Origin of the sequence: Faecalicatena orotica, from assembly GCF_003149245.1 — a bacterium.
Lineage (GTDB): Bacteria > Bacillota > Clostridia > Lachnospirales > Lachnospiraceae > Faecalicatena_A > Faecalicatena_A orotica.
On record NZ_QGDL01000017.1, the window covers coordinates 1 to 115,343 of the forward strand.

The following is a 115,343-nucleotide window of genomic DNA, read 5'->3' on the forward strand; positions in this document are numbered from 1 at the left end:
GTGAGACAGTTCGGTCCCTATCCGGCGTGGGCGTAGGATATTTGAGAGGAGCTGACCTTAGTACGAGAGGACCGGGTTGGACTGGCCGCTGGTGTATCTGTTGTCCCGCCAAGAGCATAGCAGAGTAGCCAAGCCGGGAAGGGATAAACGCTGAAGGCATCTAAGCGTGAAGCCCCCCTCAAGATGAGATATCCCATAACGTCAAGTTAGTAAGACCCCTTGAAGACGACGAGGTAGATAGGGCAGAGGTGGAAGTGCGGCAACGCATGGAGCTGACTGTTACTAATAGGTCGAGGGCATAACCAAACAGGGTGATAGGAAATGGATGGAAAAGATTCTTTGTATGCAGTTTTGAAGGTACACAGCTATAGTTAATATTCCTCGATAGCTCAGTGGTAGAGCATTCGGCTGTTAACCGAAGGGTCGTTGGTTCGAACCCAACTCGGGGAGCTTGTAGACCGTGAGCACTACTTACGGTCTATAAAATTGTTATGAATAATTAATTAAGGCTCCGTGGTCAAGCGGTTAAGACATCGCCCTTTCACGGCGGTAACACGGGTTCGATTCCCGTCGGAGTCATTTAGTTTTGGATATTTGGTGATTTAGTTTCATACGCCGATGTGGCTCAATTGGCAGAGCAGCTGATTTGTAATCAGCAGGTTATCGGTTCGAGTCCGATCATCGGCTTTGTTCCTTTATGGGACATAATACACGTGGACCTTTAGCTCAGTTGGTTAGAGCAATCGGCTCATAACCGATCGGTCCTGGGTTCGAGTCCCCGAAGGTCCACTTTTTTAAATAAGGCCCAGTGGCTCAGTTGGTTAGAGCGCCGCCCTGTCACGGCGGAGGTCGAGAGTTCGAGTCTCTTCTGGGTCGTTGACATCGGAGTAAAAAAGATGTATAATCTTTACCGATGGATAATTAAATAGCATGGGATCTTAGCTCAGCTGGGAGAGCATCTGCCTTACAAGCAGAGGGTCATAGGTTCGAGCCCTATAGGTCCCATTTTGCAGTATGTAATATACTGCAAAGAAATGCCGCAGTGGCGGAACTGGCAGACGCCCGGGACTTAAAATCCCGTGGGTAGTGATACCCGTACCGGTTCGATTCCGGTCTGCGGCATTAATTTAAAGTAAGGGAAACGTTGAATTTACAGCGTTTCCTTTATTTTTTTATCAAAAATGTTTGAACACCTTTGAACACTTTATGATGAAATACCAAGTTTCTGAAAAGCAAGCATATCATTCTTTCCTTTATTGACGTTTCGTAGGTAATGGAGTGTTGTGGCTGTCTCACTATGCCCCATTAAATAACTAAGGGTAGTGAGATTGTTTCCGTCAAAAGCAGTTGAAGCATTATAGAATCGAATTTTATGACTGGAATGATATGGAACTCCTGCTTCTTTACAATATTTCTTTAAACGGCGATTAAAACTGTCAGTAGTCATAATTGTACCATCGGGTTCAAAGACATATGTTCCGTTGGGATTTAACTCCTTTGCTTTATGAAGAATTTTTATCGCTTCATCTGTCAGAAATTGTTTGCGGAATCCATGAGAGGTATTTCCTTTCATTTGATTCACTACTTTTATCTCTCGTTTAGAAAAGGATAAATCATCGTTCAGTACACGTTCACAAGTTGCCTGTCTATGCAAATAAACAACTCTTTTCTCGTAATCAATATCTTCCCAACGTATTGCTTTTGTCTCACCTATACGGATGAATAAGTAAAAAGATAATTGTATGGCAAGTGAATACGGTTCAATAATACAATTCAAGTAATTCAGTAATTTGAATGTATCATCACGAGAAAATACATTATCACTTTGTATTTCAACTGGTTTATACGTGAATTGTTTAAAATTCACATCTGACACGGGATTATGTGATATAATTTCTTCTTCAATAGCATAACACATAATACCATTCAATACAGAACGTGCATTACTTATACGCTTATGTGTGTGTTCACGTTTTCTTGTGACTTCTCTAAAAAAGCGAATGAGAGTGATTGGTTTTATATCTCCTAGTTTCATTTTAGAAAGAGTTGTATCTTTAAAAAATTTATTCCATTCTGCAACGTATTCTTGAATTGTCTTTGCTTTAACCGATGTGTAATCACGCTTGTATAAGAGCCATTCCACATACAAATCTTCCAGTGTAATATTTGTACGATTTTCGATTTCCTGCTTTTCAATATAAAATCCTATGATTTCTTTTTCAAGGTTCTCTTTACTCTTTCTCTTAATTGGTCGGCGATTATTAGGTTTTGTGTCATCGGGTAAATATGTACGCCAACTTTTTTCAGATTCGGAGTAATAAATTTCATATATATGTTTCTCCAAGATTTTTTTGTTTGCCATAATTTTAAAATCTTTGAAGACTTCATCTGCTGACATATTAGCACAAGTGACGAGTGTATGCAATGACGTAATATCGGAAAAAGTAACAGGCTTATCCATCGGAAGTCCTCCTTCCGAGCCTATCACTATTCTTTTTTATTTTGACGTATATGACACTGCTGTCCTTTAGATATGAACCAGTTGAAACCAAAGATTTCATATCGTATATCTGCCGGGTGTATTCTTTTTGGAATACAATATTTTCCTGTGATAATTCTTTGAGGATATCCCCGGTAAGCATTAGCTTTTGCTCTGTTGGCAATTTTAGATTCTGCGACTTGAAAAATGCTTTTTTCTTGTGCTCTTTTAATTCAAGGTCTTTCCCAAAATATTTACTAAGATAACGACCTCTGTTTTCTTTACTGTCGACATCAATGCGGTTTATTTTGATAAACCCATGTGTCCATAAATCTTGTAGCTTTTCCTTTGGTAGATATGGAAAATCAAAGAAAATAACATGGTAGTGGATTGCTCCACGCTTCTGTTTCTCCCACGTTGCAATATATTTCAATATTTGAACTTTGGTTTGATATAAGTAGTAATTTAATCGTTGTATAAAATACTTAAATTCTTTGTTGGTAATTGTAATATCTTGAATGTTCTCTTTAAATGTCAGCGTTAAAAATTTGGTCTTGTCATCAAAATTGCAGTCAACAATACGGGCGATTTCCCAACGGGTCTGCTCGTAGTGCTTCTGTTTCCGCTTTAGGCTGTCATACTGTTTGTGAGCCGACATTTCATCAAATGTTTTGCGTTTGCTTGATCCAGATAAATCTGTTTCTGTAGGTGTATGACTATAGATTGGATTCTCGTAAAAATATACTTCTTTCGTTGTAGGAGTTTCAATGATTTTCGTATTATATACAAAACAGTGGTTTGTTTTGTCCACGAAATTCACCTCTTATCCTATTTGGTTATGTACTAGATTTCTGTTACAATTTTTCGGAAGATGTTGTTTTATATATCAAGTATAGATAGAACGAACTCTTTCCCTAATGTGGCGGCAGATAGTCAGCACCTTATGGCGTTGCCCGGCACTGACTATCTGCCCTCACCTATGGGACTATTTCATTCCTGCTTTCTTGATATTAGCAGCTTCCGCTTTTACAGATAGACGGCCATTATATAAACTTGCCCATGTATGTAGTCCGTCAAATGAAACCGGCACCTGTCCTTTTTGCTCTAATTCCTCATTGAAAACAAGCTGAGTGGCATTTCTCACGCCGACTTTGATTTTCTCAAATTTCAGTTTTGGAAAGAGAACCGTATAATAATAGCCTACTTTCTCTTTTGAAGTGTAGTCAATCCATTCCGATACTTCGACTAATTGAAATTGCTCTTCCAGCTTGTCCGGGTTTAAAATAAAATCAGTTCCTCTAATCAATAAATTTGACCTCCTCAAAATATTTGATTATCTGATATTCAGATATTTATTATAATACAGCATAGTAAAAGCAGTGTCAAGAAAAATATCTAAATATCCGATAAAAAGATTGACAGGGAAAACATATTGAAATATAATGTGCTTAGAAATGGAGGTTTGGGAATGAATAAAATAAAAGAGTTGAGAAAAGAAGATAATATCACCGTTGCAGAACTGGCAAAACAATTAGGGATTTCACAAAGTATGCTGACAAACTATGAAAACGGCAATGGAACTCCAAGGGATGATTCCATATGGGAAAAGCTGTCACAGATATTTGGAGTAAGTAAAAGCCATGTTATGGGATTGACTACAGATATTGACGTGGTTCACAGAAAGAAAAAATTCAAAGCGGTTGTGGATATGTCCGAACCCATATCAATACAAGTGGAAAATCAGACAGATATTGACATATTGACAAAGTTGGATTTACTGGATGATGAAGATACAGACAAAGTGTTGGACTTCATAAACAATCTTCTGACAACAAAGAAGTATGAGGGGATCGAGAATAGTCCAATCGAATATGTGGCGAAATAACGGAAGTATTCTAAACCGTCCACTTGCCCAGCCGACCCGCCGCCCTGTTAGGAACCGTCGCTCTGGGCATCCTTCGGAACGTTGATTTTTGAAAGAACACGAACAAGGAATAAGCATACCTGGAAGATATGTAGGGAGTAGCAGACAGCACGATTGAGGAAGTGTTGTCTGTTATTTTTCTGCCTTGTCATATTCAATGATAACTGTCTTAAAAGGCTGTTCTCCGTAACGGATAAGCCGTGCGGAATAATAGAGATTGATTTCAAGTGTGGTAGGTGTTCCGTTGATTTTGTTATGTTCTGTTTCAATTTTACGGATAGTATTATCAATCCCCCAATACTTGTAAACAATAACGGCTAGTTCTGTATCTCGTGTACCATAATTGCTAAATGACATACTGTTATGGACATAATAATCGGGCAGACTGATATAATAGCAGATTCCAACAAAGAGACAGAGCAATAATAGTACGATTATAACTTTTCTTTTCATGTGTATATACCTCTCTTTTTTTTAATTCCACAAAGGGATAACTATATAGTACCTCACTATATAGTGAATTACTACATAAAGATTTATTAAATATACTTTGTGTAGGGGTGATGCATATGGATTATGGACATTTAGAATTAAGGATAGAAGAACTGTTGAAAGAACGGGGAATCAGTAAGAATACTGTTTGCAAAGAGTTGGATATTCCGAGGTCAAATTTTAACAGATATTGCAGAAATGAATTTCAAAGACTGGACGCTAATTTAATTTGTAAGTTGTGTGACTATTTTGATTGTGAAGTCGGTGAGTTGATTATTTATGTAAAAGAATAGGGTTATGCCGTTGTACTTGCATGGAACAGGTAAATAGTTGGGTATCTAGTGGACTTTAAAAGTCACAGATACCTTTACTTTGATTGATTCTTTTATAAAATTGAATTATACTGTGTGTAGTGAGGTTTAGACAAATTGGAATTTGTGGAGGTATTTTATGTTTAATGAAATATGCATATATGAGGCAAAACTGACCAAGTTAGATGAAGTCGAAGAACTGATGAGGGAAGTAGCAGAATTTTACTTGGAGCAAGATGGTGTTATTGATGTACACTATATAAAACGTACTCACCGACAAAAAGATTTCAATGCAGTTAAAGAGGGAGAATTACCTGTTCGTCTTACAAGAAATGTAGGTAAGGTAACATATGTCTTGTATTGGGTGCTGGAAAATGAAGAAGCTCATGCAAGAGTTGGAAAACTTGGTATAGAAAAATTCTATAAACGTTGGAATAGGTGTTTAACCACAATGCCCAAAATAATCTTGGGTGAGAATATTGTTTGATTTACAAATTTTCATTTGTTGAATAGAAGTGTTTGAACACTTTTTGAACACCTAGACCGTGATGAAGTCCTCAAAGCCCCTTTCTATCAGTATTTGAGATTGGTTAAAACGGTTCGATTCCGGTCTGCGGCATTAAGTGAAAGTAGAGGAAACGTTGATTTTACAGCGTTTCCTCTATTTTTTTGTTTTATAAAGTTTGATTACACTTGATTACACATCCAATGCGTCAACCATTATACTAGCAGCTTTTGAATCAGCTTTTTTCTGGCGGATATAGTGAAAGGTAGTACGGGTATCACTATGACTCAATAAATTAGAAAGCTGGTTTACAGGCATTCCGCTTTCATACAGCTTTGTTGCTGTTGTAAACCTAATTTGATGACTAGGACGGTATGGAATGTTCAATGGTATACAAACTTTTTCCTTTAAATAGCGGTTAAATGAATCTGCATAAAGTGGTTTTCCATTTTTCATAAAAAGATACTTTCCGTGAGGGTCATTAGATATTGCTTTATTCACAATGTCTAATGCTTTGGGGGTTAAGGGAATTTCCCGAAAACCATCATCTTGATTTCCTTTTATTCGTTCTTCAACTGTATAGTAAACTGATCCGAAAGTTAAATCATCATTCATAATTTGATTTTTCCTTACAGAACGATTGATGTATAGGATATTGTTTTGTATATCGCTTTTTTCTACAGCAATCAATTCACCAATTCTTAAACACAAAAAAAGTGCTAACTGTATGCAGTAAGAATAAGGATCATCAACACATGATAAAAATTTCAATATTTTTTTTCGTTCGCCATCCGTATAATTTTCCTTACGAGAATTAGACGGCTTACATCGAGTATGAAATTGCGTATAATCAACATCTGGCATGGGACTATGTTTGATGATTTTAAGGCGTATAGCGTGTTTAAATACGCCATTAAGGACACTTTTGACGTTCGTTAGGCGTTTATAAGTAATTGCATGATCCTTTGTAATTTCAAGGAAAAAATCTTCAATATCAGTAAAGTCGATTTCAGTGATTTTTTTCTTAATTAATATGTTTGAAGATAGAAAACGTTTCCATTCATTAAAATTTTCCTTTATTGTTTTGGGATCAGTACCAGTATCTCGTCTCCACTTCATCCAAAGTGAAAATAAATTTTCAAGGTTCAGATTTTGCACATCGTTTGCCTTTGCTCTCTGCTTATAATCTTTAATAATGGTTTCATGTATTTTAGATTCAGTAGATTTTGCAATCTGCCGTCTACCATTATTTTTTGTTTCATCTGGCAAGTAAGTATACCATCTTCCATTTGAGCCTTGGAATATGCGATATGGATGTTGTTCAATAATTTCATTATTTTTCATCGTTTCAATGTCGTTCAGAGCATCTTCTACCGATATATTATATTTTTTTTCAAAGTATTGCAATAATAACTTTTCTGTATCTGACATAATTAATATTACGTCAAGTATCTAGGTTTTGAGTATTCTAAGTTTCTAAGTATTCTAAGTTTCTAAGTATTCTGAGTTTCTAAGTATTCTGAGTTTCAGTGACACTATCGGTTATTCCTTTCTTATTTTTATGAAATCGACACTGTTTATTTTCATTCCTTGATAGCTTTTCATGTCATAAAATCCAGTATCTATTATTTGTTCCATATTTTCAAATATAATGTCCTCAGGTGTTTCAGTAGTAAATCTTTTCTTTATAGTAGGTTTATCCAGATTTCGAGAACAATATATTTTACGAGCTGTGTTCCGTTTACCATTTTCATGCTCATTTAGTATATCTTTGGTTATGTATTTGAAACTATACATGATCTGTTTTAACTTTTCTTTTTGCTTGATATGTTCGATATAAACAAATCCTTTTCCCCAAAGCCTTTCTAATTCCTTTACTGGAAAATAGCCTAAATTACAAAGAAAATGAAAGTGATATACGTTACCACGTTTTTTTTGTAATTCGTGTACAGCAATGTATTTAAAATTTTTTCCAACTTTATATTTTACCCGTTTCAAAAAGAGATCCCATTCGTGTTGCGCTGCAGAATAGTCTGTTACAGGATCAGAAAACGTTAATGTTATAAATGTATTTAGATCATTATGAATTGCTAAATCAGCTAAATAGTATATTTTACGGGTATAGTAATTTTTTCTCCGTTTATCACTAGAGATTTTGTCGCGCAAATCCATTTTATCATAAGTTGTTCTAACATTTATTTTTTTACTGGAGGAAGTTTTAGAATATGGGGGGATTCCATACTCTATAGGATTTTCGTATAACTGTATCTCTTTCTTGTGTTTCCATTCAGTAATTTTTTTGTTATACTCCATATGTATCTCCAAATTTAAAATCTCGTATAATAAGCGTATATATCAAGTAAATTTGTTGAGCCAGCTTCGCTGCCGACACAAGTGTCGGCAACTCCACCGGCTCAACGCTATATTACCGCTTAATTTTTTTTGCTTTTAGTTCTTGAATCAGAGAACATCCCTTCTGATTTAGTGGAATCCAAACTTCAAAAAAATCATTTGTTAAAGCTTGAAAATAGACTTTTTTCCAATCTATTCTCACACGGCGTTGGATTCGGTAGAAGGTAGATAAGGAACGTGCGATTGCTCTCTGTTTGTTTAGTTTTGATTTTTCTGCCACAATAGACGTGAATGACAGGAAATCAATATTGATGACTAGTACACCATTTAATTCATCTACAAGGCAACCTAACAGATCAGGTTCGTGAACTAAGCTTCCTAATGTTTCAAGCCATAATTCTGCTTCTTCAAATGTGAGTATCAGATTATGATTCACAGTGGGGCGCCATCCCAATACATAGGCAAACAATGTCAGAAAGTCCTTAATACCGTCCTTTATTGATTTTTTATTTTGGATTTTTTGAAATATAAATCCACCAACTAATATAATTAATAATATTACAATAATTATCATGTTATCCTCCTGTATCTGCTTTCAGAATCGTCTGATTATATCCGAACTTTCTGAAGTGTCAAGGGTTCGCTTCGCCGTTCCGCCCTTGACGCTTCAGCCAGTTCAGATTTAAATTAATCAATCCCGAAAGCGAAAATGTGCTTTGTTAACGAGTTTCAAAACTAAAAGGTAAGACATGCTCAACGGAATACCGATTATAAAAATGACGGCGAGAAAAGGAAGTAACGGTATAAAAATTACCTTCAAAAAACATTTCCCATATGGAGTGTAAAACCAGTCCGACGCTTCTTTGCTTGGGTTTTCATTTTTGTAAACTAAAGATAGCTGCCACCCTAGAACCACTAACCATAGAATTGTTAAAAAAATACAAAAATAAAACGGATCCATCCATTTAAAGTGATATATTATTTGGATGTTGGTCAAATAAGCCAGAAATTTTTTCATCATAAGCGTGCCACCACCTCTCCTGTAGATCGGTTTACAATGGTGTAACCTTCAGCTTGGAAGTATACGTTACGACGCGCGTCGATGTAGCTGATCTTCAGATTTTGGAAGGTGATTTGATAATCATCATCGTCCAGAATTTCGGCTTTAATTGGAAGCTTTTCCTCCAAAACCTTTACGGAAAAGCGGACTTTTGATAATTCGCTGTTTCCCTTTGGAATTTCTACCTCAAAACGATTGCTTTCCTCTTTTTCAGGCAAAATGTTACCATCACTGTCTTTCTTGTCTTTGGATCGGTGTTCGATTCCGATTAGATCGTGCTCGATTTCGGTAAGCGCATTTGCGATAACCTGAAGTATTATTGAATACATATTTTTCAAAGCCATATGGCCTCCTTTGCGACCTTCCCGCGGTGAAAGTCGACTTGTTTATTTCAGCTGATAAGTATAATTTAGCACTTTTTCGAATAAAATCTATTGACAAAATGAATGAGGAAAATAGGGGATGAATTGTTCGAATTTTATTAAAAAGAACCAGGAGTATAAGGAAAGACATGGGTATTTGTTACCCTTGGAATAAGGGGAGTTTTTTAAAGTAGTTAAAAGATATTAAAAAGATATGGGTATTGGCTTCACTTGAATTTTATCCTTTGCACAAAACATATGTTCTTGAAGAAAAAATAAATTTTAAGCAAATAAAAGCAGAATTGTGTATGCAATTCTGCTTTTAAGAATTTTATACCCCTTCAAAGATTGACGTAAGAAATTCGTATATCCGTATTCTTTCAAAAAGTTTACGCCTCATTCGTTCATAATCTTCTTCTGTCAAATTTAGCTGAATATCTTCTACTTTCTTTATTTCAAGTTGTGTCCATTCCTCTGCGACTTCTGGATTGGCGTTAATAAAAGCAGCCAGATCTTCTATAGCTAGTTGTGATGTTGCTTCTTCATATTCTTCAACTGTCATTTAAATGCTCATCCCTTTCTATTGTATGTATATTTCTAGTATACATCCTTGTGATCACGTTCACAATATCCGTATGCTTATTTTATCCATATAATATAGGAATAGAGCGAAGGGTGGTGAGAGCAATTATAGATTATAGTCCGTTATGGGATACGATGAAAAAGAAAAATTGTTCTCAGTATAAGTTGCTAAAAAGTGGAATTGATAATAAAACTTTAGATTATTTAAAGAAAAATAATAATATAACTCTTTTAACTTTAGAAAAGATCTGCCGTATTTTAGAGTGTACGCCAAACGATGTTGTAAAGTTTATAGAAGTAGAAAAATAGAGCAACCTTTTAGAAGAGGTTGCTTTTTGATTACATATTTGATTACACTTTTTAGAAGAAGCTCTGAACCCTCCTTTTTATCAGCGTTTTTTTGTTAGCCGGATTGTTCGATTCCGGTCTGCGGCATTCATGGAATAGCTTCAAGTGCTTATAAATAAGGCATTTGAAGTTTTTTATTTTTTAAAAAAGTTGTACATTTTTGTACAGTGGACAAATTACAAGTTTACGCAAGAATTTTTGACATCTGCTGAATATCGTTATCTTGTACACGCTGACCGATATAATGTTCTGTCATGGTTAAGGTTGAATGTCCAAGCAATGGCTGTATGTCAATGGCTTTGACTCTTGCATCATATAACATGGACGCACCAGTAAACCTGATTTTGTGGCTTGACAGATAAGGAATACCAACCTTATTGCAATATTTTTTAAGTCTTCTGTTGAACGTGTCTGTAGTCAGTGGTCTACCGTAGTGCATGTAGATAAGTTTACCAGTGGGATTTAAAGTTTTTATTTTACGAAGAATGTTTAAACCCTCATCAGAAATAAATTCTGTTCGTACACTGTAGTCTGGATTGCCTTTAGGATCTTTCAATACCCTGCATGGCTGACTCAATGTCAAATCGTCCTGCCATACACGTTCTTCGAGTTGGATATTCCAAGGTCAAATTTTAACAGATATTGCAGAAATGAATTTCAAAGCTTGGACGCGAATTTAATTTGTAAGTTATGTGATTATTTTGAGTGTGAAGTTGGCGAATTGATTTGCTATCTAAAAGAATAGCAAGCGGTTGTTGTTGAGATGAAATAGATAGAAGGGTATGCGGAAATGTGAAAGTCTCTTATAACTTTTTGGATGTACATTTTATAAAATAGAATTATACTGTGAGCAATGAAAGTTTAAAAAATTAGAAGTGGTATTAGGGGGCAATTATGAAAGATGAAGTGATATACTTGTTTACAGATGTTGGTGAGTTTACTTTAGACTCTTTTATGCCAGATGGGATTATAAAAGATTTACCTATTATCGGTCCTGTTTTTGAATTGGTAAAAATAGGTAAAGATATTCATGATAGAATTTTTGTGGAAAAAATTAAGAGTTTTATTGAGAACATAGACAAAAATCAGAAATGGAAAGAAAAATTTAGTGATGAGGAAGAGTGTAATAAGATATCAAAACAACTCCTGTATATAGTTGACTCATGTGATGATGATAATAAGCTGAGACTAATTGGAATAGCATTTAATTATTTAGTAAATGGAGAAATAAGCAAGAATGTGTTTTTTTATACTGTTAATATAATTTCAAAATCGTTTTATCCATTTTTAAAAATACTATTAGAAATCGATGAATCCGATGAGCGTTTCAAAAACGATGGAACAAAGTATGATTATGCTGGGATAACACATTTGTTAAATATAGGTGCATTAGATTTTGACGGTCAAACGATGGCATCGTTTAACTCCCAAACGGGTAAAATAGAATCACTACCATCTGTAATAGTGGCATTAAACGGATATAGCGATTTTTTAAGGGAACTTTTAAACAAGATGCATTAATGTCATCTATCCATTTTGGAGTACTCCATAGTAGAGATTAAAATATCTATTTAAACTCTGTTTGCCACGGAAACAATAATATATTTTTATACCAATAAATTTAGGGTTATAGATGAGAATTCTTTGAACACTTTTTGAACACCTAGACCGTGATGAAGTCCTCAAAGCCCCTTTCTATCAGTAATTGAGATTTGTTAAAACGGTTCGAATTCGGTCTGCGGCAGATGTAAAAGGCTTTAACCATAAGGGTTTGGCCTTTTTAATTTTCTATTCGATATTTTTCTTTAATATCAAGCATCCCTCCATTTTTTCCAAACATCCCTCCTGTTTTTAAGACTGATAGTTTGCAAGAATTGCATTTGCAGACTCTTTGATATATTCTTAAATATACTGTGTGTTTTTAACCAAAAAGAGTAGTTAGGTCTTTCTCTTTGTCGAGATAGATTATATTTTGTCGAGGAACAGTGGGCTCATCACCTTCACAAATTTTGCACTTGATAACCCCCAAATTTGGAGATGTACCTCCCACTTTTAATTAAGAATGCACTGGTAAACGGACGGTTTGATGAAGACCTGTATTGGCACGGTAAAGTTGATTGTATATATGAATGCTCTACATCTCTTTTTGGAGAGGCGCCCTGTTCATCAACTTCTTGTTGGTATTATCACGAATTAATTGACAGAGCACTGCTACCAGTGGGATAAAAAATATAATGCCCGGCAGGCCGAACAGTTTTCCCCCAATAAGGGCTCCGATCAGCGTCCAAAGAGGGGAAAGTCCTACGGAGGTACCCACTACATGAGGATAGATAAACTGGTTTTCTATAAATTGTACAACAAAATGCGTAAGAATGCCGAGCAATACCTTGTTTGGCGCTACCAGCAGTGTTAAAAATGCACCGATAAAGCCAGCGGAAAAGGCCCCCACGATAGGGACAAAAGCGGATAGACCAGTTAAAAAGGCAATCAGGCCGGCATAGGGCAGACGGAGCACACTATAAGCCATAAGAATCAGGCAGCCCAGAAGGATTGCCTCCACACATTGCCCGGATAAAAATTTTGTGAAAGTGTTTTGAACCAGAGCCGCAATGTGAAAAAATTTATCTGCAATCTGATTTGGCAGATTGGCCGTCATCAGCCTTTTTGTCTGCCTTGCCAAAACCTGTTTACTCAGCAGGATATACACAGAAATGATTATGGCAAATACGGTATTGGCTATCCCGGAAGCAGTAGCGGATACAAGATTTACCGCTGAACCAAACAGTGCACCGGCACTGTTCGAGAGTTGGTCCCAATCAAAGCCTGCAATCCATTCCGAAAGTTCGGTAAGATCTACGGAATGCTCTTTAAAGTAGGATATCCATTCCGGCAGCCTTTCCTGAATCAGAGGCCAAATGCTTTGCACAGACTTCACCAGTTCGGGAATCACCATCGTTGCCGCAAGAGAAATGACCAATATGATACAAACTAACGTCAAAATCAGGCTGAATACACTCAGGAGATTGCCGTTTGGCTTTTTCTTTGCTTTTGAAAATACCCGGATAAAAAGATTTTCAAATCCTTTCATAGGAACATTTAGCACAAAGGCAAGTACCATTCCCAACAGGATTGGAAAAACAAGACTGACGATTTTTAATAAAAAAGACCCAACTGCCTGCAGATTCATGGCTGCGGCATATAAAAGCACACCAAAAGCGATAAAGCATAGAGTTTTTTTTGTTTGATGCATCATGTGTATGATTCCTCTTTCTTTCCTCATTTTTTTAGAGTCCTAGTTCGGATACTTGTAGTATAGTCCGAAATAGGACTCATGTCAAGAAAGTTGATAAAAATAGGATGGATTTCCTGTTACTCAGCTGTTTATTTTCACTTCAATTTTGATCAGGCATTGCTCCCGGCTGCCAGTGGTCAGCTCATCCAGCGGATATTCCTCGTAAGCATCTCCGTCCATCTGGAGTCCCTGCTCCTCAAGAAACGCAAGCAGCGGGCGGTAAAAGGTTTCGCTCATAGCTTCAGGGTACCGGCGGTAAAGCACTGCGTAGGTTCCCACACTTTTCCATGCATTGTTATTTTCACTGACCTTGAAGTAGCATCGGGACGGGTTTGGCCAGGGGCTTGACGCCAAACACCGCCGGGGTACCACTGTGCCCACGGGAAAGTTGATGTTTATGCCGTGATTCTTAGCATAGGTAAAGGCCGAGATCATATTATCCCCATAAATACCTTCCGTATATATGGTTCCGTCCGTGAGAATGGGGCAGAGGAAAATTGGCTCCCGTTCTCGTTCCACTAACATGACACGATCCTCCTCACAGGACAGCGCTTCCTCGGTCATGGAACGGCGCAGACGCATAAGCGCCTGAATGGACTGCAGTCGTTTTATTTCTTGATCAATATTGGCATCCTTCTCCTGAAAAAATTTAATCATCCGCTCGGGTGACCGCTCGCCAAGGTAGTTTCTGATATCTTCCAGTCCCACGTCGATACTTCGCAGGCCGCTGATGAGGTTGGCCAGTTCAATTTGGCGGAATCCGTAATAGCGATAGCTGTTCTTACCCCGGTACTCTGGGGAGAGAAGTCTGATCTTGTCATAAAAGCGCAGCAGCTCTTTGCTGATGCCTGTCAGCCTGGAAAATTCTTTGATGGACATAAAGGAATCTTGCATTTCTTCACCTCTTCCTTTTGGGAAAAATTTTATAGGTTATTTATAAATCGGTCATTGACATTAGAACGATTATAAGGTTTAGAGTAGCATTGTTGCAAAAATATTACAAGGTTATAATTCCAAGTTCAAGGAGGCCGATATGAAACAAAAACTGATAGATGCCCATACAAACTATTCCAATATGTTTTGGTTGTTCATGATCGGAAATATCCTTGGTGTTATTTTAGAGGGGATTTGGTGCTTCGTCCGGAACGGCCGTTGGGAAACCCATGTTGTTACCATATGGGGGCCGTTTTGTCTGATTTATGGGGTAGGTGCCGTGGGCGGTTACCTTGCATCAGCCCTGTTATCTGATAAAAAAATACTGACTCAGTTTGCAGTCTTTGCAGCAATTGGTACTGTTGTGGAGTACGTCAGCAGTATGCTTCTGGAATACGGACTACACATGCGGGCGTGGGATTACAGCAGGCATTTTGGAAACATCGCAGGACGGGTCAGCCTGCAGATGGCTCTCATATGGGGGGCGCTGGGCGTTTTGTTTTCGTACTTTCTTGTCCCGCAGCTTCAAAAACTATTTGAGTTGATGCAAGGACGGCTGTGGAAAACGGCTACAGTCTGTATGACCGTGTTTATGAGCATCAACATAACCCTGACTGCCATATGCCTTGTTCGTTGGAAGAACCGCCATGAGGGAGCTTCCCCGAGAAACTATATGGAAACATTCATTGATGAATCGTATCCCGATCATACGATGGAAAAGAGGTTTTGTGAGTGGAGTTTTTTAGATGAAGAAAACTGAGACAGGATGAATGGTTATAGCTAATATACGAAACCAACATAACCTAGTTTTCTATTGACATAGTACGAAATCGGACTTATACTAAGAAATATGAGAGCGGGAGGTAAAGTGGGATGGAAGAGAAAGATTTGGTATTGGAATTTAATTCTGTATACAGGGAACTGAATGATCTGTATCACGACATTGCATTGAATATAGGGATACCAGATAGTGCATTTATTATTTTCTATGCAATATTTAAAATAGGGGATGGCTGCTTGCAGCGGGATATATGTAAGCAGTCTTATACAAATAAGCAAACGATTAATTCAACCATACAGAGACTGAAAGCGGATGGATATCTTTTTTTGAAACAAGGAAAGGGACGTGACAAACATATTTATCTGACAGAACGTGGAACACATTTTCTAAGGGAGAAAATCGCCCCTATGGTTATGGCTGAAGAAAAGGCCTTTCTGATGCTTAGTATAGAGGAACAAAAACAATTTTTTTCTATTTTTTCAAAATATGTAGTATCCTTTCGCAGAAAAGTGGATGAAGCATTTATCGAAAATAAAAATATCCAAGAGCCAGACACAAAGACGCGGAGATGATACACATGAAAATCGTAGGTTTCGTTTTTTTATAAACATAGTCATTTTAAGGAGGGATACATTTGCCTACAGAAAAATTTATTCACTTGGAGCTTCATAAGAGGAACGCAATCCTGAAAGGGGCATGTATGGCGATTGCAGATAGTTCATGTTATTTGCATTCTGGCAGCAAGCTTGCTGCCAGAATGCAAATTTCCGAATCAGACTTTGATTCGTACTTTTATGATATGCGTGACCTTTTATGCTGCCTGTTATATTATTTGTTTGATCGTGTTCTGGACGATTTTTTGCTTTCTCTTCAGGCGGAAGGTGGAAATTTTCAGGAGGCATGTATCAGAAATATCCGTGAAATGAAGAAAACGGGAAAATGGGAGCTGTACGCTTCCATATGTGAGAGATTTGTTTATGAAACCTACTATCAAAGGCTTGCTGCTTATGCAGCTGAGCGATACTATGAGACAGGAAAAATTACAAAGTTTATAGAAACATGTCACGGAATGCTTGATCCTGCGAGGTACGGTGCATTAGAACAGGAAAAACTTAAAAAAGGAATGAAGTTTGTTCTGGATATAGTTCTGTACGGACTTGTGACATGTGAGGCGGATGACACAGATGAGGAGTGGGAGGCGTTATTATGCCGGGTGCGGTCGATTGGCCAGGGGTTAGAGCGTCTTTCGTCAGAATAGGAAGAGGAACGAACCATTTATACTGTGATTCAAGACGAAAGGAGACAGGTATCTTAATGAAGCGTTATGTTCTGGATGATTGTAAGACAGCTTTAGTTTTGGGAGGAGGAGGTTCCCGCGGTTCTTATGAAATGGGTGTCTGGCAGGCACTACGGGAGATGGATGTTGATATTCATATAGTGACAGGAACATCTATCGGGGCAATCAATGATGCCGCGATTGCACAAGGTGACTATGATATGGCAGTGCGGCTGTGGAACAGCATTGAAACCAGCAAAGTGATCGATGTCCCCATCAATGAGGATGCTCCTCTGGAACGGAAGGTAAGGGAAACCTACCAAAATTTTTTGGTCAATTTTTTAAAAAACGGCGGAACCGGAGTGGACTCCTTGAAGGAAACACTTGCGCTTTTTCTAGACGAACAGAAGGTAAGAGCTTCTTCTGTGACCTATGGATTGGTTACGATTGAAATGGATTCTAAAATACCCCATGAGTTGTTTATTGCCGATATCCCACAGGGTAAAATGATTGACTATATTCTGGCAAGTGCTTCTATTTATCCGGCATTTAAGCCCCATTCAATTAATGATGTGCGTTATGTGGATGGCGCATATCACGACAATCTGCCTGTTAAAATGGCACTTGATAAAGGTGCAGTAAATGTTATAGCGGTGGATCTGGATGCATTTGGTGTGGTAAATAAAGAGACGCTTAAACTTGCGAAACGCTCTCTTTATATTAAGAGTTATTGGAACCTTGGTCCAACGCTGGTGTTTGATCACAACACTATTCAACGGAATATCCGGCTTGGCTATCTGGACACCCTGAAAGCTTACGGTGCATATGAGGGATATGCGTACACATTTCTCCCTGGTTTTTGCAAAAAAATCATGCCGCAATTTACAGGCTGTCTGCCTTTGGAAGATTTTCTGTATAAAAGCGGTGGCGGTATGTTTGACCAATTGTTTCTAAATAGTCTGCATAAAATAATGGAGGAACGAGGGGAGCAGAAAAACCATGATTATGAAGCAGCACTTGTCAGTGCCGAACTGGCAGGTGAGATATTTGGGATGAATTGTACGGTTATTTACACATATGAGGTATGGCAGAAACGGCTGCGCCAGTGTGTTGCCCAAGTACCACTGCCCAATGTGCCCAATATGGCAGAACCAAATCTATTGGATGCTGTAATTGAAAGTGCACAAACGATGGTCAGTAAACAGTCGCGTACAAAACAGGCGGCAGTTATGATTAGAGAGATGCTGCGAACAGAAGCGACAATACGTCCGTCTGGCAGTTTGACTATGTCGCCTGAAACCTTTTTAGCCGGGCTTTTTCTTGCAGTCACAAATGTACTGTAAGAATAGTTCTCTTGATTTCTTGATTCACTTGTAATCCTTCTTTTGTTCTGCCATTTTGTAGGGGGAATGCCTCATGCTGGGATAAAGTTTCTGCATCCGTTCATTAGGAAATCTTTGATCCAGCCAGATATCCATCTGTCCGTCTGGTTTGTGCCCGGTCAGACGTTTTCGCCAACGTCCCACGGCCAGCGCTGAAAGCCATAAGTCATAGGCGAGAAAAACGTTTAAGGCAATGACTGCCGGGGCTTTGACTGGGAATGGAATCTGGGCAAACAGCCTGAACAGAAAGGGCTGTATGCCCCTTATATAGGCGATACCCAAAAATCCCCAGAAAATCATAAACCGAAGACTGGTACGTCCTCCCAGCAGGGAAAACCGCTGTCCGCTGTATTCCCAGGAGACTGTACCGTACATGGTTTCCTGTACATAGCTGCAGACTGCCTCAAACAATCCGCCTAAGATGGCGGAGCTTAGGAACAGCCCCCATGCATCCGGCAGGCGTGACAACAACGTGGTCATCAGAACAGCGCCTATACCATATATCTGATTGAAAGGTCCATATACCACGCTTTGGCGGCGCATGAGTTTTCCCGTTGTCAGATAACAGTAAATGGTCTCAATGACTACACCGAGAATACTGCCTACAGCAAACAGCAGCAAAATATCTAGCACTTTCATCTATTTCACTTCCTCTTTCCACGCATTTAGACTAGCCGGCCTGCACGTAGCAAGGCGCAGGTAAATTGCTTCCATTTGTCTTGCCAGTCCGGTGGGATGCAGCCCTTTGACGGAATTGGCAGTTGAGGCCTGCATACGGGCCTGACCTACATGACTGCTGTTCCGGAAACGCAGAAGGATAGCTGAAAATTCTTCTGCGGTGCGGAAAACATAACCATTTACCCCCACTGTCACCTGTCCGGGATTCGCTTCATCCAGCCTCTGTAAAACCGGCAGCCCCATAGACATGGCTTCCAGCATGGAGATAGAGTTGACTTCGGAGCGGGAAGCAGTGGCATATAAGTCACTGCAGGCATACACTTCCCGAACAGACTCATGGGGCACAGCACCGGTAAAGATGACAGCGCTGCCTGCATTCAGACGCCGTGTCAGCTCCTTCAGTTCAGACAGGGCGGGTCCGTCCCCGATAAGGAGAAGTTTTAAATGCGCCTCTTTTTGGCGGCATTGTGCGAAAAAGCGGATTAGCACATCCACACTCTTCTCCTGACCAAGCCGTCCGCAGAAGCAGATTACGGTATCATCGTTTTGAATATTGTAAAATTGACGAAGCATCTTCACAGTGACGGGATCTGTCCTGTCCCGTGAGAACTGCTCCAGTTCCACTGCGTTGGGGATGACCTCAATCTCGCGTTTCACGCCGCAGTGGTGCAGAAAATCCCGGGACTTTACAGAGGGACCGATGATGGCATCGGCCTGGCTGGCAAAATAACGCAAATACCGGTGAATCATCTTACGGACAACTGGCTGGAGAGTGGGAGAGGCAACATAGTGGAGGTAATCATCCCACATGGTATGCAGGGTGTAAATAAACGGAATTTTTAATTTCCGGGCAGTCTCCAGACCGGTAGAACCGATGCCAAATTCTGTATGTGTATGGGCAATGTCTGGAGAGAATGCCTGAATCAGCCGCATTCTCTCCAGATTGTAGGAAGGGGCCATGCCATATCCGTACAAATCTTTCAACTCCGCGGCGGGGCAGCGCAGTACTCCTTCCTTCATATGGCATACTTCCGCCTTTGGGTCCGCCGTGACCACCAAAACCTGGTGGCCCAGAGCCTCCATTCCCTCCTTTAAGGTTTTTACGTGGGTCGCCACACCGTTGATCTGGGGGAGGTACGTTTCGCTGAATAAGGCAATTCTCATTTTCATCATCCTTTCTGAATATATCCGATTCCTGTCTTAAGCAACCTCAAACTGGCTGTTATAAAGCTCCGCATAAAATCCGCCTTTTTCCATCAGTTCCATATGACTGCCGCTTTCAATAATATCACCGTCTTTTAACACTAAGATGATATCAGCGTTTTTGATAGTAGACAGCCGGTGGGCGATGACGAACGAGGTACGGCCCTGCATCAGCTTATCCATGGCATTCTGAATCAGAGCTTCTGTTCTGGTATCAATGGAGCTGGTGGCTTCATCTAAAATCAGCATAGGGGCATTATCAATCATGGCCCGGGCAATAGTAATCTGTTGGCGCTGGCCTGCCGAAAGGCTGATTTTATCGTTGATTACTGTGTCATACCCTTTTGGAAGAGTCCGGATGAAATGGTGAAGCCCTACGGCCTTACATGCCTGTTTGAGCATTTCATCGGTCACATCCTGCTTGTTATACACGATATTTTCCCGGATGGTTCCTTCAAAGAGCCAAGTGTCCTGTAATACCATGCAGAAGAGGGAATGGACCTGCTCCCTTGTCATCTGGCTGATTGGAACGCCGTCAATCAGGATTTCTCCACTGTTTATTTCATTGAAACGCATCAGCAGATTGACTAAAGTCGTTTTCCCTGCGCCGGTGGGGCCTACAATGGCAATCTTTTGTCCGGGACGGGCTTTAGCAGAAAAATTATGGATGATAATCTTATCAGTGCCCTCATAACCAAATTTTACGTTCCTGAACTCCACATGTCCGGTAACGGTCTGAGGCTTTATATTCTTATGACTTTCGTCTGCCATTTCCTCTGCATCCAGAAACTCAAAGACACGTTCACCGGCAGCAACCGCCATCTGCAGCCCCTGTGCCAGCTGGGCAATCTGTGTGAGCGGCTGGGTGAAATAGCGCACATACACCAAAAACGCTACGATTACTCCAAAGGAGATATGGCCTTTCAGAGCTAAAGCGGCGCCCACCACAATAACTGCCACATAACCCAGATTATCGACAAAGGTCATGACGGGCATCATCAGCCCGGAGAGAAATTGGGCCATATAAGTGCTCTTGTTTAGCTTTTTATTAAGACTCTTGAATGGCTCATACATCTGCTGTTCCGCGTTGTAGGCTTTCACAATGGTGTGTCCGGTATAGGTTTCTTCGATGTGACCGTTAATTTTTCCCAGATATTTCTGCTGGTTGTCAAAATGTTTCTGGGATTTACTCATGATGAGCATCATCACTAAAAAGCCAAGGATGACTGAAGCAATGGCTGTGACAGTCATGACCCAATTGGTTTTAAACATCATAATCAGGGAACCTGCCAGCATAGTGGCAGATGACACAAGGGTAGTCAGACTGTTGTTCAGGTTCTGTCCCAGAGAGTCTACATCATTGGTGATGCGGGAAAGGATATCCCCGGTGGTGTTTTTATGGTAAAACCACATGGGCAGACGGTTGATTTTCTGGCTGATATCTGTACGCATTTTCTGGGAGATTCTCTGGGTGACTGTTGCCATGATCCATCCCTGTATGGTGTTTAAGATTGTACTCAACAGATAAAGAACAACCAGAAGAATCCCGATTTTGGCAATGCCGGACATATCAAGGTTTGTCATAATACCATCGGTTATGAGATTGGTCATATCCTTGAGTTTTTCAGGGCTGACAAGAGCAATTACAGTTCCTGCAATCGCAGTGGTCACTGCCATAATGATGATGGCTATATACTTTTTGGAATAGGAGAGCAGGGCCTTTACTGTTTTTTTGGTATCCTTTGCTTTTGGGACGGTTCCTCCCAGTCCAGAAAAATCAGAGACTTCCATCTCCGGTGCAGCCTGGTTTTCCGTAATTTTATCATTATTCATTCTCTAATTCCTCCTTTGAAAGCTGGGAATGGGCAATTTCCTTATACAAGTCACAGGATTGCATCAATTCCCGATGGGTTCCCATACCGGCAATCCTGCCTTCTTCCAGAACGATGATCCTGTCGGCATCTTTGATAGTTCCGATTCGCTGTGCAACAATAATAATGGTGGCGTCCGCTGCCCTGCGGCGCAGTTCTCTTCGCAGAATCTTATCGGTTTTATAATCAAGGGCAGAAAAACTGTCGTCAAAAATCAGGATTTCCGGGTCTCTTGCGATGGCTCTCGCAATGGAAAGACGCTGTTTTTGACCACCGGAGAGGTTGGTGCCCCCGGGGGCAATATAGCTTTGGTAGGAATTCTCCATATTTTCTACAAAATCCCTGCTCTGGGCAGTGGTGATGGCAGAAACAACCGCCTTTTTGCTGACACCATCGGTTCCATTGGAGCCAAAGGACACGTTGGAAGTCACATCCCCTTTGAAAAGAACGGCTTTCTGGGAAACATACCCAATCTTATTACGCAAAGCGGCCTGCGTAAAATCTTTTACGTTGATGCCGTCTACATAGACGCCGCCTTCCGTGGCATCGTAAAATCTCGGTATCAGGTTGATGACGGTACTTTTTCCGCAGCCTGTGGCGCCGATAAAGGCAACCGTCTCCCCTTTATTGGCCTGGAAACTGATATCCTGAAGTACATAGTCCTCTGCGTCCGGATAGCGGAAGCTTACATGTTTAAATTCCACCCGGCCGGGTTCGGCGGTATGCAGCTCGTTAATAGTTCCGTCCCGAAGGGCAGGGTCTGTCTCAAGGACTTCGCAGATACGGTTGGCAGATACGCTGGCGCGGGGAATCAGGATTAAAACCATTACCAGCATCATGAATGCCATGAGCAATTGAATGGCATAGGAGGAAAACACCATCATATCTGAAAAGATCTGCAGCCGCTCCATTACCGCTGCCGATGAAATCAGTACAGCGCCAATCCAGTACACAGATAAGGTCAGACCATTCATAATAAGCTCCACCGAGGGCATCAGCGCGGCCATCAGGCGGTAGGAAAACAGGTTGGTGTTTGTGAATGCGTCATTGGCCTTTGTAAATTTATTCTCCTGATATCCTTCTGCGTTGTAGGCGCGGACAACCCGGAGCCCGGTGAGATTTTCCCTGGAGACACGGCTCAGGTCATCGGTCTGCTGCTGGAGCTGTTTGAATTTGGGAATTGCCAGGGCAATCATGACCACCGATACAACCAGCAGGGCTGCCACGGCAATGCCGGTAGCCAGAGACCACTGCCATCCTTTGTCTAAAATCTTCACAATGGCCCACACAGCCAATATGGGAGATTTAATCAGAATCTGCAGACCAATCACCACAAGCATTTGGACCTGCGTGATATCGTTGGTAGTTCTCGTAATAAGGCTGGGTATGGAAAAGTTGTTAATTTCCTGCATGGTGAACGATTGGACTTTTTTAAATAAATTAGTCCTCAGGCGGGAAGCCAGGTTGGTGGATATCCGGGCTGCAAGCCCGGCGATGACAACAGAAACCACAAGGCTTCCGGAGGCCAGCAGCAGCATTCTGCCCCCGGCGGCTAAGATTTCTTTCATTTCGCTGCCGGGTGTCTGGACAAGCTCTGTGATATCACCCATGTATTCCGGCAGTGTCAAATCAAGCCATACCTGTACGATGATGAGTCCCAGACATATGGCGGTAAAACCCCATTCTTTTTTGGTTAAATTTTTCAGTATTTTGATCAAGCTGATTCCTCCATTCTAAATAACAGGACTTACAGTTTTCAGTTACGTCGGCCGGCGGTTCTGATTTACTGTGCAGTGTCGTATGGGACACAGTTTAAAATAAAAAGTATCCGATTTCGGACTATTGTATTATAGTCCGAAATCGGATACTTGTCAAGTACTGACAGAACAAAAAAAGAGCCGCATACCAAAAGATGGTACTGCGGCTCAATGAAAAGGAAGGGTTCACTGCCTTTCTTCTTTACATGATTTGCTTTTTCATTTGCTAGATCTCCTCATCCAATAAAGTAATGTATTTTGCCAGAAGGTCTGTACAAAGTTGAAGCTGCTGGGGAGATATTTTACCAATGGCCTGCTGTTCTGCATCATAAACTTTTAAAATGACGTTCTCTCCGAATTTTTGCCCGGATTCCGTCAGGCGGATGACCTTTTTATTCCGTGTACCCGGTATTGTTTCAAGATACACATGCCCCCTTTTGATCATTCCAGACACCACGGAATTGACCGTCTGCTTTGGAATAGACCACATTTCACATATACTCTGCTGTGACGGTTCTCCCTCCAGAGCAAAAAGTGCATACCATACCCAGAATTCGTTATCGGAAATATCATGCTGGCTGGCTGCCCGGTGATAGATTGCATTCAATTCTTTAAACTGCTGATTGAATATTTCAAATAATTTTTTGCTTTCTTGCTGCATCTGCGATTCCTCCCCTGAAAATAAAGTTATTTATAGTTTAGTCCGAAATCGGATACACGTCAAGTATTTGATAAGATATAAAGAAGTATTTATTTATTAATTTCTTTTCTGTCAGTTCTGCATAATAGATAATCAACGGAACAATTGTAATAATCTGCCAATGAAATAATGATGTCCAGAGGCAGTTTTCTATTACCAGATTCATAATGTGAATAAGCACGCTGACTTATATTCAGCAGTGCAGCGATGTCTGTCTGTGTTAAATCATTATCTTCTCTTAGATTACGTATACGCTCAATATTAACCATTTTCGCACTCCTTTAAAAGTATTATATGAAGAACAAAATGGTCTATTGTGCTTTAGAACAAAATGGGCTAAAATAGAACCTCAGAGAGCAATATTTCACAGGTGCAATTTTGCCTGTACATTTGACTATGGGGGAATTTACAAATGATAAGAGAAGGAAAAGATTATGGAAAACAAAAAGAATACATATATGGCATAGATGGATTGCGGGCCATTGCAGTTATAATGGTATTTGCATATCATCTTAAACTGCCTTTTGCAAAAGGGGGATTACTTGGTGTTACGGTGTTTTTTGTTATCTCCGGATTTTTAATTACCCGTATTTTATTGCAAGAATTAGATAGCACAAATACAATTAATCTTAAAAATTTCTGGGTCAAACGCATCAGAAGGCTGCTTCCGGCAGTTTTGACAATGATAACAGTACTCATATTTATAAGCGCCATATTTAACCGGGTTTTATTTACAAAAACTTGTTCAGATTTTCTTTCTGTTATTTTTTGCTATAATAATTGGTGGCAGATATTCAATAATGTTTCTTATTTTGAAAATGCGGGTGCACCATCTCCTTTAACTCACTGTTGGTCGCTGGCTATTGAAGCGCAATTTTATTTATTATATCCATTATTGCTAATGTTTCTTACTAAATTTAAAAATAAGAAAGATAGAATTGCTTTGGTAACCATAATATTAGCTTTTATTTCTTTAGCTTTGATGTGGATTCTGTTTGATCCTGCAAAAGACCCCAGCCGAGTTTACTATGGGACAGATACCAGAGTATTTTCACTGTTGTTTGGAGCTTTTTTAGCTTTTGCAGTGGAAGATCAAAATAGAATCTGGGTAACACCAGCTATTATCAGGGAGACTCTTGGGATAGCATCACTTGCAGGTCTTCTATTTATGATGATTACACTTGATGGCTATAGCAGTTTTTTATATAGAGGAGGACAGGGGATAGCATCAATACTGACTGTCATGGTCATTTTTTCCGTTTTAAATAAAAATAGTATACTGGGAAAGGTTTTGAGTGTCTTTCCTTTTAAATGGATAGGTGACCGTTCTTATGGAATATACTTATGGCATTACCCCGTAATACTTTTAAGTAGTGGAGGTAAAAAATCTGGTTGGTTGATGATTTTCATTGAAATTTTTTTAACGCTTATTTTTTCCGCTCTATCCTACCAATTGATAGAAACGCCAATACGACATGGAGTTATCAAAAAGAGTATTGATATTATAAACAGTCACCCCAGAACAAGAAGAGAACGAAGAAAACAGGTCATGACATTAAAAAGAAGCATGAAAGCTGTTTTATCTACTGTGATAATCGGGATTGCGGCTATAATGTGTATTGCTTTTGTACCGCGTGAAAAAGTATTGAGTAACATCGAGGAATTGGAGACACAGGCGGAAAGGGCAAAGGAAATCACTGATCAAAAAGCAGAAATATCAAAAGGAGGTACGGCGGTACAGGATGAGACCGGAGATATTGATCTGTTACTTATAGGTGATTCAATAGCTTTAGGTGCTACAGATGAATTTTACGATGTTTTTCCAAATAGTATTTGTGATGCAGCAGTCAGCAGATATACAACGGAAAGCTTTACTATTTATGATTCTTATGTGAAAGAAAAGGGATGGGATGGTGACGGTGTGATATTTGCCCTTGGATCAAATGGACTTCTATATGATTCACTTCCCACACTTAGAGGAATGATTGAAGCTGATAAACCGCTTTTTATTATTACAGCCCGGGCACCTTATGCTAGTTGGGAAGAATCAAACAATACAGAAATATATGAATTCGCAAAGACAACAGAGAATACATATCTTGTGGATTGGTATAAAGCAAGCGAAGGACATGGTGAATATTTTGTTGAAGATGAAACTCATCTGACTGAAGAGGGAAGTAAAGCATATATTAAATGTATAAAAGAAGCTGTTTTACAGGCAAATATAAATAGATAAAAACTAGCCCCAAAATTCTATGATTGAACACTTGTTAAAGTAGTTGGTATGTGGTATGTTGATAAACAGAGACCGTATTTCAGCCTTTATAAATTAGGGAGGAGACGTTAAACTATGTATCACGGAGAAATGAAGGTGGACTTCACAGAGGCAAGTGAATATTGGAGTGAAATTATAGATGCTATATTGGGGCAAAGAGGATGAAGCAAGAGACTATACAGGGATGTAAAATAGAATTAATGTATCTTTCTAATGAAAATATACATTTTCATCAGGATCTGGAATTGCTATACGTTGTTGAAAATGGAGTTTCTGTTAAAGAGGAACAGGAGTATCAGATTGGGAAAGATGATATTGCAGTCATAAATCCAAATCAACACCATACACTTTTTAACTGTTGTAATACGATAGTATTTCGTATATTGATTCCCTACCGGCTTCTAAGAAAGCTGATTAGAGATGAATATATTATATTCCGGTGTAACTCTGTGCTGTACCCGTCTCAGGAGGATAAAAAACTACGAGCTCTAATAGAAACGCTGATTTTGCGGTATTTAAATATTGAAGAATCAGATTTGAGTGAGATGGCCAGTATTTTATTTCAGATAATACACCAGTTGTCTGCTAATTATAAACTAGATAAGAACAGCATGAAGTTGTATGTGAAAGAACATATGAGTGAAAAGATTGACCGGATTTTAAATTATATTCATCACCACTATTTTGAGACCTTGAGTCTGACTGATGTGGCGGATCATTTCCAGGTTTCGGAGTCATATCTTTCACGTTATTTTAAGAGTAAGACAGGTCAGAATTTTGTGAATTATTTAAATGAAGTGAGAATTGAGAATGCGGCTAATGAACTTTGCCAAACCGACGCAACAATTACAAATATTGCAGTGGATAGTGGATTTTCTACTCCTTCAGTTTTAAATCGTATCTTCAAAAAGAAGTATGGGATAACCCCTTCGGAGTTTCGAAAACGGATGGAAGAGTTTACTTCTAATGAGAAAATTGAAAATGACAAAGTAGAAGAGTTAAGAAAAAACTTATATGAAAAAATTGAGAATGGGGAAGAAGACCGGGATATTAAGAAAGTGGCAATCAAGGTACAGACAAACCATGTGCAGTGGATGAATCACAATGAGATTATCAATATAGGGGAGGCTTCGTGTGTCAGTGAAGCTGCTATACAGGAACATATTTTATTTTTGAAACAAGTTTTGGACATTAAGTATGTTAGGATATGGAATCTATTCTCGGAAAAATTTATGATTTCCACAGATTTTTCCGGGAAAAATTTTAACTTTGAATCACTTGACCGCATCTTTGATTTTTTTGTACAAAATAAGATACTGCTCCTGCTAGATTTTGGTAAGCGTAATCGTGTGATTATGGCAGGGAGAAATAATGAGCTTTATTCTGCCAACATGCAGTATAATCTGAAAACGATAGATGAGTGGAAGAATCTGCTGGAACACCTAATCAAACATCTGATTAGAAGATATGACAAGGGTGTACTTGAGAAATGGATCTATGAATTTCCCTGGAATAAAGAGCCATATTATGAAAAAGATTATGTATATATAGATGCATATGAGGCCGGCTGGAAAATCATTAAGTCTAATCTGGGGAATGGGAGGGTGGCAGGACTTAGCCCGCATGGAGAAATCAATGAAGTACAGTTTCAAAATGTAATTCATGATTTGAAGACCCGGGGGATTTTTCCAGAAATATTCACAGTGAAAATTTTTGCTGATTATTCTCATAAGATGATGGAAGATTATTCTTTGCAAATGGGAAATGACTATTTGTATGCCAGAAAGTATATGGAAAAGGTACATGCTTTGCTTAAAAATGAAAACATAGAGTGCAAAATATGCATCTCAGAGTGGTCCAATAGTATATCTAACCGTAATATTCTACAGGACAGTTGTGCAAGGGGAACCTATATTATTAAGTTCATTTTAAGTATTTGGAAGCTGGCGGATATGATTGGTTTCTGGCATGGTTCAGATGCTGTTGATACTTTTTATGATTCAAGGAAGCTGATATATGGAGGCGGGGGACTTCTGACTAAGGATGGAATTAAAAAACCATCTTTTTATGCGTTCGAATTTATGAAAAAGTTAGGCAGGGATATCCTGCGGATAGGAAATAATTATATTGTAACAAGAGATTCAGCGAATACCATTACGTGCCTGTGTTTTAATCACAGGGATTATAGTTATTATTATTACCTTAAGAAAGAAAATGAACATTTAGATTTATCCAAAGTGTTTCAAAGTGAGGAAAAGGAGAAAATTGAATTTACTATTGAAGAACTGGATGACAACAAGGAGTATATGATAAAAGAAGAAGTTATCAACAGTCATTTTGGAAGCATTATGGATGAATGGAGGCTGCTTGGAAATCAGGAAGAATTGGGAAAAGAGGAAATTCATTATTTGAAAAATATTTGTATACCAAAAATTTATATACATCATGAGAGAAGTGAAAATCATAAGATTAAATTCCAAGTTGAACTAGAACCGCATGAAATGAGAATGGTTTATATCAATGAATATTAGAAGAGATAGAAGGTGCAAAAAATGGAAGCTGTTTTTTGCACCTTCTATTTGTTTTTCTTTAAAATTAGCAAAAAATGAAAAGCAAATTAAATTCTAAAGGAAAGTCAAATATATTTTATTTTACTATACTTAATATATCAAAACAAAGGAAAAGAAAGGAAGTAAATGATATGGAAAAACTTTCTAAAAAAAGTATTTTCAGTTATGGGCTGGGGGATATGGCGAGTCAGCTCGTATGGAGCTTTGTGGGAACATATCTCACTGTGTACTATATGGATGTTGTAGGACTTGCGCCTCTGGCTGTCTCAACAATTTTAATGGCTGCAAAGATTTGGGATGCAATTAATGACCCTATGATGGGGGGAATTGCAGAGAGAACGCGTACTAAATGGGGGCGTTTCAGACCGTACATTCTATTTGGGGCCCCGTTCCTTGGGTTGTTTAGTGTATTAACATTTACATCTCCATTTGGCAATGGTACAGCAGGCATTGTATGGGCTATATTTACATATATTGGGGCTGGTATGCTGTACACATTGGTTAACATCCCTTACGGTGCAATGGCGGGTGTAATGACTACACATGACAGTGACCGGAACAAATTGAATTCTATAAGAGGGATTGGGATGCAGGTTGGTATGATGACGATTAACTTTGCATCGTCCATCATATTGGTCAAGATTTCAGGAAGTACAGAACAGATTTCAGGAAGTAGTTATACGATTGCAGCGATAATTTTTGCAGTAATCTCCCTGCCTATGTTTTTTATGGTGTTTAAGAATTCAAAAGAAGTCATCATGCCAAAAACCAGCACGGAAAAAGTTTCAATTGTAAAGAATTTAAAAGTAATTTTTACAAACAGGTATCTTATGATCATTGTACTTACAATGCTGCTGCAAATGACAGGAAATATGGGACGCATAGGTATTATGGCATTCTATGTGAGAGACTGTCTGGGTAATTTTACATTGATGGCACTTCTTATGACACTGCCTTCAATTGGAAGTATTATTGGTAATATTATAGCACCTTATTTAATCCGCAAACTTGGAGCGCATGGTAAAAGGAATGTTCTGGTTGCCAGCCTGATTGGTAAGGGAATTGGTCTTATCTGGATATTTATGGTGCCGTTCGACAATATCAAGATGGTGATTGCTGCCCATGTCTTCTTTGCGATTGCCGGCTTTGGATTCCCGTCTACATTGTCAATGGTTGCGGATTCCGTAGATTATCAGGACTTAAAGACAGGAGTACGTTCAGATGGTGTTGCATATGCTTTTTATGGACTGGCAACAAAAGTGGGAAATGCCCTTGGCGGTTCCATCGGAGTTATGTTAATGGCCGCATTTGGTTATGTTGCAGGTAAAAATATTACATCAACAGCACAGCATGGAATTAATATGGCGGCTAACCTTGTTCCAGGAATCTTCTTTATTGCTGCGGGACTGCTTCCACTAATATTCTGGAAGCTGACTGATAAAGAGGCAGACGAAATTAGAGAAAAGATTGCAGTACGCAACGCAGCCGAATAAAAAGTAAAACTAAATATCTGAATAAAATAACAGGAGGCAGTGATTATGAAAAACGGAAAATTACAGGTGGCGGTTATAGGATGTGGGGGAATTGCAAACCAAAAACACTTCCCGGCATTAAGCAAGCAGGCAGACAAATGCGAGATTGTGGCATTTTGTGATATTTTGGAGGAACGTGCAAAGGAAGCAGCAGATAAATATGGAGCTGACAATGCAAAAGTATATACAGATTATATAGAACTGTTAAAAGATGCAGAAATTGATGTAGTACATGTGTGTACACCAAATGTAGCACACTGTCCAATTACAGTTGCAGCTTTTGAGGCAAGGAAAAATGTTATGTGCGAGAAACCTATGGCGGCAACAACAGAAGATGCACAAAAGATGATGGATGCGTGGAAAAAATCTGGTAAAAAGTTTACAATCGGATATCAGAACCGTTTCCGTACAGACGCTCAGGCACTAAAGAGAGCCTGCGAGGAAGGGAAACTCGGAGATATTTATTTTGCTAAAGCACATGCAGTAAGAAGAAGGGCTGTTCCTACGTGGGGCGTATTCCCGGATAAATCAAAACAAGGTGGCGGACCGTTAATTGATATCGGGACACATGCACTGGATATTACATTGTGGTGCATGGACAACTATAAGCCAAAAACAGTGACTGGTTCTGTGTTTGAAAAATTAGGACATCTTCCGGAAGCTACAGAGGGCAATATGTTCGGACCTTGGGATCCGAAGGCATATGAAGTAGAAGATTCTGCCTTTGGCTATATCAAAATGGAAAATGGAGCGACAATTTTCCTTGAATCTTCATGGGCTTTAAATGTAAAAGATTCTCGTGAAGCAGCAACTACTTTGTGCGGGACAAAAGCAGGGGCAGAAATGATTGGCGGAATGAGCGGAAAAGCCTATGACCTGGTTATCAATGAGACAACAGGTGGAATTTTGACGGAGGAACATATCTCTGATACAGGCGCTGTTGCATTCTTTGAAGGGAATGGAGGCGGAACACCGGCAGATAAAGAATGCAAGCAGTGGCTGGAAGCTATTTTAGAAGATAAAGAGCCTCTTGTAAAGGCGGAACAGGCATTCGTTGTAACGCAGATTCTTGACACCATCTACAAAGCGGCAGCAGAAGGCCATGAGGTACAATTGTAATAGCATGATGGAAAAATAGGAGGCAGTTATGTATCAATACAATAAAAAAGGGCCCAAAAGGGGCGTTGCATTATATAGCTATTCAGCTGAATTTGGAATAAGTAAAAACTTAGAAGATTGTCTGGAAGATATGTTTGATATGGGGGCACATGGTCTGGAAATTCTGGCAAACACTCATATTGAAAACTATCCAAATCCGACAGATGAATGGGTGGAGGAGTGGTTTAGGCTGTTAGATAAATATGAAATAGTACCTGTGGAATATGGAAACTGGATCGACTCCCATGTACTTGGCCATAGAGATTTGACAACAGAAGAGTCCTATAAGATGCTTAAGAGGGATATGCGCCTTGCTGCCAGGCTTGGGTTTACAGTAATGAGGACGAAGATGCCTGTCATATCAGGTGATCTGGAACCAGTAAAGAACTGGCGCGAGATTATTAAAATGGCTCTTCCACTTGCGGAAGAATTAAATATTAAAATGTGTCCGGAGATTCATGCACCGACAAATTTAAGCAATAAGCTGGTGGCAGATTATGTGGATTTCATAGAACAGACAGGAACAAAACACTTTGGGTTAAACATTGATTTTGGTCTGTTCCGTAACTTTTTTAAAGAAGGCGAACGCAGGCAGCCAGGATTTGTTGCAAGTAAACCAGAGGATATTATTCCATTACTTCCATACATATATTGCTGTCATGCAAAATTCAACAATATGAGTGATGATTTTGAAGAAACAACCATTCCCTATAGGGAAATTATTGAGATTATGAAGGTACATAAATGGGACGGGTATTTACTGAGTGAGTATGAAGGCCATGATAAGTACAACCAAGGGTATGAAGTAGGACAGACACTTAGAAAGCATCACATTTTACTTAAAAATTGTCTGGGAGATTAGGAGGTAAACAATGTTAGAACGGGACGTAATTCAGTCGATTGGGTTTAGGAATGTAGAAGAGGCAGGGGCTGTTACCGGGTTTCAGTTTAAGGTCAGACTTCCGTATTATAGAGGAATATTCTTAAGTCAGCTACGGCCGGGAACGCTTTTCGTAGATGGGGAGCGTTTTGAAAGAGAAGAGATTATCTGGAATATTAATGGAAAAGATTTTACATATGAAGAAATGAAAACAGATATGGATACTCATTGGAGTGTTACAAAGCCTGCAGTTATTAAAGTGAAAAAAAAGGATGGACTGGCGCAGGGGTATCATGACCTGACACTGGGATTTTGCTTCACATCATCCTACATGCCGCCGGTTATGCAGGATGCATTGGATCCTGATTGTGAGAGTAAAATTTCAATGCCGGAATTTGGTCATCATGTTAACCAAAGAAGGCTGTTAATTGTTTAGAGGTGAGAGGGATAATGGAAGACATTAGAATTGGGATTATAGGTCACGGTTTTATGGGACATGAGCATGAGAAGATGCTTACCGTTATGGATGGCTACCGGGTAGTTGGAATTTCTGATATAGATTTGAAGCAGCTTGAGGATGTGAAGGAAGGTATAAAAAGATATCATTCAAACGAAGAATTGTTTCAGGATCCGGAGGTACAGGTTGTGCTGATTGCCGCGAACAACAACCAGCATCATGACCTGGCTTTGCAGGCAGCAAGAGCGGGAAAAGACATAATCTGTGAGAAACCGGTAGCTATGAATCTGGAAGAACTGGACGATATGATGAGGATAACGCGAGAGTGTGGGGTGAGATTTACTGTTCACCATCAGAGAAGGATGGACCCCGATTTTTGTACAGCAAAGGCGATAGTTGATCAGGGATCACTAGGCGATATCTATACTATTAAAAGCAGCTTGTACGGGTTTAACGGCAACATGCATGACTGGCATGTATATATTCGTGAAGGCGGCGGAATGTTGTATGACTGGGGTGTACACCTGTTGGATCAGATTTTGTTTATGATGCCGGAAGCAAAACTGACTAATGTTTACGCGGATATTCGTAATGTCATTAATCAAGAAGTGGATGATTACTTCAAGATTCTTATGCGGTTTGATAATCATATAACAGCAGAAGTAGAGCTGGGAACTTATTATTTGACAGATAAGATGCATGACAAATGGTTCGAGCGCCATTGGTTTATCGGTGGAAACAAAGGAAGTGCTTATCTCGATGGATTCAGTCCGGAAGGGAAAATTGTGCGAACGGCGGGCCTGCTGCAGAATGCAGGCGATAAAAGAACCATGACGGCAGCAGGTCCTACACGTTCTTTTGGACCTCCGCCAGATGGAAAGATTCTGACTGAACCTGTTCCAGAAGTAAACACAAATCATAAAGATTATTTTGAAAATTATAGAAAAGCATATTGGGGTGAAACAGAATTTTTGGTTCAGATTCCTGAGACGAGAAGGGTTCTTGCCCTGATGGATGCGGTTAGAGAATCTGGCCGCACAGGTCAGTCTGTCATTTTTGAAGCATAGTGAACTGAAAGCGGTAATTGACATTTATTTTTCATTTAATTATACTGTACATAGTACAAGGGGGTATAGTTTACGAACTATGCCTCTTTTTAATGAAAAAAAAGAAACGGGGTACACTGCAATGATTAAATTAAATGACTATTTATATTCTGGTGATACAGTTATTAAGATCTTGTATAAATACATGGAGGACCTTCGGGAATCTGCAAGGCGGACACATAATCCGGTTGACCTGATGCACTGCAACTTTTTAATTCAGATTGCAAACCTTCTCGAACATAATGATTTTCTGACATCTCAATCACAGCGCCTCAGGGAATTTTATAAGTTTATGGCGACAGAGTACCCGTATCTGGCGTTTACCTTTAAAGGGAGGATAAAATCTTTAATCAGGGCAGAGGCAAAGTTTAATGGATATGTCGTGGAATATATATCAGACTATTATCATGGGCATGGGATGTATCCTCCGGTTCCGGAACTGAAGAATAAGCTTAGCTGTTTCCGGGATTTGATTGCCTACAGAATTGTAATTTCTATGCCAAAATGCCACCTTGATGAGGAGACAGATGTGGAAACGGAAGAAATAAAGTATCTATATGAGATTGCAAATTACCTTCCGGAGTTTCTGGAAGAGCGGGGTTTTACTGCAATTGTTTCCGGCAGTCAGGTGGAAAGGAAATCAGCCTTTCTAAAAGAATCTGTGCAGCCTTATTATAAAGACTATATTGCGAATGTAAACAGCTCCGGTTATCAGTCACTTCACATTACTTTTTATGATAATAGCGCCCGCTGTTATATCGAAGTTCAGTTGCGCACGAAAGGGATGGATGATTATGCTGAAATAGGCCCGGCAAATCATCTGTGGTATGAAAAGCGGCAGGATAATGAGCGCGCAGAAAGAAATGCTGTACCGGCCGGGGAATGTATATATTTTGATGAGGCTTACGAGAGGGTTGTTCAGTTACAGCAGCTGGAGCTGTCAAAGATTGACGTCAATATGTTTTCTGCCGCAGATAACAGCTTGATAAATGATGGCTGTGGATTATACCGCGGCAGGGTAATTCTGCCTTATGAACATTTATCCAGATTCCAGAATGATTTAATTGACTAAAACAGGGAGATGTTTATGGGGCTTTTTCTGATTGTTTTATTCTTTCTTTCCCTCTGACTGATAGGCTTCGCTGTATTCGCTGGGAGATAACATGAAACAATCTTTAAAGCATTTCGAAAAATGAGAGTAATTTTTAAAGCCGGAATCGATACAGGCATCATAAGGAGCGCATCCATTTGCAAGCATGGTTTTGGAGGTATTCAGCCTTTTGCGGAGAATGTACTGGTGCAGGGTGAGTCCTGTGTACTGCTTGAAGAGCCGTGTCAGGTAGTATTTGCTGATATAAAAATGTTCTGACAGATTATCAAGTGTCAGTTCTTCACATAGATTCTGGTTGATATAAAAGATCACGTCATTGACCTTGGGATTGTTGATCAGATGGATTCCAGGGGTAATGGTCGTGTTCAGATGAGCCTGATTCAGGAGGATCAGCAGTTCCGTGGCGTAACAGTCTCTAAGTGCCCGGTCGCCAAAAATTTTCTCGTCTGCAGGCTTCATAAGCTGTTCAAATAGTTTTACAATCTCATGGAAGGTCTCACTGTCTGCATGGAGCAGGTTGAAATGCATTTTCGAAGAAGAATCAAAACAGGCAGCCACATCTGCATCGATAATCTGGGCGTTTAGTTTATTGACAAAATCAGGATGAAACCAGCCCACAAAGCGTTCATAAGGTTTGCCATCTCTGATGATGGCGCGGTGGAGTTCACTGCTGTTGGTGAGCAGGATATCACCGGGGCGCAGCGGATAAGTCTTGTCTTCCACCTGATAATCTACTTTCCCTCCAAGAAAGACAAGAACCTCATAAAAGTTATGCATATGAAAATCAAGATCAATCGCACGATCAGTATAATTATGGAATATTTCATATGTATTTGTATTCATGACCTGTCGGTCATCTTTCAGCCAGATCTGTCCTTTCATGACAATTTTTCTCCTTTTGAATTTAAAAAGCTGTATAATTAGGCAATTATTTTACTATATTATAGCAATTTTTACAAAGTAATGCAATGGAAATAGTGATATACTTTCTTCAGATCAAAATGGTTTGGAGGAAAGAAGAATGAGAAAATTTGGAACCCGGGATAAGGTCGGGTACATGTTTGGAGATTTTGGAAATGATTTCTTTTTCGTTTCAGTGGGGACATTTTTAACAGTATTCTATACGGATGTATTGGGAATCAGCGGAACTGTTATTGGAATGATATTTTTAGTGGCCAGAGTGTGGGATGCGTTTACCGATGTTATGATGGGGCGGATCGTGGATCTGTCTAAACCCGCGAAGGACGGGAAGTTCCGGCCCTGGATACGAAGGATGGCGCTGCCGCTTGTGATCTCCGGCATTCTATTGTTCCTGCCTGTGACAAGACTGACGATGAAAGCAAAGATAACTTATGCGGTGATTACATATATCATTTATGGAATGATGTACACAGCGGTCAATATCCCTTATGGTTCGATGTCATCTATTATGACAAATGATCCGGCGGAGAGGGCTTCGCTCTCCACATTTAGAAATGTGGGCTCGTCCATTTCAAGTGCGTTGGTGAATGCTTTGATCCCGCTGTTCTGTTTTGTACCGGTTGTTCTAGCTTCAGGTGAAAAAATAGAGAAGCCTTCCGGCATCCGGTTCCTGATCATTATGACTGTATTCGGCGTATGTGCACTTATCTGCTATTTCTTATGCCACAGGTTCTGTACGGAACGTATCAAAAGTGAAGTTATGAGTGAGGAAGAAAAAAAGAACGGCGGGAGTATGAAGGCAACTATGAGAGGTGTGATAAGAAACAAGCCTTTGATTGTACTGATTATCGTGGCAATAGTTCTTCTGCTTTCACAGCAGATTACAGGTACGATTAATACCTATGTGTACAAGGATTATTTCCAGAAATCAGGCCTGCTCTCTATTGCCGGTCTGCTGATGACAATTTGTACCTTTGCACTTGCACCGTTTATTACCGGGATTGTTGCAAGATTTGGAAAGAAAGAAGCAATTGTGGCCGCAACGCTGACTTCCAGTTTCTTCTATCTGCTATTAGGGTTTCTGCATGTGGATAATGTGTGGGTTTACCTGGTACTGAGTTTATGTGCGACCTTTGGTGCAGCATTTTTCAATACGATTGTCTGGGCACTGGTTCTGGATGTTATAGACTTTCAGGAGCTGACAACCGGACATAGGAGTGATGCAACAATTTATGCCATGTATTCTTTCTCAAGGAAAATAGGACAGGCGTTAGCAGGCGGTCTGGGCGGATTTGCACTGACTATGGTAGGCTATATCTCGTCATCGGGAGACACGGCAGTACGCCAGACAGCATCAACGGTGAATCATATTTATAATGTGGCGACCTTTATTCCGGGAATTACATATCTTTTGATTGCGCTGATTATGCTTTTTGCGTATCCATTGACTAAGAAGAAAGTATTGGAAATCACAGAGACATTACAGAGTTTACGTATGAAGAAGGAGGAAAACAATGCTGTATCCACAGATAAATAAATCAAGAATGGTACTGGATTTGTCCGGTATCTGGAAATTTAAACTGGATGATGGACACGGATTTGAAGAAAGATGGATGGACGAAGAACTGACGGAGGCGGAAAACATTGCTGTACCCGCTTCTTACAACGACCAGTTAGAGGGGAGCCGGTACAGAGATCATTATGGATGGGCATTCTACCAGAAAAAAGTTACTGTCCCGGCAGTGATGCTGGGCCAAAGACTTGTCCTGCGCTTTGGTTCCGTGACACATGCATCAAAGGTGTATCTGAACGGAAAGGAGGTATGCAGCCATAAAGGGGGCTTCCTCCCTTTTGAGGCAGAAATAAAGGGGTTCCTTACCGAAGGAGAAAACCTTCTGTGCGTAGCTGTTGATAACAGAGTGGATTATTCTACCCTGCCGATCGGAAATGAAGCAGGCGCTGCATTTTTCGGGGCAGACCTTCCTGATATTCCCAGCGTAAATGCGGTAAAACAGAGTCCGCACAATGCACCTAACTTTGACTTCTTTAACTATGCCGGTATTCACCGTCCCGTAAAGATATACACAACCCCGGAACATTACATCAAAGATATTGTGCTGGTTCCGAAAATCCAGGGGAATGATGCATCGGTCCAATATACAATCCAGTACATCGGAAAGGATACCCCCAAAATCGTAATCCGTGACGAGAACGGCATAGTGGCGGCAGAAGGAGTGGGCACAGAGGGAGAGCTTTTCATTCGTGACGCGCACTTTTGGTGGCCGGGAAAGGCCTGCCTCTACACGGCGGAGGTGACTGCGGCTGATGATTCCTATCAGGAGACCTTCGGTATCAGAAGCGTGGAGATTAAAGGAACTCAATTTCTCATTAATGGTAAACCATTCTACTTTAAAGGGTTTGGAAAACATGAAGATACAGAAGTTCATGGACGGGGACTGGATGAGGCATATAATGTAAAGGATATTTCACTGATGAAGTGGCTCCATGCCAATTCCTTCCGGACGTCCCATTACCCTTATGCGGAGGAAATGCTGAATCTCTGTGACAGAGAGGGGATTGTAGTGATCGACGAAACACCGGCAGTAGGTCTGAATTTCGGATGGAATGACGACGGATATCAGAAGTTTCGAACGAAGGAACATCACCGGGAGGTGATCCGGGAGTTGATAGCTAGAGATAAGAACCATCCTTGTGTTGTACTGTGGTCGATTGCTAATGAGCCGGATACGGAAAAACAGCCGCAGGAGGCTTATGACTATTTTTATCCACTGTATCAGCTTGCACATGCATGTGATCCGCAGGACAGACCCGTTTCTCTGGTATGCTGCCAGAACGACTATACAAAGGATCTGGTGGCACCGGCTATGGATATTGTTATGGTGAACCGCTATTATGGCTGGTATGTATTCGGGGGCGATCTGGAAGCCGGCAGGGAAGCGATGGATATCGAGATGAAATATTGGGAAAAAACCGGGAAACCGTGGATGATTACGGAGTATGGCGCAGAGACGTGCGTACTTTTGTCCCACAAAAATTCGTAAACATCTCCACCGTCCTTATACACCGGAAAATTGAATAAAATAGACTTCAGAGGTAGCTCTGATTCATCACATGGGAAAATCTCTATTTCTTTGATTAATGAAGAAATTAGGGATTTTTTCTCTTCATCGCTGATTTTGTCATACACCTTTTCAAAGTTTGCCAACAGGGTGTAGATGTTCTCTAAAGTAATGGCATCCTGTTCCACAGCCTTGCGGCGTAGCTTGACGTCCTCGATTTTTTCTTCAAGCTCTACAATAACATCGTACAGTCCATCAAGTCGGAGCGTCATATCGTGAAGCTTACGTTCTCTAAAACGAGTATCCTCCGGCAAGCTGTCAATTTCATTTTCAAGACGAGTTTTATTCAAATCGACTTCTCGCAGTTTGATTTCATAATTTTTCAGCTCTCTATCAAGAGTAGAGGTATCAATTTGTTTTCCTATTTTTGATTTAACCTCTGTTGCAAAATCTTGATTTTTAATCAACTCTCTAATTGCTTCAATAACAAGTGGCTCAATATCCGTTTTCTTTAGCATTGCTTTGTAATCACAGCTTTTACCTCTGGCGGTACGAGCTTTACTGCATACATAATAGTAAATTTCTCTATAGGTACCGTCTTTGTTTGTCCATGCGTGTTTGTTGGTATACATCGGACCGCCACATTTAGGACATTTTAAAATGCCACTTAACAAATGTGCTCTGTCCCGACCTATTTTTGATGGGGCTTTCACACCAGTTATTACACGCTTTTCATGTGCCTTTTGCCAAAGTTCTTCACTTATAATAGCTTCGTGCTGACCATCTGCAAGAATGTATTCCTCTTGATGTACTTGGCGGTATTCATTTTTACTACCTTTGACTTTTTCTCTTGTTCGTCTGCCAAAAGCGATTTTCCCAGAGTACACAGGGTTGTCGATTATCATTCTGACAAAATGCGTACTCCATTGTGAAAGAGTACCATTGGCACGTTTGATTTTTTGGATACCCTGCAAATTAAGATAGTTTGCAATTTTATAAAATCCCATATTACCATTTACATATTTATCAAAGATAATTCGTATCGCTTCTGCTTCATTTTCTTGGATATAGAGCTGCTTGTCTTTGAGGTAGTAACCATAGGGAGCAAATCCACCGTTCCATCCACCTTGACGAGCCTTTTCTTTTCGTCCGTTCATTGTCTGCTCTATGATATTTTCACGCTCTATTTCTGCAACGGCAGACAATACTGAAATCAAAAGCTTTCCGCTTGTTTGCGAGGAATCAATTCCTTCCTCAATGCAAATTAAGTTTGCACCAAAGGATTGAACATGTTCCAAAGAATTTAAAATATCGGCTGCATTTCTACCAAAGCGGGAGAGCTTATAGACTAAGATATAGTCAATCTCTAACCCATTTTCAATATCACCAAGCATCTGTTTAAATGCGGGTCTGCCCTCAATGGACTTGCCGGACTTGCCTGCATCTTCATAAATATTTACGATTTCCATTTCTTCTCTATCTGCAAATCGCTTTAAGCTATTTTTCTGTCCGTCCAAGCTGAAGCCGTCAACCTGCATTTCGGTACTTACACGTGGGTAAAGTACACATTTTTTTCCACTCCTATTCATAGTAGTTAACCTCCAATATATTATTGGAAAATATCTTTACTTCTCATGATTTATCTCATTTAAAACTTCTGCACCATGCTTTTCAATAATCTGAGAAAGTACATTAATAAAATCCTGATATGCTTTGGTTTTCTCATAAGAATTAGGCGGTGCAGCAGCCGTATCAGTAGGATTAGATATATTTTTGATATTTTCCATTCGCAATCACCTCCAAGTGTATTGCTTATATAAAGTATAAGCATAGATAACATTTATGAAAAGTTTGTCGTTTCATTATTTATAGTAAAACCAAGCACACCGCAAATTTTCATAAAACAAAAATGCGGTGCGGTTAGTTTTATCTGTTTGCCGTATTTGCCACGCTCCCCGACAAAGGGGATATTTTGAGTTGCTGTTGGCACAGCTATCATAGCCCCACAGTACCGTATGTGCTTGTCCCAAAAGCCACGCATACTGCAGGAACTCCCCCTCAAGTCTGTGGGAGGTCGTGAGAAAGTATCATTATCCCTTATGTGTGTTATTGCGGCGAACGTACCACCGTTCGGTCTAATGGCTGCATTTATCGCTCCGACTGCTGTAATACCCATGCTCATAAAGGCTCTCATCAATTATTTGGTTTCCTATTTTGGCAAGTGTGTTACAGCGGCCATCATGGCGATGCCCATTATATCGCTTTGCTTTTCAGCCACATAAGTTTCGTACTCAAAATATCGTATATTCGATTGTCAAGGAACATGGGGAAGATTATACCTCCCTCTATATACCCTGACTTTTTTCCTTGTGAAACGGAACGTGATTTAGAAAAAACTTTTTAAATATTTTTCTATGGTATGTAAACCTCTTTCTATTCCAATACGGACAGCTTTTTCACTTACGCCTTCTGCTTTAGCAATTGCTGATTTACTCATGCCCATAAAATAATGAGCATAGATTCGCTTTGCCTGCTTGTCCGGCAGAGAAGCAATGGCAGCGTGAAGTTGCTGGCTTGTAAGCTTACGTTCGTAAATCTCATCGAGCGAGAGAGAGACAAACAAGATGTTGTGCTCAATTCCATCGCCACGGTCAAGAGAGTAATGAGCTTTGTAACGGTATTTCTTTCTCTCATATGCTGATTCAGCTCTTACAAATTCCTCAAAGACAGCTAATAGCTCATCAGTCACTTCTACAAAGGTGTCTTGTGTGTAGTAAGGGTAATAATCTTTCAGATTAATTGTTTTCATGGTTTTTACCATCCTTTCGATTTTTTGGTTTGCTGAAGTCGAAAGGACAGCGGTGGAGAACGGCAGCGAGGCTCTATAAACGCAAAAATGCCCGACTGAAAATACAGTCGGGCATAAGTGGAAATATTAACCTTTACTTGATGATGTGTGTGTTCATATTGAAAGCCGTAATTTCCCGCTGGTGGGTGTAGGCTTTTTTTGATGAATAGAAATTAGGTGGAGTATGAGAGTTAAAAATAAACACAGCGATACCTCCTTGATACCGCCGTGTCTACAAAAAAGGGCAACACCCTCCGTTTGTCCAATTTTTCAAAAGGAAAACGGCGGCCTTGCGTTAAATGCGAGTTTCATATTACAAGTCTATTTTCTTCCTCTAAATTGTTTTTTTAGAAGTGACTCTTGTATCAAATACTGCCTGTATGAACCTATCACTTGCGTTTTTTTTTCGTCACTGACATACTGTAAAAAGCACTTAAATAATATTATCCATTCCTCATATGCTATTGCAGAGGTCTGATAATTTGATATTTCATGTCTTATTCTCAGTTCTTTTAATTGCCTGTACGAAAAAATCTTTTTGGAAAAGGTTCTATTATTTTTATAACAATAGCAAATAAAATCACGATATAGCTCAAATTCTCTCATGGTAAATTCGTCAAGTTTGCGCTTTTGAATGTGCAACAAAACAATATCCACATTTGGTTTTGGGGAAAAATCATTGCGAGAAAATCGGTGCACAATCATCATATTGAATTTGGGTTTAAGCAAAAGAGATTTTAATGTAGTTTCCATTGCCCCACAATATTTTATAGCTGCCTGTTTTTGTAATATTAAATAAGCATCAAGGGGCGGATTTTTTGCTTGTGTAATCTTATTAAGAATATCTGATGTAATAAAAAAAGGTATATTAGAAAAAATCTTATAGCTCCTTTCCGGTAAAGGTAATTCCATAAAGTCACCATGAAGCAAAGCAAAACGTTTTTCATTGCTGAACTGTTTTTTAAGATACAATATGTTTTTTTCATCCAGCTCAACAGCAGTAACTCTGCAACCACGGTCAAGTAATGCTTTTGTTATAATTCCTTTTCCTGCTCCAATATCAAGCACCTCATCATTTGAATTGATGTTTGACTGTTGAAGTAATCTATTTATGAGCATTGCATTAATCAAGTAATTTTGAGAAAAATGGATGGGTAATGAATGATTAATCTCTCTATTTTTTCCAACCAAAAAAACACCTCCACTCTGGAAGAATATCTAAAATTGCACAATATAATTTAATATATCTTTAGCATACCATTCAGGGCTGGAAATTGATTCCTCCTTCTTGTTTGGCAAAAGAAGAAGCGCCATAAGCTATCAACAGCTTAGGCGCTTTAGTGTTATTCAGTCGATTGTCGTGAATATACAATTTTCTGTATAGTTTTTTCTGCCAAAAAGTACTTTTGAGCTAATTCGGACACGGTTAATCCATTTTGATGTTCAAGCCTTATTTGGTGGTTACGAGATGACACCAATTGCTTAGTGTCCGTATTGCTTCCCCATGATTTACGGTTATCTGCTTTTTTGGGAATATAGACCTTAACACCGTCAACATATTCTTGGATTTGCTCGACAATTTCTTTTGGCAAAACGTCATATATATTAATATAGCTCATTTTGCATCTCCTAATCACTCTATGTTATTTAGGATTAGCAAAGGCTATTTTTCAGTTGCTCACTTTTAGCGTGCAATAGCCCCTGCTATTACACAGAAATAATTACTCCCATCGTAAATCCACCCTCCTTTGCTCAATTTAGCATAGGCTATTTCATATGGTACGATTATCAAGTGATTGTACTACGGGAAGTATAAACACCAAAAATGATATGGTTATAATTCCTATGCCAGAAATCAAAAACCATTTTTCAACACCTATTTGTTCCGCAAAAAGACCAGAACACAATAAGCCCAAAGGCATTGCGAATGACATTACACTTCCAAGCAAAGAAAAGACCCTCCCTAAATATTCAGGTTTAATTTTCTCTTGGAATAGGGCATTTTGCACTCCATAAAATGGAGCTGACACTCCCATAACCATACAGCATATCGCAAAGGCAATGAAGGCATTTGAGGGAAGTATTCCAGATATGGCAACACCAATTCCCATCATAAGAACCGATGCACCAATGGTAAAAGTACGTTTCTTAAAACCACCCCAAACGCTTAATATGACCCCTCCTACCAACATTCCAATAGCAAAGGCAATTTCCGCTATTGAAGCATGAGTAGGTGTTCCGCCGAAATATCCCATACTCATCAGAGGATATAACGCGCTAATCGGCATGTAAAAGAACATATATAATGCGCCAATCCAAAGCAAAGCAAACAGACCTTTATTCTCTTTTAAGACCATGTACCCCGCCTTCATTTCCTGCATGACATTTTCTTCAATGCTACTCGGCAATGGATTAGGAATTGCAATAATCGCCACGGAAATACAAGCTATAGCCGCACCAACAATATCAAGAAGAACGATATGATTTAGGTTCCAAACAGTATACAAGAATGCGGCGGCGGCCGGACTAATAATTGACCCTATGGCTTGTATAGTTTGGCTATATCCCGCACACTTTGTCAGTTGATCTTCTGGCACGAGTAGTGGTGTAGCTGCATTCAATGCCGGCGAGTGAAACGCTGTTCCCATACTTCGGACAAATAAAACCCCCATGATTACCCAGATTGGTAAGTCCATATAGAGGGTAACAATTGCTAATACCCCCCCAGCCGCAGCAATAACTAAGTCAGCTCCAATCATTACTTTCTTTCGGCTATGCCGATCAACAAAAACGCCAGCAAACGGCCCTATAAGCGCTTGCGGCAAGAAACCAATCAGTGTTGCTATGGATAACACCATTGCAGAACCTGTTTCTGCTGTCAAATAAAAAATAATTGACATTTGCAAAATTCCACTACTTATAAGGGAGAATCCTTGCCCAATCAATATTGTAAAATAATCTTTCTTCCATAAATTTTTATTTCGTTGCATATATTTATTCCTCCAAACATTTTTATTGCATAACTCATTGTTTTTTGTGCAATAAAAAATGCAGGTTAACACCCACAAAAGGGCATTAATCTGCATCACTACAAAACAAGGCAAACCAACATTATGCGACTATACAGTCACATAATGTATAAGCACGTGTTTATTCGTAAACGCAAGCGAAAAAAGCCCACAATGTGGATAGATAGTTCTGCTTTTTTATTGCTTTATTTGCGTATACGAATTAACACACGTAAGCCTCCTTTTTTGTTCAAATTTATAATAGTGTATCACGGTTGTTTTTTTATGTCAAGATAAAACAAAGTAAAAATATGCTTTGTTTAAGTCAACGCCATGATATGTGTAATCATATCTAAGAGGGTAAGGTGAACAGTAAAATGTAATAGGGTGAAATAATATGAAGCAGGAAAAAATCAAATATGATTTTAAGGCTTTCGGTCAAGCCATAAAAGAAGCTCGAAAGGTAAAGGGATTATCAAGAAATGAGTTAGCAGACCAAATGAACATTGCCCCTCGATATATTGCGTCCATTGAAAACAGCGGACAGCACCCAAGCCTTCAAATCTTTTATGAACTTGTTACTCTTCTAGATGTATCGGTAGACCAATTCTTTTTTCAAAATAAAGAAGCAGCTAAATCCACGCAGCGCAGACAGCTTGATAGTCTGCTCGATGATATAAGCGACAAGGGATTGCAAATCGTCACCGCTACCGCAAGAGAGATAAAGGAAGTCGAAACAAAGGACAGATGAATGTCCAAAATACAATTAAATATGGAATGAGAAACGTTGCAGCCAATGCGGTTTTGCAGCGTTTTTCTTTTAACATTCTAATGAATAAGTGCTTTTATAATTGTAGGATGTAAATGTTGAAGTAAAGTGGCAAGCAGGGCATAAGGGTGACCACCTTATGCTTTTGCTTGCTGGGGAGTATCCCCAATCCCCACTAAAACGATGATAAATCATCGTGCTACGCTCCCTTTGGGAGCTGATGAAATCACAGTGCAGCTTACCGCTGTTCCTGTGATTTTTCTTTTTCCTTTTGCTCCTGTTCCAGTCCCAAAAGTCGGTCGATATTCGCCTTTGCAGTCAGAATATCCTGCATTTCTTTTTTCGCCGTATGATACTGTCCGTATACTTTTTTCTTCTCCGAAAGCAAGTCTGCATATTCGGCTTGCAGGGTCTTAACTGTGGGAAGCTTTTTCACACTAAGTTCCTCAAAAGCCGCCTTTGCCGCCTTATGCAAGGTCAGCTCTGCACGGTGTTCCTCATAAAACTTTTTGGAGTAGCCTGCCTTGCGGTAATCGCTGTAAATATCTCGGGTTTTCGCATAGTTGAAGATGTGTTTTTTCAGCACCTGTATTTCTGCCATACGCTTTTCAGCGGTCTTAATTTGCGTGTTCAGCTCGTCAAAGGTAGCAGTACATTTCTTTGCCTTTTCCTCTAAATCGGAGTAGGCAAGGAGCTTATGTTCTTGCAAGAAATTGACGGTCTGTGCCATCTGCTTTAAATTGAAAATCTTTGCCCACTGCTCGTAGCCTTTGCCCTTGCCTTGCTGTAATTTTGCCTGTATATTCACAAGGAGATTAACGGATTTTTCCTGCCGTTTCGGTTGTTTGGCAGAGGTTTTTTTGACTTCTCTTTGAAGAGCTTTACCGTCAATAATCGCCTTAATTTCATCTTCCGAATATCCCTCGTCAAGAGAACGCAGGCGAATAAATTTTTTCTGCTCTGCACCTTTAAATGCGTAATGCTTACCGCTTTTTGTTTCATAGCCCGCACCTTGCATGAGCTGTAAAAACTCATCAAAGGTTTTAGGCTTTTGGGCAAGCACATCATCTATGGTCTGTCTTAATTTATCGGAGTGCGAGAGGGGCTTTTCATCGCCAAGCCATTTGCCGTAATGCCCCTTAGAGCGTTTGGGGTTTTTGATAATGGAAAGTCCGTTTTCAAGGCAAAGGCGGTCAGATATTTGAGCGAGAGCCTTACCGCTTCTCTTAAAATCTCGAAACTTTTTTGTACAGTCAAGAGAGGTGGAATTAAAGATAATGTGATTATGAATATGGGCTTTGTCTATGTGCGTGGCAACGATAAAAGCGTGGTTGCCTTTGGTGAAGCTCATGCCCAATTCATATCCGATTTTGTTTGCAAGCTCGGGTGTTATTTCCCCCGGCTTAAAGGCTTGCCGTATCTGATAGGCAATGACATTGCTTGCTTGTTTTCTGCCTGTAATATCATCATATTGCCGCTTAGAGAGCATAAACTCACCTTGCACGGTTTTAGGGTCGCACGCATAGGAGCTGATGTATTCGCCCTCGTTTGTTTTGTCAGGGTTTTTGGCATAATCGGTGCGGTCGGCAAGGCAATCGGCAATGGATTTTCCTTTGTTTTGGTGCATGGCAATTAAGCGTGTGGTAGCGATAATAACACCTCCTTTTGGGCAAGAAAAAAAGCACACCGTTTTTTTGGTGTGCTCATCTGAATAAAACTATATTTGAAAGTCTGCTAACCATTTCATTGTTAAGGCATAGTATTTTTCATCAAACTTGTCTGTGTATGACATCGCCCAAACTTCGTCCGCATCAAGAGTTATTTTGTTTACTCCATGTTCTTTGAAATATCCGAAAAAATCCAACTCGTCCATTGCACTTAGCTTTTCAATGTTCATCTGTCGGAATATCATATACTGAACAAATTCCTCGGAAGAGTGGCATTCTCTTGTTACTATATCCAAATCGTAAATATTCACTGCATACGGTATTAGCTGATTTTCTGACAACTGCAAATAGTTATAGATTTCTGATGGAATTGATGTAAAATTGTCCATCATAATGCTACATGGGAAATTCCATGTAGTGCTATTTATACTCACTTCATTGTCATTTTCGTCCACAAATGTACCGTCACCATTTAAGTGCTCAATAGTTCTTACCGATTGTTCATATGCTTTTCCAATAGCCTTATAGACATCATCTTTAATTGCATCTAAGTTTCCTCTAAGAGCAGGAAGTGTTAATAGTTTGCCTTTTGCTTCCGCAAAAACAGTAGCATTATTACTTTGGGCTGTAATATCAGCTTCAAATGTTTTGGTGTTTGGTGGATATTTTAAGGATAGATGTACAGTATCAAAAAGACGTAAAAAATACTCTTTTGCTAATTGCTCGACTACATCACCTCTGTTTTTCGTATATCGAGCTACTACATCTTGAGCAAATTTTTTCTCCGTAATGAAAGTATAATGAAATATTTTAGGGAAATTGGAGATTGTTGAAACAGGTATTGGCATATAAATATAGTTTCCAAAGTCAACAAAAGGTTTCGCATATAATGGATTAAAATCATCTGTCGAAACAGCTTTTAAATCGGCATCCCCCGGTTTAATTGAAAGGTAGCAAAATAAGCTGTCAATTTCAGCTTTATCAAACTTTTTATAAAGCATTTCCTTAGGTACTTTAAATCCATGCGACTGAATTAAAGCTATTTTATTAGTAGAACTATCTGCTACAAGTAAAATACTCATGTAAAATTGATATGTAAACATGACTACTTTTTGACACGTTGAAAATGAAAACCCATATGTGTTTTTCAAATCTTCATCAAATGGCTTATAAAATCTCTCCGCAGCTTCCATTAACTGAAATTGATAGGCATCTCCACGGAACGACATATTCTTTAACTTCATTAAGGTTGACTTCAAAACATCTTGTTTCTTGTCATCACTCGCATTCATATTTTCAAAAACTATCTTGAATATGTTATCAATAGCAGGAGCAAACACCATAGTTGCGGTCTGCTTTAATTCTTCATAATCATTTGATAAAAAGGGGGTGGCTTCTGTACTATTCTGTCTAATTACATTTGCTGCCAACCACTCACTGGCAGGAATGCGACAATCCGATAATGCTTCATCTTTATCTGCGGACATTAACAAAATTGCATTGAGTAAATCCTCTGTTTTATAGTTTTTCATCATATATTCTAAGTTCATCCTTTTACCTCCTAACCCTGACAGCTTAATTATATCGCACATCACATAAAACTACTACACTTCCTTTATAAACAAAAAGCAAAAGCCTTACCATAAAGCAAAGGTCAAGATAAACGGATTTTCGCTGCCCTTGCTTTATGGCGGCACTCCTGCTGTGCGGCAATTAAGGGGCAATAGCACACAAATGCTATCGCCCCTTCGTAATTATATACTATGTCTTTAATTCTATACGCTCGTGACTACAAGTTTATATTGTGGATTTGAAATTGTTTTCGCATAAACAGCAGCAGTTCCAAAATATTTGGAACCTGAGAATTTACCAATTCGTGTCCGCTCTAAGCTGTCATTAGCATCTGGAAAACCTTTAGCAATAGGAGTATATCCATAAGCTTTCATGACAAAGCGCACCATCCACCCGATATTACGTCTATTTGGTGCATTACAATCTTCCGCATTGTGGTTAAGAGGAAATAATTTGCAGTCTGCAAATTTGTCCTCCAACTCTTTTACTACACCAGTCAGCGCTGGAAGTCCCACTTTTGACATAGCAATCATCTGATTAACTGATTCCGGTTGACACAAGAAGTCCATTATCTCGTTTGTATCAGAATTGTTAGGTATTGAACTGTTTTTGAAAAAATCTGCTGTAATTTTATTCATTTTCTCTACCTCCTCCATATATCTATAAAGCGATTTGCTTCATAGATATATGGTACGCTGTTTTTACCGTTCTGTCAAGTCTTTGTAGCAAAATGATTCAAAGATTTCAAATTGCCGCAAGCCTTAACATAATTTCCTCCGCAGCTTCCCAAAGCCTGTCATAGCTTTTTCGCAAATCCTCAATGTCCTCTTCGTAAATACTACCTGTTTCATGTGCCCGTTTGGTGAGCTGATTAAGACTGTTACTCGTTACTCTCAGCACCCTTACAAGCTCTCTCACATCGGCGGTATCAAGATGAATAATAAGCCCGTCAATCGCCATTTTGCGGAGGTAGGCTTCAGTGTTTTTTGTGCCAAGCTCCTGCATTTTTTGGTCTATCAGCTCTTTTTCCTGCTCGGTTACTCTAAGCTGAATACGGATATTCCTCTGTCTGTTCGCCATTAGCGTTCCTCTCTTTCTGACTTGGATTTTTTGGGGTGTGTAGTACCTTTTTGCGGTGGCTGCTTTAAGCTGTCCAAGATAGAGGGTCGCTCCCGTTTGGCTACCACCTCATTATCCTTTGAGGGGGCAAAACGCATGGCACTCATATTAAGCTCTCTGTCGAGAACAACAAGCCGTGCGGTTTTGTCCTTTAGCTCCTGTTCCTGCGCAAATGGCTTTTGCACCTCCACCTTTGCCGCTGCCTGCTGATTATAGAGGTTTTCCAGTTCCTTTTGTACCGCCTGTAACCGTCCCTGCATACCGTTTAGGGCATTGTCGATACGGGTGAGATTTCCCCTTGCATCAAGCCCCAATTTCGCCGTGTGGCTCATTGCTCTTTTGAGGGTGAGGGTATGCTCGTTGCCAAAGGCAGCATAGCTCAAATACATGGTAAATCTTTTGTAACTGCCGATTTCCACAGGGTCGCTATTTTTCACTTCCTTGCAGGCTTCGAGGATTGCCGCCCCTGCATTGTCCTTGTCAGTGAGGGTATCGCCCTTAATGGTAATCTCAAAATCATCTTTAGGTAGCTCACCGCCCTGTGGCTCTTTGGGAGTATGCTCTGCCAGTGTCACAATGTCCTGTTCAAAGCCTTTGATGTAGCCCTTATGACGTTCAATGCTTTCGGGGAAATGCTTCAGCAGATTATCTTCCAAGCGGTATTTTGTGCTTTGGTAATTGGCTTTTAACAGCTTCAGCCTTGCGACTTCAATATCCAAGTCCATTTTTTCCTTAATCAAGGGGTTGCCTGCACACAGAGCCTTAATTTCTGCATAGGAGAGTGCAGCTTCGTCTATATCCTCACAGGAACGGACAGGGGATTTTGAGGTCATAATCTGACTGATAAACTTCTGCTTGTTTTCCACCGTCTGCCAAAGATACGCATCAAAGGTGTCCTCGGTGACATAGCGGAAGATTTTTACCTGTTCGTTTTCATTACCTTGGCGGACAATTCTGCCGGAGCGTTGGGTCAAATCCCCCGGTCGCCACGGGCAATCTAAATCGTGCAAAGCCACAAGGCGGTCTTGCACATTCATGCCGGCACCGCATTTGGCGGTACTGCCGAGAAGAACACGCACATCGCCGTTACGCACATTTGCAAACAGTTCCTTTTTGCGATTATCGGTATTGGCTTCGTGAATAAAAGCTACTTCGCTTGCAGGCACACCCTTTGCGATGAGCTTATCCCGTATGTCCTCATATACGCTAAACCTAAACTGTGCTTCGGGCGTTGTTACATCATCGGGGAGAGCATCTTCAAGAGCGTGTAGCTCTACACCGTTAATCGTGCTGCCGCTTGCCTTTGCTACACGTTCAAGTTTAGGTCTGCCTTTTGGGGTGGACAGGTCGCAGAACAAGAGCTGTGTCAGCTTTTCGTCCTTGCCGTCCTCCCATATCCGCAGAATATTGTTTACACAGGTGTTTACCTTGCTTTCGGGGTCATCGGGCAGCATAGAATTTATCACTCGTTGGTCAAGCCCCAATTTTCGCCCGTCTGAGGTCACTTTCAGCATATTGTCGATAGAGGGGTCTATGCGGTCATTGTGTATTCTTGCGGCTCGTTCTGAAAGCTCCTGCACCAGTTCCTGCTGTATCTCGGTGGGCTTTGCAACCACCGTTTCATAGATAACCTCGGGAGTTGGCAAGTTCAGCTCGTCAGAGGTCTTGATGTCGGCAACTTCCTTGAACATCGACATAAGCTCGGGCAGATTGAAAAACTTTGAAAACCTTGTGCGTGGGCGGTAGCCCTTGCCCTCGGGGGCAAGCTCATTTTGGGTCACCGTTTCCCCAAAGGTACTCGCCCAAGCATCAAAATGGATTAAACCTTTTTCTCTAAGGGTGTCATACTGCAAATATCGCTGCATGGTGTATAGCTCCACCATTGAATTGCTCACTGGGGTGCCTGTGGCGAATACCGTACCTCTGCCACCTGTCAACTCGTCCATGTAACGGCTCTTTAGGAACATATCACTTGATTTTTGGGCATCGGAGGTGGATAGCCCTGCTACATTTCGCATTTTCGTGAATGTGAAAAGATTTTTGTAGCTGTGGGCTTCGTCTACATAAAGCCTGTCTACACCTAACTGTTCAAAGGTAACAACGCTGTCCTTGCGTTCCCTTGCTTCCAGTTTTTTCAGTCGTTCAATCAGTCCCTTTTTGGTGCGTTCAAACTGCTTGACGGTAAATCCCTCACCGCCGCTTGACTTTACTTCCCGTATGCCTTGCTCAATTTCATCAATCTGCTTACGGAGCAAGCGTTCCTGCCGTTCCAAGGAAACAGGGATACGCTCAAACTGGCTGTGTCCGATAATCACGGCATCATATTCCCCTGTGGCAATTCTCGCACAAAACTTCTTGCGGTTTTTTGTTTCAAAGTCTTTCTTCGTGGCCACCAAGATATTGGCGGCAGGATAAAGCCTTAGAAACTCGCTTGCCCATTGCTCGGTTAAATGGTTAGGTACGGCAAAAAGTGGCTTTTGGCATAGCCCAAGCCGTTTGCTTTCCATTGCTCCTGCAATCATTTCAAAGGTTTTGCCTGCACCTACTTCGTGTGCAAGCAGAGTGTTGTTGCCATAAAGAATATGGGCAATGGCATTGATTTGATGTTCACGGAGCTTGATTTGTGGGTTCATACCCACAAAATTGATATGGCTGCCGTCATACTCTCGGGGTCTTACGGAATTAAAACGCTCGTTGTATAGCTTAACAAGGGTCTGCCGTCTGTCGGCATCTCTAAAAATCCAGTCCTTAAATGCGTCCTTGATAAGCTGCTGTTTTTGCTGTGCAAGCTGTGTGGCATCTACATTGAGTACACGGATTTCCTTGCCGTCCGGCTCGGTCTTTGTATCATAGATACGTACATCACGGAGATTAAGGGTATCTTCAAAGATTTTGTATGCGTTGGCTCTGTCTGTGCCGTAGGTGGCATAGGCGGCAACATCATCATAGCTTATGGAGTTTTTGGCAGTTACGCTCCATTCCGCAGTGAAATTGGAGTAATTGACCTTGATACTGCCTTGATTGCGGTAAGGGGTGTCAAAGAGCTCATACATAAATTCCTGCATATACTCTTTGTCAATCCATGTGCTGCCGATACGCACCTCAATTTCGCTTGCATCTAAATCCTTGGGCTGCGCCTGTTTTAGTGCTTCTACATTGACTGTGTATTCCGCAGAAGTGTGGGCGGCAAGCTCGGCGGTGCGGAGCTTTTCACGGACATTGCCCGAAAGGTATTCGTCTGCTGTGACATAGTGGGGCGGTGCATCGGTGTGGTATAGTTCGGGTACACGGAAAATAACCCCTTTAAGCTGTGCCGCAATTTCTTCTTCCGATAGCCCTGTCAGCTCTGCCATAAAACACAAATCCACTTTTGCTTTTTCGGAAATGGATACGGCAAGAGCTTCAGAGGGAGTGTCCACGCTTGTGATATTTGCGGCTTTTTTAATCGTTCGTTTGGTGAACATATCCGCCTTAGCTTTCAGTTTGCCGTCCTCGTCCACATCTTCAAGGGAGCATAGGAGGTAGTAGGAGTTATCCTCGCTAAAGGCAAGGGCATTGCCGCGGCTGTTAATTAGCCCATATTTTGCGGTAAACTTATCGTAGAGCTGATTGAGCTTTTGTTGCTCTGCCTTAATTACCTCATCGCTAAAATCTTCAAGCTGATAATAGATAAGGTCGTTTACACACTCACGCAGCTCCACAAGTCCTGTGACACGCTCTTTTGCAGTCTGATTTAGAGCAGGCTTTACCATGCGGGAGTTTTCACGGAAGTAAACCTCACCGTCCACAAGGGTGTAGGTGTGATTTTTCACATTGGGGTCGGCAGGGATAGACACTTGCTCGGAGATTTCTATATCGGGCAGATCCGCTACGCTGATTTCGCCCTCAATGTTTTGTACAGCCGATTTGAGCTGTTCAGATAGCTCTGCACCCTCTATGGGAACGCAGGCACTTTCCATACCAAACTGACCGCTGACCATTTCCATATTACCCAGTATCATTTCGGGGTGGCCTGCAAAATAGCTGTTTAGGGAGATGTCATTTTCATCAAGTCCAAGGTGTATCCAATCCCTATCCACATCAATGGGTCTGTCACGCTTTTGCAGAAAGATAATATCACTGGTAACTTCCGTGCCGGCATTTTGACTAAATGCGTTGTTTGGCAAGCGGATAGCTCCAAGTAGTTCAGCTCTCTGTGCAAGGTATCGTCTGACCTCGGGATTTTTCTTGTCCATCGTTCCCTTGGAGGTGACGAAGACAACAATACCGCCGGGGCGGACTTTATCCAAAGCCTTTGCGAAAAAGTGGTCGTGAATGAGAAAGTTTTGATTATCGTAGCGTTTTTCACTGAGCTTGTAGTTTCCAAAGGGAACATTGCCGATAGCAAGGTCAAAAAAGCTGTCGGGTAGGTCTGTTTTCTCAAAACCTGTAATGGCGATATTTGCACTTGGGTAGAGCTGTTTTGCAATCCTGCCTGTAATGCTGTCAAGCTCTACACCATAGAGGTTAGAGCCTTGCATACTCCCGGGGAGCATACCGAAAAAGTTGCCTGTGCCGCAGGCAGGCTCTAAGATGTTGCCAGTGGTAAAGCCTACTTGCTCTACGGCATCATAAATTGCTTTAATGACGGTGGGAGAGGTGTAATGGGCATTAAGGGTGCTTGCCCTTGCCATTTCGTACTCGTCCTCGGTTAAGAGGTCTTTTAGCTGTAAATATTCACCGTGCCAGTTATCTTTGGTTTCATCAAAGACATCGGGCAAGCCGCCCCAACCGACATATTGGGACAGGGTTTCCTGTTCTTTTTTTGTGGCAAAGCGATTTTCACGCTCAAGGGTCTGCAAGGTAGTGATAGCGGCGATGTTTCGCTGAAACTTCTCTCGTTTGTTGCCCTTACCTAAATGGGTATCGGTAATGCGAAAGTCCTCGGCTTGCTCCTGCGCCGCCTTAGTTTGAGGGTAACGCTCCAAAAGCTGCAAAAAGCTGTCACGGCTCTCAGCTCTCAGCACAGGATAGAATAAAGAGGGGTCACGCAGGGTCACTTGATGGTCGGTGATTTCCTCAATGAAAAAAGGCGTACCGTTTTCAAGATAGACCGTATCGCCTTTACTGTAAGGAATAGGGGTAATTTTCGCTTGTTTTTCTTCGGAAGGGAGTACCTTTTGCACAACCTCCCACATGGTTTTGACTTCATTGGGGGTAAGCACATCAAGGGCATTAATGTTGTTCCATTTATTGCCGTAAGTGTCGGGAATAAAAAATCTGTTCCAATCCTTGCCGTCCGTTTCAAATACAATACGCTGTTCGCTGTACTCTTTGAGAACAAGCCCATTGAGGGCAAAACGCTCCCATATTTCATTGGTGGCATTGACCTCAACCGTTACTAAATAGCTGTTTTCCTTAATCTTAAAAACATCGGGGTTTTGGGTATCGTACATATCTAAGGTAATTTCCACCGCATTGCTTGGTACAGCTTCTACGGCAGGCTGCTCCGGCTCACCAAGAGAGGTAAACGCACCCTTTGCCACAAGCTGACCGATATGCCGTTGTACCTTTGCCCAAGACAGCTCAAGGGATAAGTCGCCTTTGGTAACGGTAAAAGCAGGGAGATTACCACCGTATTCGTTCTTCAGCCAGTCGGCTGTACCACGCTCACGGCTGTGGTCTTGCATATATGCAATCACCCTTGATTTACTGTCCTCGTTGCCGTTCCAGTGGAGCAAGGTGGTTTCAAGATCAGATTGGGTAATTTCCGCCACAATTTCGTGTGTATCGGCTTTCACGGTGTCGGTAAGTGGTACTTGTGGCTGTGGCTCTGCCTCAACCTCTTTTATCGGCTCACTTGCGGTGGAGCGTATAAAATAAGGCTTGCGTTCGCCGTCATCCATAGAAACAAGCACTATATTTCTTCCGTTGTCCAACAGCTTTTGGGTGTACTGCTCAAGCACATGGTCGGGAAAACCGCACATCGGCACACGCTCATCGTCAAAGCCTATTCTGCGGTAGTTTGAACGCAAGTCGAGGGTATTTGCTACAAACTCTGCATCATCTCCAAGGACTTCATAAAAGCTGCTCAACGGATACATCACAATGTCATCGGGGTACTCTGCCTTTATATCAAGATAGCCTTGATAAAGAGGTGTCACCTGTGATAAATGCGGAACAGGCTCGGGAGCTGTGTTTTGAAAGGTATCGGCAAGGTTAAAGTCAAGCTGTTTACTCTCAAAATTGTGAAAGTAAATGTATATCGTGTCGGGAGCTAAAGTAATGGAAAAATCTTTATCCTTGCTAAGTTCCGATAGAAACCTGTTGCTATATATCGCTTCGTTAATGGTTATTTCATCGGTTTTATCTTCACGGTTGAAATAGGTAAAAGCATCGTTACCGCTGAATGATGCCGCCGGACTTCCGATGTAAATGGATAGGTTTTTCTTCTTGCTTGAGATATGCTCCCATACTCTTAGCTCGGGCTTTTCTGCATAAAATGTGCCTTTATACTTGGTATCTAAGCTGTTGAAAAAGTCTACAAGCCAGTTTGCGAGTAAATTCTCGTTTTTAGTCTCAAGGGATAGTTGCCCGCTTTCGGGCATAGAAAAAGCGGACTGACCTTGCGTTTTTATACGCTCTTGCCTGTCCGCCATATTCTGTATTTGCTCCTGCTCGGTGGGGAATAAGGTTAGCTGTAAACCAGTTCCGTCAAAATCAGTTCCTCCGCTTGGGCTTTGAGGTTGTTCATGTGTCCCACCCATGCCATCTGATTGCTCATCTTGTCGGGCGGTGTCTGTGTTTTCGTGAGGTCTGCCATTATCTGCTCCAGTCTGCGGCTCGCTGTCTTGTCTATCTCCAGTAGGTGAGCTTGCAGCTTCTCGCTCAGTAACAGATGATTGAACAGAGCTTTGCGGTGTTCCTGTAAGTATGTTTTCCTCATTCTGCCGTACTTGCCGAGGGGTTGTGTCGGTTGCTCCGATAGACTGATGCTCGATATCTGATAGTCCCCGTTCTTCTGATAAGTGATGTTGTTCATGTTCATTGCTCCTTTCACGGTCTGTTTTTGTAATGGTAATGGCGATTTGTCTAAAAACCTGTTCGCTTTGTTCGCTGACCGCCGTACCCAAAAGGCTGACAGCAGCAGAGGTGTTAAAATCAAAGACGGGTAGAAAATCCTCATGCTCAAAATAGCTCTCGGTATCCAGTCCGCATCGCTTCATAAGGGTGTAGGCTATGCTGACGGTGGCGGCATTTTCAAAGGCTACCTTTAGGTTATCTTCGTCATAGTCCTCTAAAAAGCTATCTACTGCCAAATAGGATAAATCCTCTTTATTGTTATCATAATACTCTGCCGCTAATTCCTTTGCAATGTTGTAAAAGCCGTCAAGCAGATTATCCGCATTTACATCAAACTTATCTGCAAGCATTTCTAAAAGTGGCTCGGTATGGTGTTCTTTCATTTCCCAAAGGAAAGGGCGGCGAGAGTTATCTCGGCCGCCCGTATCAGAAACATCAAACACATATTTTAATCTTGGTCTTTCGCCTGTGGCATCGAGCAATGCAATGCCCGTAGATCCACGGCGAACAAATCTGTTCATTTTATCGTTCCACAGCTCATATTCGGCACAAGCCGTTGCATCGGGTCTTTGTGCATGAATCATAAGCTGTTCATGGTAGGGGTATTTGTATAGCCGCCCCACAGTGGCAAGAAAGCCTGTCCAGTTAGCAAGGCTACTTGTCAGTCTTTCGGCGGTATGCTCTGCAAGCTGTGCAAAGACTTGTGCTTTTGTTGGCATTGTTAGTCCTCCTGTTCCTCAAAATCGGGAATAAGCTCACCCGAAAGGCTATCAAATTCCTCGTCACTCATAGCCGACAGCTTACCTATAACTGTCTTGGTGAGGACAAGTAGCTCGGTTTCTTCGTCTGAAAGGTGGCTTTGCATTTCCGAAAGCTCAAAAAGCAAATCTGCCCTCGAGCCTGTGTTATAAATGCACATCAAATTACTTTCCTCTACTGTAAATCTGCTCATAATCATAACTCCATTTCCGTACCTTTTGAGGGTGCTTTTTTTGATTTTTCTTGTGTCTGCGGTGGCTTCGCTACAAGCTGTTCCATAACCGATTGTTTTTCCTCTCTGCGTGTGGCATCAAGCAAATCCATAAGGGAGATAGGTGTGCCACTTTTGGCTTCTTCCTCGAGCTGTGCCACAGTGGGCTGATTGTTGATGATATCATCAATCTGATTGTAGTTCTGCTCGGTGGATAGCTCGGCGGTACGGAGGGGGGTATCCTCGTTTCGGATAGCAAAGGCACGAGTGCCGTTGCCCATAATGAGGTACGCTCCGTTATCCGATGAATGGTGGTAGCCATAGCCTGCCTGTTCCATTTGCTCCTTTGTCATGGTGGTGAGAGAAAAACTGCCCCGCGGGGTATCAATTCTTTCGCCTGTTACAAAGCTGTCCGGCACAAGGGGTGTCGGCTCTAAAAATTGCGGCAGCTCCACAAAATCAAAGCTATCGCAGTAATGGTATGTTACAACACCGCTTTGCTTAATGGCAACGATGTCGCTGACAGACAAGGAGTGCCCTTTGAAGTCAGCAGGGTGGTCATTGTTAAAACGCTCCCATATTTCCTCCAGTCTGTCCCTTTGGGTGGCATAGTTGGTAAACGGCTCGGAATAGACGAAGTTGTAATTGTCATGTTCTACGGTCAGCCTTTTGCTATTTATCCAGTCCAGTCCCTCGAAGCGATAATCTCTAAGCTCTGCACCGTCCTTTAGCTGATAAATGGCGAAGGCGTTATCGGTGCGTTCCAAAAAGAGCTGTTCTGACATATCGGGGAAAGATTTACTATTTCCCTCACGCTCCTGCAAGGCAAGCCAGTCTGTTTTTTCAATACTGAACAAGCCATCGTGATTATCAATATCTTCACGGTCAAAAGCCATTGCTTCGGTGTTGTCCTCATATAGCAGATACACCGTTAAATCCTGCTCCCATAGCTCGGCGGCTCGTTCCTTTGAAAGTGGCAGCAGTTCATCGGCGGTATAGCCATAGGCATTACGGTCATCAATGCTCACTGTTGGGTCGGGCATGGGATAATCATGTTGGATAGGCTCATCAATCCGCTGTTCCTCGGCAGCTCTGCTTTCAAAATGCTCCTTGAGGTCATCAAAGCCATTCCAAACATCGTCAAGCACCAGTTTGCCGTCACCGTCCACAATGACACAGGCAGCACCGTCACCGTGTTCCTCATGTTCAAGGAGAAAGTATTTCGTGCTGTTCACCACCTCGGTATCAATGACATACCAAGTGCCTATATGTCCATCTACCTCAATGTTATAGCCGTCCTCTGTAATTTGCCCCTTGTTGGGGTCGGGGGCTTGCTCAGGCACAGAGGTTTCGGCGGTCAAATCAATGCCACGCTCTTTAACAATCTCGGCAAAATGAGTATCAATGCCGGTTATCAGCTCCGATGAGGTTTTGTTGATGGTTTCCAGTGAAGCACGAATCTCGGCAAGCTCCTTGCCCTTGCTCCAAGAAGCAATATATCCCAAGCTGTTCTCGGCGGTCTGTATGCCGTAATAGCTACAAACAGCAAAGGAAATACTTTCCGCTTCAACTTCCTCCGTGTTGCGGTTTTTGGGCTTATTAGGTTTTGCATTTTCACCTTGCTGTGTTTGCAGCTCTTTTTCCACTTCTCGGTTATGCAAGAGAGAATGTGCCACTTCGTGAATAGCAGCAGAAACGGTCTGCACCTCGCTCATACCCTCACGGATTGCAATTCGCTTTTTCTCTGTGTGATAGTAACCGTCCGTATCCTTGGGCAATGGTATAATCTCAATGGGAACAGGAGAGGTGCGTTTAATGGCTTCCATGAAGACCTCAAACTGTTCCACATTTCCTGTCAGATTGCTTGCGAGAGTGGGAAGTGGCTCACCCTCGGTTTGGGACACATCAAACACAGATACCACACGAAACATTGGTATCTGTACTTCTACCTCCTCGGTCTGCACCTTACCGTTTGCATCAAGAATAGGGGCTTTTGTCTGTGGGTCGAGTTTTTCCAGTTCCTCCTTAATTTTGTACGGAGTGGGTGCAATGATTTTAATGCCTTTTTCGCCCTTTTTGACAAAGCGTGAAAAGCCATCTCGCCATTTGTTAAAGCCTGCCACAAGGGTAGCATCGGGCTTTTGCATGGAGATGAGCAGGGTGTTGTTCAGTGAGTATTTATGAAAGCGGCTCATTGTCTGAAGATAGCTTTTGTATTTGTCGCTCTCAAAAAGCTCCTTAATACCAGTTTCAATGCTGTCGGTTATTTCTTTTAACCGTTCTTTGTGATTTTGCTTTTCTGCCATAGATGGTACTCCTTTCTATTTTTGGGCACGAAAAAAGCACCTACCAAGATGGCAGATGCTTTATAATCTGTTGTGATTTATTTATCTGATAGGGATTTAAAATTGTTAATAACGTCCGAAATCGTTTCAAACCTACTATTACTATCAAAGCCTTTATTATACTCGCCATAATAATGTGCGTAAACATTTACATCTGTGTTGCTTGTTAAGAATGCAATATCATCATTCATGTGGGTTAATGCTTCTTCCATCAATGCTTCAATCTCAAGTAGCTCATCATTATTATATTTACGAATTAAATCCTCCACACAAAAATCCATGTGCGGGGCGACAACCTTTCCTTTGTACATAAATCCTAAACCGATTGTATGAAATTCTTTTTTTGTATATACCACATAAGAATAATAACTATCTGTTTGTTTGTTGATTAAGGTTAGTCCGCCTTCATCAATAATAATTTCTTTTATCTTATCAAAATCAATGTTGGAATGCCGTCCAATGGTAAGCGGCGTATTAAGTTCTTTGGATAAATCTTGGACAATGATATTCTGGTGTAGTTGGCTAAGCAGTCTGTGAATTTCTTTATAGCGTTCTTCTAAGTATTTGCATTTGCTTCTAAATTCCTCTTTCATAATTAAATCTCCTTATCAAACGTAGTGACTATGTAAAATTTAATTATATTTTACCATACAAATCCGCCAAAAGTCCATTCACAAACTAACAAAATTTCTATTTTTTGCCAAACTCCATTTTAAAATTCACAAACTGCCCACCTGTATCATCAAGAACAGCAACACAATCGTATGTCTTGCCTGTCTTTTCGGAATAGCAGCCAGTGAGGGATACTTTCCCGCTTTTCAAAAGCTCCGTAACAATCGTTTTTGTTACGGTCTTTTTCTTTGCTGTAAAAAAGCAGTTTTCTTTCCAAATGGCAAAGCCGCAAGCCCTGTCGGAACAACAAAAGCCCTTTTTGTTCTCGGTAACAGTACCGCCGCAGCGAGGGCATTTGCCAATGCTCTCACGGTGTGATGGGAACAGGGTATCAGCTCCCTTAATCATTTCATAGGTCTTTACAAGGGCAGAGATCATATCCACAATCTCGGATAAAAAAGCATTGGAGGTCAGCTCTCCACGCTCCACAAGTTTCAACTTTTCTTCCCATTCGGCGGTCATCAATGGGGATTGCACCTGTTCCGGCAGTACGGTAATGAGGGCTGTGCCTTTGTGGGTGGCAGTGAAATATTTCACCTTTTTATCGCCTTTTCTTTCTGCAAGTCCTGACTTAATCAGCTTTTCCAAAATGCCTGCTCTTGTTGCCGGAGTGCCAATGCCTTTACGCTCGGTATCAACCTCGGCTTTGTTGGCATTTTCCATAGAAGAAAGCAGGGTGTCGTCTGTAAAGGGCTTGGGCGGTGAGGTTTTGCCCTCCTTAATTTCAGCCTTTGCGGTCAAGACATCGCCCTGGGCGATACTCGGCAGGGCTTGGTCTTTTTCTTCTTTTTCCTGCTCGCCTTTGTAAAGTCGCTGCACCGCCTTAAAGCCCTCTTGGGTGACGGTCTTGCCCTTGGTAGTAAAAACAGCCCCACCGCATTTTGCTGTGATAACTGTTTCACTGTATCGGTGGGCATCGCCTATGGCAACTAAAAGACGAATGGCAAGGAGCAGCAGCGTTTCACGCTCTCCGGCAGGTAAGTTCTGTACATCAAGCCCCTTGATATTCATAGTGGGGATAATGGCATGGTGGTCGCTGACTTTGGAGCTGTCAATGACCTGTGCTGTGTTTACAGACAGTTTCTCTTTAGGCATAAAAAATTCCGCCGTAGCGTTGGCTAAGACGGAAAGACTATTTTCCATATCCTCGGTTAAAAATCGGCTGTCTGTTCGGGGATAGGTGATATATTTCTTTTCATAAAGGCTCTGTGCATAAGATAGGGTCTGCTCGGCGGTAAAGCCTAACAGCTTATTTGCTTCACGCTGTAAGGTGGTAAGGTCATAGAGCTTGGGCGGTTTTTCTGTCTTTTCCTTTTGCTCCACACTCTCTATGGTAACGCTCTGACCGTCACAAGCCTGTAAAATTGTCGTAGCCTGTACTTTGTTTTTCAGCTTTTCACCTATAAGGGAAAATCCATTACAGGCAAGATGTACGGTATAAAACGGCTCGGGCTTAAAAATGGAGATGGCGGCATCATGCTCACAAATCATGGCAAGGGTGGGCGACATCACTCGCCCGACATTAAGTGTCTGCCCATAAAGAACAGAGAAAAGACGGGTGGCATTGATGCCCACAATCCAGTCGGCTTTTGCCCTGCACAGTGCCGCTTGATAAAGGTTGTCATATCCCTTGCTGTCCTTTAGGTTTTCAAAACCTTTTTGAATGGCGGTATCCTCAAGGGAGGAAATCCAAAGTCTTTTAATAGGCTTCTTACAGTTTGCTTTCTCATAGACAAGACGGAAGATGAGTTCGCCCTCTCGCCCTGCATCGGTGGCACAGATAACGGTGTCCACTTGGCTGTCATTTAACAGCTTTTTCAGCACATCAAACTGCTTTTTGGTACTGCTTGAAACATTGTATTTCCAATGGTCGGGAAGTATGGGCAAATCCTCATACTTCCACTTTGCATATTTTTCATCGTAGCTGTCAGCGGCGGCAAGCTCTACCAAATGCCCAACACACCAACTGACGATATAACCGCCGCCCTCGGTGTAGCCGTCCTTGCGGCTTGTTGCACCTAATATTTTGGCGATACTCTGTGCAACGCTTGGTTTTTCGGCAATAACTAACTGCATATTCTTATCCCTCCTTATCCTGCTTTGTGGTTTCAACTTTTTCATGTACGATAATGAGCTTGCGGATTTTCTGCTCCTTTTTGGGCGGTCTGCCCTTGGCAGGAGCAGAGGAATACTGCGGCTTTTGCATCATCATTTTTTCATATACGCTATCAGTAAAATAGGTCATTACACATCGTCCTCGCTTTCCTCTGCAAAGTCCTCCTGTTCCTCAGTGACAGGCTCGTATTCCTCATCATCGTCATCATCACTGTAATCATATTCGTTTACATTAGGATTGCTCTGTGGCTTCGCCTTGTTCTTTACTACCTTAAAATAATAGAAAGCACCGCCGCCTACCAAGCCAAATACAAGTAGAAGTGCCAAAATACCCATAGGGCTTGATTTCTCTTTTTCGGGCTGTGGCTCGTCAGTAGGTTCTGTTACTTCGGGTGCTTTTCCTGTACATTTTGTTTTATCGGTGCTGCATACAGGGCAATCGGCATTTACCGCACCCACTTCGCATTTGTCCGTGCAAGAGCAAACTTTTGGCTCAACGGTGCCGTCCTCCATAAGGGCAAGCAGGTCGGCTTCATCTACCATATTCAGCAGATAAACATTGTCCTCCTTGCTTGCACGGTCAATGACAAGGTAGAAGTAGTTGCCGTTTTTGGATACGGCGGTAATAAATTGCTTATCAATCTCGTCTGTTCGTTCCAAATCGTCCACAAGGGTTAAATTGCCCTCGGGGGTAAGGGGAACGGACGGTGTTTCGGTCTGCTCGGGTTTGGGAGCTGTGGTATCTTCGCAACCGCCACTGGCAAAGGCTGTGGCAGAAAAAGCGGTAAAGCAAAGCACCGTCATAATCATAACGGCAAAAATACGGATTTTAGTTTTCTTCATTTTTCATTTCCTCCTGTTTTTCAGATGAAAAAGGCACACCGCTTTTGCTGCGGTATGCCGTAATCACATCGGTTAAGTTTTCTGTGCTGATTTTTGCACCTCGGATAAGCCCGATAATTTCAAGGTTTTCAAACTCGGTCTTTTGCTTGTTCAGCTCATTCCATTTTCCTTGCAAAAGCTCCATTTTATCCTCGATTTTCTTCATATCGGACAATACTTTTTTCAGTTTTGCGTTCAAATAGTTTCCTCCTTAATTCATTAGTCCATAGCCCATAATCACGCTGCTGTTTAGGTCATAATCTCTGACTTTACAGACATCGCCGGAGTTACCCTCTACGGTGTAGACACGGCTGCCATCTGTGCCGATAACAATGCCCACATGGTCGGAGCTGCCATCGTCCTCCCAATCAAAGAAGATAACATCACCGGGGGCAATGTCGCTGTATCCACGGTTTGCCCATCGTCCATTAGAGGAGAAGTACGGCACACCTTGGCTTTGGCAGGCGGCAAACTTAGGCTCACTGTATCCTGCTTGATTAAGCACCCACGACACATAGCAGGCACACCATTCCACACGGCTGTTAAAGCCATACCATGACCAATAAGGCTGACCGCCCACATTGCCCACCTGTGAAAGTGCAATATCCACGGTATTTTGGTTGCCCGATCTTTCGCCGTTTACAAATTCAACACCGCTTAAATCGGTGGAGGGGCTGCCGTCTATTGAGCCACCGCCAAAGAGCAGAGGTTTGTTGCCCTTGGTTTGCAGATAGACATTGTACATTTTTAGCTGTTCGGTGGTAAGCAGGCTGTTTGCCACTGTATTTATGGACTTGTTGGTGAGCTTCACATTTAAGATGTAGTAGTTATACGGCACTTCCACAGTGTAAGTGTCTGTATGAGTGTTTCCGTCCTCATCTGTCCATGTGTCCATCCTTGTTTCGGTGCGGTAGTGTACCTCTACCGTTTTGGTAAGAGTGAGCGTGTATTGCTTTTCAAAAACTCTTTGTAATTCGCCCTGCACCTCGATTGCCTTGAAATATTGCTGCAAGGCGGTAAGGTAAGAAGCGAGCTGATGAGGGTCGTGGTTGATAGGGGCTAAATCATATCGGTATTCGTCATAGCCCGAATAATCTCTTTCAATATTGTTAATCTGATTTTGTAGTGCCGTTTCCAGTGCAGTGTAATCGTCATTTGCGGCAATAAGTTCCTCATTTTCAGATGTGTAAGAGGTAGACACTACATTTGATATTGCTCCTTGAAACATTACTGAGCAGGAGGACACCGCACCACCAATGACCGCAATGAGTAGGAACAAGGCAAGGATAATAAGCAGCACCTTTGGATTTTTGGCGATTGCAGCTGCCGACTTTGACACCGTATCCGCACCTTTTTTAACCGCTGATTTAGCGGTGGTGGCTGTGGTTTGTGCGGCTTTTGCTCCCTTGCCGTAATGGGTGGCAAGGTACTGCTTTTTAATTGCCCTCTTTTGCTGAAATCGAGAAATAGGGTTGCTTGCCGCCTGTGGGTTATCCCTCAAACTTTTCTTATAAAGAACATTTACATCGGCTTGTATGCTCTTTTTCTCTGCCTTTGCCAAGTTGCGGTAGGGCTTTAGCTTGTGGGAGTGGTAGGCACTTTGCATACGGTGAACTGTAAATTCTCCTGCCTTTTCCGTACTATGTGCCGCTTCAAGCCCCACATTGTCTTGCTCATCTTCACTAATTTTTTTGTGAATAGAAGATAGGGCGGCTCTTTGCGGAGCTTTTTTAATGCCATGCGTAAGTTTAGAGGACGGCTTTGGTTTATCCACTTCCTCAAAATGCAAACGCACCTTTGCTTTGCCTGTTTCGGCATCAAAGGTGCGTTTTTTGGTCTTAATTTTCTTTTTGGGTATCTTGGACTGTGCTTTTTCCAGTTTATCTGCCGCTTTTTCTGATTTTGTTATGGGCTTTTCTAAAGTGGGGTCGGCTCGTTCTTCTTCGGTAAATTGTAGCTTTGATTGTCTTTTCATAAGACCTCCTTTCTTGATTTTAGGCATAAGAAAAGCGCCGCTGTCATAGCGACGCTTTAGAAAATAAGTTAAACAAATAAGTCAAATACTACAAGCTGCACTGCAATAGAAGTTGAACTCAATTCATCTTTCACAAACTCACAAACCCATTCGTTTGCTTCTACAGAAAGTTTGTGCTTGCATAGCGCGTTTGTAGACAAAGAGTTCTCTATAACTTTTAGCAACTTGCAAAAATCCTTATTATCTTTATTGAAAATAATAATTGAAGTTTTAGCATCTCTCCAAGTGGTATAGCTGAACAACTGTTCAATAGCATCCAGTAGGTTCTTTTCGCCATGCCATATTTTACACTCACCTATATAAGCAGCTTTGTTTTCAAACTGTATATGTATATCTGTTTTCCCAACTTTACTAAATGTTTCAGCAGATGCAATTCCTTGGTAGTGAGTGTTCAGGTTTGATAATATAACATCTCGCAATTCTTCTTCACTAAACTTGGCAAATGTTCGAGCTGTTTTTTCCATTGATGTGCCGGACAAATGAATAATTCGTTTAATATTATCGTAATCGTGTGAAGAAATTTGATATTGCTTTTCAGGCGGCTTTGCTTTAGGAATTTCCGGCTTTCTGACAGTTGCTTTTTTCATTGCAATCGGTGTAATATTGGGCGCATTTGGATTTAGTTTGAGCGGAATATCTAATTTCTCACCCATTAAGACAAAATCGTTTGCTTTCTTTTTCCTGTTTTCCAATGCAGAGCGGACGCAATCCTCTAAGCCTTTATTATAACTTTCCACCTCCTGATTTATATGTTCTATTGTATCAATATACGTTTTGAATTCTTGCGAAATTTTTGATGCAATAAACTCTTTTGCGTTTTCTTTTTCTTGTAATTCTTGTTTAGTGTATTCAAGTGTGAACGTAATTTCCCCATATTTTTCTTCGGTGCTTTTAACAATGCTTTCGACAGGAAAGCGTGACATGTAAAAGGTAGATGGTCTTAAATAAAGCAATTCACTATCACCATCAAAGGGAATTGAAAATGTAATTTTATAACCATCAATTTGATAATATTCGGGTTCATAGTCACTATGTCTGCTAAAATGATTATATTTTCTAACAGTAGTTTCAGATAAGTTTTGTGTGATATTGTCCATAAATAAAGTAATAGGTTGTAGCTTATATTCATCGACAAAATATACAGCCCATTCATCAAAATCTGCTGTTAAGATTTTTTCGTCAGAAAAGCCTTTGATTGTAGCAATCATCTTCTCTGAATGTGCTCTGAATGTTGCCGTAGTTTCGCCTTTATTAAAAAGTTCAATCATTAGTCCACCGCCCTTCTATATGTTGTATTATACCACCTCCTTTCTCCAAAATGTAGCACTCTTTATGAATTTGCTCTTAGTGTTTCATCTAACTTGGTAGTCATAATGCTGTAAAGCTCGGTGTTTGTCGGGAATTTGTCCACAAACGGCAGAATAACATTGCCATAAAAGAGCAAGCCCTCACCGACACCGCTGCCTGTCACATAAGAGAGCTGATGAGGGGAAATGTTGAGCTGCTTTGCAAGGATAGCCCTGTCGCCTGCGGCTTGGTTGAGCATATACACAAAGTCGCTGTTTTCAAAGATATTCTCAATTTCACGAGAGGATAAAAGGTCTTTGATGTTCTGTGTAATGGCTGTGGGAATACCGCCCCATTTACGAAAGCGTTTCCAAATCTCCACCGAATAGGCGGCGGTCTGTTCCTCCTTTAAGAGCAAATGAAACTCATCCATGTAATAACGGGTGGAGCGTTTCTCCGCACGATTTATGGTTACTCTGTTCCAAACTTGGTCTTGCACGATAAGCATACCGAGCTTTTTAAGCTGCTTGCCAAGCTCCTTAATGTCATAGCAGACAATGCGGTTTGTAATATCCACATTTGTCCTGTGGTTGAAAACCGAAAGGCTACCCGTTACATAGATTTCAAGAGCTGAACGGATATGCTTTGCTTCCTTTTCCTCCTGTCTGCCCAGTGCATCGTAAAGGTCGCCTAAGATTGGCATTTTGACAGGATTGGGGTCTGCAAGGTACTCTGCATAAACAAGGGTAACACAACGGTCAATAATGGATTTTTCAACGGGGGTCAAGCCCTCCTTGCCACCGACAATTAGCTCACAAAGGGAAAGGATAAAATCACTCTTTAGGGCAAGGGGGCTATCGTCCTCGCTATAATTGAGGTTGATGTCCATCGGGTTGATGTACTGACTACTCGTGGGCGATATTTTAATAACCTGTCCTTTGAGCCGTTGCACAAGGGAAAAATATTCTCCCTCGGGGTCGCACACAATGATGTCGTCTGTGGTAATCAGAAACACATTGGTGATTTCACGCTTAGCGGCAAAGCTCTTGCCACTGCCGGGCGTACCGAGGATTAGCCCGTTGGGGTTTTTAAGCTGTTTGCGGTCTACCATAATAAGATTGCTTGAAAGAGCGTTCAGCCCATAGTACAAGGCTTCACCGCCCGACTGGAACAGCTCCTGCGTGGTAAAGGGTACAAAAATAGCAGTGCTTGAGGTGGTTAAGCTCCGCTGGATGGGTACAAGGCTTTTGCCGAGAGGAAGAGAGGACATAAAGCCCTGTTCCTGCTGATAGTCAAGCCTTATGAGGGTGCAGTTGTGCTTGTTGGCAATACCGCTTGCTTGCAGCAGGATATTATCCAACTCCTTTTTGCTGTCAGCAGTGTTCAGCACAAGGAATGTCATTAAAAACATTCGCTCGTTGCGGCTCTGCAAGTCAGCAAGGAGCTTTTTCGCTTCACCGCCGTAGGTAGCAAGGTCAGAGGGGATTATGTCCATATCATAACCGCTGCGGACAGCCTTTTTTTGCTCCTCAATTTTCATCTTATCCAAATCGGTAATCTTACGCTTAATGGTCTTGATAGCTTTCATCTGGTCTACCGACTGAATGTGCATGGTCACAATGAGGTTGCTTTCCATTTCTAAAAAGTCCGACAGCACACGGTCATTCAGTTCGGGAGCGAGTATCTGCAAAAAGGACACCGCACCATATTTATCCCCTGTTCTGAATGTGCCTTTTTCCTTAAACTCAAAAGAGGACGGAGCAATAAAGTCCTTTGTACTAAGCCCCGAGGGGGCAAGCCATTTCCATTCAAAAGCAAAAGGGTCGTTGCCATTCATTCTAAGAATATTGTGTATGAGCTTTAATCGCTCCTTACCGTCAAGAGAAGAAAGCTGTACCCCAAGCCGTTTAAAGGCATTCCAAAGGTCGTTCTCAATGCGTTCAAGACGAGGTTTTGCAATTTTGATATTATCTGCTTCGATGCCGAAAGTGAGATACTTTGTTTTTACAAGCCCGTTGTTACCCCTTGAAAGCTGATTATGCAGCATTTCTGTGTATTCTGTTCGGATACTGTCAAAATCATCTGCTTGTGGAGTGATGAAAATGCTTTTTTCATAGTCCTTTGCGTTGGCTGTGGTATTAAGGAATGTGAGCTGAAATTTGATAGTGCTGTCAAAGTAGTTGAGGAAGTCGCACCAACTTTCAAAGATGGCGGTCTTGTCCTCGTTCTGTGCAATCTGATAATTGATGTCACCAAATTGCAGGGTTTTGGTGTAGAGCTTATCGCCTACATGACAAATGCCATCGGGGAAGATGTGGCGGTAAGGGATACTGTCCTGTGCCGATTTTACTCCTTTTGGCTTATTATTCGCCCTCTGCACCGCTACGGCGATGTTTTGTTTTTCTGCCCGTGTGAGCTTTATGGGCTTCTTTTCGATTTTTGACAATGTTATTTACCTCCCTGTCTAATTGATATTGCCTTTCCAATAACGGATAAAAATTATCCGTCCTGTAAGGTCTTTGTTTGGGGTTCAGAAAACGCACCGCCACATAGTTTTTGAGTATGACCTCAAGGGGCTGACCGTGCTTTTCGTACATGGCAAGCATAAACAGCGGCAGCATGAGAAACATCATCACTAGTACCGCAGGGCTGATGCCGATATGGTCCTTGAGAATGAAAAAAGGCGGTAAGCCTACCGCCAGTGCCGCCGAAAAGCAAATGAGCTGCCGTTTGGTGAGGTTAAGCATTACCTTTATTTTTACATTGCTTAAATCCTTGGGGATTGGTACATAAGCCATAAAATCCTCCTTCTTGGCAACAAAAAAGCAACCGCTTTTGCGGTTGCTATGCCATATTTTTTATTCAAATACTACTTCACAATATAGAAACTCAAATATCACTAACTTTACTGTTATTTGTCCCTCGCTGTTGAGATATACTTGATAACGATATTGTTCGTCTTGCACTACATTCCAAAAGGCAAGAGCCATGACCTCTCCAGTTTTTACATTTTGGGCTATGAAAGGCACGAACACACCTCTCGACCCAACTTCAGGAGCTTTATCCATTTCGGGGATTTCGTTAAAACCCAACATCACTTCATCTGAAATATTGAATGCAAACTCATACCATATTTTTGCTTTAACATCATCAAAGTTTATATGGTCAAATTCAAAGCCTGCATGGCATCTTGCAAGTTTGAATAGTATACGAAGCATTCTTTCTTCATCGGGGTTGTAATATACTTTGACATCCTTTTTTTCTATCTGCTCTTTAAGCGTTTTATGCAATTTTTCATCTTTCTCAAGCCTAACAATGGTCTGCTCTTGTTGATGGTAATCGGCGTATACTTGGCTTCTCAATACATCCAAAAAACATGAGAGATATTTTTCGTCCTCTGAATACCCATTGTTGCACTCAAAACAAGCAGGAATGGTTGCCAAATTTTCTGGATAAGGCTCAATTAAAAATGCCTTAGATGGTATATGTTCTCTTGTTGTAGCAACACTACCACAATATATACAGCCGTTATCTTTAGATTTTTCCCATGAGGTATAGTATCCTGCTCCACTATTACCGCCAAGTCTTTTTCTTTGCTCCATTTTTCCACCTCTTTTGTTATATTATATCATTTAACATAAAAATCATATAGAGCAAATCTGTTAATTTAGTGGGCTGAGAAAATGCTCTTTGCCAATGTTCCTGTCTTAAAAAGGGCAAAGCAGAGCAGCACCGTGTACATCATGCAAGTCCAAATGGCTCCGATGGGGTCGCCGTCCGTTGCAATAGACTGAATGAGTACCGCATAAATGCCAACGCATACCATAATCAAAAAACCTTGAAATGCGAGAGCAAGCAGAGCCTTAATATAGTTTTGCCCCATGTTCCATTCCTTGCTCTGCATGGTGGCAATAGGAATTGCTCCAAGAGAGGTCATAAGGTAGATTTCAAGCATTCTGCCGTACACGATAATGAAGATACAGACGGTTAATGCCCACATGATTATCCCCATGAGAAAACTTTGCAGATACAGCCCCAAAAGCGAGCCTATATCCATTTCAAGCAGACTTTCACGCAGAGTTTCCAGTGTGTCAACACCCACGGCGGTATCGGTGAGAATTACCCCTGCCGCATCGGAAATAACCGATTGTGCCACATCAAATATGCCCATCATTACGGGGAATGTATTTGTGACCAGTACCACAGCAATAAAGGTTTTCATCATCCACTTGAAAATGTCCGAGGGTGGGAAGTCGTGTAGATTGTTTCTGTCAATGACCATTTGTATCAGCTCGTAGCACATCACAAAGGTCAAAATTATTCCGGCAATGGGCATGATAACGGTGTCCGATAAGTTTTGTATCATAGAAAAAACACCGCCATTCCATTGTGACGGTGTTTTTCCCACATCTCCGGCAATTCTTGCTACTTCCGAGTTGATGTTATCGAACAAGCCTGTTAAGTTACCCATAATGCCGTCAACGAGCAGATTGGTTATCCACTCGTTTATAGCATCAAGGATAAAATCCATAAGCTACCCCTTAGAACAATCCGCTAAGAAGCGGCACAAGAGTCATGCCAATCAGTGCTACGCCACCGCCTGCCATGAGTTGTTTCATGCCCTGTGATTTTGCACCAGGGTTGTCATTGCCGTAGCCTTCAAGAAGATTGATAACTCCCCAAATGCCAAGACCTGCTCCAAGTGCGATAACAAGTGTCTGTAAAACGGTTACTGCTTGATTAAAAAATTCCATAGTGTTTATTCTCCTTTTAATTTTATTGTTAAATTTGTTTTTTGGTAATAAAAAAACGCTGTGCTTTAACAGCGTAAAGTACCTACAATTATAGGCAACACCTCCTTTCCTTGTGGTTTGGATATATAAAAAGCACCACCGTAAAACGGCAGTGCTTATTGCCCATCTGTGGGCGGTGGGGTTGTTGTTTCTTCCTCGACACCTACATCAAACACCTCATAAACATCATCGGGCTTGAGCCTTAGTTTGGTGGAGAGAAACTTCTCAATGTCAAAAGAATTTCGCTTATCAAAGTCGGAAAGATACTTGTATTTCGGGTGCTTTGTAATATCGTATTTCTCGCTGAAGAATGGGCGAACACCTCTAAGCTGTAAGATACACTTACCACCGTCCATAACGGCAAGCTCGTCCATTGACATAAGCTCTTTTCCTGATTTTTGATAGTTGATACCATAGCTTCGTTGGCTACCTCGGGTGTCGGAGGTATTAAACATATCAATGGTTTCTTTGCCCATAGTTTCAGTTAAGTCCTTGAGGGTGGTTTTCTCTTTACCTCCTAAGAAAATCATGCTGTCGCAGTTGCCGATTATGGTGTCAGAGTTGTCCTTGTAGAGTGCTTTTAACTGACTTTGTGCCTGCAACACAAGGCAAGCAGAGATTTCACGGCTTCGGATAGTTGCCATGAGCTTCTCAAGGTTTGGTATCTGCCCTATGTTTGCACATTCATCAATCAAGCACCGTACATGAACAGGCAAGCGACCACCGTACACATCATCGGCTTTGTCGCAAAGTAGGTTGAAAAGCTGTGTGTAGCACATGGATACAAGAAAGTTAAATGTTGCATCGGTGTCGCTGATGATGATAAACAATGCCGTTTTCTTATCACCTAAAGTATCAAGCTCCAATTCATCATAGGAGGTCAGCTCTCTGAGCTCCTTAATATCAAAGGGAGCAAGCCTTGCACCACAGGAAATAAGGATTGATTTTGCTGTCTTGCCGGCAGCTAATTTGTACTTCTTATATTGCCGTACCGCAAAGTGCTGTGGGTCTTTTGCTTCAAGCCTGTCAAACATTAAATCCACATTGTTTTTGTATTCTTCATCGTCCTCACGGACTTCACTTGCATTGATGAACTCAATCAGTGTTGTGAAGTTTTGCTCATGCTCGGGGGCTTCATAGTAGATGTAGGCAATAAGGGCGGTGTAAAGCAAGGTTTCCGCTTTCACCCAAAAATCATCTCCGGCTTTACCCTCGCCCTTGGTGTTGGTAATAAGGGTAGTAACGAGTTTCAAAATGTCCTTTTCACTTCTGATATAAGCAAAAGGGTTATAGTGCATGGACTTCTTGAAATTGATGGTGTTTAGGATTTTTACTTTGTAGCCCTCACGAAGTAGCAGCTTGCCACACTCAATGACAATGCTGCCTTTGGGGTCTGTAACCACATAGGAGCTGTGGCACTGCATAAGGTTAGGCTTTAGCCAAAACCTTGTTTTACCGCTACCACTACCGCCCACAATCAGCACATTTTTGTTTCGAGCTGTCTTTGGGTCTTTGGGGCGGTTGTTCATGGTAAGCCGTTCCGTCTGTGTCAGTATCACATTGTTTTGGAAAGCGGGGTCTACATACGGCTCAATATCCTTTGCGTTGCCAAAACGAGCAGAGCCATACTCCACACCTTTGCGGTACTTCTTAGCGTTTTTACTGCGAACATAAATCACCAGTCGGAGCAGTCCTCCGATGGCAAGCCCTATCAGTAAGTCGGTGGGATAAAAGGACGGTAAGGGTACTGCAAGAGCCTTGGAAAAGCCCTCACCTAAGTTCAGTATCTTTTGCCCCATATCAGCACCGCTTGTATATCGCCATGCTTCAGGTAGCTTGGTAAACATCAGCCCCAACAAAAGATAGGGAATGTTAATGATAAGGAGCTTTTTTAGTTTTTTACTCATAGGCTCTGCTCCTTATCTTTGTGCTTAACCTTTTGAATAACGGTGTTTTTTGCAAGCTCGGCAAGTTTTCTAAGCTCTGCCAGTACAGAGGGGCGAGCTGCCTTTTTCACCATATCGGCGGTGTATTCCTTAAAGGCATTTGTTATAGCATCGGCATCTTTGCCTTTGAAGTAGACCACGTATTTCGGTGGTACTTGGTGCTTGTCTTTCATCACAGCAAAGTCAACACCATATTTTTTTGCTACACGCTCAAAGTCTTTGATATTTTGGTCGGTAATCTCAATGCTTGTCATGCCGTGTCCTTGCTTTGCAAGCTGTTTTACAGACTGTTTTCCCTGTGGAATATCGGGGTATTTATCCTTGTCTTTTAAGTAGGCAAGGAGCTTTACAATGGCTTTTTTCAGCTCCCTGCCTGTGAGCTTACTTGCACTTATGGCAAGAGCAACCGTTCTGTGTTCCACATCTTCCTGCATAAAAAATCCCTCCTTTCACGAGATAGTCCCTAGATTATTGGAAGAAATATTCAACAGAATAAGTGATATTGGACTTGTTGTACATACAATCATGATTGGTGTAGTAGTAAAACTCCAAGCGTGAATATGTTCCCGGTGTCAAGGTTTCATTAAATGTAATACCGTTATTGGTTGTACCATAGGCTAACTGCTCCCACTGGTTTGTGTGAATGTTATAGCCCCGTACTCTGCCGTAGTCGTTGCCACTGTGTCCCGAAACTGGCGGTACAGTAAATGTAAACTCACTAATGGTTGCACCGTCAAGTCCATTTTCGTTAATGGTGCTGTCCGGCCCTGTTAAAGTCATGCCACCACCACTTGAGCTGTCCGCCACGAAAAAGACGATTGCTGCCCACGGTGACTCTGCCCCTGCTTCATCAACGGCTTTTACTCTTACCAAGTTTCTGCCTAAGGGATAGGTCTGTGTTTGGGCATCTCTATTTTCCCAAATATAAGTGATTGCATCGCCGTCGGGGTCGGTAGAAGTAGCATTGATGATGATGGCTGTTCCCGGTGCAACACTATTGCCATTTGGAGAACGGGCGATAACAGGGGTGCTTGGAGCTTGGTTGGTAATGGTAAAGGAAACCATTTGCCACTCTGAGTAAGCTCCCGCAATGTCCTTGGCTCTTACACGGACTTGATGTGTACCCACGGAATAATAGTCATTTGTCGTTCTGCCGTCCCATTCCAATGTCGTAGCATCGCCGTCTGCATCGGTGGCTGTGGCATTAAAATCTACACGGAATTTGCCGTCTTGCACTGTCCTTGTTGGAGTGGCTGTGGCTGTTATGGTAGGAGCATGATTGATGATTTCAAAGGTTACGCTTTGCCATTGGGAATATGCTCCTGCAATATCCACTGCCCGTACTCGCATTGTGTAAGTACCAACGGAATAGTAATCGCCCTCCATTCTGCCGTCCCATTCCAATGTTGTGGCATCGCCGTCTGCATCGGTGGCTGTGGCACTAAAATCTACACGGAATTTACCATTTTGCACTGTCCTTGTTGGAGTGGCTGTGGCTGTTACAACAGGAGCATGATTGATAATTTCAAAGGTGATAGTTTCCCACTCTGAATAAGCTCCTGCAATGTCCTTGGCTCTTGCTTTTACGGTATGATTACCAACAGAGTAGTAGTCACCCTCTGTTCTACCATCCCATTCAAGGGTAATTTCGTCACCGTCGGGGTCAATAGCTGTGGCTTCAATTTCCACCAAAAACAAACTGTCCTTCACTGTTCGTGTTGGCTTAATATTGATAATAGGTTTGTTCGGTGCAGTGTTGGTTACAGTAATGCTTTGGCTATGGGTAAATAATCTGCCCTCGCTGTCTATGATGGTTGCAGTTAAAACAAATGTCCCTAAATGCGAAATGGAAATGCTACCACCATCGTTACTGAGGTTGCCATCAAAAACAATAGCCGTATTATCCTCCGTCATTGCCCAGCCCACAGTGTACAAATCTGTATGCACTGCATTTTCCACAGCAACGGTAAATTCAGTACCGTAGTGAATGGTGTGGGGCATGGTAAAGCTGTATTCAACAATAGGCATAACTTGAATAGTTTCGCTGTGGGAAAATCTACGGTCAAGATAGTCTGTCATTGTGCCTGTCAAAACATATTTACCGTGTTCTGTGAAACGCAATTTACCGCCATTTTCATTTAGCTTGCCAGTAGTAACAGTATCAAACGGAACACTTTTGCCGTTCTTGGTGATTGTCCATTCCACTGGTAACACTTGATAATTTCCGTGTGTCCTAATATCAATCACTGTGTCCGTATAAGCAAGCCTTGGAAGGTCAAAGCCAAACATCAAAGCAGGAAATACCTCTATTTTTTCTTTGGACTCAAAGAGGAATACTCGTCCTGTTTTGTCTGTAATTCTTGCGACCAGTTCATACACTCCTGCACGTTTGATGGTAATATCTCCGCCGTTGTTGCCTAGTGTGCCGTCCACATAGGTGTTCCAGTCTTGGTATCCGTTTGTGTTGTCAATCAACCATTCGATTTTCAAGCCCTCTATATTTTCAAGGGTGGTGGTAACGGAAAACTGAGTGTCGGTGTGTACAAATTTGGGTAAGGTATAGGTTACAACAGGGATAGGATACACCACAAAATCCTGTTCATAGCTGTAAGTCCTGCCGCCATCATCGGTAAATGAAACAAAGAGCGTATAACTTCCTGCATTTTTGAATGTTATAGAGCCGCCATTGTTGTTAAGCGTTCCATCAAAAGCCTGCTCCATGCTAATTTCCTTGCCGTCTTTTTTTAGTGTCCACTTAGCCTTGTTACTTCCAATTTCGGTAAATGTGGTATCTACCATAACCAAATTGTCAGTATGGAAGATTTCGGGCAAGTAAAACCCTGCCGAACCCACAGGATACACGGTTATGTCTGCACTGTCCGTATATTTTCGACCTGTTTCATCCACGATGGTTGCCGTTAGCTTATAGACACCTTTTTCTTTGAAACGGATATTCTTTTTGTCTTGCAAAATACCCTCAATATGTTCATTGACCTTTACATCAACACCGTTTCTTATAAGTGACCAATCTACTTTTAAGTTCTCAGCGTTTTTCGTATAAACATCAAGGGCGATGGCTTTGTCCGTGTATGCCTTTTGAGGAAGTGAAACATCAACGGACACTTTGGAATGAATGATAATATCCTCTGAAACGGTAATGAATTTACCCATACCATCTACTACGGTTGCAGCGACGGTGTATTTTCCCTTTGCGTTAAAAAAGACCGTGCCTCCTGTGTTATCAAGCTCACCGTCTATTACTTTGTTTGTATCCACTACTATGCCATCTTTGTAAATCGTCCATTTTACTGCACCATTACCAAGGTTTTTGGTGGTTAACTCAATCTCAACTTCTCTGTCGGTATATGAGGTTTGGGGCATTTTAAACGATACCTCAACAACAGGATAAATGGTAATGGTATCCTTGATGGTTGTGGTTTTGCCTACGCTGTTTGATGCGGTGGCAATCAAGGTATAATCTCCACTTTCTTTTGCTTTAATTGTGCCACCGTTTGACGATAGGCTACCATCAAAAAACTTCTCAAAGGATACTGCAACACCGTCTTTCTCCAGTGTCCATTTAACAGAGCTTACATACCGGCTATTGGGTGAACAGGTCATTGTATCGCCTACATAACTTGCTTGTGGCAGGTCAAAGGAAAAGACAGGGGCGGGGTTGTATGAGCTGCCACCACCGTCCGAACTGCCACCGCCGGAGGGCTTAGGTGGTTGTTCTTCCTTGTCTTGCTTATCCTTATCAGCCTGTGCTTGTTCAATTTTATCCATTGCTTTATTTTTGTTTACAAGCATAGTAAATGCTTCTGCTCTTGTGGCATTGAAAAATGGTCTTAAAGTACCGTCGGGGAAGCCATTAGCGATACCATACTCTTTTGCAGTGCAGATGTATTTAAGCTGTACCTTTGTAAGATTAGCAATGTCGGTAAATCCTGTTTCACATTTGCAGTTTTCGTCATGCAAATCATCACCCAAAGCTCTAACTAACATTCGTATCATTTCATAGCGAGTTATTGGCTCATTTGGGTAAAACTCTGTGCTGTAATCGGTTGGAATAATAACATCTTCAGCTATCAGAGCCTTAATGTCCTTTTCAGCCCAATGGTTTATGATGTCTGTAAACTCAATATCCAGTACATCATTTTGGGTGTGTTTAAATTTCATTGTTCTTGCCACCAGTACAGAAAACTCTGAACGTGTGATGATATTGTCGGGATGTACCAGTCCATCGGGATAGCCTGCTATCACACCGTCTTGGGTAAGGGTATTGATAACATCTTCCGCCCAATGTCCTTGTGCGTCGGCAAACCACTTTTGCACCGCAAATGCAGTTCCCACAAATGTGGTTAACACTAAGGTAGCAATGAGCAAAATTACAATGGGTTTATTTAATTTTGTTTTCACTGAAAATCTCCTTTTTTATTTTATTTCATCTTGCTTGTTTGGTTCATACACACTAAGGCGGTATAACCAACCTATGCAACAAATACTTTTTCATAAGCACTCCCTTACTGTTCTTCGCCCTGTCTCTCAATAGTTAAAATGCCCTCAAGGGTAGTGGCGGTGATATGTAGCCTTTGGGCGATGGCGATGTCATTTTTCACACTTTCATCCACCACATCACCGCACACGACAAGCACTCTGGAACGCCGTAGCATATCCCTTGCCATATCAATTCCGTCCTTGTGTTCCTGTGGTACTTGGTCATTGAGAAACAGAGGAATGTAAAGGGGTGGGCAAATGGGGGTGTAGCCTGCTTCATAGAGCTTTCTGCAATACTTAGCCGCTGTTTCGGTCACTTCAAATTCGTTGTTGCTCCATGCGGCGGTGATGTATGCCATTGGTTTTCTCATATTCAAAATCTCCTTTCGTTTTTTTTACATAGAAAAAGGCACTCTGCAAATCTCTTTACAAAGTGCCTAACGGGTTGGACTGTATAAATCGTGGTTGACTAAAGCCGCATAGTAGCTGTCTATGGTGGAGGGAGCATTAAAGAGGGTAGCAAGCAAATACCGTTTGATGTTTCGCACATAGGTGGTGTTTTTGTCTAAGCAGTCAAACACATACTCGATATGGGACGAAGTGATTTTCAGCATCTTGTCTTTCACAAGTCTTGCAGGATAATCCTCTCCGGCAATGTTGATAGTGTCCTTGGTGGAACACAGGGTTTCGATGATGATGTCGGCTACATCGTCCAAACGCTCACGCATACCGATTTTACCGTACTGCTTAAAATGCTCGTACTCAATATTCTCATAGACCGTTTGCTTTATTTCTTCATAGCCATCGTATCCAATCCCATCATATCCTGTGTTTTTCGGTTGTCCATAAGGATAAGATTGATAAGGATTTGATGTTTCTGTATTTAATAAATCTTTTTTTGATTTATCAATAGTTTGTAGATAAGTATTTAATTGGTGGGGTTCTTCCTGTATAGGGTCAGCCTGTGTTGGACTTTCCCATATAGGTTTTTCCTGTGCAGGCTTGCCCTCGGCAGGGGGAGTGTCACTGTCCATAGCCTTTGGGTACTCACGGATTGTATATTCTGTGTTGGCGAGCTGTCCTTTTTCATTTCTGACACGCTGACGGCTCATATATCCTGTGGTTTCCAGTTCCTTAATCGCACCGTTAATGCTGTCAATACCGTCCTTGCAGATGTAGGCAAGACCTTTTACCGTGTAATCCCAATCCTCGGGGAGTGACAGCATAAGGGATAGCAAACCCTTTGCCTTGAGCGACAGGGCTTTATTGCGTAAATGGTGGTTTGCCATGACGGTGTAATCCTTTGTTTTTTCTATTCGACACACAGCCATTTTCTCACTTCCTTTCTGTGCGGCTTATGCCTTATCGCTCCTGCTGTTGGGTACGCTTTTTATGCCATGTTTCCAGTAATTTCAGTATGGTTTCCTCCATTTTCTGCGGTGTATAGGATTTAGGGAAATACTTTCTCAGCTTATCGCTCGAAAGCGTTACCTTGTCGAGTTCACCTTTCTTTTCCTCGCTCATAATGGCGCACATAGCTTCAAGGGTGCATTTTCCCTCGGCACTAAACTTTTTAAGCCGCTGTGCCTGTGAAAGAGAGGGGGTTGCCTGTTCCATATCCATTGCTTCGAGTAAATTGGTTTGTTCCTCGGGATTTAGATAGGACAGCTCCACAGCAGGGTTAAAGGCGATTTTCTTATCGTCTACCATATCAAGAAGCTCGGGGATAAGCTCGGTAAGGCGAATATATCGGCGTACTTGGTCTTTGCTGACACCTGCACTTTCGCCAACTTTCTCAACTGATAACTTCTGTGCAACTTGCGTAGAAGTTAAATCTGACCTCGCACCTTGCCGCTTAATAGCATCTAATTTCAGCTTAAAGGCAAAGGCTCGCTCACTTGGCAGGATATTTTCTCTCTGCAAATTGCTGTCCACCATGATGATAGTGGCGGCATCATCGTCAAGATTACGGACAATGACAGGTATTGTTTCAAGTCCTGCCAGTTCGCTTGCCCTGTGCCTGCGGTGTCCTGCTACAAGCTCATAGCCGCCCTCGTCATGAGGACGGGCGATTGCAGGAACAAGCACACCATATTCCTTGATACTTTCGGCGGTGTCTGCCATTGCTTCATCGTCTTTTACCTTAAATGGATGGTCTTTGAATGGGAACAGCTCTGTCAAGGCTATCTCCATGACCTTTTCTCTGCCTGCATCGGCTCGGCTTTCCTCGGTGGAAAACAAATCATCTACCGATGTCAGATTTATGTTTTTGGCGGAGCTTTTCAATCTTCAACACCTCCTTTGTCAGTTCTCGGTAGCTTTCGGCAACCTTGCCTTTGGGGTCATGGGCGAAAATACTCTTGCCCTCGGCACTAATCTCGGCGGCTCGTACTGAATGGGGAATGTCAGTAGCAAATATCTTCATACTCCCTCCATAGGTTTCTCTTAGCAGGGTGCAGATGTCCTTTGCAAAATTGGTGCGGCTGTCCACCATTGTCATCAGAATACCGTCTATTTTCAGTTTTGGATTGATTTGTCTGCGTACTTTGCCGATGGTCTGCAAAAGTTGTTCTAATCCTTTGGCGGGCAGATACTGTGCCTGTACAGGAAAAATTACGCTGTCTGCGGCAGCAAGGGCATTGACCGTCAGCATACCGAGAGAGGGCATACAGTCCATAAGTACATAGTCATATTGTTTTTTCACGGTGTAAATGTACTGATTTAAGATACTTTCTCGGCTCATGGCGTTAACGAGAGATACCTCCATGCCGGATAACTCAATGTTAGCAGGGAGCAAATCTACTCCCTCGTGGTGGTGCAAAATGCCCTCGTTCTGCTCAATGGGGGTATCGGTCAGCACCTTGCTCATTATGGTGGCAAGGGTGACAGGGAGATTGTCTGGTTGCTGATTGCCCAAACTGATAGACAACGAGCCTTGCGGGTCAGCATCTATCAAAAGGACTTTCTTTCCCTCCTGTGCAAGTCTGACACCTAAGTTCGCACAGGTGGTTGTTTTGCCCACGCCGCCTTTTTGGTTGGCGATGGCTATTGTTTTTGCGTTCAATTTTGTTCCTCCTTTCGGTTTTTGGGGTATAAAAAAACCGCTTACCTTTATTGGTAAACGGTTTGATTAGTGTTTTATTATTAATCTTCTGTATTTGTTGGAAAGTAGAAGGGGTTAAATCCAGTCTTTTCATCAGTAACTAAATCTTCCACATGATCTGGATTTATGTTTAATTTCTCATTATCTTCGTCATCAAAGATAAATGTCTGCATATTTTCTTTTCCAATTAGTTTATATGCCTCATCAAGAACAAGTCCAATAGCCTTTGAATTTTTTTCATCAAATGGTTTTGAAATATGATCTATAACTAGAATTGGTACTAAGGGATATTTTCCATTGCTGAGCATTAAATTCATAAACGAAAGATATCCACATAATTGAATTAACGTGTGTCTCGCCATACTACCAATATAAAAATTGACTTTTTTGTTTGAATTAATGTTCTCGGTATCATCGGATAGTACCATTGGTTGAAGTATGTTACCTTTTTTAAGATACTTAATTTCAAATCCTGTTTGATGTATATCGTCGGACACCACTGTTGAGATGTCTTTTGCAGCGCAATATAGGTCAGTGACGAATCGGGACATCTCATTAATTTTCTTCATATCATCAGAATTTTGAAGAACCTTAATTTCCTCTTTTATTTCCTTAATTCTTCTTCGGAGATTATTTAAGTCCTCCTCGTTATTTGTAATTACCACCGATAAATAGTCTTCTATAAGTGCAATAGATTTTACCTTTTGTTCAACTGTGTAACATTTGAATTTCGAATCATTTCTTCTGATTTCAATTTTAATCTGTTCAAGTTGCTTTCTTAATTCCTTAACTGTGTTATCAGTAATGATATAATTACTGAAAAATATGGTGCTGTCGATATCTTCAATTAATTTTTGCATTGGGGATATTAAGTAGTCAAATTCAGTATTATCGGACACGAGTTCTTGCAGTTTGGATAACAGTTTTTTTCTACTATTACTGTCTTTTTCAAATTGCTTTGCATCAGAAATACTGTTTTCGTGCACTTTAATTTGTTCAGAAATATTATTATACATAACTTCAAGGTCAGCAATATTTCGTTTGTCTCCTTTGTTATCAGGATGCTGCATTTCTCTTACAGAGTTGATAAATCTTTTTATGTCCTCGGCATTTCTACCAGTATAAGTAATACTACCCCCAAGCTTTAACAAATTTGAATTAACCTGATTGATAATAAAATCATAACGCTGACGACTTACTTCCAATTCTTTTAGCTGAGAACTTAATTCATTCAATTCTTGTTGTAGGGCAAAAATTTTATCTAAGTGATTATTAAAAATAAAATTCAAAATAGGATTAAGCTTCACAGAATATTTGATATCGCTGCACTTGTCTAAAAAATCTTGTATTTTCCCTTGAACGTTTTCACCGAAAAAATTAAACATTGTAAAAGTTCTATAAGTTAAATCCTCATTGGTAAAATTTCTTATTTCTTTTAATAGACTTTCATCTTGACAAAACATTGAATTAAGTTTGTCTTTATATGTTCTCAAGTCAATTGATTCACTAATATCCTCATTGACATATGAGAAATAATTTTGATTTGGATTCATGGTTCTTGTTAATAAAAACCCAATACCATTATACTCGAGTTCCATAGTTGCCTTATGCAATGAATCTTTATACCAACGCTTTTTTGAAATATCTAATGAAGAACCAAACATAAAATCAATTAAAAAATAAAACTCAGTTTTCCCAGAATCGTTTTTCCCTTTAAAATAATTTATTCCTTCAGAAAACTGATATGTGAATTGCTCCTCTTGGATACTAAACAAAGTAAGTTGTCTTATTTTAAACATTGTAAGTCACCTCCTTCATAAACTGTTTATCAGTCATTGTTTTACTCTCTCTGATCACTTTGTTCAAAAAGTTGCTTTCAACAAATGTTGTATCGCTCTGAATGTTTGTTTCAGAAAGAGTTATCATATCATTTTCTAAAGTAATTACATTTTGTGTTACTAACAAATGGATAGCCTTAAAAATATAAATTAAACTATCGCAATATCTGTCAAAATCACCGGATAAAAGAGAAATACCCTTATAGATTACATCTTGCGTATTTTTTGCTGTATATATATTTCCCCCTAAAAACTTATTTTGTTTTACAATATATGTAAACGTAACTAATTTGCAAACACTCAACTGATTATGGTTTTTTAACAATTGACATATTATGCTGCTGAAAATACTTAACTGAAGTACTTCGGTTTGTTCTCTAATGCTTTTCATTTTCCTCATCCTCCCAAGAAATTTGTTTTTCATCAATATCATCTTTAGTTAGATAAATGGCAGATCCAAATTTAATCTGCTCGTTATCAGCATTAGAATTACTTTTATCTTTTGTTGTACTTAGGCGATTGTAAGGGGTGTCTTTGCTCTGGTTTTGTAAATCTAATTTAGCATCCTCAAAGTTTTCAAAAGTTGTTTCTAAAATATCTTCAACTTTTTTCATTCTGTTATTTTCCAGATACTTTATTGCTGTTGCATGGTAGTACAAGCCATAAGATAAATGTCTTTTAATAACAGGCTCTGATAAGTTACAAGCTTTTAATTGAACAAATTCCCTTGAAGTTGAGATTCTGCTTTCATCTAAGTCAATTGGATTGATTTTTTTGAAGTCAGCATATGATGGAGCGGTCAATTCGGCTGTAAAGCAATTGGATATTTCTTCTACAAGCGCTATGAAATGTTCAAAATTCATTTTGTAAGGTATCTTTTTGTTAATGGCACCTAAAATTTCATAGGTTACGTGTTGTAAAAACCCCTCTAGTCTTTGATAAAATACAATTGGGTTTGCCGATTTTCTAAAATGTATAGAAGCAGCCTGCTGAATTGATAGGTCTATATCCTCAATATTTTTAAATTGGTATTTTGTTTGTATAGATTGATAAGCGGCTTCAAAATCATCAAAACGTCCCTTATAGGCATTTTTCACTTTAGAAATAATTGCATCAGATCGACTTTTAGATGCTGATATTTCTTCAAAGAGAAGATTAGCATCTTTTTTAAATATTGCTTCAGAATTCTGGTAGATTTTATCTGTGAATAGCACATATTGATTAATTGCGTGCTCTGAATTTTCAAGTAATAGCCAATTGAGTATTATTTTTTGTGCAGTAGAATCATCTACAGTCGTATGCTTAACCTGTATTGCTAAATTGGTAGTTTGAGCAATTGACTTGCACATAAAATTTGAGTTGAATTTATCAATCTGATCCGGCTTAATAGACTTTAAATTAACATCTTCGATAGTTTCAAACTCTAATGACATATTTTCATGCAAATCAAAAGCATATAATGCAAAGGCTTTGATTTGATATGCAAATCCAGCTAAACTATTTATTCCACTTGAATCCATTTGATAATTCATTATAAGCACCTCTCTTTCATAAGATTTTATATTTTTGCTGCCCTGAAGTAGTTTTTTCAATTATTGCTACTTTGGTATCAGCATTTTTTATATAATTTAGAAAAAGAGTTCCTAAAAGAAGTCTATCACTGCGAGATATACGATTCCACTCATAACCTTTAAAAAGGTCACGAACTAAAAATACCTCTCCCGGTTTTAAATTGATTATTTCGTTTTTAGCTTCTTCTAAAAGTTGATTTGCAGTAGACATGATATACCTCCTATCAAATAACAATATAAACAATGTTGTTATTATTGTATATCTTTTCCACCTTGAATTCAACACATTAATGTAATTTTTAATAAAATATGCATATAAGTTTATCTTTAATTATCAATTATGACAAAATGCAATTAGCTAAAGCAAGTATCATCTGACAAATATAAAGAGGATTATGCATTTTGCGCATCCTTAATTGAAAAGAAAACTGAATAAAAATTGCCCCTTATAAAAATAAGAAGCAATTTTCATATCCATATTTAGTTTTGTATTACTTCAAAATGAGATAGTGCATCTTTGATAGCATCTACTTGAATAGGAGTGGGGTGCTTTCTTGGATTTTTTAATGTTTCAACTGCATTAGGGGCATCGTACATAGGCAGACCTAAATCTCGCTTGACCTCGGCAATATATGCTGTGTGTACTTTAAAGCTGTATTTTTCAAGGATATATTCTTTTATCAGCTTGTAAGTAATTCTCTGTTTTGGCTTGTATGCCTCTGCTTTTTTTACTATACTATTAAGAGGAATCATACCAACGCTGTTTCCAAAGTCCACAGATACGTTGATATAGCTGTCTGGAGCTTTGTGGGTCTTTGGTAATACCGTTGACACGGTTGCAGGGCTGCACCATGCAACTGCAAATATGTTTACGGAAGAATATCAGGTAGAATATTATCAGATGATGAATGGGGTGCTGGACGCCTATGATTTTGTGGTAGGAGAACAGGCATGGAACTTTGCAGACTTTGCAACTATTCAGGGAACACTGCGTGTAGACGGCAATAAGAAAGGTATGTTTACAAGGGACAGAAGACCGAAGCTGGCGGCACATTATTTTAAGCAGCGGTGGGGGCAGATGTTAGATTAAACCGTTATATATAAAACGTTATGTACATTAGTATGGGAGGGCAGCAGGTAAGCCGGTTTACCTGCTGCCTCTTTGTACTGACATAAATTGTAAGGTATTATACCATCTGAAATGCCGACAGCCTCTCTGCCGCAAATGATTGAAACACCCCTGTAATAATCTGCTGTCCTTTTGAATTAGGATGGGTACCGTCTTCGCAGATCAGATCGGATACTGTACCATGTCTGAGAAATGCGGACCGGATATCAATCAGCGGCACATGTTCGCTTGCAGCCAGGGCTTCTACGGCAGAAGAGTATGTGGCCTGATGGTCCGAGATATGGCCAATTGAGCCGAGCCATTTCATAACATTTTTCTTATTAAGGTTCTGGCACCACCAGTTGAAGAACCGCTGGGGGTCAAGCGGAGGCAGTGTGGTCAGTATTGGCAGAATGCCTCTGCTTTTTAATGTTTGGATTAAGCAGGTATACTCTTCGATGAACTGCTTTAAAGGCGTATTGGGAGAAAAATCTCCTTCCGGGTTCTCTGCAATTTCCGCCCATTTATAATCACAGTCGTTTCCGCCAAAATCCATGACAACGGCGTCACAATCCAGACCGGTATCCAGTTTTTTCAGAAGGATTCGCGCACCTTTGGTGACAGTACATCCAAAACGTGAGTCATTTTTTATGGACAGAGCGTATTCGCGGCTTAACATATCGAAATCGATGTCATTCTTCGTCTGATATTTCTTATTGACCGGATTGACCTGAATTCCTTTTAAGATAGAATCTCCAAGTACTTCTATATTTTTTATACTTTTCATAAATATTACCTTCCTTTAACACAACATGTAGTTTTGATAACTACATTATATAATTTCAAAAACCTCTCGTCAAGGGCGTGAGTTAAAAAAATAAAAAAATGCCGGAAACAAAAGTCATCCAATTCCAGGAATTGTATGTTCTTTTGTTTCCGGCACCCTAAACTTTATTCTTCGTCAGAAGTATCCTGCAGTGCGAGGTATCCCTGCTCGCCTGTACGGATTTTTACAACATTTTCTATATCATAGATAAAGACTTTTCCGTCTCCGATCTGTCCGGTATGGAGCACCGACTTCGCAGTATCGATGACTTTCTGGACTGGTACGAGGCTGACTACAATCTCGATCTTGACCTTCGGAAGCAGATTCATATCCATTTCGACTCCACGGTAATAAGCAGTAGAGCCTTTCTGTACGCCACAGCCAAGAACATTGGTGATGGTGATTCCTGTCACTCCGATTTCATTCATGGCCTGCATGAAGTCTTCCAGTTTGTTGCGGCGTGTAATGATGACCACCTTTGTCAGCTTGTTTGTAATACTTCCATTCTTTCCTACAGCGCTGTCAGCCATGCTGCGTGCAGCTTCAGCGGGAGCCTGTGCGGCTGATGCGGATGAAGCAGAATGGGCTGTTTTGGAAGCAGTCCCCATAACATTAGGAACCGGATTCATAACATCCTGAGTAACAAAGTCTGCATAGCTGCTTGTAAGACCGTGTTCCCTGATATCCAGACCCGCAATCTCTTCCTCGGCGGATACACGAAGCCCCATTGTATGTTTAATAATCTCGAATACAATGATCATCGTTACGGCAACCCATGCAGCCGTTGCAATAAACCCGGTGAACTGAACTCCAAGCTGTGTGAATCCACCGCCTGTAAAGAGTCCCTTTCCTTCGGTGCCGCTTCCGTCTGAAAACAGCCCTACGCAGAGGGTACCAAGTGCACCGCACATTCCGTGTACGCCTACGGCACCTACAGGATCATCAATGCGGCATACTTTGTCGATAAATTCAATACCAAAGACTACTACAAGACCTGCCAGAATACCTATAATAGCGGCAGAAACGGGTGATACAGTATCGCATCCGGCGGTAATGGCTACAAGACCTGCCAGAGAACCGTTGAGGGACATAGATACATCTGGTTTTTTGTAAAGAATCCATGTAAGGATCATAACCGTGACAGTAGCTACTGCTGCGGCCAGATTAGTCGTCACGAAGATTTTGGAGGCGGAGACGATTGCATCTCCTTCCATAGAAACAGTTGAGGCACCATTGAAACCAAACCACGCAAACCAGAGAATGAAGACACCGAGTGCGCCAATGGTCAGGTTGTGGCCCGGGATTGCTTTCGACTTCCCGCTCTTTGAATATTTTCCGATACGGGGGCCAAGGATCTTTGCACCGACGAGTGCTGCGACACCGCCTACCATGTGGACGGCGCAGGAACCCGCAAAATCATGGAATCCCATTTCAGCAAGCCAGCCGCCGCCCCAGATCCAGTGTCCGGATACAGGATATACAACAAGGCTGATGATCAGACTGTATATACAGTATGCCGAAAATTTGGTTCTCTCGGCCATAGCCCCGGACACGATGGTTGCCGCGGTTGCACAGAAAACAGTCTGGAAAATCAAAAAGGCATAGAAAGGCACGCCGTCAGGAAGCATTCCTGCCCCATAATTTGATTCGGAAGCAATACCGGATATAGACCCGATGATTCCATTGCCTGTTCCGAACATCAGGCCAAAACCTACAAGCCAGAAGGCTGGTGTGCCGATTGAAAAATCCATCAGGTTTTTCATGATAATATTACCCGCATTCTTTGCCCGGGTGAACCCTGTTTCGACCATTGCAAAACCGGCCTGCATAAAGAAGACGAGGGCGGCGCCAAGGAGCACCCAGATTGTGTTGACAGATGAAAAAGCATTCATAGTTAATTCTCCCTTCCTTTACTACTGTTATTTCACATTTCTCTGTGCAGATACCAGAAAATCTGGTAATAAAAAGAGTGCGTATTCCCGAAAATAGAATTACGCACCCTTGCATAAAAAATGTGATGATGCCGGAGGCAAAATACTTGCTTCAATATGGCATCGTTTGATTTATGTAATCGGAAAATGACATGCATTCCCGCAATTACTGTATTTTTTCCTCTGTATGTCCTGTAATATCCATCGGATACTGCCTGTCGAAACATGCTTTACAGAGAGACAAATCTCCGGTCATAAGCTGTAAATCTTCCAATTTCATATAACCAAGAGAATCAGCGCCAATCATACTACAGATTTCCCCGGAAGTGTGCGAGGAGGCGATCAGCTGTTTATTAGAAGGGACATCTGTCCCGAAATAGCATGGATACAGAAACGGGGGCGAACTGATGCGGACATGTACGCTTTTTGCCCCTGCGCCTTTTAACATGCGTATCAGGCCTGCAATTGTTGTGCCCCGGACGATGGAGTCATCGACCAGAACAATCCGCTTCCCGTTAACAACGGAAGCTAATACATTTAATTTTAGCCGGACACTCGATTCCCGTTCCTTCTGGGTCGGTTTTATGAATGTCCGCCCTACATAGCTGTTCTTGTAGAATGCCAGTGCAAACGGGATTCCTGAAGCTTCTGAATACCCTTTTGCTGCGGGAATTCCGGAATCCGGCACACCCACGACAAGGTCAGCATCTGCAGGATAGGCGGCAGCAAGAGCGGCGCCGCCCTTTACCCGGGCATCATAGATATTGACACCATCCAGTGTGCTGTCGAGTCTGGCAAAATAAATATATTCGAAGATGCAGTGTGCATGCTGAGTCTGGCAGAGATGGCAGTTGGAGGTGATACCTTCTGAGGTAATCGTTATGATTTCACCAGGTCTGATATCCCGGATAAATTCTGCGCCGACGGCAGACAATGCACAGCTTTCAGAAGCCAGAATATAGGCATCGTCCCGCCTTCCAAGGCACAGAGGCTTCAATCCCAGAGGGTCGCGGACCCCGATGAGCTTGCGCGGGCTCGCAATGACCAGGGCATACGCACCGCGTATTTTCCCTGCTGTATGCAGGATTGCTTCTTCTACATTATGAGTATGCACCCTTTCCTTTGCAATATGATAAGCAATGACCTCTGAATCGGTTGTCGTCTGGAAGATTGCCCCGGTCTGTACCAACTCCTCACGCAGTTCCCGTGTATTGACAAGATTTCCGTTATGTGCAAGGGCCAGAGTTCCTTTGATATAATTCAGGACAAGGGGCTGCGCGTTATTAATAGAAGCGGCTCCTGTTGTGGAGTAGCGCACGTGTCCGATTCCAAGATTGCCCTGGAGCGTATTCAGGATATCTTCATTAAATACCTCATTTACAAGCCCCATCCCTTTGTGGGCATTCATATTTCCTTTCGGCCCCTTTGTGTCACATACCGCCATGCCGCAGGATTCCTGGCCGCGGTGCTGGAGGGACGAGAGCCCGTAGTATATGGATTCGGCAGCAGGTTCGCCGGAAAGAGAATAGATACCGAATACACCGCAGGCTTCTTTTATTTTAGGGTCAGAATATAATTTCATCGTTTTTACACCTCTTATAAAATATGAAAAGGCACCTTGGATAGGGTTATCCAAAGCGCCTTTGCTTTCTGGCGTATAGTATTGCACGATTTCCCGAAAAAGTCAATCCCCAAAAATTGGGGATTTACAAATTTCTGAAAATAGGATATAGTGGTTTCATAATTTTTTGCCTGCCTTAGGAGAATTGATTTTTGAAAGTTTCTCAGGGGCTGGCGGAAGATGTGAATATGATCTGCGGCAAAGGCGTCGGTAATCTGTGCTATTAACAGCACAGACTTCCGGCGCCTTTCTTGTTTCATAGGAAATGGAAAGAAATGATGGAGGTTTTTATTTATGAGAACAGAAGAAGGTCTGTACAGACAGCAGTTTGAGCATGATAACTGTGGAATTGGCGCGGTTGTGAACAGTAAGGGGATAAAAAGCCATAAGACTGTTGAAAATGCACTTAAAATTGTGGAACGGCTTGAACACAGGGCAGGGAAGGATGCCGAGGGAGAAACCGGAGATGGAGTAGGAATCCTGCTTCAGATTTCCCACAGATTTTTTTCTAAGGCTTGTAAGCAGGAAGGAATTGAGATCGGCGGGGAGAGGGAATACGGAATCGCTATGCTCTTCCTCCCCCAGGATGAGCTGGAATGCAGTCAGGCTAAAAAGATGTTTGAGATTATCGTGGAGAAGGAAGGCATGGAATTTCTAGGATTCCGCAAGGTCCCTGTATGTCCGGGTGTCTTAGGACACAAGGCGCGGGCGAAGATGCCGGATATTGTGCAGGCTTTTGTGAAAAAACCGGAACATGTCGAGAAGGGTCTTATGTTCGACAGGATGCTTTATATTGCCCGCCGGGTCTTTGAGCAGAGCAATGACACGACTTATGTGGCGTCTATGTCCAGCCGCACGATCGTTTATAAAGGAATGTTTCTGGTAGACCAGCTTCGGACCTTTTATACGGACCTGCAGGATGAAGACTACGAATCTGCGATTGCCACCGTACACTCCCGTTTCAGTACAAATACAGACCCAAGCTGGGAGAGGGCTCATCCGAACCGGCTGATTGTACATAACGGGGAAATCAATACGATCCGTGGAAATGCAGACAAGATGCTTGCAAGAGAAGAGACGATGGCATCCGACTATATGAAGGATCAGCTCCATAAGGTGCTGCCGGTCGTGGATACACGCGGATCTGACTCGTCCATGCTGGATAATACGCTTGAGTTCCTTGTGATGAATGGGATGGACCTCCCTCTTGCAGTAATGATCACCATCCCTGAACCCTGGGCGAACAATCAGACGATATCACAGGACAAACGGGATTTCTATCAATATTATGCGACGATGATGGAGCCCTGGGACGGGCCGGCATCTATCCTGTTTTCCGATGGTGACGTGATGGGGGCGGTTCTGGACAGAAACGGGCTCAGACCTTCAAGATACTATATTACGAAGGATGGAGATATCATTCTTTCATCAGAGGTGGGCGTCATCCCGGTGCCTGAGGAGGAGATTGTAGTGAAAGAACGTCTCCACCCGGGGAAACTCCTGCTTGTGGATACCGTGAAGGGACGCATCTTCAGTGATGAAGAGGTGAAAGAAATCTATGCAAAGAAACAGCCGTATGGTGAATGGCTGGACAGCAACCTGCTTGAACTGAAAGACCTGAAGATTCCGAATCAGCGTGTAGAAGAGTACCGGGGGGAAGAACTGACCAGAATGCAGAAAGCGTTCGGTTATACTTATGAAGAGTACCGCCAGTCTATTTACAGCATGGCCTTAAATGGTTCCGAGGGAACTTCGGCTATGGGGGCGGACACGCCGCTGGCCGTACTTTCTGAAAAACACCAGCCGCTTTTTAACTATTTTAAACAGCTCTTTGCACAGGTGACAAATCCGCCGATTGACGCGATCCGCGAGGAGATTGTGACCTGCACGACGGTCTATGTGGGCCGGGACGGGAATTTACTGAAAGAACAGCCTCTGAATTGCCAGGTGCTGAAGATCAACAATCCGATCCTGACAAATACTGACATGTTAAAGATTAAGAACATGAACGTGAAGGGCTTTAAGGTAGAGGTTGTACCAATCACATATTATAAAAGCTCCCGTCTGGACAGAGCCATCGACCGCCTGTTTGTGGAGGTTGACAAGGCATATAAGGACGGGGCGAACATACTGGTGCTTTCAGACAGGGGAGTGGATGAAAATCATATTGCGATGCCTTCCCTGCTGGCAGTTTCCGCAGTGCACCAGTATCTGGTAAAGACAAAAAAGAGGACGGCGCTGTCGATTATTCTGGAGTCCGGGGAGCCAAGGGAGGTACATCACTTTGCGGCGCTTCTCGGCTATGGTGCCTGTGCGGTGAATCCTTATATTGCGCAGGATACAATCAAGGAGCTGATCGATAATAAGATGCTGGATAAGGATTACTATGCGGCTGTTGATGATTATACTTATGCAGTCACCCACGGTATTGTGAAAATAGCATCTAAGATGGGAATTTCTACGATACAGTCCTATCTGGGGGCAAAAATATTTGAGGCAGTCGGGATATCGGCCGGGGTGATTGACAAGTATTTCACGGGAACAGTCAGCCGTGTGGGCGGAATCACGCTGAAGGATATTGAAAAAGACGTTGACCTGAATCACTCCCGGGCTTTTGACCCGCTGGGACTGCCGGTGGATCTGGAACTCAAGAGCATGGGAATCCATAAGAGCAGAAGTGAGGGGGAGGCACACCGTTACAACCCCCAGACGATCCATACACTTCAGGAGTCTACAAAGCGGGGAGATTATGATTTATTTAAGCAGTATACGAAGATGGTGGACAGTGAACAGAGCGGATACCTTCGCAGCCTTATGGATTTTGCATATCCGGAGGAAGGAATTCCGCTCGAAGAAGTCGAGAGTGTGGATGAGATTGTAAAACGCTTCAAGACAGGGGCTATGTCATATGGTTCTATCTCGGAAGAGGCACATGAGACACTTGCGGTTGCTATGAATATCCTCCACGGTAAATCGAATACGGGCGAAGGCGGTGAGAGTGAGGAACGTCTGGACAGTGCAGGAAGTGAAGTGGACCGCTGCTCTGCAATCAAGCAGGTGGCTTCGGGGCGCTTTGGCGTGACCAGCCGCTATCTGGTCAGCGCGCGGGAAATCCAGATCAAAATGGCACAGGGAGCGAAGCCGGGAGAGGGCGGACACCTGCCGGCCCGAAAGGTATACCCGTGGATTGCTAAAACCAGACATTCCACACCGGGGGTGAGCCTGATTTCTCCGCCGCCGCACCATGATATTTATTCTATCGAGGATCTGGCTGAGCTGATTTACGATCTGAAGAACGCCAATAAGTATGCGAGGATTTCTGTTAAATTAGTCTCCGAGGCAGGTGTGGGAACCGTCGCGGCGGGAGTTGCAAAGGCGGGGGCGCAGGTCATCCTGATTTCCGGATATGACGGCGGAACAGGGGCGGCACCTCAGAGTTCTATCTATAATGCAGGACTGCCGTGGGAGCTTGGACTGGCGGAAACACATCAGACACTGCTGATGAACGGGCTTCGTGACCGGGTCATGATTGAGACAGACGGAAAGCTGATGAGCGGCCGCGACGTCGCCATTGCGGCACTGCTCGGGGCAGAAGAATTTGGATTTGCCACGGCACCGCTTGTAACGATGGGGTGTGTGATGATGCGTGTCTGCAATCTGGATACCTGCCCTGTAGGGGTTGCCACCCAGAATCCGGAGCTTCGGAAACGATTCCGTGGAAAACCGGAGTATGTTGTAAACTTCATGAGATTCATTGCCGGGGAACTGAGGGAATACATGGCCCGGCTCGGAGTGCGTACACTGGATGAGATGACAGGCCGCACGGATCTGCTGAAGGTGAAGGCGCATGCACAAAATCCAAAAGCATCCCAGATCGACCTGAGCGCCATTTTGAATAATCCATTTGCAGCAGAAGGCAAAGAAAGAATCTTCAATCCGGATAAGGTTTACCAGTTCCATCTGGAGGATACAAAGGATGAGAAAATCCTGCTGGGAAAACTGAAGAAGGCTGTAGAGCGAAAGGAAAAAGCCACTGTCGATGTGGCCGTGACGAATACGGACCGTGCCTTTGGTACAATACTGGGGGCGGAAATCACAAGACAGCACCATCACGGACTGGATGAAGATACCATCACGGTAAACTGCGAAGGAGCAGGAGGACAGAGCTTCGGGGCATTTATCCCGAAGGGACTGACACTGAAGCTTTGCGGTGACTGTAACGATTATATGGGCAAGGGACTGTCAGGTGGAAAACTAATACTCTATCCTCCAAAACAGAGGAACTACAGGGCGGATGAAAACGTGATTGTGGGAAATGTCGCCCTTTATGGTGCGACAGGCGGTAAAGCCTATATCAGCGGTGTTGCAGGAGAACGCTTTGCCGTTCGTAATTCCGGGGCTTATGCAGTTGTGGAAGGTGTGGGAGAACATGGCTGTGAGTATATGACCGGAGGCCGTGTAGTAGTCTTAGGACGGACGGGAAAGAACTTTGCGGCAGGCATGAGCGGCGGTGTGGCCTATGTTCTGGATGAGGAAAATGAATTATATAAAAACTTGAATAAAGAGATGATCTCGATTGAAAATGTGGAGACAAAACCGGACATTCAGGAACTCCGCCAGATGATCACCGGGCATGTTGAGGCAACGGCTTCAGAGAAAGGAATGGAAATACTGGAGCATTTTGAAACATACATTCCTAAGTTTAAAAAGATCATTCCAAATGACTATAAGAAGATGATAATGATAGCAGCCAGACTGGAAGAACAGGGAATGAAACCGGAAGAGGCACAGCTGGAAGCATTCAATGAAAATTTCCAGAAGGGAGGAATGTAAAAAATGGGAAAACCGACAGGATTTATAGAATATGATAGAAAATATGCAGGGATGGAGGAACCGAAAAAGAGAGTCCGGCACTTCCGGGAATTTAAGAACTACCTGCCTGAGGAAGAACAGCAGAAGCAGGGGGCACGCTGTATGGACTGCGGAGTTCCGTTCTGCCAGTCAGGCGCGATGCTTGGCGGGATGGTTTCCGGCTGCCCCCTGCACAATCTTGTGCCGGAAACAAATGATCTCGTATATCAGGGTAAATGGAAGCAGGCGTACCTGCGCCTGTCACAGACACTCTGTTTTCCCGAGTTTACATCCAAGGTGTGTCCAGCGCTGTGCGAAGCTGCCTGTACCTGCAACCTGCACGGGGAACCAGTGGGAACGAAAGAGATCGAGCATGCCATTATTGACCGTGCATTTGCAAACGGGTGGGTGAAGCCCCAGATTCCGGCAGTCCGTACGGGAAAGAAAGTGGCTGTAGTCGGAAGCGGTCCGGCTGGACTTGCGTGTGCCCAGCAGTTAAACAAGAGGGGACACCTCGTAACTGTATTTGAAAAAAGTGACCGCGTCGGGGGCCTGCTCAGATATGGGATTCCTAATATGAAGCTGGAGAAAGAGGTCATTGACCGCAGAATCCGTCTCATGGAGGAGGAAGGGATTACATTCAAAACGGGGGTAGATATCGGAAAGGACGTGATGCCTGCCGAACTGAAGGCAGGATATGACAGAGTCGTGCTTTGCTGTGGAGCATCCAGTCCGCGGGACATTAAGGTGCCGGGGAGAGAACTGAAAGGAATCTATTTTGCGGTAGACTTCCTGGGGGCAGTGACGAAGGAACTTCTGGATTCCGATTTCGGGAAGGCGCCTTATCATCTGGCGAAAAACAAGAATGTGCTTGTAATAGGCGGAGGCGATACTGGAAACGACTGTGTAGGCACTGCCATCCGGCTTGGTGCAAAATCTGTTACCCAGCTGGAAATGATGCCGCAGGCACCTGATACAAGGACGGCAGATAACCCGTGGCCACAATGGCCCCGTGTTTTAAAGACTGATTACGGGCAGGAGGAGGCCGCGGCATTATTTGGAAGAGACCCACGTATATATCAGACAACGGTGGCTTCGTTTACAGGAAATAAGAAAGGAGAAGTGGCACAGGCAGTGACAGTCAGCCTGAAACCGGTTAAGGATAAGAAAACCGGCAGGTTGAATATGGTTACGGTTGAAGGCAGCGAGAAAACGGTGTCTGCCGATCTTGTCCTGATTGCGGTAGGATTTACCGGGAGTGAGGCTTATGTCACAGAAGCTTTTCAGGTAGGAACAGATGGGCGCAATAATGTAAAGACAAAGGCAGAGCAGTATGAAACATCCGTCCCGGGGGTATTTACCGCGGGAGATATGCACAGAGGCCAGTCACTGGTTGTGTGGGCAATCAGGGAAGGACGTGAAGCGGCCAAAGCGGTGGATACATCACTGATGGGTTATTCGAACCTATAATACGGACGGCGTGAAAATCTGCTGCATATCGTCGGGCAGAGGTGCAGTAAAACACATGTCTTCTCCGGTTATGGGATGCCGGAAGGACAGGCGGTGGGAATGCAGCGCCTGTCTGTGGATATATTCCATATCCGGGTTATAAAGATAATCACCAACTAACGGGAAACCCAGATATTTCATATGAATGCGTATCTGGTGGGTGCGGCCTGTCTCCAGCTCGAGGGAGACAAGGCTGTGCCCATTTTTTTCATCGACAACTTTATAGTGTGTCACGGCATTTTCTCCATTTTCAAAATCAACGATTCTCTCGATGATGGAACCAGATTTTCTGGATAAAGGCGCATTGATCGTTCCTTCTGGAGGTGTAACCTGTCCGCGGACAACGGCCAGATATTCCCTTCTGATTTCCTTTCGGACCGCCATGCCAGAAAGGATGCTGGAACTGAGCATGTGCTTTGCGATGACTGTGAGTCCGGAGGTATCGCGGTCCAGACGGTTTGTGCAGCGGAAGATAAAAGGCTTCCCCTGGGACTGGTAATACCATGCAAGGCCATTGGCGAGAGAATTCGTGTAGTTGTTCATAGATGGGTGAATCGGCATACCGGCGGCTTTATTGATGACGATAATATCTTCATCCTCGTAAACGATATTCAGCGGAAGCTGCACCGGGGGGATGTTTTCAGAGGACTCTGCCTCTTTTATATGGACCGTCAGAATATCACCGGTGCTTAACTTCTGTTTCAGATAGTACCATTCACCGTTTACAAGGATACTCTGCTCCATCTTCTTTAAATCCGTAAAATTCTGTCTGGAATATCCGTAATGCTTCAGATATTGTTCTATGCGCAGGCCGTTTTCCGCCTCTTTTATGTGGTAGGTTAAAACTCTTTCCATTTTGTTTCTCCGATTCTTAAACTGGCTTTAATTACCTGAATAGTATACCAGTTTCAGGGAAAGATGCATATGATAAGTTCTAAAGAAATCTTAAGAATTATATTTCGTTATTTTATTGACAATCAACCGGAAAGGTGGTATATTTCAAGACAAGCAAGTAAAAGGGAGTAGCCGAACACCGAAAGGTGGGTTTGAAACCGTCACCCGATACCGAGAGGTATCCGTATCAAATGAGATGTGCAAGACTTTTATTGCGGCAGACATGTCGTGAATAAGGGTCTTTTTTATTTCACAGAAATCTCTGAAGATACACCTGTCTGCTGCATAAGAAGAGCACCGGAAAGGAGATTCTAATGATGAGAGAAAAGGAAAACATTGTGGAAATGAATGAGGCGATTATCGCCGGGAAGAAAGCCCTGAACAGCATGAGGGCGGCGAAAGAGGCTTTGAACAGCGCCGGAAACTGGGGCGTTGCAGATTTACTTGGAGGTGGCTTCCTTGTTGATCTGGTAAAGCACTCCAAACTGGATGATGCAGGAGAAAGGCTGGAGGAGGCAAGATGTCATTTAGAACTTTTTCAATGTGAACTAAAAGACATCGAACTGCCATATAATTTTACAATACAGATAGATGACTTCCTTACATTTGCTGATTTCTTTTTTGATGGTATTATTGCAGACTGGCTTGTACAGTCTAAGATTAACGAGGCGAAGGATGAATTAAATTACGCGATAGAACGTGTGGAGCAGATGGTTGCGGACCTGATGAAATGGGAGAAGCAGCTGATGCTCGGAAAGGAGGCTGAGGCTTAATGGGATGTCTGGGAAATGTTTTGTGGTTTATATTTGGAGGCTGTATCAGCGGACTGAGCTGGATGCTCGCAGGAGTGTTGTGGTGTATTTCGATCGTCGGGATACCGGTTGGGATGCAGTGTTTTAAGTTTGCGGCACTTAGCTTTTTCCCGTTTGGGAAGGAAGTCCATTATGGCGGGGGAGCGGGGTCCATGCTTCTGAACATTATCTGGATGATCGTATCCGGGATACCGCTGGCATTGGAATCACTGGTTATTGGTGCACTGCTCTGCGTGACAATTGTGGGAATTCCATTTGGAATGCAGCAGTTTAAACTGGCAAAGCTGGCGCTGATGCCGTTTGGATCGGAAGTATATTAAGATAGACAAAACACAGTATGGCTGTAATCTCTGGATGAGGTTACAGCCATACTATGTTTTAGTTTTAGTAAAACAATTTATCATTTAAAGAAGGAAAACATAGGTAAATGTGTTGTAAAGGAAAGGGGATTTCCTGTATAATAGAAAGCGTTATGATTCTTTGAGTCATATGCCAGGAGTAAAAAGGAGAGGTACAGATTATATGGACATTAATCAGAGATTGACAGAAGAACTGGATGTGAAGCGCTGGCAGATAGACGCGGCGGTTAATTTAATTGATGAGGGAAACACGATTCCCTTTATCTCGCGTTATAGAAAAGAAGTGACAGGTTCCCTGGACGATGAGCAGCTTCGAAAGCTGTATGAACGCCTGATTTATCTGCGGAACCTTGAGGAGAAAAAGGAGCAGGTATTATCCAGCATTGAGGAACAGGGGAAGCTGACGGCGGAATTGAAAGCGCAGATTCTGGCGGCGGAGACTTTGGTTGTCGTGGAGGATTTATACCGTCCATACCGGCCGAAGAGAAGGACGCGCGCGACGATTGCGAAAGAGAAGGGGCTGGAGCCGCTTGCGGCGGTGATTACATTGCAGCAGACAAAAGTCCCGCTTGAAAAGGAAGCAGAAAAGTATCTTTCAGAAGAGAAGGGCGTCAAGAGTGTGGAAGATGCGATTGCCGGGGCAAAGGACATCATCGCCGAATCCATTTCTGATGAAGCAGATTACAGAAGCTGGATCAGGAAGATTACGATGCAGAAAGGGAAACTGATTTCTGTGGCAAAGGATGCGGAAGCTGAGTCTGTATATGAAATGTATTATGAGTTTGAGGAGGCTGTCGGCAAGCTTGCGGGGCACAGGATACTTGCTTTAAACCGCGGTGAGAAGGAAAAGATACTGGCGGTGAAGATTGATGCTCCGGAAGAAGATATTATCCGTTATCTGGAAAAGAAAACGATTATCAGGGAAAACCCGTATACGACACCAGTGTTAAAAGAGGTGGCTGAGGACAGTTATAAGCGTCTGATCGCCCCGGCCATAGAAAGAGAAATCAGGAATGAACTCACGGAAAGGGCCGAGGATGGAGCAATCGAGGTGTTTGGCAAGAACCTGCACCAGCTTCTGATGCAGCCGCCGATTACAGGGCAGGTAGTGCTCGGATGGGACCCGGCCTTCCGTACAGGCTGTAAGCTGGCCGTTGTAGATGAGACAGGAAAGGTGCTTGGCACGACAGTCATATATCCGACAGCCCCGACCACACCGCAGAAGATAAAGGCATCGAAGGACCTTTTAAAGAAGATCATAGAGAAGTACCATATCACATTGATTTCTCTTGGAAACGGGACGGCTTCCAGAGAGTCTGAACAGATTATTGTGGAGCTTCTGAAGGAGATTCCACAGAAGGTCCAGTATGTCATTGTAAATGAGGCAGGAGCATCTGTATATTCGGCAAGTAAACTGGCATCTGAAGAATTTCCTAAGTTCGATGTCGGACAGAGAAGCGCGGCTTCTATCGCGAGAAGGCTTCAGGACCCGCTGGCAGAGCTTGTTAAGATTGATCCGAAGTCAATCGGGGTCGGCCAGTACCAGCACGATATGAACCAGAAAAAGCTGGGTGAATCCTTAAATGGTGTTGTTGAAGACTGTGTGAATAAAGTCGGGGTCGATCTGAACACGGCTTCTGCACCGCTTCTTTCCTACATTTCCGGCATTACGGGGACGATTGCAAAGAATATTGTGACATATAGAGAAGAAAACGGAAGGTTTACGAGCAGAAAAGAATTGCTGAAGGTAGCAAAGCTGGGGCCGAAAGCGTTTGAGCAGTGCGCTGGATTCATGAGAATAATGGATGGGAAAAATCCGCTCGATGCGACAGGTGTCCATCCGGAGTCCTATGAAGCGGCGGAAAAACTTCTGCAAAAGCAGGGATTTAAGCCGGAAGACATTACCGGCGGCAACCTGACAGGGCTTTCTCTGACGATCAGAGATTATAAGGAGCTGGCGGAAGAACTCGGAATCGGAGAGATTACATTGAGGGACATTGTCAAAGAACTGGAGAAGCCGGCACGCGATCCACGTGATGAGATGCCGAAGCCGATCCTGCGTACAGACGTGCTTGACATGAAGGACCTCAAGGAAGGCATGGTTCTCAAAGGAACCGTGCGCAACGTCATTGATTTTGGTGTGTTTGTGGATATCGGGGTGCATCAGGACGGTTTGGTCCACATCTCGCAGATCACGGACAGATACATTAAACATCCCTTGGAAGCTGTAAGTGTTGGTGATATCGTGGATGTCAAGGTTATGAGCGTAGATTTGAAGAAGAAGAGAATTCAGCTGACGATGAGAGGCATATAAGTTAAGAATTTTGAGGGCCATCCATACCGGTATAATCCGGTGCGGATGGCCCTCTTTTATGAAAAAAACCATTAGTGGACAATCATGTGCTAATTTCCCATGCGGTGAACTGCATTTTTAAGTTTGGGCCCGAGAATGCATGCGACGATGATTTTGATTATGTCGCCGGGCAGGTAAGGCAGGACCCCTACGGACAGGGCGGCGAAGAAAGACAATTCCATCTGTGCCGCGAGCCAGACTGTACCGAACAGGTAGCAGATGAGGGAACCGAGCACCATGCCGACAGCAGCAAAGGATAGCTTGCCCGGAAAATGGTCGACAAAATATCCGGTAATAATCGCTACAAAAATATACCCGATCAGATACCCGCCGGTAGGTCCGGCAAATTTACCGAGGCCCCCGCTGAATCCGGAGAAAACAGGAAGTCCCACAGCGCCGAGCAGCAGATAAATGAGTAAACTGACCGTGCTTAATTTCATGCCCAGTACAAAGACAGATATGTAAATGACAAGGGTGGCCAGTGAAAGCGGCACCGGACTGAATGGCAGCGGAATGGTAAATGGCGCCAGTATGCAGATGACGGCGGTCATGACCCCGATCAGGGTAAGCTGTTTTGTGGTGACAAATGTTTTCTTGGCTGATGTCTGTTCCATGTTTGTATTCCTTTCGTGTCTGTTCATTTTTATCTGTTGCCAGTATAAATCAAATAGAAGGAATTGTCAACCATAATATATATAATGGTTAACAATAAAGGATCCTGCAATGAACTTATATTGGAAATCTACTTAAATAATGAGATTTGTATAAGATCTGACTCCTTTGATAGACAGTAAATTCTGCATATGATAGAATAAAAGAAGTTGTTTATAGAAAAATATTTCATGAGGGGATTGGCAGGTGTATAAGGATGAGGTGGAATATAGCGGCGGAATCTATTTCGCTTGTTATGCTTGGCATTATATGGGTTTATGCCCGCAAAGGGAGTCATCTTCCAACATTAAAAAACAAGATATTTCAATGGTGCCTGCTGGTTACATTTAGCGCGATATTGACGAATATTCTGTCAACAATTATGATTTACCAGTATGAGTATATCCCGATTTGGCTGACATGGATTGTGACTTCGGTCTACTTTGTATTAACGCCGCTGATGGGACTTACTTATTTCTTATACACGGTTTCTGTCATCTACACGGATATGGACCAGGCGAAAAAGGTGATCGGCATTGGACTGATACCCGGTGCCGGATATACGCTGCTGATTTTGGTAAATCCGTTCACACGCAATATATTTGACATCAATTCACAGAACGGGTATTCGAGGGGGAGCTGGGTTTTTACGACCTATCTCGTTTTTTATATTTACTGTCTGGCGAGTATTGTAGTGACTGTCTGCAACCGGAAAAAGATAGAAGCAGAGATTTACGGGATACTGGCTGCATTTCCGGTTCTTGCTGTACTGGTTATCTTTGTCCAGCAGTTGTATCCTGATGTGATTCTCTCAGGGTCGGCGGCGACCTGTGCGCTGCTGATTATTTACCTGCATCTGCAGAATAAACAGATATCATTGGATTACCTGACCAATATACCCAACCGTCAGGAACTGCTCAATATGATTGGCCTGACAATAAAGAAAGCACCGGATAAGGAGTTTTACCTTCTGGTAGTTTCCCTGCGGGATTTCCGCCAGATTAATAACACCTGTGGTCAACAAAAAGGGGATGTGTTCCTGAAAGAGGTCAGCCAGTTTCTGTGCAGGACCGGACCGGCGGGAAATGTCTACCGCTTCAGCGGTGATGAGTTTGCCCTGTTGTTTTTACAGCCTGACAAAGATGAGCTTACACAGTGTATTTCCCGGATTCAGGAACGTATGTCCGGTCCGTGGCAGGTAGATGAGTACCGGTTCGTTCTACCGGCAGTGATGGGGATATTCTATCATACAGGGGACGAAGACACACTTGAGAAAATCATTAATTCGGTGGAATGTGCGGTTGCCCGGGCCAAAGAAGGAAAGCATGGGCAGGTCTGTTATTGTGACAGGGCGATGCTTGAAAAGATGGAGAGAAAGCGCAGAATCATACAGATTCTGAAACAGCAGCTTACGGAACCGGATTTTGAGATGTATTACCAGCCAATTTACTCCGTAAAGAGCGGTGAGTTTTTATATGCTGAATCACTGATGCGGATTCCCAAATCACCGATCGGGCCCATATATCCGTCTGAGTTCATTCCGATTGCGGAGGAAACGGGACTGATTGTGGATATTACATATATCATGCTAGATAAGGTGTGTAAGTTTATCAACAGACTGATTGAAACCGGTATCGAGGTAGGGGCGGTCCATGTCAATTTTTCAGGGATTCAGTTCTCAAGACCAGATCTGGCTGACAGGGTGCTGGAGATTGTACAGAAGAACGGGACCCCTATGCCTGCACTAGAGATTGAGTTTACGGAGAGTACTCTGGCCGAAAGCACCCAGGTTGTTACAGATTTTGCCGTGCAGATGCTGGAGCGCGGGATTAAGATGGGACTGGACGACTTTGGGACAGGCTATTCCAATATTGCAACAGTCATCCATATTCCGTTCGGGACAGTGAAGCTGGATAAAAGCCTTGTCTATGCGGCGATGAACAGTGAAAAGTCAGCGCTGGCCATCCGGAATCTGACCCGGACATTTAAGGCCCTTGGTATGAAGGTGATCGCTGAAGGGGTGGAGAATGAGGAACAGAAAAATATGGTCGTTGAATTCGGTGCAGACCAGATACAGGGGTTTTACTATGCAAAGCCAATGCCGGAGGACGAGACGGTGGAATTTATGCTGCAAAAAGCAGGTGAACGGAACACGTATAGGAGCAATTCTTTTTAACATATAAACTAAATTATGAAATCCGGTATAGGGACTATGTGGCCAATACCGGATTTTTTTATCTGTTTTAGAATCTGTTGTTTTAACAACATACTTGAATCAAACATCGTACTATACTGGGCATGTAACAGTAATGAGAGATATTTTCTAATCTTAATAAAGGAGATGTGTAAAATGGATAATAAGATGTTTTGTTTTCAGTGTGAACAGACGGCCGGATGTACAGGGTGTACAGGAAATGCAGGGGTCTGCGGGAAGACGGCAGGTAATGCAAAGCTGCAGGATGAACTGACGGGGGCTTTGATCGGACTTGCAAGGGCCTGCTCCGGTAATCCCAGGACAGACAAAACGGACCGTCTGATTCTAGAGGGATTATTTACGACAGTGACGAATGTAAACTTTAATGACGATACACTCCGAGAAATGATTGCGAGGGTAAATGAGGAAAAAGTACGTGTTGTACCCGGATGCGCGGGATGTCCTTCCAGATGTGGAAACATAGACAACTATGATATGTCACGGCTCTGGAAGGCAGATGAGGATATCCGTTCTCTGAAGTCCCTGATCCTGTTCGGTATTCGAGGCATGGCGGCTTATGCTTACCACGCTATGGTTCTGGGATATACAAGTGCGCGGGTAAATGAGTTCTTTTATAAGGCACTGTTCGTTCTGGCGGAAGACTGGAGAATGGAGGAACTGCTGCCCTTAGTTATGGAGGTTGGAGAAGTCAATCTGGAGTGTATGGAACTGCTTGACCGTGCCAATACAGAGACATTCGGAACGCCGATCCCTACAGAGGTGCCGCTGACGGTCGAGAAGGGGCCGTTTATAGTAATCACAGGACATGACCTCTATGATCTGAAGCTATTGCTCGAACAGACGGAAGGGAAAGGAATCCATGTGTATACACATGGGGAAATGCTTCCGGCCCATGCTTACCCGGAACTAAAAAAGTATCCGCACCTGAAGGGAAACTTCGGCACGGCATGGCAGAACCAGCAGAAAGAATTTGCTAATCTTCCGGCTCCGGTTTTATTTACAACAAACTGCCTGATGCCTGTGAAGGACAGTTATTCGGACAGAGTGTTTACGACAGAGGTAGTCTCTTATCCTGAAATGGTGCATGTGGGAGATGAGAAAGATTTCACACCGGTGATCGAAAAGGCGCTGGAACTTGGCGGTTTTTCAGAGGATACAGAATTTACCGGAATAAACGGAGGCAGGACAGTGCTGACAGGATTCGGGCATGGCACCGTTCTGAGTGTGGCGGACAAAGTGATTGAGGCTGTAAAGGCAGGGGAGATCAGACATTTCTTCCTCGTGGGTGGATGCGACGGCGCGCGGCCGGGACGGAATTACTACACTGATTTTGTGAAAATGACTCCGAAGGATACGGTCGTTCTGACGCTGGCATGCGGCAAGTACAGATTCAATGATCTGGACCTCGGGACGATTGGGGGCCTTCCGAGGCTCATGGATATGGGACAGTGTAATGATGCCTACAGTGCGGTCAAGGTTGCGGCTGCACTGGCAGAAGCATTTGAATGCAGCGTGAATGACCTGCCGCTGTCAATGATCCTGTCATGGTATGAACAGAAAGCGGTCTGCATACTGCTGACACTGCTGCATCTTGGGATCACGAATATAAAACTCGGGCCGACACTCCCGGCTTTCATTTCCAGAAATGTGTTGGATTATCTGGTTAATAATTATAAGATTGCACCTATAGGTGATCCTGCTAAAGATCTGGAAGAGATATTGGGATAGTACAAAAAAGTATTGACATGGAGTTCACTCAAAGGTCTATAGTAAAAAAGAAGCATATCGGACAGGATTTAAGAAAGAGGGACTAAAACATGGTATACAGAGATTTTCAGGATTTAAAGCTTTCTGCATTAGGGTTTGGGGCAATGCGTCTGCCGCTTACTGGTGACGGACAGATTGATGAGGAACAGACGGCCAGAATGACTGCTTATGCAATAGAACACGGTGTGAATTATTTTGACACTGCATATGGTTACCACGACGGAAAATCAGAAGTCGTTATGGGAAAAGTTCTTTCCTCATACCCGAGGGAAAGCTATTATCTTGCGGATAAGTTTCCCGGATATGATCTCTCCAATATGGGAAAAGTAGAGGAGATTTTTGAGGAACAGCTGGAAAGATGTGGCGTAGAGTATTTTGATTTTTACCTGTTTCATAATGTATATGAGAAAAATATCGATCCATATATGGATCCAAATTATGGGATTATGGAGTATCTGCTAAAGCAGAAGGAAAACGGTCGCATCAGACATCTCGGGTTTTCGGCACATGGGCGTTATGATACGATCAAACGTTTTCTGGATACATATGGAAGGCATATGGAATTCTGCCAGATCCAGCTGAATTATTTGGACTGGAAGCTGCAGGATGCAAAAGCAAAGGTGGAATTGCTGGGTGAATATCAGATTCCGGTATGGGTAATGGAGCCGCTTCGGGGAGGAAAGCTAGTCTCTCTTTCCGAAGAGAACGAGAAAAAATTAAAAGCGCTCCGTCCGGAAGAGGACATTCCTGCATGGGCATTCCGATTTTTGCAGAGCGTGAAAGGAGTAGCAGTAACTCTGTCAGGAATGTCTGACATGGAACAGATGGTAGACAATGTCCGTACCTTTGAGGAAGATAAGCCGCTTGATGAAACGGAAATGAAGGCATTGATGGAAGTGGCAGATAGTATGCTGGATATTCTTCCTTGCACAGCATGCCGCTATTGCGTGGCACATTGTCCCAAGGGGCTGGATATACCGGTACTGCTGTCACTTTATAATGAAACAAGATTTGTTAATGGAGCGATTACGCATATGGCAGTAGATGCACTTGATGAAGAGAAAAGGCCGGGCCAGTGTATCGGCTGTAAGAGCTGTGAGGCTGTCTGTCCACAGCAGCTGGCGATTGCAGAGGCGATGCATGATTTTACGGAAAAGCTGAAACAGCCGGCGGGGCTGTAAAGCGCCGTCATAGAAACCCGTTGCAACTCATCCCGGAAACACTTATAATAATTAATGGACGCTAAATAGAAGCAAAATACTAGAGAACTGAAGGGACGCGGCAGAGATGGTAAAAGCGGTATTTATTGATTATACAGGGACAACGGTGCAGGAAGGCGGGGATGAACTGCAGGAGATCATTATGAGAATCTGCAGAAACAGCAATATCCATGACCCAAAAGAGGCTGTAGGACGCTGGTGGGAGCTTATGAAGCAGTATGAAGAAAGCAGTTACAAAGAAGCATATCTGACCGAAGATGAGATCGTCGAGAAGGTGTTGTCAGATTTGTGCAGGAGGGACGGCCTTAAGGAGAATCTGGATGAACTGCATGAGCTGTTCCGGGGATTCTGGGTGAATGCACCGTTGTTTGATGACGCAGAAAGATTTTATAATAGATGTGAAGTTCCGGTCTATGTAATTACGAATAATGGAGTTCCCTATGTCGAGGAAAGCATGAAGAAAAAAGGACTTTCCCCGGCAGGGATTATTTCTGCAGATATGGTAAGGGCATATAAGCCGCATCGGGAAGTCTTCGAAAAGGCGCTGCAGATAAGCGGATGCAGGGCGAAGGAGACGGTCCACATCGGGGATTCTTACGATTCAGATGTTTTGGGTGCACAGGCGGCGGGAATACGGCCTATACTGGTGGACCGTACGGGAAAACAGCAACATAATGATATCTTGACTGTACAGTCTTTGACAGATATACAATTATAAAAGAATGACTGACACAAAAACCACATAACAAATTGCTCTGTTACTGAAAGGGCATTTTGTTATGTGTTTTTTTTATTTTGAAGAAAGATGAAGCATTCGTTTCGTAAGTAAACTATTTTCTGAATCGTGGATGTGGCTATACCAGAAACCACATTGAAAACATAAGGTGGAAATGCACGAAAAACGTTCCGAAATAACAGCATAGTGCACAAAAATAAAGGCTGAAATTGACATGCATTTCGTGGCATAGTATAATGTTAAAAAGATAACATTATCTGGTATAGCCAGATTTTCTGGATGAAGGAGGAAATGAGATGGGAGAATTCAGGGTACTGGAAATCAAGCAGAGTGTATTTGCAGACAATGATAAACGGGCACAGGAATTAAGAGACGAGCTGAAAGAGAAAAAAGTCTTTCTGCTAAATCTGATGTCTTCCCCGGGGTCGGGTAAGACGACGACATTATCGAGGACAATCGAACAGCTGAAAGACGAACTGAAGATCGGCGTGATGGAGGCGGATATCGATTCAGATGTGGATGCAGAGACGATTTCCAATCTTGGTGTGAGGGCAATCCAGCTTCATACAGGGGGAATGTGCCATCTGGATGCGGATATGACGCGTCAGGGACTGGAAGGGCTAAAGACCGGGGATCTTGACCTGGCGATTCTGGAGAATGTGGGAAACCTTGTCTGCCCGGCAGAGTTTGATACAGGGGCAGTGAAGAATGCCATGATCCTGAGTGTGCCGGAAGGGGATGATAAGCCATTGAAGTATCCCCTGATGTTTTCCATCTGTGATGTGGTGCTGATCAACAAGATCGATGTGCTCCCGTATTTCGACTTTGATATGGAAAAATGCAGGAAGAACATTTTGATGAGGAATCCCAATGCAAAGGTTATTCCAATTTGTGCCCGCACAGGGGAAGGGATAGAGGAATGGACCAACTGGCTGAAGGAAGAAGTGAGAGGCTGGCAGTCGTAAAGACGGCTGTCTGAATCCGGGTATGGATATACCCGGGGGAAGGAGTGAAAGTGATGGCAGAAGAGAGAAAATTAATATTAAAGCTGGGGCAGAAGATTACGGACCGTATCGGGCACAAGGTGACTGTGGATGATCCGGAATACTGGGGGCTTGCCTGTGTAATTACGGATGAGATGGCGGAAGTGGCGCTGGCCATGAAGGTACGCAAACCGGCCAGCGCGCAGGAGATCGCAAAGAAGTGTAAAAAACCGCTGAAGCGGACAGAAGAACTTCTGCAGGAAATGAGTGTGATCGGTCTTCTGGAATATAACTGGGAGAATGCTGACCACCATAAGCAGTACATACTTCCGATGTTCGTACCGGGCTGTGCGGAATTTATGAACATGAATAAGGAACAGGTGGAAGAACATCCGGAGATCGCACGGTTTTTCGAGAGAATGTCACGCCTTCCGCTGGAGAAAGTCACACCGATGGTGCCTCTTGGCGGGGCCGGGGTAGGAATGCACGTGATTCCGGTGGAAAAAGCGATTCCGACGGAGCAGAAGTCTGTCAGTGTGGAACATATATCCCACTGGGTACAGAAGTATAAAGGGAAATATGCAGTGGGTGCCTGTTCCTGCCGCCGTTCACGCAGGATCCAGGGGGAAGGCTGCGGGCATCTTGAGGACGATATGTGCATTGGTGTAGGGGATATGGCGGATTACCTCGTCGAGACCGGGAAGGGAAGGTATATCGATGAAGTAGAAGTGATGGAGATTCTTCAGCGTGCAGAGGACAACGGGCTGGTACACCAGATCACCAACATAGACGGGGAAGATAAGATCTTTGCCATCTGCAACTGCTGTGTCTGTTCCTGTTATGCTCTGCGCACCTCACAGCTTTTTAACACGCCAAACTTGTCCCGTTCCGCTTATATCGCGCGAGTGGATGCCAATAACTGCGTGGCATGCGGACAGTGTGTGGAATACTGTCCGTCCGGCGCAGCCAAACTGGGACAAAAGCTTTGTACGAAGGAGGGCCCGGTCGTATATCCGAAGCAGGAGCTTCCGGATGCCGTGAAATGGGGACCGGAGAAGTGGAATGAAAATTACAGGGACGACAACCAGATCAACTGTTATGATACAGGAACATCTCCGTGTAAGACGAACTGCCCGGCACATATTGCGGTGCAGGGATATATTAAGATGGCATCTCAGGGAAGATATCTGGATGCATTGAAACTGATCAAGAAGGAAAACCCGTTCCCGGCAGTCTGCGGAAGTATCTGCAACCGCCGCTGCGAGCAGGCATGTACAAGGGGCGAAATTGATCAGGCAGTGGCGATTGATGAAGTGAAGAAATTCATTGCCATGCAGGAACTGAATGCAGAGACACGTTACATCCCGCCGATGGTCAACCAGATCGGAAAGATGTATCCGCAGAAGGTAGCCGTTATCGGTGCCGGCCCGGCCGGAATGTCCTGTGCCTTCTTCCTTGCACAAAAAGGGTATCCGGTCACTGTATTTGAAAAGCATCGTCATCCAGGCGGAATGCTGACGCACGGAATTCCGGGCTTTAGGCTTGAGAAGGATGTTGTGGATGCAGAGATTGAAGTCTTGCGTGAGATGGGCGTCGAGTTTAAGTGCGGTGTAGAAGTTGGAAAAGACGTAACACTTGCAGAACTCCGTGCACAGGATTATAAAGCATTTTATATTGCAATTGGATGCCAGGGGGGAAGAAAAGCAGGAGTTCCCGGCGAAGAGGCAGTGGGCGTGCTGACGGGAGTAGAATTCCTCCATATGGTCAATACGGATGAGACGACAGGCCTGACAGGGCGTACCATCGTTGTCGGCGGCGGAAATGTGGCCGTTGATGTTGCACGCAGTGCCGTGCGTACGGGTAGTTCAGACGTATCCATGTACTGTCTGGAGGATAAGGATTCCATGCCGGCAGCAGCGGATGAAGTGGAAGAGGCCGAGGGTGAAGGTATTACTGTGAATCACGGCTGGGGACCGAAAGAAATCCTGACTGCGGACGGTAAAGTGACAGGAATCGTGTTTAAGAAATGTATTTCCGTTTTCGATGCGGACGGACGGTTCTGCCCACAGTATGATGAAAACGAATTCAAGACAGTGGAATGTGAAAATGTTCTCATGAGTATCGGCCAGAGCATTATCTGGGGAAATCTTCTGGAAGGCTCGAAAGTGGAGCTGGGACGCGGGAACGGAGCAGTGGCAGATTCCCTGACGTACCAGACTGCGGAGCCGGATATCTTTGTCGGCGGCGATGTCTATACGGGACCGAAGTTTGCAATCGATGCGATTGCAGCGGGCAAAGAGGCGGCAGTATCGATCCACCGTTTTGTACATGAAGGGCAGAGTCTGACGATCGGACGCAACAGACGGGAATTTGTGGAACTGGATAAGAAGAAGCTGGATATCCCTTCAGACAGTTATGATAATTCTGCAAGACAGGTTCCGGGACATCAGTCCGGTATCGATGCGAAGACTACATTCCGCGATACACGTCTTACATTTACAGAGGAGCAGGTGAAAGCGGAGACGGCACGCTGCCTCGGATGCGGCGCAACAGTGGTGGACGAAAACCGGTGTATCGGATGCGGTGTCTGCACAACGAAATGTGAATTTGATGCAATCCATCTAAGCAGGGAACTGCCTGATGCAAGCAGAATGATGAAGAGCGAAGACAAGATGAAGGCAATCCTGCCTTATGCAGCGAAGCGTCAGATTAAGATTATGCGTAATAAAAAATAAGGAAGAAGATGAATGAGATATGCATGAATTAGGTCTTGTCACGCATGTTGTCCGAACCATCGAGGAGATCGGCAGGGAAGAAAAGCTGACGGAAGTCGCTTCCGTCACGCTGGAAATCGGTGAGGTGAGCGGCGTTATACCTGATTATCTTACCGACTGCTGGAAGTATTTCCGCGTAAGGTCGGACTTATTAAAAGAGGCAGAGCTGGAAATTGAGACGATTCCGGCGGTTACCCTTTGTGAGGACTGCCAGAAAACATATTCAACACTGGAATATAAGAAGATATGTCCGTACTGCGGGAGTGAGAATACATATCTGTCAGCGGGGAATGAGTTTAATATTAAGGAAATAGCTGCCTGTTAAGAGGAATGGGAGAAGAGGAGTGTTATTATGTTTGTATTTACAGAAAATGTGCCGGATATATTAGTCTGGCTCGTATGGATTGGTGTGTTTGTGTCACTGTTTGCGGCAAATGAATTAAGCCGCCGCTTTAAATGGGTCGGATTCGGATGTTTCGTGGTTCTGCCGGTTGTTCTGACGGTCCTGTGGCTGACCGTTTTGAAAGATACGTCCTATATGGACTGGTTCCATCTTGCAAAAGTATATTCGTCTACAGCAGGGTGTATCGGTTTCTGGTGTATCCGCCATATCAAAAAACTGCAGCATAACAAGATTGCATTGTGTTTTCCACCACTGATTCTTGCAATTAATATTCTGGAAGCATGCTCCAGAGATTTCCAGATCAGCCAGTATGCAACTCCGGTTGTAGAATATATGAACAACCAGGTCCAGTATTATGTCGGCGGTTCATGGAATATCATGAACGGGATTGCAGGAATCCTGAATATTATCACGATTACAGGATGGTTCGGAATCTGTATCCGCAAGAAAACTGCGAAGGACAACAGCAGGGATATGCTCTGGCCGGATATGATGTGGTTCTGGATCGTGGCTTATGATTTGTGGAACTTCGCTTATACATACAACTGCCTGCCTACCCATGCATGGTACTGCGGATTCGCACTTCTGCTGGCACCTACGGTATGTGCATTTACGATTGGTAAAGGGGCATGGCTCCAGCACCGGGCACATACACTTGCCCTGTGGTGCATGTTTGCCCAGACATTCCCTGCATTTCAGGATGCGAGCAGATGGCTCGTCCATTCCACATCCAGCAAGGCCATTGCGGATGCAGCAATTCAGGAAGGAATTCTGGCATCTGACGGAATTACCATGCTCAAAGACGCAGGAATCTATCAGGTGGCAGGCGCAGCTCCGAATACCACATTTTTATTCGTAATGAGCCTGCTGGCACTGCTGGCTAACGTGGCTGTATTTGCGTATATGATTTACCGGATCGTAAAGACAAAGAAGAACCCTTATAAGGGAGAGCTGTATACAGATCTGAGGAAATATCAGGAAGTCAGGGCTCTGGGAGAATAGGGCTTGCATAATTTTATATTAAGAAAGAATGGGCACCCGGGGATATCTTTTCCGGGTGCCCATTCTGATTGTGCCCGGGGGTTACAGACGGGTGGCAGAAGCAGAATATTTAATCCATATTTGATCTGTTTTTAATCTTTCATTTTTATAATAGAGGATATCCCGTGTCAGCATCAAAGAGATACAGGATATATTTATAAGAAAAGAGGAAAAACAGATGGCAAAATTAAAAGGGGAAGTGAGTAAGGAAAAGAATCATTGGATTCATTCTCACCGGGCAGAATTGTCCAGTGTTGTACTGATTTTGATTTTTTCCGTGGCTGTTATTATATGGAACAGGGGGATTCAGGATCAGTACGAGCATTATAATAATACGAATATTACATATGAAAAGGGGATTGTGACGGAGACAGGCAATGATGAACTGATTGTGGATGAGACAAATCCGGACAGATATCTGGGGATGCAGACTGCAAAGATTAAGCTGTTAAGCGGGAAATATAAGGGAGAGACAGTGGAGACGGAGAACTACCTGACGGCGGCAAATAATATCTATGTAAAGCCGGGCACAAGGGTGATTGTTTCACAGGATGAACCCGAGGATACGGCTCCTTACTTTGTCATTTATAATTATTACAGATCGCCTGCTATATATGGGATCATTCTTGTGTTTTTCTTTTTCATGATCCTCATCGGCGGGAAAAAGGGCATCCGAGCGCTTCTGGGACTTGGGTTTACTTTATTTACGATTGTGATGTGGATGATACCGATGATCTATCTGGGGCACTCCCCGGTTGTAATGGCAGTCCTTACGGTTGTCATGACAACAGCATGTGCACTGGTCCTGCTGAACGGGACCGGCAGGAAAACGATGGCGGCAATCTGCGGTACGGCGTCAGGCGTGATTCTGGTAGGGGTTATATTTGCAGTTTTTGCAGCAGTGCTTCATATCTCCGGATACAATACTGACGAGACAGAATTTATGGTCCTGATTTCAAAGAACACACATCTTCAGATTTCACAGGTACTTTTTGCGGGAGTACTGATTGCTTCTCTGGGAGCAGTGATGGATGTAGGGATGTCGATTGCATCTGCTTTATATGAGGTGCACGCCGTGAGTCCGGAGCTTGGCCGCGGAGAATTATTCAGGTCCGGGCTTAATATCGGCAAAGATATGATCGGGACCATGAGCAATACGCTCATTCTCGCGTTTACCGGAAGCGGCCTGAGCACGCTGCTGGTCCTGACAGGATACGGGATCAAGTACCATCAGCTTGTCAGCTCAGACTTTCTGGCGATTGAGATTGGACAGGGATTGTCAGGGACGATAGCGGTGATCCTGACAGTTCCTTTGACCTCTGCGGCAGCATCTGTTTTATATAAAGCGAAAAGGAAATGTTAAAAAAATATACAAAAATTTTATTTAGGCAGTAAAAACATTAACTAAGTATTAACACCGTAATGATTTATCTCTTATTTGCTTTCGTTAACCTGTGAGAGGTGGCCGTCCATAAAAGACGGGACAACTTTCAAGATGAGAAGGAGAGGAAAATGCAATGAAAGGGAAGACAATCAACAAATTACTGGCGTTGTTCCTTACTGTGGCAGGCGTGATGTCATCACCGTCAGTGCTTGCGGTAAGTGCTGCCGGAAATGTGGCCCAGCCCGCATATGAGAACACGCAGGATATGGGAGGGACTCAGGAAACAGGCAGTGACAGCCAGCCGATGGAGGCCAATGGCTTTATTTCACCGGAAGGGGATATAGATTCTGTATCTGATCCGGCTGCAGAAGTTAGTTTCGGAGTCGTATCCGATACACATGTACGCCAGGATAAGGCGACGGAGAAAA

At 42.6% G+C, this 115,343-nt stretch carries 96 protein-coding genes, 7 tRNA genes, 1 rRNA gene and 5 pseudogenes (1 of these 109 running past the window's edge); 45 read left to right on the forward strand and 64 right to left on the reverse strand.

Annotation, left to right across the window (positions count from 1 at the left end):
• The 8 genes from A8806_RS22140 to A8806_RS22175 form a co-directional block, all read left to right on the forward strand.
• Positions 1-306 (forward strand): 23S ribosomal RNA (locus tag A8806_RS22140); the annotation flags it as partial.
• A 72-nt stretch (positions 307-378) separates the two neighbouring features.
• Positions 379-450, forward strand: a tRNA-Asn gene (locus tag A8806_RS22145).
• Between the two features lie 57 nt (positions 451-507).
• A tRNA-Glu gene (locus A8806_RS22150) sits at positions 508-579 on the forward strand.
• Between the two features lie 35 nt (positions 580-614).
• Positions 615-687: transfer RNA gene (locus tag A8806_RS22155), tRNA-Thr, on the forward strand.
• A gap of 28 nt (positions 688-715) precedes the next feature.
• Positions 716-789: transfer RNA gene (locus A8806_RS22160), tRNA-Ile, on the forward strand.
• Positions 790-802: 13 nt separating this feature from the next.
• A tRNA-Asp gene (locus A8806_RS22165) sits at positions 803-876 on the forward strand.
• Between the two features lie 56 nt (positions 877-932).
• Positions 933-1,005: transfer RNA gene (locus A8806_RS22170), tRNA-Val, on the forward strand.
• A 31-nt stretch (positions 1,006-1,036) separates the two neighbouring features.
• Positions 1,037-1,122, forward strand: a tRNA-Leu gene (locus A8806_RS22175).
• Positions 1,123-1,204: 82 nt separating this feature from the next.
• Here A8806_RS22175 and A8806_RS22180 read toward each other — a convergent pair.
• From A8806_RS22180 to A8806_RS22190, 3 genes are all read right to left on the reverse strand, one after another.
• Positions 1,205-2,461, reverse strand: a complete 1,257-nt coding sequence (locus tag A8806_RS22180; RefSeq protein ID WP_109733362.1) for a tyrosine-type recombinase/integrase — start codon at positions 2,459-2,461, stop codon at positions 1,205-1,207.
• Complete coding sequence (locus tag A8806_RS22185) at positions 2,454-3,290, reverse strand: rolling circle replication-associated protein (protein WP_278321137.1); 837 nt, start codon at positions 3,288-3,290, stop codon at positions 2,454-2,456. The genes A8806_RS22180 and A8806_RS22185 overlap by 8 nt, the downstream gene beginning before the upstream one ends.
• A 174-nt stretch (positions 3,291-3,464) precedes the next feature.
• Positions 3,465-3,785: a hypothetical protein gene (locus tag A8806_RS22190; RefSeq protein ID WP_109733363.1), complete on the reverse strand. Its 321-nt coding sequence runs from the start codon at positions 3,783-3,785 to the stop codon at positions 3,465-3,467.
• Positions 3,786-3,947: 162 nt separating this feature from the next.
• Between A8806_RS22190 and A8806_RS22195 the strand changes: the two genes are divergently transcribed.
• On the forward strand, positions 3,948-4,364 hold the full coding sequence (locus A8806_RS22195; RefSeq protein ID WP_109733364.1) for a helix-turn-helix domain-containing protein: 417 nt from the start codon (positions 3,948-3,950) through the stop codon (positions 4,362-4,364).
• Positions 4,365-4,535: 171 nt separating this feature from the next.
• Here the strand turns inward: A8806_RS22195 and A8806_RS22200 are convergent, their stop codons facing one another.
• Positions 4,536-4,856 carry a hypothetical protein gene (locus A8806_RS22200; RefSeq protein WP_181368827.1) on the reverse strand — a complete coding sequence of 107 codons (321 nt, stop codon included), beginning with the start codon at positions 4,854-4,856 and terminating at the stop codon, positions 4,536-4,538.
• Positions 4,857-4,972: 116 nt separating this feature from the next.
• Between A8806_RS22200 and A8806_RS22205 the strand changes: the two genes are divergently transcribed.
• Positions 4,973-5,188 carry a helix-turn-helix domain-containing protein gene (locus tag A8806_RS22205; RefSeq protein WP_109733365.1) on the forward strand — a complete coding sequence of 72 codons (216 nt, stop codon included), beginning with the start codon at positions 4,973-4,975 and terminating at the stop codon, positions 5,186-5,188.
• A 157-nt stretch (positions 5,189-5,345) separates the two neighbouring features.
• Complete coding sequence (locus tag A8806_RS22210) at positions 5,346-5,693, forward strand: hypothetical protein (protein WP_109733366.1); 348 nt, start codon at positions 5,346-5,348, stop codon at positions 5,691-5,693.
• A 210-nt stretch (positions 5,694-5,903) separates the two neighbouring features.
• On the opposite strand, the gene A8806_RS22215 is transcribed toward A8806_RS22210, so the two are convergent.
• From A8806_RS22215 to A8806_RS22240, 5 genes are all read right to left on the reverse strand, one after another.
• Positions 5,904-7,142: a tyrosine-type recombinase/integrase gene (locus A8806_RS22215; RefSeq protein WP_109733367.1), complete on the reverse strand. Its 1,239-nt coding sequence runs from the start codon at positions 7,140-7,142 to the stop codon at positions 5,904-5,906.
• Between the two features lie 111 nt (positions 7,143-7,253).
• Positions 7,254-8,024, reverse strand: a complete 771-nt coding sequence (locus tag A8806_RS22220) for a rolling circle replication-associated protein (protein WP_109733368.1) — start codon at positions 8,022-8,024, stop codon at positions 7,254-7,256.
• A gap of 112 nt (positions 8,025-8,136) precedes the next feature.
• Positions 8,137-8,637: a hypothetical protein gene (locus A8806_RS22225; RefSeq protein ID WP_109733369.1), complete on the reverse strand. Its 501-nt coding sequence runs from the start codon at positions 8,635-8,637 to the stop codon at positions 8,137-8,139.
• A gap of 443 nt (positions 8,638-9,080) precedes the next feature.
• On the reverse strand, positions 9,081-9,467 hold the full coding sequence (locus tag A8806_RS22235) for a hypothetical protein (RefSeq protein ID WP_109733371.1): 387 nt from the start codon (positions 9,465-9,467) through the stop codon (positions 9,081-9,083).
• A 349-nt stretch (positions 9,468-9,816) separates the two neighbouring features.
• Entirely contained in the window at positions 9,817-10,047 is a 231-nt protein-coding gene (locus tag A8806_RS22240; protein ID WP_109733372.1) for a hypothetical protein, read from the reverse strand.
• A gap of 155 nt (positions 10,048-10,202) precedes the next feature.
• Between A8806_RS22240 and A8806_RS22245 the strand changes: the two genes are divergently transcribed.
• A complete protein-coding gene (locus tag A8806_RS22245; protein WP_181368828.1) occupies positions 10,203-10,376 on the forward strand; it encodes a helix-turn-helix domain-containing protein in 174 nt (57 codons plus the stop codon).
• Positions 10,377-10,599: 223 nt separating this feature from the next.
• Here A8806_RS22245 and A8806_RS22250 read toward each other — a convergent pair whose 3' ends face one another.
• Positions 10,600-10,992, reverse strand: coding sequence for a tyrosine-type recombinase/integrase (locus tag A8806_RS22250; protein WP_109733373.1), 393 nt, complete (start codon positions 10,990-10,992; stop codon positions 10,600-10,602).
• A 33-nt stretch (positions 10,993-11,025) separates the two neighbouring features.
• Here A8806_RS22250 and A8806_RS22255 point away from each other — a divergent pair, with 33 nt between their 5' ends.
• Together A8806_RS22255 and A8806_RS22260 are read left to right on the forward strand one after the other, a co-directional pair.
• Positions 11,026-11,160, forward strand: coding sequence for a helix-turn-helix domain-containing protein (locus A8806_RS22255; RefSeq protein WP_330405440.1), 135 nt, complete (start codon positions 11,026-11,028; stop codon positions 11,158-11,160).
• 149 nt (positions 11,161-11,309) lie between these two features.
• A complete protein-coding gene (locus tag A8806_RS22260; protein ID WP_109733375.1) occupies positions 11,310-11,936 on the forward strand; it encodes a hypothetical protein in 627 nt (208 codons plus the stop codon).
• 613 nt (positions 11,937-12,549) lie between these two features.
• Here A8806_RS22260 and A8806_RS22270 read toward each other — a convergent pair.
• Together A8806_RS22270 and A8806_RS22275 are read right to left on the reverse strand one after the other, a co-directional pair.
• The gene (locus A8806_RS22270; RefSeq protein ID WP_242996230.1) at positions 12,550-13,668 is read right to left on the reverse strand and encodes an AI-2E family transporter; all 1,119 of its coding nucleotides are present in this window, start codon (positions 13,666-13,668) and stop codon (positions 12,550-12,552) included.
• Positions 13,669-13,788: 120 nt separating this feature from the next.
• Positions 13,789-14,601, reverse strand: coding sequence for a MerR family transcriptional regulator (locus tag A8806_RS22275; RefSeq protein ID WP_109733377.1), 813 nt, complete (start codon positions 14,599-14,601; stop codon positions 13,789-13,791).
• 139 nt (positions 14,602-14,740) lie between these two features.
• Between A8806_RS22275 and A8806_RS22280 the strand changes: the two genes are divergently transcribed.
• The 4 genes from A8806_RS22280 (at position 14,741) to A8806_RS22295 (ending at position 18,040) form a co-directional block, all read left to right on the forward strand.
• Positions 14,741-15,400, forward strand: a complete 660-nt coding sequence (locus A8806_RS22280; protein ID WP_109733378.1) for a putative ABC transporter permease — start codon at positions 14,741-14,743, stop codon at positions 15,398-15,400.
• Positions 15,401-15,513: 113 nt separating this feature from the next.
• Positions 15,514-15,993 (forward strand): MarR family winged helix-turn-helix transcriptional regulator, encoded by a 480-nt coding sequence (locus A8806_RS22285; RefSeq protein ID WP_109733379.1) that lies wholly within the window; start codon positions 15,514-15,516, stop codon positions 15,991-15,993.
• A gap of 62 nt (positions 15,994-16,055) precedes the next feature.
• A complete protein-coding gene (locus A8806_RS22290) occupies positions 16,056-16,679 on the forward strand; it encodes a hypothetical protein (RefSeq protein ID WP_109733380.1) in 624 nt (207 codons plus the stop codon).
• Positions 16,680-16,735: 56 nt separating this feature from the next.
• A complete protein-coding gene (locus A8806_RS22295; protein ID WP_242996231.1) occupies positions 16,736-18,040 on the forward strand; it encodes a patatin-like phospholipase family protein in 1,305 nt (434 codons plus the stop codon).
• 24 nt (positions 18,041-18,064) lie between these two features.
• Here the strand turns inward: A8806_RS22295 and A8806_RS22300 are convergent, their stop codons facing one another.
• The 6 genes from A8806_RS22300 to A8806_RS22325 form a co-directional block, all read right to left on the reverse strand.
• On the reverse strand, positions 18,065-18,718 hold the full coding sequence (locus A8806_RS22300; RefSeq protein WP_109733381.1) for a putative ABC transporter permease: 654 nt from the start codon (positions 18,716-18,718) through the stop codon (positions 18,065-18,067).
• Positions 18,719-19,921 (reverse strand): glycosyltransferase, encoded by a 1,203-nt coding sequence (locus A8806_RS22305; RefSeq protein WP_181368829.1) that lies wholly within the window; start codon positions 19,919-19,921, stop codon positions 18,719-18,721.
• A 36-nt stretch (positions 19,922-19,957) separates the two neighbouring features.
• Positions 19,958-21,793, reverse strand: coding sequence for an ABC transporter ATP-binding protein (locus A8806_RS22310; RefSeq protein WP_181368830.1), 1,836 nt, complete (start codon positions 21,791-21,793; stop codon positions 19,958-19,960).
• Entirely contained in the window at positions 21,786-23,549 is a 1,764-nt protein-coding gene (locus A8806_RS22315; RefSeq protein ID WP_109733383.1) for an ABC transporter ATP-binding protein, read from the reverse strand. The genes A8806_RS22310 and A8806_RS22315 overlap by 8 nt, the downstream gene beginning before the upstream one ends.
• Before the next feature lie 265 nt (positions 23,550-23,814).
• On the reverse strand, positions 23,815-24,249 hold the full coding sequence (locus A8806_RS22320) for a MarR family winged helix-turn-helix transcriptional regulator (protein ID WP_109733384.1): 435 nt from the start codon (positions 24,247-24,249) through the stop codon (positions 23,815-23,817).
• Positions 24,250-24,338: 89 nt separating this feature from the next.
• Positions 24,339-24,557, reverse strand: a complete 219-nt coding sequence (locus A8806_RS22325) for a helix-turn-helix domain-containing protein (RefSeq protein ID WP_109733385.1) — start codon at positions 24,555-24,557, stop codon at positions 24,339-24,341.
• A 143-nt stretch (positions 24,558-24,700) separates the two neighbouring features.
• On the opposite strand from A8806_RS22325, the gene A8806_RS22330 reads away from it, so the two are divergent.
• The 8 genes from A8806_RS22330 to A8806_RS22365 all read left to right on the forward strand — a co-directional run bounded on the left by A8806_RS22330 (position 24,701) and on the right by A8806_RS22365 (position 35,338).
• A complete protein-coding gene (locus tag A8806_RS22330; protein WP_109733386.1) occupies positions 24,701-26,524 on the forward strand; it encodes an acyltransferase family protein in 1,824 nt (607 codons plus the stop codon).
• A gap of 200 nt (positions 26,525-26,724) precedes the next feature.
• Entirely contained in the window at positions 26,725-29,094 is a 2,370-nt protein-coding gene (locus A8806_RS22335; protein ID WP_109733387.1) for a GH39 family glycosyl hydrolase, read from the forward strand.
• Between the two features lie 170 nt (positions 29,095-29,264).
• The gene (locus A8806_RS22340) at positions 29,265-30,626 is read left to right on the forward strand and encodes an MFS transporter (protein ID WP_109733388.1); all 1,362 of its coding nucleotides are present in this window, start codon (positions 29,265-29,267) and stop codon (positions 30,624-30,626) included.
• A 45-nt stretch (positions 30,627-30,671) separates the two neighbouring features.
• On the forward strand, positions 30,672-31,784 hold the full coding sequence (locus A8806_RS22345; RefSeq protein ID WP_109733389.1) for a Gfo/Idh/MocA family protein: 1,113 nt from the start codon (positions 30,672-30,674) through the stop codon (positions 31,782-31,784).
• A gap of 28 nt (positions 31,785-31,812) precedes the next feature.
• Positions 31,813-32,685 (forward strand): sugar phosphate isomerase/epimerase family protein, encoded by an 873-nt coding sequence (locus tag A8806_RS22350; protein ID WP_109733390.1) that lies wholly within the window; start codon positions 31,813-31,815, stop codon positions 32,683-32,685.
• Between the two features lie 10 nt (positions 32,686-32,695).
• Entirely contained in the window at positions 32,696-33,139 is a 444-nt protein-coding gene (locus A8806_RS22355; RefSeq protein ID WP_109733391.1) for a C-glycoside deglycosidase beta subunit domain-containing protein, read from the forward strand.
• 14 nt (positions 33,140-33,153) lie between these two features.
• On the forward strand, positions 33,154-34,227 hold the full coding sequence (locus tag A8806_RS22360) for a Gfo/Idh/MocA family protein (RefSeq protein WP_181368831.1): 1,074 nt from the start codon (positions 33,154-33,156) through the stop codon (positions 34,225-34,227).
• A 121-nt stretch (positions 34,228-34,348) separates the two neighbouring features.
• Complete coding sequence (locus tag A8806_RS22365) at positions 34,349-35,338, forward strand: nucleotidyltransferase family protein (protein WP_109733455.1); 990 nt, start codon at positions 34,349-34,351, stop codon at positions 35,336-35,338.
• Between the two features lie 36 nt (positions 35,339-35,374).
• On the opposite strand, the gene A8806_RS22370 is transcribed toward A8806_RS22365, so the two are convergent.
• On the reverse strand, positions 35,375-36,259 hold the full coding sequence (locus A8806_RS22370; RefSeq protein WP_109733392.1) for a helix-turn-helix domain-containing protein: 885 nt from the start codon (positions 36,257-36,259) through the stop codon (positions 35,375-35,377).
• 139 nt (positions 36,260-36,398) lie between these two features.
• Between A8806_RS22370 and A8806_RS22375 the strand changes: the two genes are divergently transcribed.
• Positions 36,399-37,835, forward strand: a complete 1,437-nt coding sequence (locus A8806_RS22375) for an MFS transporter (RefSeq protein WP_109733393.1) — start codon at positions 36,399-36,401, stop codon at positions 37,833-37,835.
• Between the two features lie 7 nt (positions 37,836-37,842).
• Positions 37,843-39,276, forward strand: a pseudogene (uidA, locus tag A8806_RS22380) (beta-glucuronidase); the annotation flags it as partial.
• Here the strand turns inward: uidA and A8806_RS27060 are convergent.
• The 7 genes from A8806_RS27060 to A8806_RS22410 all read right to left on the reverse strand — a co-directional run bounded on the left by A8806_RS27060 (position 39,210) and on the right by A8806_RS22410 (position 45,216).
• Positions 39,210-40,967, reverse strand: a complete 1,758-nt coding sequence (locus A8806_RS27060) for a recombinase family protein (protein ID WP_242996232.1) — start codon at positions 40,965-40,967, stop codon at positions 39,210-39,212. The pseudogene uidA and the gene A8806_RS27060 sit on opposite strands and share 67 nt — an antisense overlap.
• Before the next feature lie 36 nt (positions 40,968-41,003).
• Positions 41,004-41,165: a hypothetical protein gene (locus tag A8806_RS26315; protein WP_181368832.1), complete on the reverse strand. Its 162-nt coding sequence runs from the start codon at positions 41,163-41,165 to the stop codon at positions 41,004-41,006.
• 53 nt (positions 41,166-41,218) lie between these two features.
• The gene (locus A8806_RS22390; protein WP_181368833.1) at positions 41,219-41,560 is read right to left on the reverse strand and encodes a hypothetical protein; all 342 of its coding nucleotides are present in this window, start codon (positions 41,558-41,560) and stop codon (positions 41,219-41,221) included.
• A 204-nt stretch (positions 41,561-41,764) separates the two neighbouring features.
• The gene (locus tag A8806_RS22395) at positions 41,765-42,187 is read right to left on the reverse strand and encodes an RNA polymerase sigma factor (RefSeq protein ID WP_073290568.1); all 423 of its coding nucleotides are present in this window, start codon (positions 42,185-42,187) and stop codon (positions 41,765-41,767) included.
• A 360-nt stretch (positions 42,188-42,547) separates the two neighbouring features.
• Complete coding sequence (locus A8806_RS22400) at positions 42,548-43,417, reverse strand: rRNA adenine N(6)-methyltransferase family protein (RefSeq protein WP_109733395.1); 870 nt, start codon at positions 43,415-43,417, stop codon at positions 42,548-42,550.
• Positions 43,418-43,569: 152 nt separating this feature from the next.
• On the reverse strand, positions 43,570-43,845 hold the full coding sequence (locus A8806_RS22405; RefSeq protein ID WP_073290564.1) for a CD3324 family protein: 276 nt from the start codon (positions 43,843-43,845) through the stop codon (positions 43,570-43,572).
• 153 nt (positions 43,846-43,998) lie between these two features.
• Positions 43,999-45,216, reverse strand: a complete 1,218-nt coding sequence (locus tag A8806_RS22410; protein WP_073290562.1) for an MFS transporter — start codon at positions 45,214-45,216, stop codon at positions 43,999-44,001.
• Positions 45,217-45,631: 415 nt separating this feature from the next.
• On the opposite strand from A8806_RS22410, the gene A8806_RS22415 reads away from it, so the two are divergent.
• A complete protein-coding gene (locus tag A8806_RS22415; RefSeq protein WP_109733396.1) occupies positions 45,632-45,985 on the forward strand; it encodes a helix-turn-helix transcriptional regulator in 354 nt (117 codons plus the stop codon).
• A gap of 256 nt (positions 45,986-46,241) precedes the next feature.
• On the opposite strand, the gene A8806_RS22420 is transcribed toward A8806_RS22415, so the two are convergent.
• From A8806_RS22420 to A8806_RS22570, 33 genes and pseudogenes are all read right to left on the reverse strand, one after another.
• Positions 46,242-47,654 carry a relaxase/mobilization nuclease domain-containing protein gene (locus A8806_RS22420; protein ID WP_109733456.1) on the reverse strand — a complete coding sequence of 471 codons (1,413 nt, stop codon included), beginning with the start codon at positions 47,652-47,654 and terminating at the stop codon, positions 46,242-46,244.
• A 66-nt stretch (positions 47,655-47,720) separates the two neighbouring features.
• Positions 47,721-49,220 carry a hypothetical protein gene (locus A8806_RS22425; RefSeq protein ID WP_109733397.1) on the reverse strand — a complete coding sequence of 500 codons (1,500 nt, stop codon included), beginning with the start codon at positions 49,218-49,220 and terminating at the stop codon, positions 47,721-47,723.
• A gap of 225 nt (positions 49,221-49,445) precedes the next feature.
• Entirely contained in the window at positions 49,446-49,880 is a 435-nt protein-coding gene (locus tag A8806_RS22430) for a hypothetical protein (RefSeq protein ID WP_109733398.1), read from the reverse strand.
• A gap of 106 nt (positions 49,881-49,986) precedes the next feature.
• Positions 49,987-50,322 carry a plasmid mobilization protein gene (locus A8806_RS22435; RefSeq protein WP_109733399.1) on the reverse strand — a complete coding sequence of 112 codons (336 nt, stop codon included), beginning with the start codon at positions 50,320-50,322 and terminating at the stop codon, positions 49,987-49,989.
• Positions 50,322-56,489, reverse strand: a pseudogene (locus A8806_RS22440) (MutS N-terminal domain-containing protein); the annotation flags it as partial. The pseudogene A8806_RS22440 and the gene A8806_RS22435, both read right to left, overlap by 1 nt.
• A 545-nt stretch (positions 56,490-57,034) precedes the next feature.
• Positions 57,035-57,526 (reverse strand): TnpV protein, encoded by a 492-nt coding sequence (locus tag A8806_RS22445; protein WP_465220393.1) that lies wholly within the window; start codon positions 57,524-57,526, stop codon positions 57,035-57,037.
• Between the two features lie 618 nt (positions 57,527-58,144).
• Positions 58,145-58,375 (reverse strand): transposon-transfer assisting family protein, encoded by a 231-nt coding sequence (locus A8806_RS22450; protein WP_109733401.1) that lies wholly within the window; start codon positions 58,373-58,375, stop codon positions 58,145-58,147.
• A 2-nt stretch (positions 58,376-58,377) separates the two neighbouring features.
• On the reverse strand, positions 58,378-59,736 hold the full coding sequence (locus A8806_RS27205) for a YodL domain-containing protein (protein WP_465220394.1): 1,359 nt from the start codon (positions 59,734-59,736) through the stop codon (positions 58,378-58,380).
• A pseudogene (locus tag A8806_RS27210) lies at positions 59,719-60,699 on the reverse strand (ArdC-like ssDNA-binding domain-containing protein); the annotation flags it as partial. The pseudogene A8806_RS27210 and the gene A8806_RS27205, both read right to left, overlap by 18 nt.
• A 77-nt stretch (positions 60,700-60,776) precedes the next feature.
• Positions 60,777-61,331 (reverse strand): hypothetical protein, encoded by a 555-nt coding sequence (locus A8806_RS22460; RefSeq protein WP_109733403.1) that lies wholly within the window; start codon positions 61,329-61,331, stop codon positions 60,777-60,779.
• Positions 61,332-61,428: 97 nt separating this feature from the next.
• The gene (locus A8806_RS22465; protein ID WP_109733404.1) at positions 61,429-63,486 is read right to left on the reverse strand and encodes a DNA topoisomerase 3; all 2,058 of its coding nucleotides are present in this window, start codon (positions 63,484-63,486) and stop codon (positions 61,429-61,431) included.
• Between the two features lie 4 nt (positions 63,487-63,490).
• Entirely contained in the window at positions 63,491-63,655 is a 165-nt protein-coding gene (locus A8806_RS26320) for a hypothetical protein (protein WP_181368834.1), read from the reverse strand.
• Positions 63,655-64,368, reverse strand: coding sequence for a DUF4366 domain-containing protein (locus A8806_RS22470; protein WP_109733405.1), 714 nt, complete (start codon positions 64,366-64,368; stop codon positions 63,655-63,657). Before A8806_RS22470 ends, A8806_RS26320 begins: the two co-directional genes overlap by 1 nt.
• Positions 64,355-64,606 (reverse strand): DUF4315 family protein, encoded by a 252-nt coding sequence (locus A8806_RS22475; RefSeq protein WP_109733406.1) that lies wholly within the window; start codon positions 64,604-64,606, stop codon positions 64,355-64,357. Before A8806_RS22475 ends, A8806_RS22470 begins: the two co-directional genes overlap by 14 nt.
• A gap of 12 nt (positions 64,607-64,618) precedes the next feature.
• The gene (locus A8806_RS22480) at positions 64,619-66,382 is read right to left on the reverse strand and encodes a CHAP domain-containing protein (protein WP_109733407.1); all 1,764 of its coding nucleotides are present in this window, start codon (positions 66,380-66,382) and stop codon (positions 64,619-64,621) included.
• Positions 66,383-66,450: 68 nt separating this feature from the next.
• The gene (locus A8806_RS22485) at positions 66,451-67,710 is read right to left on the reverse strand and encodes a hypothetical protein (RefSeq protein WP_109733408.1); all 1,260 of its coding nucleotides are present in this window, start codon (positions 67,708-67,710) and stop codon (positions 66,451-66,453) included.
• A gap of 62 nt (positions 67,711-67,772) precedes the next feature.
• Positions 67,773-70,175: a VirB4-like conjugal transfer ATPase, CD1110 family gene (locus A8806_RS22490; protein ID WP_109733409.1), complete on the reverse strand. Its 2,403-nt coding sequence runs from the start codon at positions 70,173-70,175 to the stop codon at positions 67,773-67,775.
• Complete coding sequence (locus A8806_RS22495) at positions 70,093-70,527, reverse strand: PrgI family protein (protein WP_109733410.1); 435 nt, start codon at positions 70,525-70,527, stop codon at positions 70,093-70,095. The genes A8806_RS22490 and A8806_RS22495 overlap by 83 nt, the downstream gene beginning before the upstream one ends.
• Before the next feature lie 60 nt (positions 70,528-70,587).
• The gene (locus A8806_RS22500; RefSeq protein WP_109733411.1) at positions 70,588-71,331 is read right to left on the reverse strand and encodes a hypothetical protein; all 744 of its coding nucleotides are present in this window, start codon (positions 71,329-71,331) and stop codon (positions 70,588-70,590) included.
• A 65-nt stretch (positions 71,332-71,396) separates the two neighbouring features.
• Positions 71,397-72,260 carry a VirB6/TrbL-like conjugal transfer protein, CD1112 family gene (locus A8806_RS22505; protein ID WP_109733412.1) on the reverse strand — a complete coding sequence of 288 codons (864 nt, stop codon included), beginning with the start codon at positions 72,258-72,260 and terminating at the stop codon, positions 71,397-71,399.
• A gap of 10 nt (positions 72,261-72,270) precedes the next feature.
• The gene (locus A8806_RS22510; RefSeq protein ID WP_035293577.1) at positions 72,271-72,483 is read right to left on the reverse strand and encodes a Maff2 family mobile element protein; all 213 of its coding nucleotides are present in this window, start codon (positions 72,481-72,483) and stop codon (positions 72,271-72,273) included.
• 155 nt (positions 72,484-72,638) lie between these two features.
• Positions 72,639-74,429, reverse strand: a complete 1,791-nt coding sequence (locus A8806_RS22515; RefSeq protein ID WP_109733413.1) for a VirD4-like conjugal transfer protein, CD1115 family — start codon at positions 74,427-74,429, stop codon at positions 72,639-72,641.
• Positions 74,426-74,902, reverse strand: a complete 477-nt coding sequence (locus tag A8806_RS22520) for a PcfB family protein (protein WP_109733414.1) — start codon at positions 74,900-74,902, stop codon at positions 74,426-74,428. Before A8806_RS22520 ends, A8806_RS22515 begins: the two co-directional genes overlap by 4 nt.
• A 34-nt stretch (positions 74,903-74,936) precedes the next feature.
• Positions 74,937-78,887 carry an S-layer homology domain-containing protein gene (locus tag A8806_RS22525; RefSeq protein WP_109733415.1) on the reverse strand — a complete coding sequence of 1,317 codons (3,951 nt, stop codon included), beginning with the start codon at positions 78,885-78,887 and terminating at the stop codon, positions 74,937-74,939.
• A 104-nt stretch (positions 78,888-78,991) separates the two neighbouring features.
• Entirely contained in the window at positions 78,992-79,336 is a 345-nt protein-coding gene (locus tag A8806_RS22530; RefSeq protein WP_109733416.1) for a DUF7768 domain-containing protein, read from the reverse strand.
• 66 nt (positions 79,337-79,402) lie between these two features.
• On the reverse strand, positions 79,403-80,296 hold the full coding sequence (locus tag A8806_RS22535; protein ID WP_109733417.1) for a DUF6017 domain-containing protein: 894 nt from the start codon (positions 80,294-80,296) through the stop codon (positions 79,403-79,405).
• A 31-nt stretch (positions 80,297-80,327) separates the two neighbouring features.
• The gene (locus tag A8806_RS22540) at positions 80,328-81,251 is read right to left on the reverse strand and encodes a ParB/RepB/Spo0J family partition protein (protein ID WP_109733418.1); all 924 of its coding nucleotides are present in this window, start codon (positions 81,249-81,251) and stop codon (positions 80,328-80,330) included.
• A complete protein-coding gene (locus tag A8806_RS22545; protein WP_109733419.1) occupies positions 81,208-82,029 on the reverse strand; it encodes a ParA family protein in 822 nt (273 codons plus the stop codon). Before A8806_RS22545 ends, A8806_RS22540 begins: the two co-directional genes overlap by 44 nt.
• An 80-nt stretch (positions 82,030-82,109) precedes the next feature.
• Positions 82,110-83,867: a hypothetical protein gene (locus tag A8806_RS26325; RefSeq protein WP_181368835.1), complete on the reverse strand. Its 1,758-nt coding sequence runs from the start codon at positions 83,865-83,867 to the stop codon at positions 82,110-82,112.
• Positions 83,860-84,297, reverse strand: a complete 438-nt coding sequence (locus tag A8806_RS22555; protein ID WP_109733420.1) for a hypothetical protein — start codon at positions 84,295-84,297, stop codon at positions 83,860-83,862. The genes A8806_RS26325 and A8806_RS22555 overlap by 8 nt, the downstream gene beginning before the upstream one ends.
• Complete coding sequence (locus A8806_RS22560) at positions 84,284-85,438, reverse strand: hypothetical protein (protein ID WP_109733421.1); 1,155 nt, start codon at positions 85,436-85,438, stop codon at positions 84,284-84,286. The genes A8806_RS22555 and A8806_RS22560 overlap by 14 nt, the downstream gene beginning before the upstream one ends.
• Before the next feature lie 16 nt (positions 85,439-85,454).
• A complete protein-coding gene (locus A8806_RS22565) occupies positions 85,455-85,688 on the reverse strand; it encodes a single-stranded DNA-binding protein (protein WP_109733422.1) in 234 nt (77 codons plus the stop codon).
• A gap of 269 nt (positions 85,689-85,957) precedes the next feature.
• A pseudogene (locus A8806_RS22570) lies at positions 85,958-86,311 on the reverse strand (hypothetical protein); the annotation flags it as partial.
• Here A8806_RS22570 and A8806_RS22575 point away from each other — a divergent pair.
• Positions 86,307-86,567: pseudogene (locus A8806_RS22575) on the forward strand (glycoside hydrolase family 2 TIM barrel-domain containing protein); the annotation flags it as partial. The pseudogenes A8806_RS22570 and A8806_RS22575 overlap by 5 nt on opposite strands.
• Positions 86,568-86,664: 97 nt before the next feature.
• On the opposite strand, the gene A8806_RS22580 reads toward A8806_RS22575, so the two are convergent.
• The 3 genes from A8806_RS22580 to purF all read right to left on the reverse strand — a co-directional run bounded on the left by A8806_RS22580 (position 86,665) and on the right by purF (position 90,924).
• On the reverse strand, positions 86,665-87,372 hold the full coding sequence (locus A8806_RS22580; protein ID WP_109733425.1) for an SGNH/GDSL hydrolase family protein: 708 nt from the start codon (positions 87,370-87,372) through the stop codon (positions 86,665-86,667).
• Between the two features lie 164 nt (positions 87,373-87,536).
• Positions 87,537-89,303, reverse strand: a complete 1,767-nt coding sequence (locus A8806_RS22585; RefSeq protein WP_109733426.1) for an ammonium transporter — start codon at positions 89,301-89,303, stop codon at positions 87,537-87,539.
• A 205-nt stretch (positions 89,304-89,508) separates the two neighbouring features.
• On the reverse strand, positions 89,509-90,924 hold the full coding sequence (gene purF, locus A8806_RS22590) for an amidophosphoribosyltransferase (protein WP_109733427.1): 1,416 nt from the start codon (positions 90,922-90,924) through the stop codon (positions 89,509-89,511).
• A 333-nt stretch (positions 90,925-91,257) separates the two neighbouring features.
• Between purF and gltB the strand changes: the two genes are divergently transcribed.
• Both gltB and A8806_RS22600 read left to right on the forward strand, forming a co-directional pair.
• A complete protein-coding gene (gltB, locus tag A8806_RS22595; RefSeq protein ID WP_109733428.1) occupies positions 91,258-95,796 on the forward strand; it encodes a glutamate synthase large subunit in 4,539 nt (1,512 codons plus the stop codon).
• A gap of 3 nt (positions 95,797-95,799) precedes the next feature.
• Positions 95,800-97,284, forward strand: coding sequence for a glutamate synthase subunit beta (locus A8806_RS22600; protein WP_109733429.1), 1,485 nt, complete (start codon positions 95,800-95,802; stop codon positions 97,282-97,284).
• Here A8806_RS22600 and A8806_RS22605 read toward each other — a convergent pair.
• On the reverse strand, positions 97,279-98,178 hold the full coding sequence (locus A8806_RS22605; protein ID WP_109733430.1) for an RluA family pseudouridine synthase: 900 nt from the start codon (positions 98,176-98,178) through the stop codon (positions 97,279-97,281). The genes A8806_RS22600 and A8806_RS22605 overlap by 6 nt on opposite strands.
• Before the next feature lie 353 nt (positions 98,179-98,531).
• Between A8806_RS22605 and A8806_RS22610 the strand changes: the two genes are divergently transcribed.
• The 3 genes from A8806_RS22610 to A8806_RS22620 all read left to right on the forward strand — a co-directional run bounded on the left by A8806_RS22610 (position 98,532) and on the right by A8806_RS22620 (position 101,702).
• Entirely contained in the window at positions 98,532-98,990 is a 459-nt protein-coding gene (locus A8806_RS22610; RefSeq protein ID WP_330405442.1) for a hypothetical protein, read from the forward strand.
• Positions 98,990-99,349, forward strand: coding sequence for a YccF domain-containing protein (locus A8806_RS22615; protein ID WP_109733432.1), 360 nt, complete (start codon positions 98,990-98,992; stop codon positions 99,347-99,349). The genes A8806_RS22610 and A8806_RS22615 overlap by 1 nt, the downstream gene beginning before the upstream one ends.
• 202 nt (positions 99,350-99,551) lie before the next feature.
• Positions 99,552-101,702, forward strand: a complete 2,151-nt coding sequence (locus tag A8806_RS22620; protein ID WP_109733433.1) for a Tex family protein — start codon at positions 99,552-99,554, stop codon at positions 101,700-101,702.
• 89 nt (positions 101,703-101,791) lie between these two features.
• On the opposite strand, the gene A8806_RS22625 is transcribed toward A8806_RS22620, so the two are convergent.
• Positions 101,792-102,355, reverse strand: coding sequence for a biotin transporter BioY (locus A8806_RS22625; protein ID WP_109733434.1), 564 nt, complete (start codon positions 102,353-102,355; stop codon positions 101,792-101,794).
• A 254-nt stretch (positions 102,356-102,609) separates the two neighbouring features.
• Between A8806_RS22625 and A8806_RS22630 the strand changes: the two genes are divergently transcribed.
• The 10 genes from A8806_RS22630 to A8806_RS22675 all read left to right on the forward strand — a co-directional run.
• The gene (locus tag A8806_RS22630; protein ID WP_109733435.1) at positions 102,610-104,568 is read left to right on the forward strand and encodes an EAL domain-containing protein; all 1,959 of its coding nucleotides are present in this window, start codon (positions 102,610-102,612) and stop codon (positions 104,566-104,568) included.
• 174 nt (positions 104,569-104,742) lie between these two features.
• On the forward strand, positions 104,743-106,335 hold the full coding sequence (gene hcp / locus A8806_RS22635) for a hydroxylamine reductase (RefSeq protein ID WP_181368836.1): 1,593 nt from the start codon (positions 104,743-104,745) through the stop codon (positions 106,333-106,335).
• Positions 106,336-106,424: 89 nt separating this feature from the next.
• Positions 106,425-107,555, forward strand: coding sequence for an aldo/keto reductase (locus tag A8806_RS22640; protein WP_109733436.1), 1,131 nt, complete (start codon positions 106,425-106,427; stop codon positions 107,553-107,555).
• Between the two features lie 106 nt (positions 107,556-107,661).
• Positions 107,662-108,312, forward strand: a complete 651-nt coding sequence (locus tag A8806_RS22645) for an HAD family hydrolase (protein WP_109733437.1) — start codon at positions 107,662-107,664, stop codon at positions 108,310-108,312.
• Between the two features lie 314 nt (positions 108,313-108,626).
• Positions 108,627-109,295, forward strand: a complete 669-nt coding sequence (gene hypB / locus A8806_RS22650) for a hydrogenase nickel incorporation protein HypB (protein ID WP_109733438.1) — start codon at positions 108,627-108,629, stop codon at positions 109,293-109,295.
• Positions 109,296-109,348: 53 nt separating this feature from the next.
• Positions 109,349-112,048: an FAD-dependent oxidoreductase gene (locus A8806_RS22655; RefSeq protein ID WP_109733439.1), complete on the forward strand. Its 2,700-nt coding sequence runs from the start codon at positions 109,349-109,351 to the stop codon at positions 112,046-112,048.
• Between the two features lie 19 nt (positions 112,049-112,067).
• On the forward strand, positions 112,068-112,412 hold the full coding sequence (locus tag A8806_RS22660; RefSeq protein ID WP_109733440.1) for a hydrogenase maturation nickel metallochaperone HypA: 345 nt from the start codon (positions 112,068-112,070) through the stop codon (positions 112,410-112,412).
• Between the two features lie 27 nt (positions 112,413-112,439).
• On the forward strand, positions 112,440-113,492 hold the full coding sequence (locus A8806_RS22665; RefSeq protein WP_109733441.1) for a DUF5692 family protein: 1,053 nt from the start codon (positions 112,440-112,442) through the stop codon (positions 113,490-113,492).
• 217 nt (positions 113,493-113,709) lie between these two features.
• On the forward strand, positions 113,710-114,894 hold the full coding sequence (locus tag A8806_RS22670) for a YibE/F family protein (protein ID WP_109733442.1): 1,185 nt from the start codon (positions 113,710-113,712) through the stop codon (positions 114,892-114,894).
• Positions 114,895-115,048: 154 nt separating this feature from the next.
• Positions 115,049-115,343: the start of a LamG-like jellyroll fold domain-containing protein gene (locus tag A8806_RS22675; protein WP_109733443.1), read on the forward strand. Its footprint extends 3,746 nt past the window's final position; only the first 295 of its 4,041 coding nucleotides appear in the window; the start codon lies at positions 115,049-115,051; the stop codon falls past the right edge of the window.

Bases quoted from the DNA above. Each gene is read 5' to 3' on its own strand.
- A8806_RS22180 (WP_109733362.1), bottom strand. From the start codon at position 2,461: ATGGATAAGCCTGTTACTTTTTCCGATATTACGTCATTGCATACACTC.
- A8806_RS22195 (WP_109733364.1), top strand. From the start codon at position 3,948: ATGAATAAAATAAAAGAGTTGAGAAAAGAAGATAATATCACCGTTGCA.
- A8806_RS22200 (WP_181368827.1), bottom strand. From the start codon at position 4,856: ATGAAAAGAAAAGTTATAATCGTACTATTATTGCTCTGTCTCTTTGTT.
- A8806_RS22205 (WP_109733365.1), top strand. From the start codon at position 4,973: ATGGATTATGGACATTTAGAATTAAGGATAGAAGAACTGTTGAAAGAA.
- A8806_RS22210 (WP_109733366.1), top strand. From the start codon at position 5,346: ATGTTTAATGAAATATGCATATATGAGGCAAAACTGACCAAGTTAGAT.
- A8806_RS22215 (WP_109733367.1), bottom strand. From the start codon at position 7,142: ATGTCAGATACAGAAAAGTTATTATTGCAATACTTTGAAAAAAAATAT.
- A8806_RS22220 (WP_109733368.1), bottom strand. From the start codon at position 8,024: ATGGAGTATAACAAAAAAATTACTGAATGGAAACACAAGAAAGAGATA.
- A8806_RS22225 (WP_109733369.1), bottom strand. From the start codon at position 8,637: ATGATAATTATTGTAATATTATTAATTATATTAGTTGGTGGATTTATA.
- A8806_RS22235 (WP_109733371.1), bottom strand. From the start codon at position 9,467: ATGGCTTTGAAAAATATGTATTCAATAATACTTCAGGTTATCGCAAAT.
- A8806_RS22240 (WP_109733372.1), bottom strand. From the start codon at position 10,047: ATGACAGTTGAAGAATATGAAGAAGCAACATCACAACTAGCTATAGAA.
- A8806_RS22245 (WP_181368828.1), top strand. From the start codon at position 10,203: ATGAAAAAGAAAAATTGTTCTCAGTATAAGTTGCTAAAAAGTGGAATT.
- A8806_RS22260 (WP_109733375.1), top strand. From the start codon at position 11,310: ATGAAAGATGAAGTGATATACTTGTTTACAGATGTTGGTGAGTTTACT.
- A8806_RS22270 (WP_242996230.1), bottom strand. From the start codon at position 13,668: ATGATGCATCAAACAAAAAAAACTCTATGCTTTATCGCTTTTGGTGTG.
- A8806_RS22275 (WP_109733377.1), bottom strand. From the start codon at position 14,601: ATGCAAGATTCCTTTATGTCCATCAAAGAATTTTCCAGGCTGACAGGC.
- A8806_RS22280 (WP_109733378.1), top strand. From the start codon at position 14,741: ATGAAACAAAAACTGATAGATGCCCATACAAACTATTCCAATATGTTT.
- A8806_RS22285 (WP_109733379.1), top strand. From the start codon at position 15,514: ATGGAAGAGAAAGATTTGGTATTGGAATTTAATTCTGTATACAGGGAA.
- A8806_RS22295 (WP_242996231.1), top strand. From the start codon at position 16,736: ATGAAGCGTTATGTTCTGGATGATTGTAAGACAGCTTTAGTTTTGGGA.
- A8806_RS22300 (WP_109733381.1), bottom strand. From the start codon at position 18,718: ATGAAAGTGCTAGATATTTTGCTGCTGTTTGCTGTAGGCAGTATTCTC.
- A8806_RS22305 (WP_181368829.1), bottom strand. From the start codon at position 19,921: ATGAGAATTGCCTTATTCAGCGAAACGTACCTCCCCCAGATCAACGGT.
- A8806_RS22310 (WP_181368830.1), bottom strand. From the start codon at position 21,793: ATGAATAATGATAAAATTACGGAAAACCAGGCTGCACCGGAGATGGAA.
- A8806_RS22320 (WP_109733384.1), bottom strand. From the start codon at position 24,249: ATGCAGCAAGAAAGCAAAAAATTATTTGAAATATTCAATCAGCAGTTT.
- A8806_RS22325 (WP_109733385.1), bottom strand. From the start codon at position 24,557: ATGGTTAATATTGAGCGTATACGTAATCTAAGAGAAGATAATGATTTA.
- A8806_RS22330 (WP_109733386.1), top strand. From the start codon at position 24,701: ATGATAAGAGAAGGAAAAGATTATGGAAAACAAAAAGAATACATATAT.
- A8806_RS22335 (WP_109733387.1), top strand. From the start codon at position 26,725: ATGAAGCAAGAGACTATACAGGGATGTAAAATAGAATTAATGTATCTT.
- A8806_RS22340 (WP_109733388.1), top strand. From the start codon at position 29,265: ATGGAAAAACTTTCTAAAAAAAGTATTTTCAGTTATGGGCTGGGGGAT.
- A8806_RS22345 (WP_109733389.1), top strand. From the start codon at position 30,672: ATGAAAAACGGAAAATTACAGGTGGCGGTTATAGGATGTGGGGGAATT.
- A8806_RS22350 (WP_109733390.1), top strand. From the start codon at position 31,813: ATGTATCAATACAATAAAAAAGGGCCCAAAAGGGGCGTTGCATTATAT.
- A8806_RS22355 (WP_109733391.1), top strand. From the start codon at position 32,696: ATGTTAGAACGGGACGTAATTCAGTCGATTGGGTTTAGGAATGTAGAA.
- A8806_RS22360 (WP_181368831.1), top strand. From the start codon at position 33,154: ATGGAAGACATTAGAATTGGGATTATAGGTCACGGTTTTATGGGACAT.
- A8806_RS22365 (WP_109733455.1), top strand. From the start codon at position 34,349: ATGATTAAATTAAATGACTATTTATATTCTGGTGATACAGTTATTAAG.
- A8806_RS22370 (WP_109733392.1), bottom strand. From the start codon at position 36,259: ATGAAAGGACAGATCTGGCTGAAAGATGACCGACAGGTCATGAATACA.
- A8806_RS22375 (WP_109733393.1), top strand. From the start codon at position 36,399: ATGAGAAAATTTGGAACCCGGGATAAGGTCGGGTACATGTTTGGAGAT.
- A8806_RS27060 (WP_242996232.1), bottom strand. From the start codon at position 40,967: ATGAATAGGAGTGGAAAAAAATGTGTACTTTACCCACGTGTAAGTACC.
- A8806_RS26315 (WP_181368832.1), bottom strand. From the start codon at position 41,165: ATGGAAAATATCAAAAATATATCTAATCCTACTGATACGGCTGCTGCA.
- A8806_RS22390 (WP_181368833.1), bottom strand. From the start codon at position 41,560: ATGAGCATGGGTATTACAGCAGTCGGAGCGATAAATGCAGCCATTAGA.
- A8806_RS22395 (WP_073290568.1), bottom strand. From the start codon at position 42,187: ATGAAAACAATTAATCTGAAAGATTATTACCCTTACTACACACAAGAC.
- A8806_RS22405 (WP_073290564.1), bottom strand. From the start codon at position 43,845: ATGAGCTATATTAATATATATGACGTTTTGCCAAAAGAAATTGTCGAG.
- A8806_RS22410 (WP_073290562.1), bottom strand. From the start codon at position 45,216: ATGCAACGAAATAAAAATTTATGGAAGAAAGATTATTTTACAATATTG.
- A8806_RS22415 (WP_109733396.1), top strand. From the start codon at position 45,632: ATGAAGCAGGAAAAAATCAAATATGATTTTAAGGCTTTCGGTCAAGCC.
- A8806_RS22425 (WP_109733397.1), bottom strand. From the start codon at position 49,220: ATGAACTTAGAATATATGATGAAAAACTATAAAACAGAGGATTTACTC.
- A8806_RS22430 (WP_109733398.1), bottom strand. From the start codon at position 49,880: ATGAATAAAATTACAGCAGATTTTTTCAAAAACAGTTCAATACCTAAC.
- A8806_RS22435 (WP_109733399.1), bottom strand. From the start codon at position 50,322: ATGGCGAACAGACAGAGGAATATCCGTATTCAGCTTAGAGTAACCGAG.
- A8806_RS22445 (WP_465220393.1), bottom strand. From the start codon at position 57,526: ATGAGGATTTTCTACCCGTCTTTGATTTTAACACCTCTGCTGCTGTCA.
- A8806_RS22450 (WP_109733401.1), bottom strand. From the start codon at position 58,375: ATGAGCAGATTTACAGTAGAGGAAAGTAATTTGATGTGCATTTATAAC.
- A8806_RS22460 (WP_109733403.1), bottom strand. From the start codon at position 61,331: ATGAAAGAGGAATTTAGAAGCAAATGCAAATACTTAGAAGAACGCTAT.
- A8806_RS22465 (WP_109733404.1), bottom strand. From the start codon at position 63,486: ATGCAGTTAGTTATTGCCGAAAAACCAAGCGTTGCACAGAGTATCGCC.
- A8806_RS26320 (WP_181368834.1), bottom strand. From the start codon at position 63,655: ATGACCTATTTTACTGATAGCGTATATGAAAAAATGATGATGCAAAAG.
- A8806_RS22470 (WP_109733405.1), bottom strand. From the start codon at position 64,368: ATGAAGAAAACTAAAATCCGTATTTTTGCCGTTATGATTATGACGGTG.
- A8806_RS22480 (WP_109733407.1), bottom strand. From the start codon at position 66,382: ATGAAAAGACAATCAAAGCTACAATTTACCGAAGAAGAACGAGCCGAC.
- A8806_RS22485 (WP_109733408.1), bottom strand. From the start codon at position 67,710: ATGATTGAACTTTTTAATAAAGGCGAAACTACGGCAACATTCAGAGCA.
- A8806_RS22495 (WP_109733410.1), bottom strand. From the start codon at position 70,527: ATGGCTTATGTACCAATCCCCAAGGATTTAAGCAATGTAAAAATAAAG.
- A8806_RS22500 (WP_109733411.1), bottom strand. From the start codon at position 71,331: ATGGAGCAAAGAAAAAGACTTGGCGGTAATAGTGGAGCAGGATACTAT.
- A8806_RS22505 (WP_109733412.1), bottom strand. From the start codon at position 72,260: ATGGATTTTATCCTTGATGCTATAAACGAGTGGATAACCAATCTGCTC.
- A8806_RS22510 (WP_035293577.1), bottom strand. From the start codon at position 72,483: ATGGAATTTTTTAATCAAGCAGTAACCGTTTTACAGACACTTGTTATC.
- A8806_RS22515 (WP_109733413.1), bottom strand. From the start codon at position 74,429: ATGAGTAAAAAACTAAAAAAGCTCCTTATCATTAACATTCCCTATCTT.
- A8806_RS22520 (WP_109733414.1), bottom strand. From the start codon at position 74,902: ATGCAGGAAGATGTGGAACACAGAACGGTTGCTCTTGCCATAAGTGCA.
- A8806_RS22530 (WP_109733416.1), bottom strand. From the start codon at position 79,336: ATGAGAAAACCAATGGCATACATCACCGCCGCATGGAGCAACAACGAA.
- A8806_RS22535 (WP_109733417.1), bottom strand. From the start codon at position 80,296: ATGGCTGTGTGTCGAATAGAAAAAACAAAGGATTACACCGTCATGGCA.
- A8806_RS26325 (WP_181368835.1), bottom strand. From the start codon at position 83,867: ATGTTTAAAATAAGACAACTTACTTTGTTTAGTATCCAAGAGGAGCAA.
- A8806_RS22555 (WP_109733420.1), bottom strand. From the start codon at position 84,297: ATGAAAAGCATTAGAGAACAAACCGAAGTACTTCAGTTAAGTATTTTC.
- A8806_RS22560 (WP_109733421.1), bottom strand. From the start codon at position 85,438: ATGAATTATCAAATGGATTCAAGTGGAATAAATAGTTTAGCTGGATTT.
- A8806_RS22565 (WP_109733422.1), bottom strand. From the start codon at position 85,688: ATGTCTACTGCAAATCAACTTTTAGAAGAAGCTAAAAACGAAATAATC.
- A8806_RS22580 (WP_109733425.1), bottom strand. From the start codon at position 87,372: ATGAAAAGTATAAAAAATATAGAAGTACTTGGAGATTCTATCTTAAAA.
- A8806_RS22585 (WP_109733426.1), bottom strand. From the start codon at position 89,303: ATGAATGCTTTTTCATCTGTCAACACAATCTGGGTGCTCCTTGGCGCC.
- purF (WP_109733427.1), bottom strand. From the start codon at position 90,924: ATGAAATTATATTCTGACCCTAAAATAAAAGAAGCCTGCGGTGTATTC.
- gltB (WP_109733428.1), top strand. From the start codon at position 91,258: ATGAGAACAGAAGAAGGTCTGTACAGACAGCAGTTTGAGCATGATAAC.
- A8806_RS22600 (WP_109733429.1), top strand. From the start codon at position 95,800: ATGGGAAAACCGACAGGATTTATAGAATATGATAGAAAATATGCAGGG.
- A8806_RS22605 (WP_109733430.1), bottom strand. From the start codon at position 98,178: ATGGAAAGAGTTTTAACCTACCACATAAAAGAGGCGGAAAACGGCCTG.
- A8806_RS22610 (WP_330405442.1), top strand. From the start codon at position 98,532: ATGATGAGAGAAAAGGAAAACATTGTGGAAATGAATGAGGCGATTATC.
- A8806_RS22615 (WP_109733432.1), top strand. From the start codon at position 98,990: ATGGGATGTCTGGGAAATGTTTTGTGGTTTATATTTGGAGGCTGTATC.
- A8806_RS22620 (WP_109733433.1), top strand. From the start codon at position 99,552: ATGGACATTAATCAGAGATTGACAGAAGAACTGGATGTGAAGCGCTGG.
- A8806_RS22625 (WP_109733434.1), bottom strand. From the start codon at position 102,355: ATGGAACAGACATCAGCCAAGAAAACATTTGTCACCACAAAACAGCTT.
- A8806_RS22630 (WP_109733435.1), top strand. From the start codon at position 102,610: ATGAGGTGGAATATAGCGGCGGAATCTATTTCGCTTGTTATGCTTGGC.
- hcp (WP_181368836.1), top strand. From the start codon at position 104,743: ATGGATAATAAGATGTTTTGTTTTCAGTGTGAACAGACGGCCGGATGT.
- A8806_RS22640 (WP_109733436.1), top strand. From the start codon at position 106,425: ATGGTATACAGAGATTTTCAGGATTTAAAGCTTTCTGCATTAGGGTTT.
- A8806_RS22645 (WP_109733437.1), top strand. From the start codon at position 107,662: ATGGTAAAAGCGGTATTTATTGATTATACAGGGACAACGGTGCAGGAA.
- hypB (WP_109733438.1), top strand. From the start codon at position 108,627: ATGGGAGAATTCAGGGTACTGGAAATCAAGCAGAGTGTATTTGCAGAC.
- A8806_RS22655 (WP_109733439.1), top strand. From the start codon at position 109,349: ATGGCAGAAGAGAGAAAATTAATATTAAAGCTGGGGCAGAAGATTACG.
- A8806_RS22660 (WP_109733440.1), top strand. From the start codon at position 112,068: ATGCATGAATTAGGTCTTGTCACGCATGTTGTCCGAACCATCGAGGAG.
- A8806_RS22665 (WP_109733441.1), top strand. From the start codon at position 112,440: ATGTTTGTATTTACAGAAAATGTGCCGGATATATTAGTCTGGCTCGTA.
- A8806_RS22670 (WP_109733442.1), top strand. From the start codon at position 113,710: ATGGCAAAATTAAAAGGGGAAGTGAGTAAGGAAAAGAATCATTGGATT.